At 47.7% G+C, this 115,343-nt stretch carries 96 protein-coding genes, 5 pseudogenes and 1 riboswitch (2 of these 102 cut by a window edge); of the genes and pseudogenes, 80 read left to right on the plus strand and 21 right to left on the minus strand.

Annotated features, from left to right (window positions below):
- Both A3844_RS09880 and A3844_RS09885 read left to right on the plus strand, forming a co-directional pair.
- Nucleotides 1–72: the final stretch of a beta-glucoside-specific PTS transporter subunit IIABC gene (locus A3844_RS09880; RefSeq protein WP_074107317.1), read on the plus strand. It extends 1,788 nt beyond the left edge of the window; 72 of the gene's 1,860 nt are visible here — the last part of the coding sequence; its start codon lies off the left edge, out of view; its stop codon occupies nucleotides 70–72.
- Nucleotides 73–119: 47 nt separating this feature from the next.
- The gene (locus A3844_RS09885) at nucleotides 120–1,577 is read left to right on the plus strand and encodes a glycoside hydrolase family 1 protein (protein WP_074083906.1); all 1,458 of its coding nucleotides are present in this window, start codon (nucleotides 120–122) and stop codon (nucleotides 1,575–1,577) included.
- An 801-nt stretch (nucleotides 1,578–2,378) separates the two neighbouring features.
- Here A3844_RS09885 and A3844_RS09890 read toward each other — a convergent pair.
- Nucleotides 2,379–3,419 carry an HD-GYP domain-containing protein gene (locus tag A3844_RS09890; protein ID WP_074083907.1) on the minus strand — a complete coding sequence of 347 codons (1,041 nt, stop codon included), beginning with the start codon at nucleotides 3,417–3,419 and terminating at the stop codon, nucleotides 2,379–2,381.
- Nucleotides 3,420–3,507: 88 nt separating this feature from the next.
- Nucleotides 3,508–4,221, minus strand: coding sequence for a molybdenum cofactor biosynthesis protein (locus A3844_RS09895; RefSeq protein ID WP_074083908.1), 714 nt, complete (start codon nucleotides 4,219–4,221; stop codon nucleotides 3,508–3,510).
- 154 nt (nucleotides 4,222–4,375) lie between these two features.
- Here A3844_RS09895 and A3844_RS09900 point away from each other — a divergent pair, with 154 nt between their 5' ends.
- The 15 genes and pseudogenes from A3844_RS09900 to A3844_RS09965 all read left to right on the plus strand — a co-directional run bounded on the left by A3844_RS09900 (nucleotide 4,376) and on the right by A3844_RS09965 (nucleotide 17,501).
- Nucleotides 4,376–5,815 carry a bifunctional metallophosphatase/5'-nucleotidase gene (locus tag A3844_RS09900; RefSeq protein ID WP_074083909.1) on the plus strand — a complete coding sequence of 480 codons (1,440 nt, stop codon included), beginning with the start codon at nucleotides 4,376–4,378 and terminating at the stop codon, nucleotides 5,813–5,815.
- Between the two features lie 77 nt (nucleotides 5,816–5,892).
- A complete protein-coding gene (locus tag A3844_RS09905) occupies nucleotides 5,893–6,720 on the plus strand; it encodes an undecaprenyl-diphosphate phosphatase (protein WP_074083910.1) in 828 nt (275 codons plus the stop codon).
- Between the two features lie 107 nt (nucleotides 6,721–6,827).
- Nucleotides 6,828–7,931, plus strand: coding sequence for an HD-GYP domain-containing protein (locus A3844_RS09910; protein ID WP_074083911.1), 1,104 nt, complete (start codon nucleotides 6,828–6,830; stop codon nucleotides 7,929–7,931).
- Nucleotides 7,932–8,154: 223 nt separating this feature from the next.
- On the plus strand, nucleotides 8,155–9,291 hold the full coding sequence (gene yfkAB, locus A3844_RS09915) for a radical SAM/CxCxxxxC motif protein YfkAB (RefSeq protein ID WP_074083912.1): 1,137 nt from the start codon (nucleotides 8,155–8,157) through the stop codon (nucleotides 9,289–9,291).
- Between the two features lie 18 nt (nucleotides 9,292–9,309).
- Complete coding sequence (locus tag A3844_RS09920) at nucleotides 9,310–10,668, plus strand: hemolysin family protein (protein WP_074083913.1); 1,359 nt, start codon at nucleotides 9,310–9,312, stop codon at nucleotides 10,666–10,668.
- Nucleotides 10,669–10,809: 141 nt separating this feature from the next.
- Nucleotides 10,810–11,379, plus strand: a pseudogene (locus A3844_RS09925) (heparinase II/III domain-containing protein); the annotation flags it as partial.
- Between the two features lie 224 nt (nucleotides 11,380–11,603).
- Nucleotides 11,604–11,819 carry a spore coat associated protein CotJA gene (locus A3844_RS09930; RefSeq protein ID WP_074083915.1) on the plus strand — a complete coding sequence of 72 codons (216 nt, stop codon included), beginning with the start codon at nucleotides 11,604–11,606 and terminating at the stop codon, nucleotides 11,817–11,819.
- Between the two features lie 2 nt (nucleotides 11,820–11,821).
- Nucleotides 11,822–12,088, plus strand: coding sequence for a spore coat protein CotJB (locus A3844_RS09935; RefSeq protein ID WP_074083916.1), 267 nt, complete (start codon nucleotides 11,822–11,824; stop codon nucleotides 12,086–12,088).
- Between the two features lie 113 nt (nucleotides 12,089–12,201).
- Nucleotides 12,202–12,771, plus strand: a complete 570-nt coding sequence (locus tag A3844_RS09940) for a manganese catalase family protein (protein WP_074083917.1) — start codon at nucleotides 12,202–12,204, stop codon at nucleotides 12,769–12,771.
- An 87-nt stretch (nucleotides 12,772–12,858) separates the two neighbouring features.
- A complete protein-coding gene (locus tag A3844_RS33715) occupies nucleotides 12,859–12,981 on the plus strand; it encodes a hypothetical protein (RefSeq protein WP_256702163.1) in 123 nt (40 codons plus the stop codon).
- Nucleotides 12,982–13,312: 331 nt separating this feature from the next.
- Complete coding sequence (locus A3844_RS09945; RefSeq protein ID WP_074083918.1) at nucleotides 13,313–14,497, plus strand: acetyl-CoA C-acetyltransferase; 1,185 nt, start codon at nucleotides 13,313–13,315, stop codon at nucleotides 14,495–14,497.
- Between the two features lie 34 nt (nucleotides 14,498–14,531).
- Complete coding sequence (locus A3844_RS09950; RefSeq protein ID WP_074107318.1) at nucleotides 14,532–15,272, plus strand: acetoacetate decarboxylase; 741 nt, start codon at nucleotides 14,532–14,534, stop codon at nucleotides 15,270–15,272.
- A gap of 45 nt (nucleotides 15,273–15,317) precedes the next feature.
- Nucleotides 15,318–15,986 carry a CoA transferase subunit A gene (locus A3844_RS09955; protein ID WP_074083920.1) on the plus strand — a complete coding sequence of 223 codons (669 nt, stop codon included), beginning with the start codon at nucleotides 15,318–15,320 and terminating at the stop codon, nucleotides 15,984–15,986.
- On the plus strand, nucleotides 15,979–16,635 hold the full coding sequence (locus A3844_RS09960) for a 3-oxoacid CoA-transferase subunit B (protein WP_074107319.1): 657 nt from the start codon (nucleotides 15,979–15,981) through the stop codon (nucleotides 16,633–16,635). The genes A3844_RS09955 and A3844_RS09960 overlap by 8 nt, the downstream gene beginning before the upstream one ends.
- A gap of 263 nt (nucleotides 16,636–16,898) precedes the next feature.
- Nucleotides 16,899–17,501 (plus strand): hypothetical protein, encoded by a 603-nt coding sequence (locus tag A3844_RS09965; protein ID WP_074083922.1) that lies wholly within the window; start codon nucleotides 16,899–16,901, stop codon nucleotides 17,499–17,501.
- A 103-nt stretch (nucleotides 17,502–17,604) separates the two neighbouring features.
- Here A3844_RS09965 and A3844_RS09970 read toward each other — a convergent pair whose 3' ends face one another.
- Complete coding sequence (locus A3844_RS09970) at nucleotides 17,605–18,195, minus strand: TetR/AcrR family transcriptional regulator (RefSeq protein WP_208619411.1); 591 nt, start codon at nucleotides 18,193–18,195, stop codon at nucleotides 17,605–17,607.
- Nucleotides 18,196–18,340: 145 nt separating this feature from the next.
- On the opposite strand from A3844_RS09970, the pseudogene A3844_RS09975 reads away from it, so the two are divergent.
- From A3844_RS09975 to A3844_RS09990, 4 genes and pseudogenes are all read left to right on the plus strand, one after another.
- Nucleotides 18,341–19,342, plus strand: a pseudogene (locus A3844_RS09975) (NADP-dependent oxidoreductase).
- Nucleotides 19,343–19,360: 18 nt separating this feature from the next.
- On the plus strand, nucleotides 19,361–20,137 hold the full coding sequence (locus tag A3844_RS09980) for an SDR family oxidoreductase (protein WP_074107320.1): 777 nt from the start codon (nucleotides 19,361–19,363) through the stop codon (nucleotides 20,135–20,137).
- Nucleotides 20,138–20,285: 148 nt separating this feature from the next.
- A complete protein-coding gene (locus tag A3844_RS09985; RefSeq protein ID WP_074083925.1) occupies nucleotides 20,286–21,038 on the plus strand; it encodes an SDR family NAD(P)-dependent oxidoreductase in 753 nt (250 codons plus the stop codon).
- 150 nt (nucleotides 21,039–21,188) lie between these two features.
- Nucleotides 21,189–22,013: a serine/threonine protein kinase gene (locus A3844_RS09990; protein WP_074083926.1), complete on the plus strand. Its 825-nt coding sequence runs from the start codon at nucleotides 21,189–21,191 to the stop codon at nucleotides 22,011–22,013.
- 398 nt (nucleotides 22,014–22,411) lie between these two features.
- On the opposite strand, the gene A3844_RS10000 is transcribed toward A3844_RS09990, so the two are convergent.
- From A3844_RS10000 to A3844_RS10015, 4 genes are all read right to left on the minus strand, one after another.
- Nucleotides 22,412–23,662 (minus strand): sugar efflux transporter, encoded by a 1,251-nt coding sequence (locus A3844_RS10000; RefSeq protein WP_074083928.1) that lies wholly within the window; start codon nucleotides 23,660–23,662, stop codon nucleotides 22,412–22,414.
- Nucleotides 23,647–24,987 (minus strand): DUF6271 family protein, encoded by a 1,341-nt coding sequence (locus tag A3844_RS10005; RefSeq protein ID WP_074083929.1) that lies wholly within the window; start codon nucleotides 24,985–24,987, stop codon nucleotides 23,647–23,649. Before A3844_RS10005 ends, A3844_RS10000 begins: the two co-directional genes overlap by 16 nt.
- Before the next feature lie 204 nt (nucleotides 24,988–25,191).
- The gene (locus A3844_RS10010) at nucleotides 25,192–26,928 is read right to left on the minus strand and encodes an SGNH/GDSL hydrolase family protein (protein ID WP_083606783.1); all 1,737 of its coding nucleotides are present in this window, start codon (nucleotides 26,926–26,928) and stop codon (nucleotides 25,192–25,194) included.
- 179 nt (nucleotides 26,929–27,107) lie between these two features.
- Nucleotides 27,108–28,217, minus strand: a complete 1,110-nt coding sequence (locus tag A3844_RS10015) for a GerAB/ArcD/ProY family transporter (protein ID WP_074083930.1) — start codon at nucleotides 28,215–28,217, stop codon at nucleotides 27,108–27,110.
- A gap of 183 nt (nucleotides 28,218–28,400) precedes the next feature.
- On the opposite strand from A3844_RS10015, the gene A3844_RS10020 reads away from it, so the two are divergent.
- From A3844_RS10020 to A3844_RS33720, 6 genes are all read left to right on the plus strand, one after another.
- On the plus strand, nucleotides 28,401–29,888 hold the full coding sequence (locus A3844_RS10020) for a spore germination protein (RefSeq protein WP_074107380.1): 1,488 nt from the start codon (nucleotides 28,401–28,403) through the stop codon (nucleotides 29,886–29,888).
- Between the two features lie 9 nt (nucleotides 29,889–29,897).
- Nucleotides 29,898–31,121: a Ger(x)C family spore germination protein gene (locus tag A3844_RS10025; protein WP_074083931.1), complete on the plus strand. Its 1,224-nt coding sequence runs from the start codon at nucleotides 29,898–29,900 to the stop codon at nucleotides 31,119–31,121.
- Nucleotides 31,122–31,126: 5 nt separating this feature from the next.
- Nucleotides 31,127–31,357 (plus strand): hypothetical protein, encoded by a 231-nt coding sequence (locus tag A3844_RS10030; protein WP_074083932.1) that lies wholly within the window; start codon nucleotides 31,127–31,129, stop codon nucleotides 31,355–31,357.
- Between the two features lie 56 nt (nucleotides 31,358–31,413).
- Nucleotides 31,414–31,995 (plus strand): TetR/AcrR family transcriptional regulator, encoded by a 582-nt coding sequence (locus A3844_RS10035; protein ID WP_074107321.1) that lies wholly within the window; start codon nucleotides 31,414–31,416, stop codon nucleotides 31,993–31,995.
- Between the two features lie 20 nt (nucleotides 31,996–32,015).
- Nucleotides 32,016–32,438, plus strand: coding sequence for a GNAT family N-acetyltransferase (locus A3844_RS10040; RefSeq protein WP_074107322.1), 423 nt, complete (start codon nucleotides 32,016–32,018; stop codon nucleotides 32,436–32,438).
- An 83-nt stretch (nucleotides 32,439–32,521) separates the two neighbouring features.
- Nucleotides 32,522–32,650 (plus strand): hypothetical protein, encoded by a 129-nt coding sequence (locus A3844_RS33720; protein ID WP_256701716.1) that lies wholly within the window; start codon nucleotides 32,522–32,524, stop codon nucleotides 32,648–32,650.
- Between the two features lie 112 nt (nucleotides 32,651–32,762).
- Here the strand turns inward: A3844_RS33720 and A3844_RS10045 are convergent, their stop codons facing one another.
- Nucleotides 32,763–33,056 (minus strand): phosphatidylinositol kinase, encoded by a 294-nt coding sequence (locus tag A3844_RS10045; protein WP_074083935.1) that lies wholly within the window; start codon nucleotides 33,054–33,056, stop codon nucleotides 32,763–32,765.
- A 181-nt stretch (nucleotides 33,057–33,237) separates the two neighbouring features.
- Here A3844_RS10045 and A3844_RS10050 point away from each other — a divergent pair, with 181 nt between their 5' ends.
- The 4 genes from A3844_RS10050 (at nucleotide 33,238) to A3844_RS10065 (ending at nucleotide 37,059) form a co-directional block, all read left to right on the plus strand.
- Entirely contained in the window at nucleotides 33,238–34,176 is a 939-nt protein-coding gene (locus tag A3844_RS10050) for an aldo/keto reductase family protein (RefSeq protein WP_074084054.1), read from the plus strand.
- A gap of 18 nt (nucleotides 34,177–34,194) precedes the next feature.
- Nucleotides 34,195–35,217: an SDR family oxidoreductase gene (locus A3844_RS10055; RefSeq protein ID WP_074083936.1), complete on the plus strand. Its 1,023-nt coding sequence runs from the start codon at nucleotides 34,195–34,197 to the stop codon at nucleotides 35,215–35,217.
- Nucleotides 35,218–35,283: 66 nt separating this feature from the next.
- A complete protein-coding gene (locus A3844_RS10060) occupies nucleotides 35,284–35,943 on the plus strand; it encodes a class I SAM-dependent methyltransferase (RefSeq protein WP_074083937.1) in 660 nt (219 codons plus the stop codon).
- 123 nt (nucleotides 35,944–36,066) lie between these two features.
- Nucleotides 36,067–37,059 carry a CapA family protein gene (locus tag A3844_RS10065; RefSeq protein ID WP_425270599.1) on the plus strand — a complete coding sequence of 331 codons (993 nt, stop codon included), beginning with the start codon at nucleotides 36,067–36,069 and terminating at the stop codon, nucleotides 37,057–37,059.
- Between the two features lie 343 nt (nucleotides 37,060–37,402).
- Here A3844_RS10065 and A3844_RS10070 read toward each other — a convergent pair whose 3' ends face one another.
- On the minus strand, nucleotides 37,403–38,272 hold the full coding sequence (locus A3844_RS10070; RefSeq protein WP_083606786.1) for an AraC family transcriptional regulator: 870 nt from the start codon (nucleotides 38,270–38,272) through the stop codon (nucleotides 37,403–37,405).
- Between the two features lie 109 nt (nucleotides 38,273–38,381).
- On the opposite strand from A3844_RS10070, the gene galA reads away from it, so the two are divergent.
- From galA to A3844_RS10110, 8 genes and pseudogenes are all read left to right on the plus strand, one after another.
- Nucleotides 38,382–40,760 (plus strand): beta-galactosidase GalA, encoded by a 2,379-nt coding sequence (gene galA / locus A3844_RS10075; protein ID WP_074107323.1) that lies wholly within the window; start codon nucleotides 38,382–38,384, stop codon nucleotides 40,758–40,760.
- 175 nt (nucleotides 40,761–40,935) lie between these two features.
- Nucleotides 40,936–42,672, plus strand: coding sequence for a sensor histidine kinase (locus A3844_RS10080; protein WP_074107324.1), 1,737 nt, complete (start codon nucleotides 40,936–40,938; stop codon nucleotides 42,670–42,672).
- 37 nt (nucleotides 42,673–42,709) lie between these two features.
- On the plus strand, nucleotides 42,710–44,281 hold the full coding sequence (locus A3844_RS10085) for a response regulator (RefSeq protein ID WP_074102046.1): 1,572 nt from the start codon (nucleotides 42,710–42,712) through the stop codon (nucleotides 44,279–44,281).
- A 184-nt stretch (nucleotides 44,282–44,465) separates the two neighbouring features.
- Entirely contained in the window at nucleotides 44,466–45,392 is a 927-nt protein-coding gene (locus A3844_RS10090; RefSeq protein WP_074083942.1) for an ABC transporter permease, read from the plus strand.
- A 17-nt stretch (nucleotides 45,393–45,409) separates the two neighbouring features.
- On the plus strand, nucleotides 45,410–46,333 hold the full coding sequence (locus A3844_RS10095) for a carbohydrate ABC transporter permease (protein ID WP_083606787.1): 924 nt from the start codon (nucleotides 45,410–45,412) through the stop codon (nucleotides 46,331–46,333).
- 68 nt (nucleotides 46,334–46,401) lie between these two features.
- On the plus strand, nucleotides 46,402–47,982 hold the full coding sequence (locus A3844_RS10100; RefSeq protein WP_074083943.1) for an ABC transporter substrate-binding protein: 1,581 nt from the start codon (nucleotides 46,402–46,404) through the stop codon (nucleotides 47,980–47,982).
- A gap of 206 nt (nucleotides 47,983–48,188) precedes the next feature.
- Nucleotides 48,189–49,252: pseudogene (locus A3844_RS10105) on the plus strand (transposase).
- A 145-nt stretch (nucleotides 49,253–49,397) separates the two neighbouring features.
- Nucleotides 49,398–51,758 (plus strand): beta-galactosidase, encoded by a 2,361-nt coding sequence (locus A3844_RS10110; protein WP_074107325.1) that lies wholly within the window; start codon nucleotides 49,398–49,400, stop codon nucleotides 51,756–51,758.
- Between the two features lie 211 nt (nucleotides 51,759–51,969).
- Here A3844_RS10110 and A3844_RS10115 read toward each other — a convergent pair whose 3' ends face one another.
- A complete protein-coding gene (locus tag A3844_RS10115) occupies nucleotides 51,970–52,806 on the minus strand; it encodes a carbohydrate ABC transporter permease (RefSeq protein WP_074107326.1) in 837 nt (278 codons plus the stop codon).
- The gene (locus A3844_RS10120) at nucleotides 52,806–53,696 is read right to left on the minus strand and encodes a carbohydrate ABC transporter permease (protein WP_074107327.1); all 891 of its coding nucleotides are present in this window, start codon (nucleotides 53,694–53,696) and stop codon (nucleotides 52,806–52,808) included. Before A3844_RS10120 ends, A3844_RS10115 begins: the two co-directional genes overlap by 1 nt.
- Nucleotides 53,697–53,922: 226 nt before the next feature.
- Between A3844_RS10120 and A3844_RS10125 the strand changes: the two genes are divergently transcribed.
- The 5 genes from A3844_RS10125 (at nucleotide 53,923) to A3844_RS10145 (ending at nucleotide 61,948) form a co-directional block, all read left to right on the plus strand.
- Complete coding sequence (locus A3844_RS10125) at nucleotides 53,923–55,752, plus strand: sensor histidine kinase (RefSeq protein WP_244169743.1); 1,830 nt, start codon at nucleotides 53,923–53,925, stop codon at nucleotides 55,750–55,752.
- Nucleotides 55,745–57,391 carry a response regulator transcription factor gene (locus tag A3844_RS10130; RefSeq protein ID WP_074107329.1) on the plus strand — a complete coding sequence of 549 codons (1,647 nt, stop codon included), beginning with the start codon at nucleotides 55,745–55,747 and terminating at the stop codon, nucleotides 57,389–57,391. Before A3844_RS10125 ends, A3844_RS10130 begins: the two co-directional genes overlap by 8 nt.
- Before the next feature lie 124 nt (nucleotides 57,392–57,515).
- Entirely contained in the window at nucleotides 57,516–58,847 is a 1,332-nt protein-coding gene (locus A3844_RS10135; RefSeq protein ID WP_074083949.1) for an ABC transporter substrate-binding protein, read from the plus strand.
- 367 nt (nucleotides 58,848–59,214) lie between these two features.
- Nucleotides 59,215–61,311 (plus strand): glycoside hydrolase family 36 protein, encoded by a 2,097-nt coding sequence (locus A3844_RS10140; RefSeq protein ID WP_074107330.1) that lies wholly within the window; start codon nucleotides 59,215–59,217, stop codon nucleotides 61,309–61,311.
- A gap of 379 nt (nucleotides 61,312–61,690) precedes the next feature.
- Entirely contained in the window at nucleotides 61,691–61,948 is a 258-nt protein-coding gene (locus A3844_RS10145) for an AbrB/MazE/SpoVT family DNA-binding domain-containing protein (protein ID WP_042211697.1), read from the plus strand.
- A gap of 137 nt (nucleotides 61,949–62,085) precedes the next feature.
- Here A3844_RS10145 and A3844_RS10150 read toward each other — a convergent pair whose 3' ends face one another.
- Nucleotides 62,086–62,616 (minus strand): PadR family transcriptional regulator, encoded by a 531-nt coding sequence (locus tag A3844_RS10150; protein WP_074107331.1) that lies wholly within the window; start codon nucleotides 62,614–62,616, stop codon nucleotides 62,086–62,088.
- A 213-nt stretch (nucleotides 62,617–62,829) separates the two neighbouring features.
- Here A3844_RS10150 and A3844_RS10155 point away from each other — a divergent pair, with 213 nt between their 5' ends.
- From A3844_RS10155 to A3844_RS10210, 12 genes and pseudogenes are all read left to right on the plus strand, one after another.
- The gene (locus tag A3844_RS10155; RefSeq protein ID WP_074083952.1) at nucleotides 62,830–63,513 is read left to right on the plus strand and encodes an HAD hydrolase-like protein; all 684 of its coding nucleotides are present in this window, start codon (nucleotides 62,830–62,832) and stop codon (nucleotides 63,511–63,513) included.
- Nucleotides 63,514–63,847: 334 nt separating this feature from the next.
- Nucleotides 63,848–66,967 (plus strand): efflux RND transporter permease subunit, encoded by a 3,120-nt coding sequence (locus A3844_RS10160; protein WP_074107332.1) that lies wholly within the window; start codon nucleotides 63,848–63,850, stop codon nucleotides 66,965–66,967.
- Nucleotides 66,968–67,012: 45 nt separating this feature from the next.
- Nucleotides 67,013–68,305, plus strand: coding sequence for a bifunctional DedA family/phosphatase PAP2 family protein (locus A3844_RS10165; RefSeq protein WP_074107333.1), 1,293 nt, complete (start codon nucleotides 67,013–67,015; stop codon nucleotides 68,303–68,305).
- Between the two features lie 82 nt (nucleotides 68,306–68,387).
- Complete coding sequence (locus A3844_RS10170) at nucleotides 68,388–68,921, plus strand: RNA polymerase sigma factor (RefSeq protein ID WP_074083955.1); 534 nt, start codon at nucleotides 68,388–68,390, stop codon at nucleotides 68,919–68,921.
- A complete protein-coding gene (locus A3844_RS10175; RefSeq protein ID WP_074083956.1) occupies nucleotides 68,918–69,403 on the plus strand; it encodes an anti-sigma factor family protein in 486 nt (161 codons plus the stop codon). Before A3844_RS10170 ends, A3844_RS10175 begins: the two co-directional genes overlap by 4 nt.
- 14 nt (nucleotides 69,404–69,417) lie before the next feature.
- Nucleotides 69,418–70,242, plus strand: coding sequence for a hypothetical protein (locus A3844_RS10180; RefSeq protein ID WP_167374663.1), 825 nt, complete (start codon nucleotides 69,418–69,420; stop codon nucleotides 70,240–70,242).
- A 150-nt stretch (nucleotides 70,243–70,392) separates the two neighbouring features.
- On the plus strand, nucleotides 70,393–70,848 hold the full coding sequence (locus tag A3844_RS10185) for a hypothetical protein (RefSeq protein ID WP_074107335.1): 456 nt from the start codon (nucleotides 70,393–70,395) through the stop codon (nucleotides 70,846–70,848).
- Between the two features lie 194 nt (nucleotides 70,849–71,042).
- On the plus strand, nucleotides 71,043–73,607 hold the full coding sequence (locus A3844_RS10190; RefSeq protein ID WP_244169746.1) for a winged helix-turn-helix domain-containing protein: 2,565 nt from the start codon (nucleotides 71,043–71,045) through the stop codon (nucleotides 73,605–73,607).
- A 166-nt stretch (nucleotides 73,608–73,773) separates the two neighbouring features.
- Nucleotides 73,774–78,669 carry an S-layer homology domain-containing protein gene (locus A3844_RS10195; protein WP_074107337.1) on the plus strand — a complete coding sequence of 1,632 codons (4,896 nt, stop codon included), beginning with the start codon at nucleotides 73,774–73,776 and terminating at the stop codon, nucleotides 78,667–78,669.
- Between the two features lie 552 nt (nucleotides 78,670–79,221).
- Nucleotides 79,222–79,554: pseudogene (locus tag A3844_RS10200) on the plus strand (sensor histidine kinase); the annotation flags it as partial.
- Between the two features lie 286 nt (nucleotides 79,555–79,840).
- The gene (locus A3844_RS10205) at nucleotides 79,841–80,155 is read left to right on the plus strand and encodes a hypothetical protein (RefSeq protein WP_074083962.1); all 315 of its coding nucleotides are present in this window, start codon (nucleotides 79,841–79,843) and stop codon (nucleotides 80,153–80,155) included.
- Nucleotides 80,156–80,511: 356 nt separating this feature from the next.
- Nucleotides 80,512–81,528, plus strand: coding sequence for a glycosyltransferase family 4 protein (locus A3844_RS10210; protein ID WP_074103857.1), 1,017 nt, complete (start codon nucleotides 80,512–80,514; stop codon nucleotides 81,526–81,528).
- 100 nt (nucleotides 81,529–81,628) lie between these two features.
- Here the strand turns inward: A3844_RS10210 and A3844_RS10215 are convergent, their stop codons facing one another.
- Entirely contained in the window at nucleotides 81,629–82,204 is a 576-nt protein-coding gene (locus A3844_RS10215; RefSeq protein ID WP_074083964.1) for an undecaprenyl-diphosphatase, read from the minus strand.
- A gap of 190 nt (nucleotides 82,205–82,394) precedes the next feature.
- On the opposite strand from A3844_RS10215, the gene A3844_RS10220 reads away from it, so the two are divergent.
- The 3 genes from A3844_RS10220 (at nucleotide 82,395) to A3844_RS10230 (ending at nucleotide 84,796) form a co-directional block, all read left to right on the plus strand.
- Nucleotides 82,395–82,652 carry a PepSY domain-containing protein gene (locus A3844_RS10220; RefSeq protein ID WP_074107338.1) on the plus strand — a complete coding sequence of 86 codons (258 nt, stop codon included), beginning with the start codon at nucleotides 82,395–82,397 and terminating at the stop codon, nucleotides 82,650–82,652.
- Nucleotides 82,653–82,733: 81 nt separating this feature from the next.
- A complete protein-coding gene (locus tag A3844_RS10225) occupies nucleotides 82,734–83,438 on the plus strand; it encodes a response regulator transcription factor (RefSeq protein WP_074100305.1) in 705 nt (234 codons plus the stop codon).
- Nucleotides 83,435–84,796 (plus strand): HAMP domain-containing sensor histidine kinase, encoded by a 1,362-nt coding sequence (locus A3844_RS10230; RefSeq protein WP_074107339.1) that lies wholly within the window; start codon nucleotides 83,435–83,437, stop codon nucleotides 84,794–84,796. The genes A3844_RS10225 and A3844_RS10230 overlap by 4 nt, the downstream gene beginning before the upstream one ends.
- 221 nt (nucleotides 84,797–85,017) lie before the next feature.
- Here the strand turns inward: A3844_RS10230 and A3844_RS10235 are convergent.
- Nucleotides 85,018–85,515 (minus strand): annotated as a pseudogene (locus A3844_RS10235) (C40 family peptidase); the annotation flags it as partial.
- A 311-nt stretch (nucleotides 85,516–85,826) separates the two neighbouring features.
- Nucleotides 85,827–86,546, minus strand: coding sequence for a hypothetical protein (locus A3844_RS10240; protein WP_074100307.1), 720 nt, complete (start codon nucleotides 86,544–86,546; stop codon nucleotides 85,827–85,829).
- Nucleotides 86,547–86,720: 174 nt separating this feature from the next.
- On the opposite strand from A3844_RS10240, the gene A3844_RS10245 reads away from it, so the two are divergent.
- The 9 genes from A3844_RS10245 (at nucleotide 86,721) to bacA (ending at nucleotide 94,581) form a co-directional block, all read left to right on the plus strand.
- Nucleotides 86,721–87,173, plus strand: coding sequence for a divergent PAP2 family protein (locus A3844_RS10245; protein ID WP_244169744.1), 453 nt, complete (start codon nucleotides 86,721–86,723; stop codon nucleotides 87,171–87,173).
- A 19-nt stretch (nucleotides 87,174–87,192) separates the two neighbouring features.
- A complete protein-coding gene (locus tag A3844_RS10250; RefSeq protein ID WP_074107340.1) occupies nucleotides 87,193–87,807 on the plus strand; it encodes a DedA family protein in 615 nt (204 codons plus the stop codon).
- Between the two features lie 87 nt (nucleotides 87,808–87,894).
- A complete protein-coding gene (locus tag A3844_RS10255; protein WP_074083971.1) occupies nucleotides 87,895–89,361 on the plus strand; it encodes a sensor histidine kinase in 1,467 nt (488 codons plus the stop codon).
- Nucleotides 89,358–90,047 carry a response regulator transcription factor gene (locus A3844_RS10260; protein ID WP_074083972.1) on the plus strand — a complete coding sequence of 230 codons (690 nt, stop codon included), beginning with the start codon at nucleotides 89,358–89,360 and terminating at the stop codon, nucleotides 90,045–90,047. The genes A3844_RS10255 and A3844_RS10260 overlap by 4 nt, the downstream gene beginning before the upstream one ends.
- A gap of 171 nt (nucleotides 90,048–90,218) precedes the next feature.
- On the plus strand, nucleotides 90,219–90,974 hold the full coding sequence (locus tag A3844_RS10265) for an ABC transporter ATP-binding protein (RefSeq protein ID WP_074083973.1): 756 nt from the start codon (nucleotides 90,219–90,221) through the stop codon (nucleotides 90,972–90,974).
- Nucleotides 90,949–91,698: an ABC transporter permease gene (locus A3844_RS10270; RefSeq protein ID WP_074083974.1), complete on the plus strand. Its 750-nt coding sequence runs from the start codon at nucleotides 90,949–90,951 to the stop codon at nucleotides 91,696–91,698. The genes A3844_RS10265 and A3844_RS10270 overlap by 26 nt, the downstream gene beginning before the upstream one ends.
- 62 nt (nucleotides 91,699–91,760) lie before the next feature.
- Nucleotides 91,761–92,540, plus strand: coding sequence for a COG4705 family protein (locus A3844_RS10275; RefSeq protein ID WP_074083975.1), 780 nt, complete (start codon nucleotides 91,761–91,763; stop codon nucleotides 92,538–92,540).
- A 158-nt stretch (nucleotides 92,541–92,698) separates the two neighbouring features.
- A complete protein-coding gene (locus A3844_RS10280) occupies nucleotides 92,699–93,637 on the plus strand; it encodes a hypothetical protein (RefSeq protein WP_074107341.1) in 939 nt (312 codons plus the stop codon).
- A 125-nt stretch (nucleotides 93,638–93,762) separates the two neighbouring features.
- Nucleotides 93,763–94,581 carry an undecaprenyl-diphosphate phosphatase gene (bacA, locus tag A3844_RS10285; RefSeq protein WP_074083977.1) on the plus strand — a complete coding sequence of 273 codons (819 nt, stop codon included), beginning with the start codon at nucleotides 93,763–93,765 and terminating at the stop codon, nucleotides 94,579–94,581.
- Between the two features lie 21 nt (nucleotides 94,582–94,602).
- Here the strand turns inward: bacA and A3844_RS10290 are convergent, their stop codons facing one another.
- Complete coding sequence (locus tag A3844_RS10290; RefSeq protein WP_074107342.1) at nucleotides 94,603–95,460, minus strand: alkaline phosphatase family protein; 858 nt, start codon at nucleotides 95,458–95,460, stop codon at nucleotides 94,603–94,605.
- Nucleotides 95,461–95,616: 156 nt separating this feature from the next.
- On the opposite strand from A3844_RS10290, the gene A3844_RS10295 reads away from it, so the two are divergent.
- The 10 genes from A3844_RS10295 to A3844_RS33435 all read left to right on the plus strand — a co-directional run bounded on the left by A3844_RS10295 (nucleotide 95,617) and on the right by A3844_RS33435 (nucleotide 108,762).
- Nucleotides 95,617–96,336, plus strand: coding sequence for an ABC transporter ATP-binding protein (locus A3844_RS10295; RefSeq protein ID WP_074100309.1), 720 nt, complete (start codon nucleotides 95,617–95,619; stop codon nucleotides 96,334–96,336).
- Nucleotides 96,333–97,094, plus strand: a complete 762-nt coding sequence (locus tag A3844_RS10300; RefSeq protein WP_074083980.1) for an ABC transporter permease — start codon at nucleotides 96,333–96,335, stop codon at nucleotides 97,092–97,094. Before A3844_RS10295 ends, A3844_RS10300 begins: the two co-directional genes overlap by 4 nt.
- A 46-nt stretch (nucleotides 97,095–97,140) precedes the next feature.
- A complete protein-coding gene (gene mprF, locus A3844_RS10305) occupies nucleotides 97,141–99,789 on the plus strand; it encodes a bifunctional lysylphosphatidylglycerol flippase/synthetase MprF (RefSeq protein ID WP_074107382.1) in 2,649 nt (882 codons plus the stop codon).
- Between the two features lie 687 nt (nucleotides 99,790–100,476).
- Nucleotides 100,477–101,124, plus strand: coding sequence for a hypothetical protein (locus A3844_RS10310; protein WP_167374664.1), 648 nt, complete (start codon nucleotides 100,477–100,479; stop codon nucleotides 101,122–101,124).
- Between the two features lie 203 nt (nucleotides 101,125–101,327).
- Nucleotides 101,328–104,132, plus strand: coding sequence for an RCC1 domain-containing protein (locus A3844_RS10315; RefSeq protein WP_167374665.1), 2,805 nt, complete (start codon nucleotides 101,328–101,330; stop codon nucleotides 104,130–104,132).
- A gap of 371 nt (nucleotides 104,133–104,503) precedes the next feature.
- A riboswitch (purine riboswitch) is annotated at nucleotides 104,504–104,595 on the plus strand.
- 402 nt (nucleotides 104,596–104,997) lie between these two features.
- A complete protein-coding gene (locus tag A3844_RS10320; protein WP_074107345.1) occupies nucleotides 104,998–105,852 on the plus strand; it encodes an inositol monophosphatase family protein in 855 nt (284 codons plus the stop codon).
- 402 nt (nucleotides 105,853–106,254) lie between these two features.
- Nucleotides 106,255–106,515 carry a hypothetical protein gene (locus A3844_RS10330; protein WP_074083985.1) on the plus strand — a complete coding sequence of 87 codons (261 nt, stop codon included), beginning with the start codon at nucleotides 106,255–106,257 and terminating at the stop codon, nucleotides 106,513–106,515.
- 14 nt (nucleotides 106,516–106,529) lie between these two features.
- A complete protein-coding gene (locus A3844_RS10335; protein WP_074107346.1) occupies nucleotides 106,530–107,330 on the plus strand; it encodes an MTAP family purine nucleoside phosphorylase in 801 nt (266 codons plus the stop codon).
- A complete protein-coding gene (locus A3844_RS10340; protein ID WP_074107347.1) occupies nucleotides 107,330–108,547 on the plus strand; it encodes a TrpB-like pyridoxal phosphate-dependent enzyme in 1,218 nt (405 codons plus the stop codon). Before A3844_RS10335 ends, A3844_RS10340 begins: the two co-directional genes overlap by 1 nt.
- A gap of 5 nt (nucleotides 108,548–108,552) precedes the next feature.
- Nucleotides 108,553–108,762 carry an NUDIX domain-containing protein gene (locus tag A3844_RS33435; RefSeq protein WP_244169747.1) on the plus strand — a complete coding sequence of 70 codons (210 nt, stop codon included), beginning with the start codon at nucleotides 108,553–108,555 and terminating at the stop codon, nucleotides 108,760–108,762.
- Between the two features lie 506 nt (nucleotides 108,763–109,268).
- On the opposite strand, the gene A3844_RS32280 is transcribed toward A3844_RS33435, so the two are convergent.
- A complete protein-coding gene (locus A3844_RS32280; RefSeq protein WP_143192062.1) occupies nucleotides 109,269–109,643 on the minus strand; it encodes a hypothetical protein in 375 nt (124 codons plus the stop codon).
- 1,195 nt (nucleotides 109,644–110,838) lie between these two features.
- Here A3844_RS32280 and A3844_RS10365 point away from each other — a divergent pair.
- A complete protein-coding gene (locus A3844_RS10365) occupies nucleotides 110,839–111,372 on the plus strand; it encodes a hypothetical protein (protein WP_074083991.1) in 534 nt (177 codons plus the stop codon).
- A 298-nt stretch (nucleotides 111,373–111,670) separates the two neighbouring features.
- Nucleotides 111,671–112,765, plus strand: a complete 1,095-nt coding sequence (locus A3844_RS10370) for a hypothetical protein (RefSeq protein ID WP_074107348.1) — start codon at nucleotides 111,671–111,673, stop codon at nucleotides 112,763–112,765.
- Nucleotides 112,766–113,030: 265 nt separating this feature from the next.
- On the opposite strand, the gene A3844_RS10375 is transcribed toward A3844_RS10370, so the two are convergent.
- The 4 genes from A3844_RS10375 to A3844_RS10390 form a co-directional block, all read right to left on the minus strand.
- A complete protein-coding gene (locus A3844_RS10375) occupies nucleotides 113,031–113,240 on the minus strand; it encodes an ImmA/IrrE family metallo-endopeptidase (RefSeq protein ID WP_371916012.1) in 210 nt (69 codons plus the stop codon).
- Nucleotides 113,241–113,804: 564 nt separating this feature from the next.
- Nucleotides 113,805–114,101 carry a spore coat protein gene (locus tag A3844_RS10380; RefSeq protein WP_074107349.1) on the minus strand — a complete coding sequence of 99 codons (297 nt, stop codon included), beginning with the start codon at nucleotides 114,099–114,101 and terminating at the stop codon, nucleotides 113,805–113,807.
- Between the two features lie 11 nt (nucleotides 114,102–114,112).
- Entirely contained in the window at nucleotides 114,113–114,313 is a 201-nt protein-coding gene (locus A3844_RS10385) for a hypothetical protein (protein ID WP_074083995.1), read from the minus strand.
- A 31-nt stretch (nucleotides 114,314–114,344) separates the two neighbouring features.
- Nucleotides 114,345–115,343 carry the 3' portion of a zinc-dependent alcohol dehydrogenase gene (locus tag A3844_RS10390; RefSeq protein ID WP_074083996.1) on the minus strand. 138 nt of this gene lie beyond the right edge of the window, so only the last 999 of its 1,137 coding nucleotides appear in the window; its start codon lies beyond the right edge, outside the window — the gene reads right to left on this strand; its stop codon occupies nucleotides 114,345–114,347.

Genomic DNA, 115,343 nt, shown 5'->3' on the forward strand with positions numbered 1-115,343 from the left:
TATCTGGATGTCCTGAAGAATACGGGTACGGAAGCAAGAAACGGCGAGCTTTTGCTAACACTAATACACTAGAAGCCAGAGGGGGCAGAAGCCACACTGGAGGAGAAGGAGCGTAACAGATGACTGCAATCCAAAAAGGATTTCCGGAAAACTTCTTATGGGGCGGTGCAACCGCCGCCAACCAGCTCGAGGGTGCATATGATGCAGACGGCAAAGGCTTGTCCAGTGCGGATATGGTCGCTTATGTGCCTAAGGCCGAGCGCAGCAATGATCATGCTATTGAAATTACATCCGAGCGGATCGATCAGATCCTGTCCGGGGAGTTCACCGCACGGTTTCCGAAGCGTGAAGGGGTGGATTTCTATCACCGGTATAAAGAGGATATTGCTCTTTTTGCCGAAATGGGATTCAAGGTCTTCCGCCTGTCGATCAACTGGGCGCGGATCTTCCCGAATGGTGATGATGCGGCGCCGAATGAAGCCGGTTTGCAGTTCTATGACAATGTATTTGATGAACTGCATAAATACGGCATCGAGCCCCTGGTAACACTGGCCCATTACGAGACGCCGCTGGGCCTGACACAGAAATATAACGGCTGGGCTTCACGCGAAGTCATCACCTGCTATACCCGTTATGCAGAGACTGTCTTCCGTCGTTACAAGGAAAAGGTGAAATACTGGATTACCTTCAATGAGATTAATATGATGACTCTGAGCCCTTTTACTGGAGGCGGAGTTGTGATTGACCGGGCGGAGAACAAGCTTCAGACGATCTATCAGGCGCTTCATCACCAATTTGTAGCAAGCGCGCTGGCAACCAAGCTGGTGCATGAGATCATTCCCGGCTCGCAAATGGGCTGTATGCTGGCACGGATGGAGAGTTACGCCAATACCTGCAACCCTGAGGATGTGCGTCTCAATCAGCATGAGAATCAGATGAATCTGTACTTTACGGATGTGCATGCGCGTGGCGAGTACCCCAAATATATGGAGCGTTACTTCTCAGAGAATCATGTGGTTCTCCTGAAAGAACCGGGTGACGATGAGATTCTCAAGCTTCACACAGTGGATTATGTGGCATTCAGCTACTATATGACGCTGACCGTATCGGCCAGTCCGGAAGGCGAGCGGGCACAAGGCAACCTGTTCGGCGGTGTGAAGAACCCGTATCTGAAGGCTTCCGAATGGGGCTGGCAGATTGACCCCATCGGGCTGCGGATCATGCTGAACACGATGTACGACCGTTACCAGAAACCTTTGTTTATTGTAGAAAACGGCCTGGGCGCTTATGACAAGGTGGAAGCAGACGGATCTATTCATGATACCTACCGGATTGACTACCTTCGCCAGCACATCGCGCAGATGAAGGAAGCTATCCAAGACGGAGTAGAGCTGATCGGCTATACCAGCTGGGGACCCATTGACCTGGTGAGCATGTCCACTTCGGAGATGTCGAAGCGCTACGGGTTTATCTATGTGGATCTGGATGACGAAGGCAACGGAACCTTGGACCGTTCGAAGAAGGATTCTTTTCATTGGTACAAAAAAGTCATCGCCAGCAATGGTGAGGAACTGTAGGAGGGGGCTGCAAGCAGCTACGGCCTGTGGTTAAGCTGAAACACACGAAACATGCAGAAACCAAGCTTATGATACAAACAGGAGATTCCCAAACCGTCCGGTGAGGGAGCCTCCTGTTTTGCTTATGATTTAGGAGATAGAATTACCTTTTGTTATAGATAATTATGTAAAATTGGGAATAGTTTCTTAGAGCGAGGGGGTTTGGAGCTAAAGTGTTCTGCTGTGCAGGAGGGACGGCGGGCGCAGAAGGCAAAAGAGTAGCGTGTAAGAACTAAAGTTACGTGAAGTGGAATTAGTCCACTTAAATAGATGGAAAATCGTTATAACGAGGGTAAAGTGGGAAAAAGTAGACTTAATTGAAGGAAATTCAACCAAAACGATGGAAAACGGCCGAATTAGGTTCCTTTTCTCCAACTATAACTTGCCGGGAAGCAGGAAGAAGTAATTTAAGTTCACTTTTTCCAATTGAGCTCACTGCCGGGCCGGATAACTGAACACATACTCTGTAAATCCAGGACACAATTAGAATATTTCTGGTCCTAATGGGGACTTCTAATGGGGACTCCCTGTAGGTCAAGCCAGTTACGCCAGTATAGCTCTGAGGCTTCAGTCCATTGCACAGTTAAGCATGGAGCTTCAAAGCGGACTGGTGCGCCGAACATTCCTTTCGTCTGCTACAGCCCCAGACTTCGATCGGCTCCGGGTGCCCAGGGGGTGAACCCTTGAAGGCCCTCCCTTGGCTAAGGGAGGGCTTGGGAAGGATCGGGAGGGATCGGAAATCCGTATGGGAGGGATCGCCTCCTATTCCATATAAATCTCCACCACCGTAATCTTGCGTTCGCGGGACAGGTCCAGAAATTTGCCACCGCTCTGCACGAGCGGACGGAAGACGTCGAGTGGATTGTTCATGATGATCACACCCATGTCCCCTGTGTTCAGCAGCACGTGTTTGCCAATGAAATTGGGCATCAGATGCTGGATAAAGGCTTGAACCGGTTTCCCGTTCAGCTTGCCGAAGCTGAGGGTATTGATCTCACGAAGAACGGAAATCAGTTCCTGCTTAGATTGATATATCCGGTGAGAGGTCATGGCGCTATAGATGTCGGCCACAGCAGCGATCTGGGAATAAGGGTGAATATCATCTTTGGTCAACTGATGGGGATACCCGGTACCGTCTTCACGTTCATGATGCTGAAGTGCCACAAGGGCGGTGCTGGGGTCATCCATGGAATTGCGGATTATTTCATAGCCATAAATCGTATGTAGTTTGACTTCGTCAAATTCTGCTGCAGTCAGCTTGCCTGGTTTGTTCAGAATGTCTGGGGAAATCCGGCATTTGCCGATATCAATGAGATAGCCGGCCCGGCCGATCTCATAACATTCCTTCTTGGAATATCCAAGCCATGTTGCTATATAATAAGAAAGCATGCCCACCTGCAACGAGTGGTTATAAGTATAATTGTCTTCCCGGTCAAGCAATAACAGTAAGGAAACCACATCCTTGTGTTTGTCCAGGGATTTCAGCGAAGGCTGAAGGATATCATCCACCACCGTCTGATTGAAGCTGCCCTTGGTTAACGCTTCCATATACACCGATTCAAAACCGTCAATCATGGAATCGAAATTACTGGAAGCTGCCTCGATGACAGACGATCTAATGGAAGGCGCCGGATTCTCCTGAATGGATTCGATATCAACGTAATCTACTCCAAGCTGCATCAGTTTACTGATCTCTTCTATTTGGAGTTGTGTTCCTTTGGGCAAAACATGCAGCCCTTTTGAGCTAAAGGTATCCATCCGGAGGGAATCCCCCGGTTTCAGATCCGTCACGTGTACTCTCAATGACTATGCCACCTTACTATAGCGATTTTTTCCAGCATAGCAACAAAGTTAAGATTATTCAATAGGTGGAAAAGTTATTCATAGGCGGTTACAGAGTGCGGTAATTCATAGCATTGGAATCCGACCCAAGCCACTGTTCTCCGGTGTCGCCAATGTCTTTTTTCCATACGGGTACTATTGCTTTCAGCTTCTCAATAGCATATCGGCTCGCCTCATAACAGGTATCACGATGAGGGGCAGATACGGCGATCATCACGCTTGCTTCCTTAAGGCCTACAAGTCCGGTCCGGTGTGCAATGGCACAGCGGGCATTCCACTTCTCCTCGACCTCCCTGCCGATTTCCTGCAGCTTGGAGAGGGCCATAGGGACATATGCTTCATAGTACAATGCTGTTGTACGCTGGGTGCCGGTCATCTCACGGGTTGTGCCGACGAAGAGCAGGGAGGCACCATGACCTTCATCCAGCACTTTGTCCAGCAGAGCTTCTCCGTTAAGGGGCTGGCCCGTAATGCTGAACCGTCCATCCGGTGTTCCCAGGTCTTCTTCAGCCGGTTCTCCTCCAGACACGGGAGGGATAAGCGCTACCTCGGAAGATTCGGAAATGACGGAGTCCTCCGGCGCATACTCATGATCAATGGCCACCAGGGACACTTTGATCTGGGGGGCGGCATCCGGATAGGAGGCAGAGAGCAGTTCCTTGAGTCTTCCGGCAGTAAGCGGAGTCTCATGGGAATGGAAGGCCAGCGAGGAGGAACCGATGATTTCGGCCAGACCGGCGAACAGACGAATAGTCATATGCATGCTTAATTCACCTCGGAATGTATGGATTATGGAACTTTCAATAATGTTTCCAATATACCATATTGAGCCTGAAAATGTTATGCTAGGCTCTATAAGATTACAAGCCTGCCGCTAATCATAAAACGGCTTTACAGGTGGGAGAAAAGAGAAGCATATGGAGCGGGCATTGCAAAGGTTGACCCTAATTCACACCAATGATATACATAGCCACTTTGAAATGATGAGCCCCGTTGCTGCTGAAATAGCCAAGCTGAAGGCAATAGCAGGGGACGAGCCTGTGCTGGTAATGGATATTGGCGATCATATGGACCGGTTCTCCATAGAGACTGAGGGGACCATGGGACAGGCGAATATCGATATGATTAACCTGACTGGTTACGATGCCGTAACTATAGGCAACAATGAAGGGCTGACCTTTTCCCGGGAGATACTCTCTGCCCTGTATGCAGGTATCCAGTGTCCGGTGGTATGCTGCAACATTCTGGAGAGCACTACCGGAGAGCCTCCCGGCTGGATGAAGCGCCATGCGATCCTGGAGAAGGGCGGTATCAGGATAGGGGTTACTGGAGCTACCGCGGCTTTTGCTTCTTTTTATTCACTGCTGGGTTGGGATGCACTGGACCCGGAGAAAGCGCTTCGTGAACAATGTGAACTGCTGGCTCCGCAGGTAGATCTTCTGATTATTCTTTCCCATCTGGGACTTCCGGCAGATCAACGGCTGGCTGAGAATCTGAAGGGGGTTCATGCTATTCTTGGCGGCCATACCCATCATATGCTGGAGACGCCGCAGATCATTAACGGAACTGCGGTCTGCGGTGCCGGTAAGTTCGGCCGTTATGTGGGACGTCTTATTTTTGAGCGGGCGTCTGCCGGTAATCCCTTTGTGCTGGCAAGTGGCCAATGTTTTCCCGTAGACCCGTCACTTACCGAGGATGTGATATTCCCTGCGGCGGCACTGCATTTACAGCATGGGCGGGAGGTTCTTAACGAGACAGTAGCCATGACCGACCGCGAGCTTGTGCTGGATACGCAGGGAGAATCTCCTTTCGGCAACCTTCTGGCGCAGGCTGTAAGGCGCTATACAGGAGCACCTGTATCAATCGTCAATAGCGGTCAACTGCTTGAATCTCTGCCAGCAGGCAACATTACTGCAGGCATACTGCATGCGCTGTGTCCCTCTCCGATTAATGCCTGTGTTGTTCAGCTTAAGGGTGAGGACATTCGCAAGGCTCTTGAGCAGAGCCTTACGGAAGAGTATCGGACCAAGGCGATTTTCGGCTACGGATTCCGGGGAAAGGTACTGGGCAGCCTGGCTGTGGATGGATTAAAAATCCTGTACGATCCAAGAGTCATGCCTTATGATAACGGTATTGCCGTTTTTGTTGCCGGGGAACCGCTGGAGGACGATGCCATATATTCAGTAGGAACACTGGATATGTTCACGTTCCGCACAGGGTATGAGAGCATTGCAAACGGAACCGAACCGTTGTATCTGTTGCCTCATTTCCTGAGGGATTTGCTGCGGATGGAACTGCAGCGTCCGGGAAGCCTTGAAGAAAGCGAGTCTCTCCGCTGGGAGAATAGGTCTGTATAGGTACTGACTTTATTGTGTATGAGTACTAGGATCACAAGCCGCATTAGGTTTCATTTTCTATGAATCAGGAGGATTATATGGATACTATTACAGCAATTATTCTGGCAATTGTAGAAGGAATAACCGAATTTATCCCGGTATCATCCACGGGACACATGATTTTAACAACCAAGCTGCTCGGATTTGATGAGCAGTCACCGATTATGAAGACGTATGAGATTGTCATTCAGCTTGGAGCCATTTTGGCTATTGCGCTGGTGTACCGCCAACGGATTTTGAACTTGCTGGGCATCGGGCGCCGCCGCACAAGCAGAGGCGGAGTCATGCCGGCTTCAAGGCTGAACCTGATCCATGTTCTTCTAGGAATTGTACCGGCGCTTGCGGTAGCCTTCATAGCCCGTGATTTTATCAAAAGTCTCTTTGGAGCCCCCACTGTACTCTGGGCGCTTGTCGCCGGCGGGATTCTGATGATTGTTGCGGAATGGGTGAACCGGCGGAAGATCCGGATCACGGCTCACGAGCTGGATGATATATCTTACGGCCAGGCGCTGGCCATTGGTCTTTATCAGATTATCTCTGTGCTGTGGCCGGGATTTTCACGCTCCGGATCGACCATCTCGGGCGGTATGCTAAGCGGGGTCAGCTATAAGGCTTCCGCAGACTTTTCGTTCCTGATTGCAATCCCGATTATGTGCGCGGCATCAGGTTATGAACTGCTCGATTCCTATCAATATTTTACGAAAGATACGATTATGGATTTCGCAATCGGGTTTGTGATTTCATTTGTGGTTGCATATGTGGTTGTGGTAGCGTTCATGAAGATGATTCAGAAGATCAGACCCACCCATTTCGCAATCTACCGCTTTATTCTGGCAGCTGTGTTCTGGCTGTTTATTATGCGTTAATTCACAAGCTCATGACTAATCACTCAAGGTAACGGTATACACACAGAGGTCACCTGGGGATTTGAAACAGTATAGCAATTTACCGTTAAAGGCAGGAGTGAGCCAAGGTGCGTCTAGTATCCGTGAATCGGCTTCAGGCGGGAATGAAGCTGGGTAAAAAAATATATAATGATGAAGGGCTGGTTCTCCTATCGGATGGAGTAGAGCTTACTGATGCATTGATCAAGCGTCTGGCCAAGATTGACATCGGCTATATCTATATAGAGGATTCCCTCACGGAAGATGTTGAGATTACCGGCATGCTGCAGGACGAGACACGCAATCAGGCGCTCAAAGTCGTCAGGAACCAGTTCCAGCAGATGTCAGGAGCATCCGGAATTACTAAGGGCTTTTATCATCTGGATAAGAAATTCTCTAAGGTGATGGATTCTATTCTGGATGATTTGGCTACGCAGGAAGATCCCATGATCATGCTCCTTGATATGCACACAGCCGACAACTACCTGTATGCTCACTCTCTGAATGTATGCCTGTATACGCTGGTGCTTGGTATTGCTTACGGCTACAGCAGGGAAGAGCTGCGGGTAATCGGACTGGGCGCGCTGCTGCATGATATCGGTAAAACGCAAATTCCCGTCAAAATCGTGCAGAAGCCCGGCATGCTCAGCGACGAGGAGTTTCGCCATATGCAGGCTCATACAGAAATCGGTTACCGGATCCTTAAGGAAGAGCCGAATATCCCGCTGCTTGCAGCGCACTGCGCACTGCAGCACCATGAGCGCATCGATGGCTCGGGGTATCCGCGCGGCCTGACCGGTCCGCAAATTCATGAATATGCCAAGTGGCTGGGCGTTGCAGACTCCTACGATGCGATGACCTCGAACCGGATCTACAAGAAGGCTATGTTGCCGCATCAGGCGGTAGAAGCGCTGTATGTCGGTTCAGGAACACTGTATGAACAGAAGCAGCTGGAGCTGTTCAGAGACCGTGTGGCCATCTATCCGCTTGGATTAACCGTCAAGCTTAGTACGGGGGAGAGCGGTGTCGTAGTCAAAATAGACCCGTCAACGCCGCACAGACCGGTTGTGCGTGTGCTGAACGGACCTGAAGGCGAACCAGTCGTTCCGTTTGAGCTTGATTTGGGCAGCAAGCTTTCTGTAGTAATTGTGGATGTGACCGATGAAGACGGGGTTGTGGTGAGAACCACCTGAGCCCCGGTTCGAAGCGAGGACGGGAAACGGGCATGCCGCAGGAGTGCGGAGCATCGTTGCCGTCCCGCTTTTTTATTTTACAGATGGGCGGCATAAGCGGCTTGTGTTAAGCCCTTTCTGCAGTTTTTTGCAAAGTCGTGGTATGATATAGGGTAAGTTACCGTTCTTTTTCACTTCTTTTGGGTTAATAATAAGGAATACGTATCGAAGGAGTACCATGAAAATGAGTATATTAGAGCCATCTTCATCACCAATACGGGAGCTGTCGCCAAGCTACGATCCCTGGGACCCGATCACTTCACTCCGCCAGCATGGGCGTCATGTGCTGACCAGTGTGGAGATGACGGTTACCAATCTGTGCAACATGCGCTGTGAGCACTGCGCGGTTGGCGACAGCTTGACCACCAGAGAAGGAGAAATGCTGCCTTTAAAAAATATGCTGGATCGTCTGGAAGAGGTTGAACATCTGCAGACGATCAGTATTACAGGCGGCGAGCCGATGTTCCGTGCCAGTACTGTGGAGAATACCATCGTGCCGCTGCTCAAATATGCCCGTGAACGGGGCGTCCGTTCACAGATCAATTCCAATCTCACTATGCCTTACTCCCGGTATGAGCAGCTGCTGCCGTACTTGGATGTCATGCATATCTCTTTCAACTATGTGAATGGAGATGACTTCCATGAGGTGGGCTTCGCGAACAGCGGCCATCCGGTTTCTAAGGAAGCGGCTTACCGGCTCTATGATACGATGCTGGAAAATTCCCGCCGGCTCAGTAATGACGGTATGCTGATATCAGCGGAATCAATGATCAATTACCGGACGCATAACAAGCTGCCGGCCATTCATAAGCTGATTGGTGATATGGGGGCAAAACGGCATGAGGTGCATCCGATGTATGCGTCCAGTTTTGCATCGAAGCTCCCTGTGCTGTCCCTGAAGGAAATGGGAGCAGCGATCCATGATCTGCTGGACCACCGCAATCCGGAAATGTGGATGCTGTTCGGCACACTTCCTTTCTTTGCCTGCAGCTTTCTGGAAGAAGACCAGAAGCTTCTCCGCCGGTTGCGTGAGGAGAAAAACGTTACCCTCCGCAATGATCCGGACGGCAGAAACCGGGTGAATGTCAATTTGTTCACAGGGGATGTGTTTGTGACGGATTTTGCCGATATATCCGCCTTCGGTAACATTGGCAGCGGCAAACTGGATGATATCTTTGCCGAGTGGCAGATGAAGCATCCGATGAATCAGAAGGTGAACTGCCACTGTGATGAAGCCGGCTGCTGTGGTCCCAATCTTCTCGTAGCTGATATGTATTATCCGAAGGTTGATTTCAAAACAAGAAAAGCGATCACTCTGTAGAAATGAGGCGTTGTTATAGTGCATGCGGAATTTGAAGTAGGGAGATTGCTGCTTAATCTTTTGCTGGTTCTGGTGCTCGTATTGTTGAACGGCATCTTTGTGGCAGCAGAGTTCTCGCTTGTGAAGGTGAGGCAGTCGCGCCTTACGCAGCTGGTCAGTGAAGGCAACAAGATGGCCGGGTATGCGCTGAAGGTTAACAAAAAACTGGACTCCTATCTGTCGGCTACCCAGTTCGGGATTACACTCGCCTCGCTGGGGCTCGGTTGGGTCGGGGAACCGGCCATTTCTGAATTGCTCGTCGAGCCGCTGATGGTTCAGATTGGGGTTACTGACCATACTCTGATCTCCACAGTGTCCGTGATTGTCGGATTCTCGATCATTACGTTTTTACATATTGTGCTGGGGGAGCTTGCACCGAAGTCCCTGGCCATTCAAAAAACAGAAGGCTCTGCGCTGCTGCTGTCCGCGCCGCTGATGTTCTTCTATAATGTGTTTCTGCCGTTTATCTGGGTGCTGAACGCATCGGCCAATGCGCTCCTGAGGCTGGTAGGCGTAGAGCCGGCTAGTGAGGCAGAGGCGGCCCACTCGGAAGAAGAAATCCGTATCCTGATGAATCAAAGTGCCAAAAGCGGGGTCATCGATAAGGATGAGATGAAGCTGATGGACAACATCTTTGAATTCTCCGACCTGCTGGCCCGTGAGGTCATGCTCCCGCGTACGGATATGGATGTGTTATACAGCAATCTTTCTTTGGAAGAAAATATGCGGATTATTACAGAAACGAAGCATTCCCGCTATCCCGTGGCTTTTGAGGACAAGGACCGGATCATCGGCTTCATTCATATCACCGACCTGCTATTTGCAGAGGCTGCGCAGCAGAATGATCTGGCATCGCTGGTCCGCCCTATCCTTAATGTGCCGGAATCCATGGAGATCAGCCATGTGCTGCGGCTTATGCAGAAGAACAAGGCCCAGCTTACGCTGGTGGTGGACGAATATGGCGGGACAGCCGGACTGCTCACAGCCGAAGAAATCCTTGAAGAGATCGTAGGTGACCTGCATGACGAGTTCGAGGATGAACGTCCAAGTGTGGAACGCAACGGAGATTACATTTCTGTTGAGGGCCGGATGCTGATCGAGGATGTAAACGACCTCACCGGTGTAGTGATTGAAGACGACGAAGTGGATTCGATCGGGGGCTGGCTGTTTAAGGAGCTGGAAGGGAATCCATCCAAAGGCAAGCGGGTAATCGTTGGAGATGTCATCTTTGAGGTGGAAGAATCTACGCGTCTGCGGATTACCAGAATCAACATCCACCGGGAAACACCGTTGGCAGTGGATGACGATGAGGCTGGGGAAGATGAGGAAGGCCTGTAATAGGCGAAATACCCAGTCCAGGTAAAGGCCTGTTGTAAGCCATGAGTGTTCTGACTGGAAGTACGGGGCTGTCCCATAAGTAGATTTCTATGACTGAGACAGCTTTCTTCATTCTTATAACCACAAAAAGAGGATTATGACTTCATCGATGCCTCGCATAATGGCTATATGCGGCTGGAGCAGCCGCTGCTGCACCGCCGGTGGCTGCTGATGGGGAAAAGCGTAACTCTGCTGCTGATTATCGACTGGCTGGAAGGCGAGGGAAGACATGAGGTGGAACAGCGTTTTCAGCTTCACCCGGATGCGGCAGTCTCAGGGACTGTGAACGAAAAGCTTTATCCGGCGGTGAAAATTGATTATCCCGCCAATGCGCTTAGCATGCAGATCTGTTGGGCAGCCTGTGGGCAGGACTCACAGCCGGAGCATCCGCAGATAGAGCTGGTACCCAGCTGGGTATCGGAGATTTACGGCTCTAAGCAGGAGAGTGTGAGCCTTGTTGCCAAGCTGGTGACCGGGGAAAACTCGGGAATAGCGGCGGTCGTGCTACCTCAAGATTTGAGGCTCCCGGCAGATGGAGAAGAGTGGCGGCTTGAACAGTTGGATCTGAATCGTACGGAGCAGACGGTAACCCTTACATTGATCTGTGGCAGCCACAGACTGGATGTCAAGGCCAATGGAGAACAGGTCTATTGGAATATGAGGGATCTGTAGAGCTTATAAAAAATGAAGTGGATAGCAGTGTGGGCAAAGTGTCCCAAGGACCGTATAGCGGTTCTTGGGACACTTTTTTGCGTAAGTCTATATCTGATGGCCGTTTCGGTTGAGCGGATAAGAACTTTCCTTGGTCTACTGGCTGGCTATGGGTCATAGATTTATTACAAAGTACTGTGTTTACTCCGGTAAGAAGCTGAAAGTAAACAGAGGAGGAGAAAAGTATGAATTCCCAGGAGCGTGTATGGACACCGTACCGGGGCCCGTTTGATCCTTGCCCGCCGGTGCCATTCAAGACGTACGTAGTTCCCCCGAATCAATTTATCAATTTCCAGCCGCCTAACTTGCCGCAGTTTACCTTACCCGAAGCTCTAAAAGCGGGTACGCTGTGGCCTGCCCTATTCAGTCCATATGAATCCAAGAGCAAAGGAGGCAAGTAGACATGGAAGCAAGTCCTTGCGATCCCCGTTACTATGAGATGCTGGAGCAACTTCAGGTTCTCGATTTTGCATTGGTGGAGCTGAATTTGTATCTGAATACTCATCCTGAGGATTTAAAAGCAATCGAGCAGTTCAACCAGCTGACCCAGGAGCGCACCCGGCTGGCGAACCAGTTCCAGGAGCTGTATGGTCCGCTGCAGAACTTCGGCCGTGCCTATTCGAAATGTCCATGGGAATGGAACCAGACCCCCTGGCCCTGGCAGGTCTAGCTGGCTTGACGCTATGCTCACACAACTAAGCGTATGCTTCCGGAGTGAGTTTTGTACGAAGCGGATTGAAGGAGGCATATGCTCACAAAACTTTGAGGAGGGATAGTTCCCAAATGTGGATATATGAGAAAAAGCTGCAATATCCGGTACGTGTCGGCAAATGCGACGTACGGATGGCGCGTTATCTAATGGAGCAGTACGGGGGAGCGGACGGGGAACTGGCGGCTGCGCTGCGATATATGAATCAGCGGTATGCCATTCCGGACAAAGTGATAGGCGTGTTGACGGATATTTCAACCGAAGAGTTTGCCCACCTTGAGATGATCGCAACAATGATCTACAAGCTGACCAAGGATGCCACCATAGATCAACTGGAAGCCGCCGGACTGGGTCCGAACTATGCGACACGGGATCATGCGCTGTTCTACCAGAATGCAGCAGGGGTCCCGTGGACAGCAACGTATATCCAGGCCAAAGGAGATCCGCTTGCCGATCTCTACGAAGACATTGCCGCCGAAGAGAAGGCCCGGGCTACATACCAGTGGCTGATCGACATGACCGATGATGTGGACTTACAGGACAGCCTGAAGTTCCTGCGGGAGCGGGAGATTGTGCATGCGCTCCGGTTCAAGGAGTCAGTGCAGATCTTAATTGAGGAGAGGGATAAGAAGCGAGTATTCTGAGCGCTTGGAACAGGAAGACTGAACTAAAGATATTGCAGGTAAGAGCCGAGCTTGAAGCACGGCTCTTATTTCATGAGGAGCGATCACATGAGAATGAGCGTTGGCCAAACCATTGAAAGCGTATACATGGACAAAACAGGCAAGATTATGCAGCGGAGGATCGAGGATGCCTCCAGCCCAGATGAACTGCCGGAGCGCTTATCGATGTGAACTTTTTTGTCTCTTTTCATACATTTTTTCAGAAACAATCAGAAATAACCATTAATAACCAGAAATTCAAAGGAAATGGTAGAACAATTACATTATGTGAGTATACAAGGCCTCATACATATTGATATGGGAATTTATGTATTTATTTGAACATTGAGTAAAATGAATATTAGATTTACGATAAATGTGTTAAAAAATTCCAAATAAAAGGACGGAGGAAGGATGAAGGAGGAAGGTGATCAAACCGTAACGCTCACTCTCTCATACACCGTGATATATACCCGCATGTAAGTATGGTTTCTTAAACCAATGGAAAGGAATGTGAGGTTTTGTGAAAAAAGTTGCATTAGTAAGCCCATTAAGAACAGCTGTGGGTTCTTTTAACAACGGACTTTCAACATTAAGCGCTACAGAATTGGGAGCAAACGTGATGACTGCCTGCCTTCAGCAAAGCCAATTAGAGCCTGGATTGATTGATCAAATTTATTTGGGAAATGTCCTACAAGCGGGTATTGGCCAAAATCCTGCCAGACAGGCGGCACTAAAAGCTGGCATCCCCATTGATGTGCCTGCATCAACAATAAACACAGTTTGCGGTTCAGGGCTTCATGCCGTCGCTTTAGCTTACAACTCTATTTTGGCAGAACAAGGCAGCGTCCTCTTGGCTGGAGGTATGGAGAGCATGTCGAACGCCCCTTATGTGCTAAGGAATGCACGAAATGGCTACAAGCTTGGCAATAGTGAATTGATAGACACTGTAGTAACCGACGGCCTTACGTGTCCCATCAATAAATATCATATGGGGATTACTGCGGAAAACATTGCCGGGAAATATAACATTTCAAGACTTGAGCAGGATGAATTTGCCTATGGAAGCCAGATCAAGGCTATAGAAGCAAAAAACAAGCAGGTTTTTGCAGAGCAAATTGTTCCCGTTATGACCAAAACCAAAAAAGCGAGTGTTTGGTTCTCAGAGGACGAACATGTAAGAGGAGATGTGAGCAAAGAAAAACTTTCCAATTTAAAACCTGCATTTAAGGAAAACGGATCGGTTACTGCCGGAAATGCCTCGGGGATCAATGATGGAGCGGCGGCTGTACTTGTTATGTCGGAAGACAAATGCAAGGAACATGCGGTACAACCGTTAGCCTATATCAAGGGTTATTCCCTTGTTGGCGTTGACCCTGCATACATGGGAATGGGTCCGGTGAGAGCCATTTCGTCACTTCTTAAGGACCAGGGAATCCCTCTTGATGCCATCGATTTGTTTGAGATTAATGAAGCCTTCGCTGCACAAGCATTAGCGGTATTGAAAGAGCTTGGGATCAACCCGGAGAAGGTGAATGTCAACGGCGGCGCAATTGCGATCGGACATCCTGTCGGTGCAAGCGGAGCTAGGATATTGGTTACGTTGGTGCATGAAATGGTACGAAGTTCTTCGCGTTACGGCATAGCCAGTTTATGCATCGGAACAGGGATGGGAATCGCGATGCTGGTTGAGAATGCACTCATCTAACACATATCTAACAGAAAGGGAGATCAAGATCGTTATGAATCCAAAAGAGGTTCTTTCACTGCAATCCATGCCTGCAGCCAGCTCCAGTTACGGGCGTCCCCCCTACCGCTTTATCGACCGGGAATTTTTTATAATTACTTATGAATCCGATCCCGCTGCGATCAGACAGGCGGTCCCGGAACCTCTACAGCCGGATGGAAGCAATACCGTTTCTTATGAATGGATCAAGATGCCTGATTCATCCGGTTTAGGAAATTATGAGGAGAGCGGTATTGTTATCCCGTGTACCTTTCATGGGGAATCCTGCAATTTTGTTGCCCAAATGTATTTGGATAACGCGCCTGCTATTCTTGGAGGACGTGAAATTTGGGGGTTTCCCAAAAAGTGGGCGAATCCCCGCCTCAGTGTTGAAGGCACGGAGACGCTGACCGGTACTTTGCATTATAACCATGTTCAGGTGGCCATGGGTACCATGCCTTTCAAACATAACATTCTCGATGAAGAGGATACGGCTAGAGCCATCGCAAAAACCCAAGTGAATTTAAAATTAATTCCCGATGTTGACGGTACCCCTAAAATTGCACAGCTAGTTGCGTATAATCTCGAAAATATTAACGTAAAGGGCGCTTGGTCAGGGCCGGCCCGATTAAGCCTGATCCCCCATGTCAATGCTCCTGTGGCAGATTTGCCAGTTAAAGCGTATATCGGCGGCAAACACTTTATTGCCGATTTAACGCTGCCATATGCAAGAGTCATTCATGACTATCTCCAGTAAAAAATTCTTATATTCTCAAAAAAAATATACAAGGAGTCAGAAACCATGAATAACAAATTAATCTCCGCAGAAGACGCCGTTAAAAAGGTCAAAGACGGAGACACGGTGATGGTCGGCGGTTTTCTGGCCGGAGGCCACCCGGAACAGTTGGTACGAGCGCTTGTCGAGACCCACTCCGCCGATAATCTCTCCATTATTTCCAATGATACGGGCACCACGGAATTATCTATATATAAGCTTGTGAAAAGCGGCAGAGTCAAGCGGATTTATGCATCCTATATCGGTTCCAATCCGGAAACAGGAAGACTCCTTATGACCAAAGAAGCGGAGGTGAGCCTCTTCCCGCAAGGCACGTTAGCAGAAAAAATACGTGCAGGAGGAGCGGGCCTGGGCGGTGTTTTAACACCTGTAGGTGTAGGTACCATTGTAGAGGAAGGCAAAAGGAAAATAGATATTGACGGAAGGGAATATCTGCTCGAACTGCCACTCAAAGCAGACGTGGCGCTAATCAGAGCCCATAAGGCAGATGAAGCGGGGAATCTTGTGATCAACGGCTCTTCACGCAACTTCAATTTCGTTATGGCTATGGCGGCAGATTATGTAATAGCCGAGACAGATGCATATGTAAAGCTCGGGGAGATCGATCCCAATCATGTTAACGTACCTGGAATATTTATTGATGCCATTGTAAAGGTAGGGGATACCCATGAATAACCGAGAATTCATTGTGAGAAGAATCGCCCAGGAATTCAAAGACGGCGATGTAGTCAACCTGGGTGTTGGCATGCCTACCATGGCGGTAGACTATATTCCCGATAATGTTCATATTATGCTGCAGGCTGAGAACGGAATCCTCGGTGTGGGACCCAAAGCCACAAAGGGACAAGAAAGTATAGATTGTATCGATTCTGGCGGAAGTTACGTTACAACCATGACAGGAGCTTGCTATTTTGACAGTGCGGTTTCATTCTCCATCATCCGTGGAGGGCATGTGGACATCACCGTTTTGGGTGCCCTGGAGGTTGATGAGAACGGCAACCTTGCAAGCTGGATGATTCCAGGGAAAAAAGTGCCGGGCATGGGGGGAGCTATGGACTTGGTGGTCGGGGCCAAGCGTGTCATTATAGCCATGGAGCATGTGAATAAAGATGGGGAACCGAAAATACTAAAAAATTGCAAGCTGCCCCTGACTGCTGTAAATGTTGTAAAAACCATTGTAACCGAAATGGCTGTCATCGATGTGATTCCAGGCAAAGGGCTGATGCTGAGTGAAATTGCGCCGGGTCTATCGGTGGAAGACGTTCAAAAGGCAACCGGCGCCGAGCTACTGGTCTCGCCTACCTTAAAGGCTATTGCCGTCTAAGCCAAACGATAACCTCCGGTACATGGCTGATTCCAAACACTGCCCCAGGAAATCGTACCGGGATGAAGGCCAATTTGCTAGTCTCCTAGGAGGCTGGCTTTTTTTATGTTATTTCCACAATAGTGGATTCATGGAAAGTATGTTCGGCAACTACGCAAACTGCGCTCGGGATAACAACAAAAGATCGATAGTAGTCAGACGCTTGGTTGGTTAACTTACGCTGTGTTAATATAATTGAATAATAAACCAGAGGAGGAAAATCATTGGGTTTTAAAAGATTTTATATCTTATTGACATCAACTCTTCTACTTTTTGTACTGGCAGGTTGCAGCGGTAGTTCAGGGGCCAGTAATTCCAAGGCCGCCAAGATGGAGCCGGATACGTTCTCGGAGCAGGATATGGCCATCTACAAAGTAGATAACAGCAAAGAAAGGGTCAGCTACGGCATGCACCGCAAGGATGCGGAGAAGGTGCTAGGGACCGGAAGTGTAGGGATTACCAATTCGTATACATATGAGTCTGGAGTAAGCGTGCTCTACAGGGATGATAAGGCCGTAGCCATAACGCTGAAAAGAGAATCCCAGGGGACATATAGAACTGCCCGGGGGGCTGAAACCGGCATGACGAAAGCGAAGATTAAAGAGTTATATGGAGAGAAATATGCGTTTGAGAGTAGTGAGAAATATATGGAGTATTACTACGATACAGAAGCGAAGCAACTTGTGGAAGGATCTGCAATAAAGTTGAATTCGCTCTCGGGGGAAGCGCTTAGAGCCAAACAACTGGTATCAACAGCCTATGATGCGGAAGGGAATGCTATCTTGATTATCCTGCTGGATGGGCAAGCCGCCAACACTTTCAAATAATATCTAATTGTTCATTTAGGAACTACTTCACACACACCGTCATTTTCTGCCGGTGTGTTTATTTTTGCAAATTCTCTTCGATAAGAGAGCGGTTTTTTTGGATTCACAGCCCCTGTTTGATCAAATTCCATATCCGTTCGAATCTGTCTTGGTAGTCTGGGTAATTCCAGGATTCTTTGAAGGATGGGAGGCTAAATACCGCAAATGCAGATAGAATCGCCTCCGCCCTTTCTAGGTGGGGATCATGATAGTCCATGAAGCCGTCAATAATCTGGTAGGAATCCCATAGAACGTCGCGTAATACCAGTGGATTGCTATCAACGTATTGCGTATTCAGGGCGAACATCTTGGGATTCTCGTTATAGGCGCGTTTTTTGGCATTCGCAAAGGCCCAGAGCCAATCATGGAGCCATTCCTTAGGATTAGCCGAATGAGTCATATCGATTTGGATTTGTTCTGAAATCATCCGGTTGAACCAGTTCTTAGAGACGGCTGCCCAGAGCTCTTGCTTATTTTTATAATGTTTATAGAGCGCTGCGTGGGTGATACTTAATTCATCCGCAATTTGGGAGAGCGTCACTTCGGATTTTTCCGTGCGCTCCATTAATGCCTCGGCTGTTTCAATAATGAGCTCTTGTGTGATTTTAGCCATCCTGCTGCCAACCCTTTCTTCATCAATAAAATCCTCAATCATCGTTTATATACCTGTCTGTATTTTAGCATATACAACAGTCAGTAACAATTGTTGACTTTTGTAACCTGCGGATTTATGCTTGTTGTGCAAGTTACAAAATACGATAAATGTTACTTTTTATTCAGGGCAAAGGAGGCCATCCATTATGAAAGCAGCACAGATCACCAAATATTCAAAAAAGTTCATAGTAGAAGTCAACGATATTCCAGTTCCAGAAATAAGTGATCACGAAGTTTTGGTCAAGGTGAAGGCAGCAGCAGTTAATCATTTGGAATTGCTTATCGCTACCGGAAGCGTGAAGCTGATCCAGGATTATGAATTTCCACTGGTACTTGGTAACGAGCTGACGGGTGTTATTGAGAAGGTCGGTAAGAACGTCCATGAATATAAAGTGGGTGATGCCATTTATTCACGCCTGCCACTTCACAAAATTGGTGCTTTTGCTGAGTACGCGGCGATTCGTGCAGATGCTATCGGGCACTTACCCGCTAATCTGGATTTTGTGACCGGTGCTGCTGCGCCATTAACAGGCTTGACTGCCTATCAAGGATTACATGAAGAATTAGCTGCAAAAGCTGGCGAAAGCGTGTTTATCCCCGGGGGTTCGGGTTCATTTGGCCAAATGGCCATTCCTATCGCCAAAAGCATGGGGCTTAAGGTCATCGTTAGTGGAAATCCGCAAGCACGTGAACGGACAATGGCGGCTTGAGCAGACCAATATATTGATTACACGACGGAGAAATACTGGGAACTACTTCGTGATGTGGATTATGTGATGGATACCTTGGGACCAAGCGAATTTGATCATGAACTTGCAATTATTAAAGCAGGCGGTCGCCTTCTTTCTCTGCGTACGGGTCCTAACAAACGTTTTGCCGAAGATATAGGCTTGTCAGGCTGGAAGCAAAAGCTCTTCGCCATTGCCGGGGCTAAGTATGATTACAAAGCGAAGAAAAAGAACATTCAATATCATTTTATTTTTGTACGGAGTGATGGCGAACAGTTAAAAATAATTACGAAGATTATTGAAGATAACGGGATTGTCCCAGCGGTGGACCCCACAGAATTCCACATTGAAGATATTAACGAAGCACTAAATTTTGTGGCTACAGGTCATCCTAAAGGAAAAGTCATTATCCGATTCTAAGGGGAGTAGACGATAACAATGAATTTAAAAAATAGAACGATACTGGTGACAGGCGGGACATCCGGGATTGGCTTTGCTTTTGCTAAACGTTTTCTTGAAATGGGAAATACCGTGATCATTACGGGGCGTTCACAACAACGCATCGACCAGGCAGTAAAAAACAATCCCGGACTCATTGGGCTGGCGGCAGACGTTAGTGATCCCATAAGCGTTGATCAGCTGGCCAAAGAACTCGCTATTCACTATCCGAAACTGGATATTGTTTTTAATAATGCTGGTATCATGCACGAATTTGACTTGTTTGATGAAAATATCACCTATGAGCATCTTGCCGCAGAAATCACCACGAACTTGAACGGTACCATTTATGTCACTAAGGCTTTATTGCCACTGTTAGCCAAACAACAGGAGGCCATGATTGTTAACGTCAGCTCATTGCTTGCAAATATTACAGTTGCTAACGCACCGGCTTATTCTGCAACGAAGGCAGGCGTCCACATGTTCAGTGATGCATTACGTGAGCAAATCCGTGCCAAAGGAAAAAAGATTCATGTGATGGAACTTTGTCCACCTGTTATTTCTGAAACCAATCTCACAGACACGTATGACGAAGGGTTCCTGAATAAGATGATCTCTTTGCCATTGGCGAAGCTTGTTAATGCTGGTATTACTGGGATGGAAAAAAACAAACTACGCGTGAACGCAGGTTTTACTAAAGTAATGCGTTTTTCCATGAAGTTCGCCCCGGATTTCATCACACATACTTGGGGTCAAATGATTCTGAAAGCAAAATAATGCGAGAATATCTGGAAAGATAATTCTTTACTGAACGTTCTAGAAATGATATGCTAGACCAAGTTAGAGTGACCGTTTTATTTTAACTAAAGTAGAACGATCATTCTTCAATTATCTAAAAATACTTATTAAAAGGGAGAGAATCAGGATGAAGTACACAGTGATCACAGGGGCAAGCTCAGGAATTGGATATAAAACAGCTTTGGCGTTTGCTGCACGCGGTAAAAACTTAATTTTGGTAGCCAGACGATTAGATAAATTAGAAGAGCTTAAATCAGCAATCCAGGTTATGGATCCGAATGTAGATGTTATTGTTCATACAAGTGACCTGTCGGATACAGAGCAGGCCTACACACTGTATAACACTTTGAAGGAATACCAAATTGAAACCTGGATTAATAATGCCGGGCTTGGTGAAGGTTCTTTTGTAGCAGAACAGAATTTAGACAAAGTTGAAACCATGCTTCGTGTTAACATTGAATCCTTGACGATCCTGTCCACACTATTTGTGCGGGATTATGCTGATGTAGAAGGAACTCAGTTGATTAACGTATCATCGGCACTCGGATATGCGATTGCTGTGGGGAGTGTGGCTTATTCTGCATCTAAATATTATGTCAGTGCCTTCACCGAAGGGCTTGCCAAAGAACTGGAGCTTAAAGGTGCGAAATTAAAAGCAAAAGTGTTAGCACCCGCAATAACTGAAACAGAATTTGTGAAGAAATCAATCGATGCTGAAGAATTTGATTACAAAGCAAACATGCCTAAGTACCACACTGCCGAACAAATGGCGGGTTTCATGGTAGAGCTATATGATAGCAACGATGTGGTAGGTATTGTGGACCAGAACTATGACTTCAATCTGAGAAGTCAAATCTATCCGATCATCTCTGAGTTTTAATTCGCATCCATCTATTTGCTTAAATTCATTGGAAGAGGAGAAAGTATCCTGGCAGAAATGGCTTCAATCAGCCGCTGAATATCGTCATCTATGAGATAATAACATTACTAGTGTTCTATATGCCTATAGAGAATGTGGGGTGGAAGAGTAATGGTATTTGAACGGTGGCGAGGATTTGTTCAGGCCTGGCGGGATTACCCGCTTCCGGAAGGGAGCCGGATCGGTGAATGGTATACGATAGAATCCCTATTAGGGGAAGGGAGCTACGGGCTTACTTACCGGTGCTTCGACTCCAGGGATGGAGCTCTTCTAGCTGTCAAGCAGTCCAGACCGAGCAAGAAAGCGGTGGGACGGAGTATGCTGGCCAAGGAGCGGGATATCTTACAGGCCATGAATCATCCCCATATTCCTAAGTGCCGCGGTTACTTTGAGCAGAGGGGTACAAACTGGCTGGTGACCGATTATATAGAGGGTAAAACGCTGGAGGATCTGATCTTCGATGAGCACATGGTCTACGGGGAGCGGGAGTGCCTGGCCACAACCCTGAGACTGATGGAATTGGTAGCCCATGTCCATTCGCGAGGATATGTTCACCTTGATCTGCGGATTCCTAATGTGATTCTCCAGAATAATGAAGAAGTATACTTGATTGATTTCGGGTTGGCAAGGCGGATCGGAGAGGCGGATACGGTGCTGGAGAGGCGGAGCCCGAAGGTGGAGGAGATACCGAAACGGAAGCCGCCGGTTATTGCCTCGGATTTGTATGATATCGGGCAATTCATGCTGTTCATGCTGTATTCCGGTTACAGACCCGAACCGGGAGGGAGAGAGCGGAGCTGGCGGGAAGAACTGGACTTGTCGCCAGGAATGCTGCGTATCGTATCCCGGCTTCTCGGAGAACAGGAAGCCTACCCGGATACAGCTGTTTTTGTCCGTGAAGCCGAAGCTTTGCATGAGAGTCTGCAGTCATATTGATTTCCGCACAAAAAGGCGCCTTCATCCAAAAGATGAAAGGCGCCTTGTGATTTTGGAACAGTGCCCAAACGGGCAAAGATTAGCTTGAGCTGCCGTAGCGATTCTTATAATATTTATGTCCATTTCCTCCATGGTGCGCGTCCGAAGATGAGTGGCGTTTGTATCCGTGATTACTGCTAGAATGTCTGCCGTACACAGGCCTCTCTTTATGACCGCTTGAAGATCTGCTTCGCCTTCCATGTTGGGAGTGTTCCATGGAGTGCAGGACTTTGCCGAGAATTTTTTTTAGCATCATGTTTCCTCCTCTAGGGTTATATAGGCCGCTTAGTGCGGTCTTATTACTTAATTACCCCTGTAGTACGGTATTCATACCTGCAGGTTTCGTGATTAGTCAGTGGTTATGTTAACGTTTCAGCCTGCTTCATGGAATCTTTCTTATTGCTTAGTAAGCTTGTGCTGTTAATAAGCACGAGTCCAAGGCCAGCCAGGGTGGCACAGGCGATGAATATCGCGCGGTTCCCCATCCACTCCCCAATACTCCCAGCCATGAATCCGCCAAGCATAAGTCCGATGGTTGTAGCATTGGAATACATTGTTGTCGCGGTTCCAGGGGATTCTGGAATTAGCTCCTGACAATAATTGAGGCCAACGCCCAGTACAATAGACACGTAGGCAGCATTCAGAATCTGGCAAGCTGCCAGTTGCCAGGTTGTATCCGCTCCAGACGATACAACAAAATAAAGAACGCCAAACACACCAGCGGCTTTCATAATGAACGTATTGCCGTACCTTTTAGCCAATAGACCGAATCCAAGCATAAACGGGATTTGTAGCAGAGCGCCCAGCCCAACCAGCCAACCGACGGTTTGGTCTGTAGCGCGAAGATTAACCGTAGTAAGCAAAGGTAAGGCAATTCCTGACATAGCATTACTGGTCTCGAAAATCATGAAGGCAGAGATGGAGACCCACAGCAGCCAGCGTCCCGTTTGTTTGGTAGTCTTTGTCCGCGCCAAAGTTAGGTCCGTGTCAGTCACGGAAGGACGGTCATATCTAACCAGATATACAAATACAATCAATGCTATTACAGCATATAGACCCGCAACAAATAGGAATAACGCGCTATAATCCCGATTTCTGATCAACAAGGGGGCAAGCAGGGGGCCTACTACCCACGAAAGGGAAAATAAGGTTCTTTGCAGAGATATCGCAATGGCTGCGTCCTTGTTCACCGCAGTGGCTGCATCCCTCACATAGGCAAATATTTGCGGGAATACAGAAGTCGCCAGAGCAATGAATGTAATGGATACGATCAGTAAAGTGTAATAATTCTCAAAAACAGCAAAAAGAGAATAGCCGATGATTGCAGCTGCTGATGCGGCGAGTAGTATGGTTTTTCGATTAAGCCGTCTATCAGATAACCTGCCGATCCAGCTGGACACCCCCACCTCGAACATAGAGGAGACGGTCAAAAATATCCCCAGCATCCAAGAGCTCATTCCAATTTGCTGCATTCCGAACAATGGCATGAATGTCATGGTCAAGGAGAAACCGACACCCATAAGAAAGGTGCAAGCCAAGGCAGGCAGATATGCCGGGATACCTCTAGATTCCGCTAAATCGGCTAGTAGTTGATTCAATATGCGTTGCATCTGGATTCGCTTCCTATCTGCTCAGAAAGATGGATTAACTCTCTCCAGATATTTTGCAGCTTAATGCTTCTAGTATAATCATCATCGAGTTCGTCAATCAGAAGGCTTGCACCACGTTCCAGTTCCTCTGCAACTTGGCGATATTCGTCCAGCCCGGAGGGCAGTAGAATTCTGTGTGCCAGGTCATGAACCAAGCCTAATCTTGTCTTCCTGTCCAAGTTCATCTGGCATTCGGATAGCAGATTCACCAAAGTGGAGGGTCCTGTATCCCGGAGAATATGAAAACCGTTCTCTTCAGGAAGGGCTAGCCGATGCAAATAATTGCAGCGGAATTCCGTTATGAAAAAATTGTAATCCGCCAGCTTCGCGATGCCTTTCCAATAGTTCAAGGTCCCGTCCTGCTGCTTACGGGTGTATTCATGGGCATGAATAATCCGCTGGGTATGATAGACTGCGGGGACTTTTAACAGGGAGCCCAATATATAAGTGTGATAATCGAATCCGATACAGCGGGAGCCGATAAAATTGGGAATCCACTTAAAAATCTCCATCATCGCGATATTTCCGCATTCAGGATAATTGGGGACAATCTCAGGGATATCGGGAAGCTGCTCACAGGTGATCAATAACGGCCGAGTGCGGAAGTTCAGCTCGCCATCACTGTATTTGGCGTCAATGTAAGCAGGTATCCGGGCTTCGGGTATGCTTAATAGGGTCAGAAATTCATTTAGTGTCTGTGTATTATGCTGCTGAAGCAGCTCCAGAGTCACATTCCAATCTCCGATGTAATCGCTGCCTGCGATCCAGATTTCTTCTTGCAGTAATTCATCAGTAAGGCTCTCGCAGGTATCCATCATAGGAAGTACCTCGGCAACTTTTTTACCGATAAACTGCATTTCCCCCGAAACGGGATACAAGGTCTCATCACCCAGAGGGGTAAAACAATCCGAATCTCTGCGATGAATCACCTTCCGCCCGTACCTGACAGCAACGAGATAGAGCATATTAAAAACCTTACCATAATCGACTTCCTCCGGATGAGGATAGAGCAATCGGGTTAATTCAGCGAGATCCCATTGTCCATGCCCAGCGAGGTCTCGAATCCACTCTAATTGGTCATTGAGATCATGGTGAATGATCGGAATGGAAGTGGTCTTCTGAAGTGCTATAATGTCTTTCTTGTTTTTTATCACTACATGGGAAGGTCCATTATCTAGGATGATTAACTCTTCCGGATCGATTCCCCGTTGCTGCATGGATGTCATTTCAATAAGGATAGATTGGACAGCAGGCAGTACAAGGCGATTGGTCGGGATGGCAAACATTAAATGGATCATCTCCTATTATATAGATAGAATAGAGGCAGGGAAATTATAGCATATCTGATAAAATTACGGAATCGATAGTTTGCCCCCGTTCATAATCCTAGTAAGCTGGTAATAAAAAATTCCCTTCCCCAGCAGAATGACCACCGGGAAAAGGAATTTATTTAAGGGTTTACCGTTGGTTGACTCCCCATTGAGGAAGGTCTAAGCGTTATATCCAAAACCCAGAATAGTAAAGCATTTATCCTGATCTTCAGGCGCCATTTGGATTTCGATTACATGCTCCTGGCTATGCTCATTCTGATAGAGAATCACCGGATTGCAGTGTGTCCAGTTGTTCTCATGCGGATCAGCGGTGACTGCCAGCTTGCCATCTACGAAAATCTCCGCTTTACCGAACTCGGAGCTGCCCGAATCCTTATATACCAGGATAAGGTTTCTACTGGTTATACTCAGCTTGAAGCTGTCCGGCCCGGACGCTGCCGTATGCATCCAGTTATAGGGGAATTCGGGAGTCCCAACCGGGCTCAGATCCATTTCGACCATCTGCAGTTCTGTATCCGTACCCGTAAATCCACCCGCTTCGATGACAGCGCCTGTATGGCTCTTGCGGTCCAGCAAACGGGTCCCGGCAAAATCATTCCCGAGAACCGGCTGTTGATCCAACGTGATATCCTCATCGTCTATATGCGATTTATAGGTTTCAGAGAACAAGTAGGCGAGACAATCCGCCATGACCCGGTGACCATCATTAGTAGGATGGTAGATGTCATAGAAAAATTGCCGTTTCGATATGATGTTGCCCTCAGCCTTGCTCAGGCGGAACTGCCCGGTCACCGCGTCCTTTACGCTCACCATGGGAAGATTATAGTGCAGGCCTACAGGTGAAAGCCGTTCCTGCAGGTTCCAGTCATTCACAAACACGCTGAACAGCAGAATTACGGCAGGCTGGTTACGCGCAGAAAGAATTTTCAGGCAGAGGCTTTCGTAGCAATTGCCCTTCGTTTCATCCCCCTCGTCATTGACTGCAAATTCAACCACCACGATGTCCGGCATTACGGCGCCGTCTCTAAGAATGTCCCTGTCATAGCGGATCACTCCAAGTTCCGAGGGTGTACCCCCTACACCGGCTTTTACATAGTGAATGTTCTCTCCCCCGTCCCGGCCGAACAGTTCCTTGAATCTTACATAAGATTGATAGGCATAACATTCGGTATGTATCGGCTTCGCCCCCGCACCCTGAGTAATGGACCCTCCGATGAAAGCGATCGTAACATCCTCACCCCGTAATGCTTTATCTATGGCGGATTTCAATCTTTTATTATTTCCTGAATGCATGAAGGACTTCGCGATCATGTCCCGGTATTCCTTGGAACCGTATGCAACCGGCGGCTCGGCTATAAGCTCAGGCGCATTATATCCGTCGTTCAGATAGAACATAATGCTTGCCGTTGCCAGCTCGCCTTCGTGGCTGAACTCAAAGGCGAATTTGCCGGGGATGTCATCCTCCTCTGCCCACTCGATATCCTCCAGCCTGAGCACCATTTCTGTTCCGTCATTCGGGCATGGAACAAGCAGGCGGGTGCCTGTCTCATACTTGCTCGTTCTGCCCCAGTTCTGCAGAAGAAAAGATACTGCTGCCTCCCCGCTGTTCGCCTTGACGGAGACACCGATACTGTGGACTAATTTGCGAAATCCTGCCCAACTGCCCAGTAGAGCCAGCATCTCTTCATCCGTAACGCCGCCAATATATTTGGCCTTGTCAATCAAATAGCTGCCGTCCAGATAGATTTCCTGCGAAGGCCGGCCTTCGGCCCTGGCAGTCGCCTCAATAGCTGTTTCAAATAGTATGAAAAAGCCGCTTCTTTTCTCCACCGGGTCTTTAGGTGCCGTAGGGCCTTCGTTATTGCCGGCAGCAATGATCCTGTTATTGTCTTTCACTTCGACCAGCCTCGCTTTTTATAAGTATGAATGCGTTCACATTAACTTATATTATAGACATGGACGCAGGATCAGCTCAACGAGCATTAGGAATTTGTATTTAGTTATTACAAAAAATCTCTAGTTTACCCAAGGTACTCCCATCGGTCATCGTATCCTGTATTTCAACATGAAGGCTGCTACTGCCTGGCGTTGTGGCCGAAGCGCTTCCTGATATGATACACAATGAGCAGGAGTGACGGGAAGACCAAAGCGTAGGTGATGTCCCAATCCAACCAGCTAGGGGTGACTTCCTTAATGTAGAAAATAATATCTTTGGCCAGCAGATTCGACATGCCGTAAATCAGAAATCCTACAGGAAAGATCAGGGGCTTGTAGGTTTTCAGTTTCAGCAGTTGCGCTGTCCCCAGGACAAAGGCGTAGAAGTAAAGCGCTGTTTTGAAGTATGTGCTTATAATCCATGTGGTGGCCATCAGCGCTTCAATCCGCTGCAGAAAATTGCCAATGTTGACTCTTTGGGCAAGAACATAAGCTGCATAGAATACATGCTCGGAAAAATAAACCCCAAGTATCGTCAGAGAGAGAAACAAAATCAGGTTAAGACTAATAGATGCGATGAATAAGGTTATAAAAATGTCCCGGCTGGTTTTACTATGTTTTTGGGCAAACGGATAGATCATGAAGAACACACACAGTTCCCCGAACGGGTAAAAGATGCCGAACAAAATGGTATGCAACATGTCAGGAAGAGGTGTATGCAAAACAGGATGAATCCGCTCCATTTCGACATCGGGAAACAGCAGGACGATTAGGCAGATTAAAAAAACCGCAAAAAATGGAAGGAAAATCTGCGCGGACCGGCCCAGATTTTCCAAACCCAGCCTGATGCCGTACACCAGCAGAACAATTGCCATGAAGCGGATCACTCCGCCGGGTGTACCCTCGTAAATTTGTGTACACATGAAGTCTTCAATTTCCCTGACATAAGTGGATGCTGCCATCAGGAAAAAGAATAAATAACTCACCGCTACTGCTCCGCCCGCCCATCTCCCCAAAATTTGCGTGGATAGCTCGATAATGGTTTTATTTGGATTGATATTTGCGGCGGATATCATTATTTTAACGGTTGCCAGTCCCAGCGGAATACTGATCAGTCCGGCAATCCATGCATCCTCGTGGGCTCCTGTGGTCATGATTGAAGGATAGACAAGCGCCATATCCCCAATAAGCGTAAAAAGCCCTAGAATGATCAATTGAGCCGTACTGATCCGGTCCTTTTCAAGACTCATGAGATTCCTCCGTATCGGCTGCAAACGGTCCTTCAGCCACTTTTTTTCCTTTCCTTAGCATGCAAATATCTTCCACAATTATGCATCCCAGACATAAATAATGATAGACAGGGATAATTATCAATTTCCGAATCATACTATGTACACTTATTCGTGGGAAGTGGAGGATGCGAATTGAAAGATATGAACTTTGGCACATTGTCACCCTGTCTTAAGGATAATCAGATGCAGTTGGTTCAGCTTCTCGGGAAAAGCACCGATCTGTTGATTAAAGAACTGCAGCCGGATCGTTATACGCAAATCGCCGTGATATATATAGACGGTCTTGTGGATACCCAGGTGCTGCATAATTCCATACTCTTTTCGCTTCAGGAAGGCTGTACCCCGGATCGGCTGAAAGATCTGGATGCGGGGCAGAAACTTGATCTTCTGCACAAACGCATACTGATGGCAGGAGATATGTCCGTCACCCATGACTTGAAACCATTCGTTCATCAGTTGTTGTCAGGCAATGTGATGGTGATGGTGGATGGAATTTCAAGTGCTCTGCGGATCGGGCTGCCCGGGTGGGAGGACCGCAATGTAAGCGAACCAAGCTCACAGACGGTTGTACGGGGTCCGATGGAAGGATTCACGGAGAATTTACGGACGAACACGGCGCTGATCCGGAGGAAAATCAAAGACAGTCAGCTATGGCTGGAGACTGTTGAGATTGGCAGGGTGACCCAGACCAGTGTGTCCATTATGTATCTCACTCACATTGCAAGCCCTGATCTGGTACAGGAGGTAAAACGCCGGTTGGGCAAAATTGATATAGACGGCATTCTGGAGAGCGGATATATCGAGGAATTGATTCAGGATACAGTGGCCACACCTTTCCCGACCATTTATAACAGTGACCGCCCGGATACGATCGCGGCAGGAATCCTTGAGGGCAAAGTGGCGATTCTTGTTGACGGTACGCCGTTTGTTCTGCTGGTGCCCACTTTTTTTGTTGCCTTTTTTCAATCTGCAGAAGATTACTATCAGCGGGCGGATATTGGTTCCTTGCTGCGTTTCATCCGATTCTTATCCTTTTTCATTACCATGCTTGCGCCGTCGCTTTATGTGGCAGTTACTACTTATCATCAGGAGATGATCCCTACTACTCTTGTCATCAGCCTTGCCGCACAAAGGGAGAGCGTTCCCTTTCCGGCGTTCGTGGAGGCATTGCTGATGGAATTGATTTATGAGATTTTACGGGAAGCGGGGGTGAGAATTCCGAAGAACATAGGGCAGGCGATCTCGATTGTCGGTACGCTGGTAATCGGCCAGGCGGCAGTTTCGGCGGGCTTTATCTCCTCGGCGATGGTCATTATTGTATCCATTACAGCTATTTCCAGCTTTGTCATCCCTGAAACGGGAATGGCCATTGCGGCGAGAATCATGCGTTTTGCATTTATCGTTCTGGCTGGCTTTATCGGATTGTATGGCATTTTGTGCGGTGTCTTTATCGTCGTGATGCATTTGGCAAGCCTGCGTTCCTTCGGGATGCCGTATATGAGTCCAATTGCTCCATACCAATCCAATAATCTCAAGGATTCGCTCTTCCGCTTCCCCTGGCCGCTCTTGAAGAGCAGACCGGCAAACAGTAAAATTCAAAACCTTAACCGTCAAGACACAACCAAGTGAGGACTGTTTATGGACCCTAAAAAAGGTAGAACTTTTTCTTTGCTGCTGTTTGCTCTTCTCGGACCCCTGCTGCTCAGCGGCTGCTGGGAAAGAAAGGAGTTGAATGAAATGGCTTTTATACTGGCGATGGGGCTGGACAAGGCTGAATCCGGCTACAAGGTCACCATGCAGGAGGTTATTCCTTCTGCGATTTCCTCACAGACGGTTGGAGGATCAGGAGGCGGCGGGGTGCCAGTGGTTGTATCCAGCTTCACAGTACCGACCATTTATGAAGCAGACCGAAAGCACAGTCTTATCAGTTCGAGATCAGGCTACAAAGGGCATATCCGCGTACTGGTGATCGGAGAGGAACTCGCCCGGGCAGGTATTGCCGAAACACTTGATGTGCTGAACAGAAGCCGGGAACCGCGAAATGATTACTATGTTATGGTCGCGAAAGGTACTACCGCAGAAGAGGTCCTGAAGGTTCTTACCCCGCTGGACAAAATACCGGCGAATAAATTGTTTAGTGCCATGGACAAAGCCTATAAGGAATCCGCGAAGACCGTCGCTGTCCCGCTGTACCAATTTATTGAAGACATGATCTATGAGGGAGTAAATCCGGTATTGGCCGGCGTCGAGGTGTCTGGCAGTGCTAATGAGGGTAGCAAGAAAAGCAATCTCGATGAGAGTACCCCAAAAACCATATTGCGTTACCACAGTGTAGCTGTATTCAAGAGGGACAAGATGATCGGGTGGTTAAGCGATAATGAGGCGATTGGCTATAATTACATCACTAACAAAGTTGTCAAATCCTCGGGGCCAATACCAGGAGACGATGGCCGGCCGATTGTTATTGAGGCGCTGCACACATCCACGAAACGTAAAGTAAAAGTAATCGGCGGCGAGCCGCATATCTACATTCATGTAAAAGCGGAGTGCAACATTGAAGAGGTGGAGAGCCGAGATAATCTGGAGTCGGAGAAGGTAATCACAAAGCTGGTGAAGAAAACGGAAGAGCGGATTATCTCGCGGATGAAATCTGCTGTTGAGCAGATCAATGAGGATTACAATGCGGATATCATGGGCTTTGGCCAGCTGATCTACCGTGCTAAACCGAAGGTCTGGGCCAGACTGCGGCAGCAAAAGGGAGACGATTACCTGAAGTCGCTGCCTATTCATTACAGTGCCAGCGTTTCGATTACCCGGATCGGCGTTACGGACAAGTCTTTTATTGGTGATATCAAGGAGTGAGCGTAATGATGTTGCTGTTCTTTCTGGTGATTGCGGCAGGTTGTGTTGTCATCGATCTCCCTTTGCTGAAGCAGAAAGGCAGACCCCGTGACCGTCTGGTCTGGGTGCTGTTCTGGATCCTTGGCATTGCTGCGGTCTACTGTTCGTTATACAAAATCAAAGTCCCCAGCCCGCTGTATCTGGTAATGTTCATTTATAAACCGGTTAACAGCTTTTTTGAGATGTGGTTTCATTGACAAAAAAGAAGGAGCATGTGATAATTGCCTGACGGTCGTCAGGGAGGTGAGCCATTATGACTGCTAATGCTATTTTGCAAGCCGCTATAGCACAATTTGCCGAAAAAGGTTTTGAGGGTGCATCACTGGCTGGGATAGCCCAGGCTGTTGGCATTAAAAAACAGTCCATTGCAACCTATTTTCCTAAAAAAGAAGATTTGTTTCTAGCAGCTTTTCAGGAAATGGCCCGGCACTATATTGAGTTTCTGGACCAGTTGTTCAAGGGCATTCCGGGTACACCTGTGGAGGCGAGGCTGCGCGGGATTGTGTACCGGACCTACTATTATAGGGTGGAGCATCCCTTACTGACCTCTTTTTACAAAAGAAGTGTTCAATTTCCGGCGCCTTTCTTTCAGGAGATGCTGGAGCAGCAGATATCAATGATGGAGAAGCAGTCCTCCGCCTTTTACCGGGCTATTTTTGAGGAAGGCATGAATACCGGACAGATTCGGTGGCAGCACACGGAAAGTCTGCTATCGGCTTATTATTGTTTGCAGGATGGGATTTCCATGCAGATGTTTTTTTACAATCACGAAGAATTCGAGCGGCGCTTGAAGGATATCTGGGAGATTTTCTGGGCGGGCATTAAGCAAACGTGAAGAAGGAGTGGATTGAGAATATGCGGGTAGACCGGGTTGTCACCGAAGAAGGGCTGCAGGAAGCTTTTAGGATTAGGCGGGAAGTGTTTGTGGAGGAGCAGGGTGTGCCGCTGGCCGATGAATTTGATCAACATGAGCAGGCTGCTGAGCATATATTGATCTATCAGGAAGAGACAGCTGTGGGAACAGCCAGACTCCGGAATGTAGACGGTTGGGCCAAGCTGGAACGGATCTGTCTCCTTGCCCCATACCGCAAAAGCGGTCTGGGTTCTGTTCTTATCGCAACACTGGAGAAAATGGCGGCGGAACAGGGACTTCGGCAAGCCAAGCTGCATGGCCAGAAGCAGGCTGAAGGCTTTTATCAGAAGCTGGGGTATGAGACGGGTTCACCCGTTTTCATGGAAGATGGAATCCCTCATGTGCTTATGGTTAAGAACTTATAATAGAAAGAATTGTACATGATTGCGGTGTTGCTGCTGTTTGATACCTTACAGGAACTCAGAATCTGACCGGTGCCAGCCAAACTATGGATGAGAAGAACCTGATTATCCAGGGAACGAATACCGGGAAGCAGGAAGAATGGTCGCTAATCGGCGGGCCATTGACCTCGCAGAAGGGTGTTATTGAACTTACGCTGAACTGGTCGGAGCTGTAGAATAGGACAAGTAGACTGACGAAAGGGCGCGCCGGTACTCCATTGGCGCGCCGTTTTTGAGTTGGCTGTTTATACTCGTATAACCTATACAGAAGCTATGCCTGCTGCATCATTAGATGAAAAATGGAAGCAGGAACAATGCGGTGATGGCACCAAAAGGTACGCGTCTCGGATAAAAGCGGCGGCGTGGATAGAAGCCCGGGTAGTATCCAAATTGTCTATAAGTAGACGCATTGGCAGGCATTCCGTTCATTTGTCCCATCATTTCGTTCGAAGGAATGGCCAGTGTAACATAGTCCTGATCAATATGAGCAATAAACCCGTCAAAATTCTGTCCGTCAGTAGTAGTGATACCGACGTATTTATTCATGCAGTTCCAAGCGAGTTGCTGATAGTTTGTATCCATGGATAGCCTCCTCAAATCATATCTCGACAACAGTCTATGGACTGTAACCTATTGTGATCACGGCATATGCCCATAACTCAAAAATATTGGGATCTATATATTCCATACAAACTATTTTAAAATGGATATGAAGCGCTATTTAGCCGGACAAGAGCCGGATATCGAGAGGAGCATGTACAAGATGAAATACCGCAGATTGGGTGGAACCGGACTTAAGGTGAGTGAGATCAGCTTGGGAAGCTGGCTGACCTATGGGGGTTATGTAGAGCGGGACAATGCTGTTAAAGCTATTGAGACCGCTTACGGTTTGGGCGTTAATTTTTTTGATACGGCAAATGTGTATGAGAAAGGCGCGGCCGAAAAGGTGCTGGGTGAAACGCTGCGCGGTTTTCCCCGTGAATCCTACGTGCTGGCTACCAAAGTGTTCGGTGTCATGGGAGACGGGCCCAATGACCGCGGCTTGTCCCGCAAGCACATTACAGAGCAGTGCCATGCCAGTCTGAAACGGCTGGGAGAAGATTACGTGGATCTGCTGTACTGCCACCGTTATGATCCGGAGACACCTATTGAGGAAACGCTGCGCGCGCTGGATGATCTGGTCCGTCAGGGCAAGGTACTCTATGTGGGTGTAAGTGAATGGACGGCCGCACAAATGGCGGAAGCACTGGCCGTTGCCGACCGTTATCTGCTGGACCACATCGTGGTCAATCAGCCGGTCTACAATATGTTCGAACGTTATATCGAAAAAGAGATTATTCCGCTGGGGCTGCGTAAGGGCATCGGACAGGTCGTGTTCTCCCCGCTGGCCCAAGGCCTGTTGACCGGAAAATACAGCTCGGTCTCCGACATTCCGGAGGACAGCCGCGCGGCGAAGCTGGACTGGATGCGTAAGGGGATTACCGAGGAGAAGATTGCCAAGGTCCGCGAACTGGGTGCAATCGCCGCTGAGCTGAATATTTCTGTCGGCAATCTGGCCCTGGCCTGGATTCTGCGGCAGCCGAATGTCGCGAGCGCCCTGGTAGGCGCCAGCCGACCAGAGCAGGTGGAAGAGAATGTGCAGGCTTCCGGCATCGAACTATCCGATGATGTTCTGACAGCGATTGAAGCCATAATCAGCTAAGGAAAAGGAGGGTGACCGGTGAAGGTACTATTTATCGGCGGTACAGGACTAATCAGCGAGGCGGTCTCCAAGCTGGCAGTAGAGCGGGGCATAGAGCTGTATCTGTTCAACCGCGGCCAGCGGGACGAATTCGTACCGGAGGGGGCTAAAGTGATTCAAGGCGATATCCGCCATCCGCAGGAAGCCGCTGAGGTACTGGACAGCTATGAGTTCGACGTGGTGGTGGACTGGATCGCTTTTACTCCTGAGCATGTACAGAATGATATACAACTGTTCACAGGCAAGACGAAGCAGTATATCTTTATCAGCTCCGCTTCAGCTTATCAGAAGCCGCAGCAGAATTATCTGATCACCGAGGAGACCCCGCTTGCGAATCCTTATTGGCAGTATTCACGCGACAAAATCGCTTGTGAGCAGCTACTGCTGAAAGCCTATACAAATAGCGGTTTTCCAGCTACTATCGTCCGTCCCTCCCATACTTACGGGGTAACGGCGATACCGGCAGCCCTAACTAGCTGGGCGCATCCCTGGTCGCTGGTCGACCGAATCCGCAAAGGTCTGCCGGTCGTGATTCATGGAGATGGAACATCGCTGTGGACCCTGACCCATAACACAGATTTCGCCAAGGGCTTTGTCGGCCTGCTGGGGCAACCGGGAACGATCGGAGAAGCGGTTCATATTACTTCCGATGAGTCGCTGAACTGGAACCAGATCTATGCGGCTATCGGGAAGGCGGCTGGACATGAACCACAGGTTGTGCATATTTCCACCGATTTTATCACGGCCTTTACCCCGCCGGGAACAGCAGATGGACTGATCGGTGACCAGGCGGTCAGCAGTGTATTCGACAACAGCAAGATTAAGCGATTGGTGCCGGAATTTGCCGCAACCGTTCCTTTTGCCGAAGGCATCAAGCGGTCTGTGGAATGGTTCGAACAGCATCCGGAGCTGTGCACCATCGACACTGAATGGGGTACTATGGTGGATAACCTGATTGCGAAGCATGGTGTTGAAGCGAAGCCGCTCTCCTTTTACGTATGATGGCATGAAACGGGGATTCCTGAATATACTCTCACTACCGAATTTCCTCTAAAGGAGTCCTGGCCTATGCCTACACATCCGTATGTTTCCCGTTTTTTTGTCAATGCCGATGCCCGCCGCGATAAGCTTGTTTACGATTTGCCGGAATCCTGGTGGAGCCGGCCCTATGAATATGAATGGTGCACGAATTTCGTTTCCCCGCATGATGTGGTGCTGGATGCCGCCTGCGGGATCTCCCATCCGCTCAAGTTCTATCTTGCCAGTTACAGTGCGGAGGTTCATGCCTGTGACATGGATGCAAGAATTCTGTCCAGAGATGCCATCATGGAAGAAATTTCAGGCGATATCGGGGAGGAAGCGGCACTGCTGGCGGGAGCAGCGCGGACGAACCGCCTCCACCTGGCCCAGGCCAATCTGACTTCACTGCCTTATGAGAACGAGTTCTTTGATACGATCTTCTGCATCTCGGTTCTGGAGCACCTCTCTTTGGAGGATTCTGTACGAGCCGTTAGGGAATTTCACCGCACGTTGAATGAAGAGGGTCTGCTGGTATTAACTTTTGACTATCCGACCGTAAATCTTTTGCGGATAAATGAAGTGCTGCTGCAGGCCGGATTTGAGTACTGGGGGGAGACGGATTTCAAGCTTCCGGCGGATGCCGTGCGTACGGAGCAGTGGGGCGGGCTGAGCTGTTTTCGGGCCGTGCTTAAAAAGGCGAGACTCTAGGATCTACCCTTTATTTGGATATCCCTCTTTTCATATAGTAGAATAGTGGGAGGTTAACCAATAGAGAGGGGTCAAAAGATTTTGCGCAGATTTACAGTCATCATATTAACATTAATAGTACTTTTGCTGATTCCTGCACCGGCTGTTTTCAGTCAAGCTGCTTCCGCAGATGATAAGGTTAATCTTGTTTTTGCAGGAGACATCCTGCTGGATGGTTTTGTCGGTGACCAGATCGCCAAGTACGGAGTGAACTTTCCTTTTGCCAAGGTAGCGCCTGTTCTGAAGAAAGCAGATATTGCCTTTGCCAACCTGGAGACACCGGTATCGGTGAGAGGGAAGGTAGCCGAGAAGACCTTTGCATTCCGTTCCAAGCCAACAGCTCTTGCGGGACTGAATTATGCGGGGATTGACGGTGTGACCGTTGCGAACAATCATATTCTGGATTTCGGACAGGACGCTATGCTGGATACACTCGTTCATCTCGACAAATACAAGATCGGGCATACCGGCGCAGGCAAGAACATTAATGAGGCTTTTAGACCCTTCACCCAGACGGTAAAAGGAAAAAAGATCGCCATGCTCGGTGTAAGCCGCGTGCTCTCCAGCCCTTCGTGGTATGCAGGCAAGAACCGTCCGGGCGCAGCTTCGGCCTATACGCCTGAACCGCTGATGAGCGCCATCCAGAAATCGGCCAAAGAGAATGACTACACTATTGTATACATCCACTGGAACAATGAGTTCAAGGATTACCCTGAGAATTACGCCCGCAAGCTCGCGAAGCAGATGATCGACAGTGGTGCGGATATCATTATTGGTGCTCATAGCCACTGCCTGATGGGGATTGAATACTACAAGCACAAGCCGATCTATTATTCGCTGGGTAATTTTGTGTTCAACCGTTCAACACGCGGCGGTGACAAGACACTTCACTCTATGCTGGTTAACTTTGAGATCAGTGACAGCGGTGTAAACGGCAGAATCACTCCGGTCAAGATCATCGGCGGACAGCCCAATTTTATGGGGGAAGCCTATAACAAAGATACGATCAATCGGATGAACCAGCTCTCGTTCAATGCCCGTGTAGCGGCGAATGGAGCGGTTAGCGAAAAGCTCTGAGCCGAAGAGCTGAACCGAACACTACTGAACAGAATATCCGCCCCAAAGCCCGAGCGATTAGCTGGATCATCGCTTGGGCTTTTTTTGCTGCTTAAGAGATCAGAGGTACAAGTACCTCTGAATTCCGCGCAGGCAGGCAATATGGGGAAGTGTGAGGTAGAAATACCTTTGAATTCGGCGCAGACAGGCAATATGGGGAAATGTGAGGTATAAGTACCTTTGAATTCGGCACAGACAGGCAATATGGGGAAATGTGAGGTAGAAATACCTCTGAATTCGGCGAAGCAGGCATTATGGGGAAAGGAATGGTTGGGCAATCATTCAAGTTGCATCAGGCACCAATCTAAAAGTCTTGGTTTGTGTTAAAGTCAGCCTTACTCGATAGATTCCCCCGGTACATTCCCGGTGCTGTCCCGTAAGCCTTCTTGAAGGCACGGATAAAATAATTGGGCTCCAGCCCCAGGCGGCCGGCGATTTCTTTGATGGGCATGTCCGGATGCTCCTCCATCCACCTCACGGCTTGATTCAGACGCAGGCCCTGTAAATATGCATGTGGAGTAATGCCGTAGGCCTCACGGAAAATCCGCATGAAGTGCTGTACCGAGTATCCCACAACATGGGCTATGTTGGACATTTGCAGCGTTTCGGTGAAGTGTTCCTGCATATACCCGGCGGCGCGGCGCAATGCTTCCTGTGCAGGGCTGCTAGCCGGAAGAGAATCAGGACCAGAGGAGAGCTCAGCCATCTCCGACAGCAACAGGACAAATTCATAGAGCCTACCGGAGATATATGCGGCCCGCGCGGTTTCGGATTGATCCGCAAGCTCCCATAGCTGTTTCAGAGGGTTCATCAGGGCCTCCGCGTCTGTCAGACGGATCACTGTGCTGAAAGGCAAGCCGCAGCCGGTTACCAGTTCTTCCGCAATCCTGCCCTTGAACCCGATATACCCAATCAGCCAGGGTTCACCAGGGAGCGCATAGTATTCATGAGGCTGCCCCGTCGGCAGGATCAGCGCCTGACCGGCGCCGATAGTCAGGCTTTTCCCATCCTTGAAGCGTACCTGGCCTTTGCCTCTGAATGCGATGAAACACTGCGGCACAAGATAACCGGACGGGCGGTAGATAGGATGCTGCACATGGCAACCAATATTGTACAGGGCCAGCGGCAGCCGTGGGTTCAGATCATCCGCGCACAGGCGGAAAGGCAGAAGCATGCGTATCCCTCACCTTCAATTTGTGCTGTTTCATATTAGCATTGTGCTAACTATATTCTAATAATCTACTCTACAATGTGAATATAGTCTAGTAAGGAGGCGGTCGTTAGTGAGTGTGGCAGCAGGGAGATGCAGAAGCCGGTTTGATGAGGAGTGGAGTTTTTACAAAGGGGATATCCGCATTCCGTATGCAGTCAAGGCCGGAATGACAGGCGGGATTACCGACTGTGGTTCCTTGCAGGAGGGAGAATGGCTGGATATTGCTTTTAACGATAAAGGGATGGGCCATCAGCAGCTGGAGTGGGAGCGAGTATCGCTGCCGCATGACTGGTGTGTAGAGCAGCAGTATGTCCAGGATGCATCGCTTGGCTCGAGGGATGGCAGCCATGGCTATTTGCCGGGTGGAATCGGGTTTTACCGCAAAAGCTTCGAGCTGCCGGCAGAAGGGGCAGCGCGTAAATGGACGGTATCCTTCGACGGAGTTTCGGGCGTGAGCACCGTATGGGTCAATGGACATTTCATTGGCGAACATCGGGGAGGATACACCGGATATTCCTATGATCTGTCCGATGTGCTTCGTTATGGCGGGAAAGGCAAGAATGTCATATTAGTCAAGGTAGACGCGCTGGAGAATGAGGGATGGTGGTATGAGGGCTGCGGCATCTACCGCCATGTGTGGCTCGAAGAGACGGACCGCCTCCATGTAGCGGAGTATGGAACCTACATCACGACACCGGATGTGGGGGAGCAGCAGGCCCGGGTGCATGTCAGCACCCGTATCTGCAATGAATATACAGAAGGCCGGGCGGTCTCGCTGCACACAGAAATATACGATGCTGCCGGCAGACAGGTAGCTGCTTCTGCGGCGCAAGCCGTTGTGGACGGGTACGGGGAGACGGAGCTTGAGCAGATTTGCACAGTGGAGCAGCCTTCGCTGTGGTCGCCGGAGTATCCGTACCTCTATAAAGCCATATCCATCCTAGAACATGAGGGAACCGTGGTGGACCGGTATGAGACATCTTTTGGTATCCGCAGCATCCGGTTTGATCCGGAGCAGGGTTTTTTCCTGAATGGAGAACCGCTGCTGATCAAAGGCACCTGCAATCATCAGGATTTTGCGGGAGTGGGAGTGGCGCTGCCTGACAGTATCATTGAATATAAGCTGAAGCTGCTTAAAGAGATGGGCTCTAACAGCTACCGCAGTGCGCATCATCCGCCTACCCCTGAACTGCTGGATCTCTGTGACCGGATGGGACTACTGGTGATGGATGAGAACCGCAAGCTCGACAGCAGCCCGAATGGCATAGCCCAGCTGAAGCGGATGCTGTACCGGGACCGTAATCATCCATCTGTCATGATCTGGAATCTGGAGAATGAGGAGGTTCTGGAAGGCACCGTAACCGGCAGACGTATTCTGAAGACGCTCGCGGATACCGTCCGCCGGATCGATCCAACGCGCCCGACCTCAGCGGCTATGAATCATGGCTGGTATGAGAATGGATACAATGAGGTTGTTGATATTACAGGCTACAATTACGGACACCGGGATCATCTGGATATCCGGGACCATGAGCTGCATCCGGAGCACCCTATGATCGGCAGTGAATGCGCGAGCTATACGGTTACCAGGGGCATCTATGCGGATGATCCGGTGCGCGGCTATTGCTCCGAATACGGCACGAATATTCCTTCGTGGGGCTGCACCCCGCAGCAGGCGTGGAGCGATGCTCTGAACAACCGTTTTCTTACCGGGGTATTTATGTGGACCGGGTTCGACTACCGCGGAGAGCCCACCCCTTACCTGTGGCCATGTGTGAATTCCCATTTCGGGCTGATGGACACCTGCGGTTTCCCTAAGGACAGCTATTACTACATGCAGGCCGTCTGGAAGGACGAGCCTATGGTTCATCTGCTGCCGCATTGGAATTGGCCGGGTTCTGAGGGACAGCCGGTAGAAGTGAGGGTGTTCTCCAATACCGCTACAGTTGAACTGATTCTGAATGGCAGAAGTCTGGGTGAACAGCAGGTTGACCGGGCAGGGTATTTGTCATGGGAAGTCATCTATGAACCCGGAGAGTTAAAAGCGCTTGGAACACGCGATGGCCGGATCGTCGCTGAGAAAGCGGTGGTTACGGCAGGCCAGCCGCATCAGATCTGCCTGTACCCTGACCGGACTGAGGTTGAAGCAGACGGCTCGGATACGATTCCGGTCCGCGTGGCTGTAGTGGATGAACAGGGGCATATTGTTCCAACCGCAGACCCTGAAATCCGCTTCGAAGTGGAAGGTGCCGGAATTCTTCTTGGGGTAGGCAACGGCAATCCCAGCAGCCATGAGCCGGATAAGGCACCCGTCCGCCGGGCATTCAATGGCTGGTGCCTGGCCTTGATTCAGTCTACCGCCGAAGCAGGTCCGATTACCGTGCGGGCAGTATCAACAGGACTTGCACCGGCAGAAGTAGTATTACATGCATTAACGGCTCTAAAATAGAAAGAAACCAGCGACGGAAGGAATTCCGGCGCCTTTGCTGTGTTTCTCGACTGAAACGGATGCCGCCTCTTTCAGAGGACGGCGGAGCCATTTCTTCTGATGCCTATTTATTTCTGGGGATGGGGACGTTAATATAGACATATTGAAATCCATACAAAAGGATGTTCTGCAACTGATGCCCAAGCTGAAGAAATATATGCCCTTCACCTATAAAATGATGGTTCCCTATCTGCTGCTGGTTCTTTTGACCGATGTAACGATCGGCTATATCTCTTATTCCATGCTTACTGATTCACGGACGGAGATGGCCGAGTCGAACATCCGGACGGGAATGGAGCAGTCAAGGAACAATATCCGCTACCAAATGGATGAAATTCAGCGAATGTCGGACAACCTGTTTGGCAGCCAGCCGTTTCAGCGCGCCCTTGAGCTCAAAGGTACACCGTTTGATATCTACCTCGCCATGATCGACCAGATCGTTCCGCAGATCACCGCTCCGCTGCAGCTGTTCGGGAACAAGATCCGTTTCATGCTCTATACGCCGAACAGTGATCTGAACATTGTATCCGGTGACAATCTGAACGAGCCGATCTTAGACAGTGATTATTATATTCTGCCGCTTAAGGATATCGCTGATAGCGAGTGGTACAAGTCCCTCAAAGATTCGAAACGGGACAATCTCTGGCTGCAGATTGATACGGACCAGAAGCTGGGCAACATTTCGCATGTCCGCAGACTGGTCAACTTCAGCGATTATAAAACAGTGATCGGCTATGTTCGGATCACCGTATCCCTTGAGGATCTGTTCGGGGGCTTTGACACCTTCCCGCTGGAGGAGGGGATTACCCTCCGGCTTGTGGAAGAGACCACCGGCGATATTCTGTTCCAGCGCGGAACGGCGAATTATGTTGAACCGGGCAGCAATTTCCTGAGTCTGCATGAAAAGATTCCCGGCAGCAGCTTCGTTATCGAATCTCTGGTGCCCTATACGTATTTGACAAAGGACGCCGGCAGGCTGCGTCGTGTGATTTTTGCAGTATGTGCGCTCAGCTTCCTGGTGATGACGGTGATTGGCTATGTGGTGGCACGGCTGTCCGGACGCAAGATGAGCCGGATCGTGGGACTGATGCGGTCCTTCCAGGAAGGGAACTTCCAAAAGCGTATCCGCTTCTCGGGCAATGATGAATTTGTACAGATCGCGGATTCCTTCAATGTGATGGCAACCAATATCCAGGAGCTGATCAACAGCGTGTATGTGCAGGGCATCCAAAAGAAGCAAGCGGAACTGGAAGCGCTTCAGGCGCAGATCAATCCGCATTTTTTGTATAATACACTTTCAACGATAAGCAGCCTGGCAAATCTCGGGGAGATAGACAAAGTCACAGGGATGGTACAGGGACTCTCGCGCTTTTACCGGTTAACGTTGAATCAGGGCAATGTCTATATTGAATTGGAGAAGGAACTGGAGCAGGTCGCTACGTACCTTGAAATCCAGCGGGTCAAATATGCGGATGCGTTCACGGTATATGTGGATGTAGACGAGGAAATTCTGCACATGCAGGTTATCAAGCTGGTGCTGCAGCCTTTTGTTGAGAATATTTTCAAGCATGCTTGGTTTGGGGAGACGATAGCGATTCGTCTGACCGGGCGGCGGATAGGCAGTAATCTTGAACTGAAAATCATCGACAATGGAATTGGCATGCGCCCTGCGGACATCAAACGAATGATGCAAGGACCGAGCCAGGCCGGGGGCTATGGAGTGAAGAACGTGAATGAGCGGATCAAGCTTAGATACGGGGACAACTACGGAGTGACCATTGCGAGCTATTATGGCGCAGGCACAACCGTTCAACTGCTGCTTCCCGCCGGGATGAAGGACAACGAGGAACAGGATGTAGAATTTACCCCATAATTTGCAGCTTGTACTGACACAGGAGGAACATTAAGATATGAGCATTAACGTATTGCTGGTGGACGACGAAGCCATTGATCTGGAGTGGATGCGCCGAAGGGTGCTGGCCAGCGGATTGAATATTAACGTAGTGGGCACCGCGAGCAGCGGCTTTAATGCCCTGAAAATTATGGAGGAAGCACAGGTTGATATTATTTTATCTGACATCCGGATGCCGATTATGACCGGAACCGAATTTGCGCGCAAGGCCAAAGCGCTGAGTCCTAAGACCAAAATTGTGTTCATCAGTGGACATGAGGATTTCAGTTATGCCAAGGAAGCGATTGAGATCAATGCTTCGGGATATCTGCTGAAGCCCGTTCAAGATAAGGACCTGTATGAAATGCTGCGGACACTTTGCACCAACATGGAGCAGGAAAGAGAGCAGGACCGCTCCTTCACCGAAGCCTTGTCCCTGGTGAACAAGGAGCTGCTTCTGCGCTGGTTCGATGAGGCCTCGCCTGAGCCAGCAGAGCCGCATCTGCGGAGTCTCCTGAATCCCTTGCTGCAGAAAGGCGCAGCGGCGGCGGTTGTGGAGATCGATGATCTGGAGTGGAAAATGCGCGATTGGTCCGAGGAAGACACCCGGAGCATTACGCGGCAAATTGCCGGGGTAATTAAAGCCTTTGCCGAGGATGCTAAGCTGGGCATCTGGATTGCTGTCCACCATACCCGGTTTGTCATTCTGTCTTCACTCCCGCAGGACAGCTTTCTGAGTCTGCTGGAGGAATTGATCCGCAAAGTAGCAGATTCATCCCCCTGCACGGTAACTGTAGGTGTAGGACAGTATGCCGCAGAAGAGGCAGGATTGCACGGGTCCTATCAGCAAGCGCAGGCGGCGCTGAGTGCGAAGTGGCTGCTGGGCAAGAACCGCCTGATTCGCGACACCATACAATCTTCACCAAGGGGAACACCCGGCGGGCAAATTGAACAAACGGTAGATCAGCTGCTGGAGGCCATCATCCAGTATGATCTCGTAGCGATAGATGATCATCTGATGGTTTTGTTCACGAAGGACCTTCCCGGCGCCGGAAGGAAGGAGGTCTATGAGCTGATCATCCGCATTACCTCTAAGCTTCATGCCGACCTTCAGCAGCAGAACGAGAATCTGTACGAGCTGCTGCAATGGGAATCCCATCAGCCGGATATCCTGTTTCAGTTCGAGACCATCCATGATATTCTCTCCTGGATGCGGCGCAGGTTCTTCGAGCTATCGGAGCTGCTGTACGTGAAGCGGCAGCGGCAGAAGCGCAAGCTGATTGATGAGATTATGCGCTATGTTGAGGAGAATCTGGAGAAGAAGATTACATTAAAAGAGGTGGCGGCCCATTTCGACTTCACTCCTAATTATTTGGGCTATCTGTTTAAGGAGGAATATGGGCTTCCCTTCAGTGAATACGTGAATGAACGCAAGACGAACCGGGTATCCGAGCTGCTTAGCGATCCGACTCTCAAAATATATGAGATCGCCGAACGCATGGGCTACAAGAACATTATCTATTTCAACCGGCAGTTTAAGCAGATCACGGGCATGACGCCGGGTGAGTACCGCAAAAAGCATAAAATATAACCGCAAAAACGTTGCCCCGGCCGTTTTCAGACCCCGGGCAACGTTTTTGCATTTATAGAAAAGCAACGGTTTCAACCGATCGTTGAAAAAGTATTGCTTTTAGTTGATGGGCTGAATCCACACCAGGTAAGCGGTTCTCTATAATAAAGCTATAGAGAAAAGTGACATGGAAAGGGGATTCGAGATGAAACAGAAACAACACGGATTCTGGGATGATGTCAAGAAGTACAAAGCTTTGCTACTCATGCTGACTCCTGCGGTATTGTTCTTCCTGTTATTCGCTTACGTGCCCATGGCGGGTATTGTACTGGCGTTTAAGCAATTTAACTACACGGGCGGTGTCTTCGGCAGCCCGTGGAACGGACTGGATAACTTTAAATTCTTCTTTGGCTCTGGTGACGCCTGGCGCGTAACCCGAAACACGGCGCTGTACAATATTGCATTTATCGTTGTGAACAACGTGCTTCAAATTTTTGCGGGCATCCTGCTGTTTGAGGTCGCCGGCAAATGGTTCCGGAAGATTACCCAAACGATGCTATTCCTGCCTTACTTCATTTCTTGGGTTGTGGTTGGAGCCATCGCATACAACCTGTTCAACTTCGATGTGGGTACCGTGAACGTATTGCTGAAGGGTCTCGGTATGCAGCCGGTGGACATTTACAATACTGCCTCTTATTGGCCGGTTATTCTCGTGGTTGTGTCTGCCTGGAAGACACTGGGGTATGGAACGATCATGTATCTGGCGGCGATCACAGGCATTGATACAGAAATGTACGAAGCAGCCGAAATTGATGGTGCGAATATTTTCCAGCGGATTATGAAGATTACGGTTCCGAACCTGATGCCTACAGTGATCATTCTGGTTCTGCTGGCTATCGGCAACATCTTCCGGGGTGACTTCGGGATGTTCTACAACATGGTCGGTAACAACGGGCTGCTGTTCTCGTCCACGGACGTTATTGATACCTTCGTCTTCCGGTCGCTCACAACCTCGAATGAGATTGGAATGTCCGCTGCGGCAGGCTTCTATCAATCCCTGCTCGGTTTTGTAACGATCATGCTGGCCAACTATGCTGTACGCAAATACGATAAAGACCGTGCCCTATTCTAAGAAAAGGAGGTAATGCCATGAGTACTACTGCAAAGATTCAAACCACAAAGGTGCGCAAGCGTGTTAATACGGACCGTCTGCTATTGTCGATTATCGGATATGTGTCACTTACCTTGCTTGCAATATTCTGTATCTTTCCCTTCATTCTGGTGGTGTCCTCCTCTCTTAGCGAGGAGAGTACGATTATCGAGAAAGGCTTCCAGCTAATCCCGACTGATTTTTCCACAGATGCCTACAGCCTGCTGTTTAAGTATCCGGCTGATATGCTCAGAGCTTACGGTGTAACGATCTCTGTAACCTTAATCGGCACCTTGTTCGGACTGTTCCTGACTTCAATGACAGCTTACGTGCTGTCGCGGAGAGATTTTAAATGGCGTGGACGCTTCTCATTTTTCTTCTTCTTCACCACATTGTTCAGCGGGGGTCTGGTGCCCTGGTATCTGATGATCGTCAACTACCTGCATCTCAAAGACACGCTGCTCGTACTGATTCTGCCCATGATGATGAATGTATTCTACATTATCGTAATGAAGTCGTTCATGAGCAGCATCCCGGATGCCATTACGGAATCTGCCAAAATTGACGGAGCGGGTGACTTCCGGATTTTCATGCAGCTGATAGTGCCTTTGTCCAAGCCTGCGCTGGCGACCATCGGCCTGTTCATCGCACTGGCCTACTGGAATGACTGGTATAATGCATTGCTCTTTATTTCCAAGTCCGAGCTTATGCCGCTGCAATATTATCTCTACAAAATGCTGGGTAACATGGATGGCATGCGTAAGGCCATGATGGCTTCGGGTGCGGTAGTAAATTCCGATCTGCCTACAGAAAGCTTGAAGATGGCCATGACGATTGTAGCTACAGGACCTATCCTGCTTGTTTATCCATTCATTCAAAAGTATTTTGTGCAAGGGCTCACTGTTGGTGCTGTCAAAGGATAATTCCGGGGCAACCCGGTTATCAATACAATATAAACCCAATACTAATTCATTAGGGGGCACTATCTGCCATGACAAACAAGAAAAAGAAACTTACAGTTACGCTGGCAACGATGATGACACTGGGTACAATCCTCAGTGCATGCGGAGGCGGCAACAACAACAATACAGCTGCGGAAGCCACAAACGCCGGAGCAAAAGCTACAGAAGGGGCAGCCACGAACTCCGGCGCTCCTGACACTTCCAAAGAGGTCAAGCTCAAAATGCTTCTGATCGGCGGCCAGCCTGGCGATTACGACAAGGTATTCGGAGAGCTCAACACCAAATTGAAAGAAAAAATCAATGCCACGGTTGAAACAGAATTCCTGGACTGGTCGGACTGGACCCAGAAGTACCCGCTGAAATTCGCAGCGAATGAGGATTTTGACCTCGTGTATACAGCGAACTGGGCCTTCTATAACGATCAGGCACTCAAAGGCGGGTTTCTGGAGCTGACGGATGATATGCTGTCCAAATATATGCCAAAAACCTGGGAAGCGATGCCTAAAGTGAACTGGGAACAAGCGAAAGTGGACGGCAAGCTATACATGGTTCCGAACAATAATGTGGAAGTTACCGACAAAGTTGTCCTGTATCGTGAAGACCTGCGCAAGAAATACAATCTTCCGGCAATCAACAGTCCTGAAACCTATGCCAATTACTTGAAAACGATTGCTAAGAATGAAAAAGGCATGAATGCGTTCGGAGCAAAACCTGCCGATGGCTGGAAGTTCCATGAGTTGGATCAAATTCTGCTGGAGCAGAACAACAACTTCAACCTGGTGGATGCGAACCTGCTGCCACTGGCTTACAAGCTGGATGATGCAACCGGCAAAGTATTCGACATTTATGACACTCCAGAATTCACATCATTGCTGAAATACTATAAAGATCTGGCCGACAATGGCGCATGGTCCAAAAACGTAGTGAGTAACAAAAATGATGTATGGCAGGATGTCAAAGCAGAGAAGGTTTCCTCTTATGCCCACAACCTGGGTACTGTAGCAGCTAACCTTGCTGAAATGCGCCGTGACAAACCGGATGTGGAGCTGGCCATTGCCGACCTTACTCCAGATAAGAAGAAAATTGCTGCCATCGCAACCCAGAACGGGATGTCCATTCATGCGACCTCGAAGAACGCTGAACGTTCCCTGATGCTGATTGATCTGCTGCAGAATGACAAGGAAATCCACGATCTGACGATGTACGGTATTGCCGGAACCAACTATGTTCCTCAGGGCGATGACAAGTTCACTGCCGGCCCTGCGGCTGCGAATTACACAGGCTTCTCGAACTGGGGCTGGAATTCCCCGCTGAACCGTCAAGATGCGGCTTATCCGAAAGAAGCTGACGATATGTTCAACACTTGGCAGTCAAGCGTTTACCACTTCCCGCTGGAAACCTTTGTCTTCGACTCCGCAAAAGTGAAGAACGAAGTGGCGAATATCGGAAACGTAATGCTGCGCTACGCTATTCCATTGGAATATGGTTTGATTGATGATATCGATAAAGGCCGGGCTGACCTGATCAAGCAGTTGAAAGCCGCTGGTATTGACAAGGTTCAGACGGAAATGCAAGCCCAAATCGATGCTTTCCTGGCTGCAAAAAAATAATAGCTGAATAAGAGTGAAGCTTATGTAACGGCTTCCGGGCTGCTCCAAAGCATTTGCTTTGGGGCAGCCCTTATTTATATGAGCGTTTTGCATTAATCTAAACCCTTGTTACAAAAAGGAATTTTAAGCATAAAAAAGGACTTCACCCCAACTTGGAGAAGTTTTTTGGTGACCAAACCAAAACACTCAAGAGGAGGAAGTCCCCTTTGTATATTCTCCAAGAATGTCTGTTTTCCTTTGAGGAGCTTCAAAAAATCGAATCAAAAGAACGACTACCCATCTTTTTCAGTGCACTGGACCTGAGACCGTATGCGAGACAATTGAAAAGTCCTTCACCCCGAGGAGCGGACGGGCACTGTCGTCAAGGCATTCCACGTTAAGCCGGTTTTTTGCCGAGTTGACTCGTAAAAACCTTGCCCGGCAGTTGTTTGAGGACCTTGTGGCTCAGTGCCAAGAAACTGGAATCATTGACGGCACTCATGTCGCCATCGACAGCGCAGCCATCCATGCCTATGAGAAAAAGGAACCCAAGCGAAAAAGCGAACTCACGGGCAATGCCAACTGGGGTGCGAAATTTGACACCTTCGGGAACAAAGTCAAGTGGTTTGGCTATAAGCTACATCTGGCCGTCGATGCCAAGAGTGAACTTCCTATGGCGCTCCAGGTGACTCCGGCCCATGTGAACGACGGAGACGAAGGACCTGTACTCATGACAACTGTCGCTGCAAAGTCCAAAGTGAAATTTTTCATGCTGGATGCCGGCTACGACCAAATGAAAAACTACGAGACGGCCCGCAGCGTCAAGGCGCAAGCCATTATTCCGCTGAATCCGCGCAATGAAAAGGAACCACCAGCAGGGATCACCTACAAAGGTACGCCCTGCTGTTCGATGGGATTTCCCATGACGTATTGGGGACAGGAAAAGGTGCAATTAAAATTCCGTTGTCCGCATGCGACAGGTCAAGTGGATTGCCCTTTAGGCATGGCCGCTTGTTCATCCTCCAATTATGGAATGGTGGTTAAAATCAAGAGTCAAACGGATCTTCGGCGCTATGCGTTACCGCATCGGGAAAGTCGGGGCTGGAAGGAACTTTACAATAAACGAACCAGTGTGGAACGCTGCAATTCTCGAATGAAGACCTATTTAACTGCAGACCAGCTTCACGTCTGGGGGATTCAAAAAGTGACCACCCACCAATATTTGAATGCGATTGTGTTACTTGCCTCTGCACTGGCCATCGCTAAGCAACGCGTCCAAAACGCCGCTTAAAATTTCAAATTCACCGAAAATTCTGCCCGTCTGTTCATTTATCGCTCCGCTCTTATAAGACAAGGATTTTACCGTGGCCTAACTATGACTTTGAATCAAAATATGAATTATGCAAAATGCTCATATAGAAAAGGAGCTGCAAAATATGAGTTATACCATTCATGCGGGCATTGCCCCGAAAGACATTTATCCGGCGACCTTACGGCTGGGCGGAACCCATCCGCAAGGAGATCACATCAGCTTCACCAACTACTATATGGAACTGAACGGCCAGCCGTATTTTGCCATCTGCGGCGAATTCCATTATTCCCGTTACCCGGAAGACTGCTGGGAGACGGAGATCCGTAAGATGAAAGGTTCCGGAATCAATATTGTGGCTACCTACATCTTCTGGAATCATCATGAGGAAATCGAAGGGATCTTCGAGTGGCAGGGCAACCGTAATGTGCGGAAATTCGTAGAGCTGTGCGCACAGAATGGAATATATGTCATCCTGCGCGTGGGTCCCTTCTGCCATGGGGAAGTCCGCAACGGCGGACTGCCGGACTGGCTGTTCGGGCGTTCCTTCGATGTGCGTTCCAACGATGAAGGTTATTTGCATTATGTCCACAGGCTGTTCCATGAGATAGGAATACAGGCGGCGGGGCAGATGTTCAAGGATGGAGGGCCGGTGGTTGGCATTCAGCTGGAGAACGAATTCAATGCCGCTGCCGCCTTGTGGGAATTGACTGCGAAGCAAGGGGATGAATACCTGAGCGGCGGACTTGGCGGCGAAGCCGGCTCCGAGCATATGCGTCTGCTTAAGCAGTATGCAGAGGAGGCAGGAATGGTTGCGCCTTTCTATACCAGTACAGGCTGGGGCGCTGCGCCATTTTTGGAGGATGAGGTGCTACCGCTGTACGGCGGCTATGCCTATACGCCGTGGAGCATCAGCGAGCAGAATCCTGACCAGAAGCCGACACCGGAGTATGTATTTGTGAATTATCATAATGAAGCTGCTGAGACGGGTGAATTCAAGCCTCCCTATCCCAAGACTAAATATCCGTTTGCCTGCTGTGAAATGGGCGGAGGGATGCAGACCTGGTATCTGTCGCGGTTCCAGGTGGAGCCGGAAAGTGTGATGGCAATGAGCCTGATGAAGATTGGGGGCGGGTGCAATTTTGTCGGCTATTATATGTTCCATGGCGGCACGAATCCAATAGGGAAAACGGGCTACCTGAATGAGAGCACCACGCCAAGAATCACGTATGATTTCCAGGCACCGATTGGAGAGTTCGGGCAGATCCGGGATTCGGGCCATCTGCTGCGGCCATTGCATTATTTCCTGCACCGGTTCGGGGAACGGCTTGCGCCAATGGCCACCGTCCTGCCGGATGGTGCGGAGACCATCACTCCTGAAGACGCACATTCGCTGCGGTATGCCGTCCGCACAGACGGCAAAGCCGGGTTCCTGTTCGTGAACAACTATCAGGATCATGTCGTGATGGACACCCATGAGGATGTCCGGTTCGCCATTCTGCTGGCTGACGAATCCATTGAATTCCCAAGAAAAAGCTCGCTAACGGTCCGCAAAAACGCGTCGTTCATCTTTCCCTTCAACTTTGCACTGGACGGGCTGAACCTGCGCTTTGCTACAGCCCAGCCGGTGACGAGGGTGGAGTCTGCGGAAGCGGCTACTTACTTTTTCTCGATGCCGGAGGGTGTGGACGGGGAGTTTCTGATTGATGCACATGCGGCCATTACCGGCATATCAGCAGACACTGGTACGGTCGAAAAGGGTGCGGGGAATGAGTACACGGTTCTTATTCCGCATGACCGCCCGGGAATGATCCGGATTACACAGGACGGAGCCCGGGAGATCCGGATATACGCCATGAATGCCAGAGAAGCCGCCATGCTGTGGGAGATGGAGGATGAAGGGCAGCAGCGGATTATTTTCTCGGAGGTTCCGCCTGTACAGACGCAGGACGGCATTGAATTCTTCAGCAGCGGCCAGAGCAGCTTCTCCTTCCGGGAATATGCCGGCGGTCCGGCGGCGCCTGCCCGGTGGACAACGGCGCACGCCGCCTGCTCGATTGCGCAGCATAGAGAGGAGTGGTTCCACAGCTTCGATCTGGAACTCCCGGCCAAGGAGATCCGGCTGGGTATCCACCGGATTCATGACCACAAAATCGCGCTTCAACTTGCTCCGGACCTCCTGGAGGGTGTGGAAGAGGTGCTGTTAAGCATCGATTACACCGGTAATGTCGGCTATGCCTTTGCGGCCGGCCAACTCTTCCACGATCATTTCTATAACGGCGCGCCATGGGAGATCGGCTTGTCCCGCTTCAGGGATACGCTGAGAAGCGGAGAGATCATCCTCGAGACTACACCGCTGCGTAAGGGAGTCACGACTGTGGCGGCAGATGCCGCGATGGCGGTCGAGAAGCAGTTTACCGGGGAAGCGACTGCTGTGTTCCACAGCATTACAGCTATTCCGGTGTACCGGGTGGCACTACGGAAATAGGCGGACGATATTCGGGGTCAATTTTCTGCTATGTAGTAGTAGGTCTACCCGATTCGCCCCCATTTTGAGCCCGGCAGCATGAAATAAAGTCACCTGAGTCCGCTTCAACCACTCATCAAGCAAAAAAGAACCACAAAAGCCCCGCCCAAGCAGATTTCTCTGTTGGGCGGGGCTTTTGTCTGTCAGCAGCAGCTTCCAGGTTGAATCCGAATCAGCCTTTCACGGCTCCGGCTACAACGCCTTTGACGATATACTTCTGCAGGAAGATGAACACGATGATGGAAGGCAGTACGGCCATTACCATCGCTGTCATCGCATACTGCCAGTCCGAGGTATATTGTCCAACGAAGGTGTAGGCAGCGAGCGTCAGGGTCTTTGTATCCGGTGAACCATTGACCATCAGGAGCGGGAGCAGGAAGTCATTCCAGATCCACATCACGTCAATGATGACGATGGTTGTCGTTACGGATTTCAGCAGCGGGAAGATGACACTGAAGAACAGCCGGAAGCTGGAGGCTCCGTCGATTGTGGCGCTCTCATCGATTTCCAGCGGAATTCCTTTTACAAAACCATGATAGATGAACACAGCCAGCGGTGCGCCGAATCCCCAGTACAGCAGTCCCAGTCCCCAGGTGCTCTCGGAGAGGTTCAGGTTCTTGGCGGTTTGCAGCACGGTCAGCATGATGGACTGGAAAGGGATCAGCATCGGCATGATACATAGGAAGTAGATGATTCCGCTCAGTCTGGATTTGGTCCGTGCCAGCTTATAAGCGGCAATGGATGAGATGAATACGATGCCCAGCAGACCAAGGCCGGTAATCACGAAGTTATTCAGGAACAGTCTCGGATAGTTGATAAACTTCCAGACATACGAGTAGTTGCTGAGCGTCAGATGCTTCGGAAGTGCGATTACGTCGGTCATGACCTCACTGAAGTTTTTTAACGAGTTGATAATGGTCAGGAACAGCGGATACAGGAACAGAAGAGAGAGGATAACCAGAACCACTTCGAGAATGATCCGGCCTGCTCTATTGTTGTTTGTTTTCATTATGCCTCAACCTCTCTTCGTTTGAAGACTGTCAGCTGGATGATCGTCACGACCAGTACAGCCACGAACAGGATAAGCGCTTTCGCTGTTCCGTATCCGTACAGATTATTCTGGAAGGTATCCCGGTAAATATCGTAAGCGATACTGTAGGTAGTTCCTCCGGGACCGCCGCCGGTCAGCGACAGAATCACATCGAACACCTTGATCGAGTTGGTCAGCGCCATAAATACCGAAATCGTTATGGATGGAGCTAGCAGCGGCAGTGTGATGCTGAAGAATCTTCTCATGGCGCCTGCACCGTCAACTGTGGCTGCTTCCTTAAGATCCTCAGGGACAGACTGCAGACCAGCGATATATATTACCAGGTAGAACCCGATGGACTGCCAGATTGAAACGCCCAGAATCGAGATAAATGCCAGCCCCGGCGTTCCCAGCCAGCTCAGTCCGAAGATCGACCAGCCTGTACTGTCACCCAGCGAGTTGAAGCCCTGCATGAAGATGAATTTCCAGATGAAGCCGACGATAACAAGGCTGAGAATGTAAGGGATGAAGAAGGCCGCTCTCAGCCATGAGGTGGACTTCAGCTTCATATCGAGCAGTACGGCCAGCAGTATCGCCAAGACATTGACGATTACGATATAGAGCACTGCATATTTGATCGTGAACCAGGCCGCATTGGAAAAGTTAGTATCGCCGGAGAAGATCATTTTGAAATTGTCCAGGCCGACGAATTTGGGATGTTTGGATATTCCGTTCCATTTCGTCATGGAATACCGGATGGTCATGACAAATGGAATGTAGAACGCAACAGCGATACAGATTAGAACAGGGAGTGTGAACAGCCCAAAGTCTAATTTCTCGCGCCATCTTCTGCCGAGTGTTTTTAACATGGAAGCACCTCTTCTTGATTTATAGGGTGGGAGTCTTGTACTGGCTTGCCACACATAACCATTCCGGTTAGTCTATATTGTGTATTATAGAGCAGACCCCTATACTCAAAAATGGATTTAAGAGTACAGTTAGGGGTAAAAAGGTGAACTGAACATTTCCCCGCAAAGTCCGTGCAAGAAGGAGGAAGGCACCATCAAGAGAACCCTATATAAGCTGTTTGAGCCTTTGCTGGAGCGGATTTCCCGGCGTTTGGCGAACAAGCTGATCCTGCTGTTCACAATCATCATTATTCTGGTTGTGACCTCACTGACGTTCATTTCCTACGGTATGCTGCGCAAAGAATCGGTGAACAGCAGCATTTCCAGCACCCGTAACAACCTGCTTTTGGTGGGGCGTAATCTGGAGAGTTATCTGGACGGGATCAGCCAGCTGTCACTGCCGCAGATCTCCTATGATGAGTTCAACTACGCGATCCTGCATGAATCCGATGACTATGCGTCCAAGATGTATGTAGAGGATTATTTGAAGAATCTATATTTTTCGCGCAATGATCTGGAAGCGATTTACCTGTACGTCATCAAGGAGCACAAATATTATTATGTGACCAAGGAGAACTATAATATTACCGTCCGGGTGGCACCGCATCCGCCGATCGAGAATCTGTCGTGGTACAAGCGTGCGCTGGCCAGCCCCTTCAACCGCTCGTACCAGTCCTTCGTGATGGAGCGGTCGCCTGAGGAGAGTAGTGGCGATTACCCTATCAATACTGAGAAAAGCTTCATGGGCTATCATCGGCTGCTGCGTTCCATTGTGACCCGGGAGCCGCAGGCTGTACTGTCCCTGTATTTCAATTCCAGTGTGACGGATGAGATTATGAAGGATATTCCCTTTAATGAGGGGGAGCATCTGATGTATGTCAGTCCCGACAATCAGCCGTTTGTGGTGGATGACCGTGAATTTGTTCTCAAAAGTGAAAAAGCGGGGCTGCTGGAGAAGCTGACTCCGGCCCAAGGCGGACGTTTGACCTGGTCTGACAGCGGGCAGAAGTATCTGGTCATGTATGACATCAGCCAAAAGGAAGGCTGGAAGCTCATTAAGCCGATTCCCTACAAGCAGATCTATGAAGCGGCGACGACGACGCGTAAACTGAGCTATTCGATTGGTCTGCTCTTTTTGATGGTGTCCGTCATTCTCGTCAGCTTCACTTCCAATAAGATCACCAGTCCCCTGAAGAACCTGTCGCTGCAGATGAAACGCTTCAGTACCGGGAGCTTTGATGCCGAAGCAACCGTGGAGGGCAGTGATGAGATCGCTTACCTGTCACGCCATTTCAACAAGATGGTGGAAAAAACTAATGAGCTGATCAATGAGCGTTATAAAATGAAAATTGTCGAGAAAAACGCTGTGCTCAAGGCACTGGAGGCGGAGATTAATCCGCATTTCCTCTATAATGCGCTGCAGGCCATTTCCACCAAGGCACTCAAAAACAATAATGATGATATTGTCGAGATGGTTGATAATCTGGCACTCACCCTGAGGTACTGCATCAGCGGCAGAGATGTGGTGCAGGCGCGGGAGGAGCTGAAGCATATTGAACGTTATCTGGCCCTGCAAAAAGCCCGCTTCGGCAGCCGCATGCAGGTGGAATACGCCTGGGATGACAGTCTCCTGGAGCTGAGAATTCCCAAGCTGTCGATTCAGACCCTGGTGGAGAACTGTATCAAGCATGCATTGGAGAAGGTATCCAGTACGGTTACTATCCGGATTGAAGCTCATATTACACCCGAATATAGCGTGATCTCTGTACTGGATGACGGACCGGGTATAACGGAAGAGCGGCTGCAGCAGGTAATTAGCACCTTACAGATTCAGTGGGATGACCGCGGCGGAGGCTCAGCAGAAGAAGGGGATGTGGAGAGCATCGGCCTTAAGAATCTGAATACCCGCCTGAAGCTTTTATACGGTGACGAAGCGGGGCTTACTATTGCCAGCAATGAGCACGGAACACAAATGGATATGCGGTTACCGCGGGGAGGGCTGGGACAACATGTATAAAGTTCTGATCATAGACGACGAAGAGCCGCTGCGCGAAGCGATCAATATTCTTGGCGATTGGAAGGGCCTGGGCGTTGACCAGGTGCTTGAGGCAACAGACGGAAAAATGGGGCTGGAAATGCTTCGCGGGCATAAGATTGATCTGGCCCTGGTGGATATGAAGATGCCGGAGCTGAACGGAAGCGAGCTGCTTAGAATCGCTGAAAGTGAATTCCCCGATCTGCTGCTGATTGTAATTAGCGGCTACAACGATTTTGAATACACCCGGCAGGCTATCCGCTCCAAGGTTGTGGATTATCTGCTGAAGCCGGTTAACCGTACGGATCTGAACAGTGCGCTGCGGAAGGCTGTCGATGTGCTCGAGGCCAAACGTAAGAAGGAGAGCGAGTTCATTAACCGTAATATCACACTGAATATGTCCCTTCCGAAGCTGAAGGAGAAGATGTATCTGTCGATCATTGAACGCAGCTTCAAGAACCAGTCCAATGAGGCATTTCTGCCGCTGATCGGCGCGGACAAGCCCGGCAATCATTTCGCTGTAGGCGTTCTTCGGATGCTCAATCTGGAGCAGGTGCGTCATCACCGGTTCCATGAGGACCGGGATTTGCTGCATTTTGCCGTCACTAATGTCATGAGCGAGAACAGTGACGGCCATTTTGAAGCCTTCAGCTTTGCCAGTCCCCGAAGCGAGCGGGAATTCATCGTCATTTTCACCTTGAAAGGCAGCTATGGGGAAGATGCGGCGTTTCTCTCGCTTCATCATATGAAGAAGGCGGTATCCACGCTGAAGGAACTGTTCGGGATGATTTGTGCGAGCGGGCTTGGACAGCCTTACAGTGATTGTCTGGACATTGCGCAGTCCTATGAGCTGGCTACGGCTGCGCTGGATGGGATCGATCTGCTGAGCCTGAAGAGCAGCGTAGTCTCGAATGTGGGATATACGAAACCAGCCGCCAAGGACAGCCCTTCCCTGACAGGGCGGATGCCGCTGATCCGAAGCAGCCTGGAGAGCGGAAATACGGGCCATGCGAAGAGCATCCTCAGCGATTTTACACGCAAATGGAAAACCTCGGAGAAGTTCAGCCTGGGCGAAGCGGACCGGACCATTCAGGAATTTATTATTTTGCTGGGGGATATCGCCCAGGAGCTGAATGCGGTCCCGGAGCGTTTGCTTAGTACAAAGCGCCAAGGGCTGCGGGGGCTTGGGATTGGCAGTGATTTTGCCACCTTTGGAGAGTTCGAGGCCGTGCTTAGCCGAATTCTGGATGTGTATGCCGGAGAAATCAGCCGATCGCTTGCCGGAGACCGGGGCAGTGTGCTGGAAAATATTAAAGCATACATTGATAACCATTATTTCGAGAATATTAAAATATCGATGTTCACGGATAAGTACTTCCTGAGCAGAGAATACTTAATGAAGCTGTTCAAGGGCCAATATGGATATGGCATTCATGAGTATGTGCAAAAGGTGAGAATGGACAAAGCCAAAGATCTGCTGTCGGACCCTGCTCTCAAAATCCAGGATATTTCAGAGAGGCTGGGGTATAAGGACAAGAACTATTTCAGCAAGGCGTTCCGGAATTACTATGAATGTTCACCTTCTGAATTTCGGCTGCTGCTCGCAGAGGGAGAAAAGTGAACCGGTTACATCAGCACACTTTTTTACCCTCATAAGATCACTTATGTACATTCTTATCCTTTTTCTTTTTATTTAAAATAACACCAAGACCACAAGAAACATGAGGAAAAGGGGGCAACACATCATGAAGGTAAAAAGATTTATGGCGCTATCCGCGAGTCTGCTGCTCGCAGGAGGACTGCTGGCCGGCTGTGGCGGGAATAATACCAATAATGCCGCTAACAACACAGGTGCAACCAATGCGCCAGCTAATACGGCTACAGATTCATCTAAGCCTGTCACGATTAATATGTTCACTGCATCTCCTGAATACACTGATGCTTTCAATGCTTACATTGCCGAATACAAAAAGGTAAAGCCGAACGTTACCATTAACCTGGAAATTATGCAGGCCGACTATAATACGGTCCTCAAATCGAAAATTGCCGCAGGCAGCACACCGGACGTCTTCCAGACTACAGCCGGCGGAGATATTGACACTTTTGCTGAATACAGTGCCGATCTGACCAATGAACCGTTGGCAGGCGCGATGACGGATGCGGTCCGCTCCAACATGACCTCCTCAGATGGCAAGGTACTTGGACTTCCGGTCAAAGGCAACCTGTTCGTCCTGATGTACAACAAAAAGCTGCTTGCCGATGCAGGCATTACCGAAGTTCCAAAAACTACAGCCCAGCTGGATGATGCCATCACCAAGCTCGAAGCCAAAAAAATCACCCCTTTTGCCAACGCTTATAAAGAGTGGTGGGTCTGGAAACACATCTTCCAACACTTCGTGGATGCGGCCGCTACGGATGCCGGCATGGATGCCAAGACGCTGGTAGGCAAATTCATCGCCGGAGATACTACCTTCAAGGATCATCCTGTACTGTACAACAACTTCTTCAACTTCATTGACACCACGGTCAAACACGGAACGGACAAGCCGCTGGAACGCGATAGTAATGCAGAAGTCAGTGACTTCGCTCTTGGCAAAGCAGCGTTTATGACGGGTAAAGGCGCATGGGATGAAGAAGCCATCAAAAAGATTACCCCTGACTTTGATCTCGGCATCGCCGGATATCCGGTTAGCGACAAGCCAGAGCAGGCACAGATTATTACCGGTGCTGACCAGGCGCTGCGCATTAACAAGGATTCCGCTGTAGCTAAGGAAACCATTGAATTCTTCAACTGGCTGTATACCTCCGAGTACGGTAAAAACTGGTTCTCCACGGTGGCAAAAGTAATTCCGCCAATCAAGGATGCCCCAATGCCTGACCTGCAAATGCCTAAGGAAATGGTGGAAATCCTTAAAACCGAGAAATCCGGCGACTTGTCGGTTAACTACTCTCTGGATACCTTCCACCAGAAATTCGGCGAGCTGATGCAGGCATACATCGGCGGCAGCAAATCCAAGGATCAGGCCATCGATGAAATTCAAAAAGCCTGGATTCAATTCGGATCGGCTGAACAATAAGATTTGAATCGCTTCCATCCCGGGACGGCTCTTGAAGGTAAGATTTCATTTACCGGATAAGCCGTCTTTTTTATGTAACACAGATTCAAAGACAGGTACTAAGTGAATTGCCGTAACTGCGGGGAATGTTTGGATTTCCGGCCGCTGTTGTCTACAGATTTCCTGATTATACCGCTGTTCGCGGTTGAAATCCGCAGACAAAGGCGGACGCTATCGCTCCTCCAATTCCAAACTTCCCCTCCGTTACTTCTTCACTTTTGCAACAGATCTAAAAATCTTCAGTTACGAATACAAAAGACACCTTATAATTATAGGAGACACAAAACAGGGTAGAGACAACCACATTTGTCAGGAGGCCAAATGATATATGGACAGCAAGCTCATTGAAATTGACGAAAACGGACTTTATCTTACGATTGAAATTACGGAGCAGCAGGATGTCCGGCTGCTGCATTTTGGCGCAGCGCCCTTGCAGGATGGAGTGATTGCGGAGAAGAACAAACCGGGGTTCCGGCTGCTGGAATTACAGCTCTCAGGGGAGGACCGGGATGAGTATCACGGGCGCACGCACCGCGCTTCCTACCCGGGGCTGCGGATGGAATATGCAGGCCATAAGGACAGCGTAAATGCCATTGGCCGTAAGCTGGAGATCGGTCTGGTTGACCCGGTTACCAGAATTAGAGCTGAACAGCATATTCAGTTTTATACCGGCGTACAGACGGTCCGCTGCTGGACGGTGCTGAAGAACGAAGGCACGGAAATGGCCGCTGTTGAATATCTTTCGACTTTTGCGCTTACTGGAGTAGATAAGGAAGGGAGCGGAGACCGTAACGACAAAATAGAGGTCACCCTTGCCCACAGCGGATGGCAGAGTGAGCTGCAATGGCGGACCTACCGCCTGCCGGAGCTGGGCATGTCCCATCTGGCGGACCGTGGCTCCAGGCGTATCGCCGCCAGCAACACCGGCTCCTGGTCGGCAGCAGAACTGCTCCCCATGGCTGTCCTGCACAACAAGGAGAGCGGGACAAGCCTGTTCTGGCAGATTGAGCATAACGGCTCCTGGCACTGGGAGCTGACCGATCAAGTGGACCAGCTCACACTGCTGGTCAGCGGACCGACCGAGCATGACAACCACTGGTGGCTGAAGCTTGAGCCGGGCGAGGAATTCACCTCGGTTCCGGTAGCCGTCGGTGCAGTGCAGGGTGGCTTTCAGGGAGCAGTGGAGCAGCTTACCGCCTACCGGCGCATAATCCGCCGTCCGAATGAGGATAACGAGCTGCTGCGGGTTATTTTCAATGACTATATGAACTGTTTGTGGGGCAGTCCGACGACGGAGAAGCTGTTGCCCCTGATTGATGCCGCCGCCGATGTCGGTTGTGAATATTTCTGCATCGACGCAGGCTGGTATGCCCCGGGAGAATGGTGGGATGGCGTCGGGCAGTGGGAGCCCTCCGCCGAGCGCTTCCCGGAGGGAATTAAATATGTGCTGGATTATATCCGCAGCAAAGGGATGATTCCCGGCCTCTGGCTGGAGCTCGAGGTGATGGGGATCAACAGTCCGAAGCTGGCTGAGACCGATGACAGCTGGTTCTTCATGCGCCATGGCAAACGGGTGAAGGACCGCAGCCGCTATCAGCTGGATTACCGGAGTCCTAAGGTTATTGCGCATGCTGACGGAGTCATCGCCAGATTGGTGGAGCAGTATGGTGTCGGCTATATCAAGATGGACTATAACATCAATGCAGGCATAGGGACGGAGACGGATGCTGACAGCTTCGGCGATGGACTGCTACAGCATAACCGGGCTTATCTGGCCTGGCTGGACAGCATTTTCACCCGTTACCCGGATCTGGTGATCGAGAACTGCTCCAGCGGCGGCATGCGAATGGACTATGCCATGCTCAGCCGGCACAGCATCCAGTCCACCAGCGATCAGGAGGACTATGTGCAGTACGCGGCCATTGCTGCAGGTTCACCGGCAGCAATCACGCCGGAGCAATCGGCCGTCTGGTCCTACCCGCTGCGTGAAGGTGATGATGAAGAGGTCATCTTCAACATGGTCAATGCACTGCTGCTCCGTGTGCACCAGAGCGGACATCTGGCGGAGCTTGAGCCCTGGCGCAGAGAACTGGTGAAGGAAGCCTTGGATTATTACAAATCCTTCCGTGCCTACATCCCGCAGGCGACGCCGTTCTGGCCGCTGGGCCTGCCTGACAGTGAAGGCGAATGGGTCAGCTTGGGGCTGCGCCATGGCGATACACGCTATCTCGCGGTCTGGCGGATTGCCGGAGAAGAAGCAGAGGTTAAGCTTCCGATTCCCGGGCTGCAGGGCCAGGCTGCAGAAGTACGCTGTGCTTATCCGAAGCAGCATCATTCGGAATGGAGCTGGGACAAGCTAGTTGGCGTGCTGACTGTCTCGATCCCGCAGGGCAAGACCGCCCGCCTATTCGAAATTCACGTCTGATACTCTGACATGAACTAATATTATGAAATCCAAATCAGCCCTCCATTAGCAGAGACCGTCTTTCTGCTGATGGAGGTTTTTTGTTTTGTAAACGCGTCTATTTAGTTTTATAAGCGGATATATTAATTTTGTAAAATAAAAAACTGTTTATTGCTATGAATTTTGGAAAAAATAGTGCTTAACCTAATATTTTGTCGAATTCGCTCTAAACTTTGTCGAATATTTTGTCGATATATATCAAAAGATGTAGAAATAAAATTGACAGGAAAGAAGTAGCACTTTACAATGCAGATATAGGTTAATCATTTCTACTATTTAGAAGCTTTGATAGCTTTTAACACCAATGATTATTAAGTGTTATTTCAAGGGAGGATGCATAGTGATGAAAGCAACAGGAATTGTAAGAAAAGTGGATGAACTGGGAAGAATCGTGATTCCAATTGAACTACGCAGAACGATGGGAATTGACATAAAGGACCCGCTCGAGATTTTCGTTGATGGGGAAAAGATCATTCTCAGAAAATATGAGCCTACCTGCATCTTCTCCGGCAGTGCGGAAAACCTCATTAACTTCAAAGGCAAAATGGTCAGCAAAGATGTGCTTGACGAATTGATTGCAAGCTTCGACCACATATAAACCAGTAACCAGCAGCATTACATTTTAGACAAAAGGGACCGCAGGGCGTACACCATAATGGTGGCTTGCCCTACGGTCCCTTTTGATTGGCACAGCAAAAAGACGGCATCCCGCAAGCCCTGTGGCTTTCTCGCAAATCAGCTAGGGGCGGGGCCCTCTCCACTGGATTCCAGCACATGTTCCAGCTTCATTATGAAGGCCTTGTATTGCACCAAACCCAGCTCAATGCACAGCTTCTGGTGGGGACTGAGTTTGCCGTCCAGCTGGTTCATCTTCTGTTCCAGATCGGTGTACATGTCCCGCTTGTTTTGGAGGCCTTCGCGGAGCAACGTATTCATGGTTTCTTCATCCGCCATATCCCCGAAGTAGAGATGCATCAGAAAGTCCGAGCGAAGCACTTCTTTTTCCGCAGGTTGAACCAAATAGCTCCGGAAATGCTCTTTACCTGCCTCTGTGATGGTGTACACATTTTTATCCGGCTTGCCTTCCTGCCGTACGGCTTCCTTAGTAATCAGGTTCAGCCCTTCAAGCTTGCTGAGTGTAGGATAGATGGTGCCAAAGCTGGCATCGAAGAAAAAGGAAAAATACTCCTCGAAATGCCGCTTGATCTCATAGCCTGAATGTGGCTGTTTGCATAGAATTCCGAGTATTACATCTTGTATATTCATGAATATCTGCCGCCCCCCTGTTGGAATCCATTGACGAGGATCTGAATTATATATCAAAACGAAATATAACATATTGATATACTTATCACAAGCTGTACTGGCATGTACATAGACAATACCTTCTGCTATCCTATATTATAGGGTGTAAGATGGAAGCATACTGCCTGCAGAAGGCAGCAACTACTGAACCATAGAGAAGGGTTGGGTCATCTCATGAGTACGAAATTGAAGAAACCGGAAGCGATCATTTTTGATATGGATGGAACGTTGTTTCAGACCGAAAGTTTGCTGTTACCCGCTTATCATAAAATGTTTGATGTTTTGCGGGCAGAGGGGCTATATTCCGGGCCTACTCCACCAGAAGAGCTAATGCTAAGCAGCCTGGGCATGGTGCTGTCACAGATCTGGAAGAATGTGATGCCGGATGCCGATGAGGCTGTTCACCGACGCGCAGATGAGCTGCTGCTGCAACAGGAAATTGAGGGACTTAAGGCAGGCAGCACCCTTCTGTACCCCAAGGTAACCGAGACGCTTACGGCACTGCATGAGCGTGGAGTCAAGCTGTTCGTAGCGAGCAACGGGCTGGAGGATTATATTCACAACGTTGTTGTGGTGCATAAGCTGAAAGAGCTGTTTGAGGGTCTCTACAGTGCAGGCGGACAAGGTACCGCTACCAAAACCGATCTGCTGCGCATCCTGCTGGAGGAACATGGTATTAAAGAAGCCTGGATGGTCGGGGACCGCTCCTCGGATGTGGAGGCCGGCAAAGGCAACGGGCAGACGGTCATCGGCTGCGCCTACGCAGGGTTCGGAGGCCAGGGTGAGCTGAATGGCTCAGATGTCATTATCTCCGCATTCGATGAGCTGATCGGACTTTACGATAACAGCACGGAGTAAGCTAAGTAATCCATCCAGCTGGCAAGACAGTCCAAATAGTCAAAGGCAAATCCACACGGGTGTCATTATCGCCGTATAACCGGCGTTAAGGGCACCCGTGTTGACGTCTAAGGGATATCCCTTCGAATACAGATTTTCGGATAAATCCCGAAATTTCAGCGGTGCAGCGGATTTTGCGTTGTACTCTCAGGAAGGGAGAGGGACACTGCATCTGTACAGTAATCTGATGTACTGGGACAAGGTGCATCCGCGCTGTAAATTTATTTTTTATTGAATGAACAATTCTGCCTATTTCATAGTCTTTTCTCTATATAGACCTGAGAGGAGACTTATAATGAAACGTATCATAGAATCTGTTATGCAGCGCGCGACGATTATTCTGGTTTGCGTCCTGCTCATCTTGGCTTGGGGAGCGGTATCCGCCTATCAAATGCAAAGAGATTATCTCCCCGGCATCAATAACACCACGTTAATGGTATCCCTGCGGGCATCCTCCTACCAGGCAGATCAAGTCAGACGCGATATCACAACCCCTCTGGAGGAAGCCATCCGCAAGACGAATGGACTTACCAATCTGGAGACCACCTCGTACGATGGCGGGCTCTTGATGAATCTGTATTACCCGATGGATTACAATATGGAACAAGCGGAGAATGCGCTAAAACAAGCGTTGAATGATGCAGCCTTGCCGGACGGCGTTAACAAGCCGGTGGTTACCCGCTTGACCTCCAGTACCTTCCCGATTCTGAGCTACAGCCTGACAGCTGCGAGTGGCCAAGTCGATGATCTGACCCTGCAATCCTCCCTGCAAACGGATATTGTTAACCAGTTGAAATCCGTTCCCGGAGTGGCGGATGTGCAGACAGTCGGCGGGGCGAATAAAGGATACGTCGTTGCGCTTCGGATGAAGGATCTGGTGGCTAACGGCATGTCTGTGGACGATTTTAACAAATCTATTCTACTGGATCTCCCCACCCTGCAAGGCAACATTGCCAATGTCAAAGCTTCCTTTCCCATTCGAGTAGAAGGCTGGGATCTCACGGAACAGCAGTTGAACGGCCTGGCGATTAAAAATAAAGATGGGGACAGCGTCCCCTTATCGGCTGTTGCATCAGTATCCCAGTCGCTGACCGATGTCAAAACCGTCTCACGGACCAATGGGAAAGCCAGTGTGCTTATTAATGTCATCAAGACACCTACGGCAACCATCACGGATGTGGCCAAGCATGTGAGAGATCGTGTCTCCGGAATTTCCGCTGTGAAAAACGGTGATGTATCGATGAATTTGCTGACGGACCGTGCGCATGACTTGAACAACTCCCTAAAGGGGCTAATTCGCGAGGGTCTACTGGGCTGCCTGTTCTCCATGCTCTGTGTGCTGTTCTTTTTCCGTAATGTGCGGTCTACTCTTCTGATTGCCGTATCGCTTCCTATTTCGCTGCTGGCTACGGTGGCTGTGCTCAAATGGATGGGCGTTACGCTCAACATCTTGACGGTTTCCGGCCTGATTGTGGCTATGGGACGGATTGTGGACGATGCGATTGTGATTCTGGATAACATCTACCGCCGCGTACAGGAAAATAAAGACAAGCCTGTACTTCATATCTTGGCTTCTGCAGTAGTAGAAATGCTGCCGGCCATATTCGCTTCTACGGCGACTACCGTTGCCGTCTATGTTCCGATTGCCTTGGTTGGCGGCATCATCGGCGCTTCCTATTCAGGCTTTGCCTGGTCCGTAGTCATCGCGCTAGGGGTATCGTTCCTGGTTGCTATGCTGGTCATTCCGTCCTTCGCCTTTATCGGCTGGAGAGAGCCGAAGACCCAGGCGGTCACGCTCGAACCCTTGATGAAGCCATTTCTTATGTCCGCATTGAAGCACAAAAAAACAGTCATCAGCCTCTCACTTCTCCTCTTTGTCGTCGCCGGGCTGTTCGCTGCACGGCTTCCGTTCAGCCTGCTGCCAAGCACGGCCAGCGGTCAGGTAGCGGTCAAAGTGGAGCTGCCGAAAGGAACGCCGCTTTCGGAGGTGGATAAGGAAGTCAAAAAGGTGGAAGATGTTCTCCATAACAACGCCGGGATCGCCTCTTATTCAGCTACCTTCGGTTCTTCGTTCACGCCGCAGGCGGACGATGTATTTGACCAAGGCGGCGGATTTATTCAGCAGCCCAACATAGCCAATCTTTCCATCCAATTAAAAAACGTAAAGGCGGTCGATACGTTCATACCTGCTTTACAATCGGATTTATCCAGCCTGTCTGAACTGGCTGCTATTACGGTAACCAACCAGAACATCGCAGGCGATGATTCGACGATCAAAATCATGCTGATGGGCGCAGATGAGCAAACCCTGGAGAAGGCCGCTGATCAGGTCCGAACCAAACTGGTCGATATCCAGGGACTAAGCGTTTCCGGTAAAACGGATATGACCAATGGCATTCCCAAGTTCGCCATCGTTATGGATCGGGAAAAAGTGCAGCAGGCAGGCATTAAAGAGGCTGATATGAACAACCTGCTGAAACGGTACACGACCAAGGGGAAGGATTTTGATATTATGACATCAACAGGAACAGGTATCATTCCGGTTGACGTATACATCGATCCTGTTCAAACGAAATCTGTCAATGATAAGACATTGCCCGTCTATACACCGGAAGAGGTGCTGGCTTCTCTGTCTGCGGAGACCTTTACCGGCAGGGGCGGTCAAACGTACCGGCTTGATCAATTGGCCTCCATTCAGAAAAGCGATGCGGTGTCGTCCATTCAGGAACGAGACGGTCAGCCTTTCGCTGTGGTGAGTGCGCAGATCATTTCCAGTGACATGAGTAAAGTGTCAGGTACCGTAAATCAGACTTTGAAGGAGCTGCAGCTTCCGGACGGGGTGACCTACTCCCTGGGGGGCATTACCCAGCAAGTCAAGCAGATGATTCTCGAAATGGCTATAGCAGTAGTTGTATCCATACTTCTCGTTCTGCTGATTACCAGCTTTGTCTTCAAGGGCTGGAAAGCACCCTTTGCCGTATTGATCAGCATTCCTCTGGCTTTATCCGGTGTGGTGATCGCCTTGTACGGGGTCCATGGTCAATGGAATCTTGCCGCATTGATTGGGATATTGATGCTTACCGGTATCGTAGTGACCAATGGAATAGTTCTCATTGATAAAATTGAACGCAACCGTAAAGAGGGAATGAGTCTCCGGGACTCGGTTGTTCAGGGAAGCCTGTCACGGGTACGGCCGATTATGATGACAGCAGGCACTACAGTGCTTACCTTGATTCCCCTTGCCTTATCCCATAGCGCCGATACCGTCATTTCACAGGTGCTGGGTATTGTGGTGATCGGCGGGATGGTTACCTCCACACTCAACAGCTATGTGGTCATCCCGATTATCTATGAATGGATGCAGGGCAAAGCGGCCAAGAATGCCGGTCACTCCCTGAATGGAGAAATAGTGTAATTCTATAGCTGTACGTAAACACTATAAAGAAGAGGAGGGGTTTCAATGGGCATAACTACATGGCTTGAGCAGTATGGATATGGCCTGATTTTTATGGCCTTGTTTCTTGAAATGCTTGCCTTGCCTCTTCCGGGTGAAATGATGATGAGCTATACGGGGTTGTTCGTGTATGAAGGAAAACTGAATTTAGTGCTTAGTATGATCTCAGCGAGTGCCGGTGTAACTGCCGGCGTTACACTTTCTTACTGGATCGGCTATAAGCTGGGTCAGCCTTTCCTGCGCAAGTATGGACATCGTGTTCATTTGGGGGAAGAACAGCTGGCAAGAATGAATGTGTGGTTTGAGAAATATGGCGACAAGCTGCTGTTTTTTGCCTATTTCATACCCGGAGTCAGACATATTACAGGATACTTCTGTGGTGCAACCCGTATGCCCTTCCGAAAATATGCGATATATGCCTACTCAGGAGCCATTTTTTGGGTCTGCCTATTCATTTCACTCGGTAGAGTCCTGGGACCCAAATGGGAAATTTATCACCAAAGTGTAAATCGCTATATGATCATTTTTGCGATAGCTTCAGCTTTGCTGACCGTGATGATTTATGTTCTGAAGAAATACAGACAACGAATGCTGGCAGGTTCTATCGTTCTGCTTACTAAGGGCATACATCATTTTCACTCGCTGGGCAAAGTCAGATTCCTGGTGCTGTCTGCGTTTGCAGCCCTTGTCCTGTTTGTTTCCTTGATGCTGGGCTTGATTCAGGACTTCCTGGCCCATGAATTTAATCAATTTGATGAGGTTGCCACTTACATCGTACGATCTCTTTTTGGGCCGGATTGGCACAATCTCATGAATCATCTCACCCAGCTCGGCTCGATCTATCTGTACGGTCCTTTGATTGCCGCCGCCGCTGTCTGGATCGTTGTGGGTGCCAGCGACAAGCTGCTGGAACTTTCTTTTCTGTTCTGGGTCGTCATTGGCGGGGAATGGCTTGACGATGGCTTGCGTCTGCTTTTTCACCGTCCGGGTCCTGTTGCCGCCGGATTCCAACTCTTTAATACCTTCCCCAGTGAAGAGACCTTGACCTCCATCACGGTATGCGGGTTTTCTGCGTTCTTAATCCTCCGGCATTATAAGAATGGACTCGTTCGGGTACTGGTAGTTGCAGCAATAATATTTATCTGTCTCCTGATTGGAGTCAGCCGGATCTATCTTCAAGTACAATTTCCCAGTGACGTGGTCGCTGGCTATGTATTCGGCGGCGTCTGGATCAGTCTGAACGTACTGCTGCTTGAGATCCTCAGGATGCTTCCCGCGAATAAAAGGTTTGCCGCCTGAGGGGAAGGGAATGATTTACGAATCGAATTCAGTTATGGCATGATAGTGACAAAGCTGCCGTTCCGGTAGGAGTTGAACATAAGTGGTAGATGCTGAGCTTTATCATATTATCCACGGAGCCAAGGACGGGAATCAGGAAGCTTTCGCTGAGCTTGTCCGCCGTTACAAGGGTCATGTTTATCGTTATGCGGTAGGGATGTTAAACAGTCGGATGGATGCTGAGGATGTCTCCCAGGAGGCATTTGTCAAAGCTTTTTATTCCTTGTCCGGCTTGGATAATGAATATGCGTTCTCATCGTGGATGATGACCATTGTATCTAACCTGTGCAAGGATCGGCTGAAAAAGAGAAATAAAGAGCAGGACTTCAGAGATGAGCCCGATGAGTGTATAGCAGATTCAAGCGTATCCGACCCGCTTGCCAAGTTGTCTGTAGAGGAGAGCTTGGCCAGGCTGTCCGTTGATCACCGGGAGGTCATCCTGTTACATGATGTACAAGGTTACCAGTATGAAGAAATCGCCAAGCTGCTGAATGTTCCCATCGGGACGGTTAAGTCCAGATTATTCACGGCACGGATGTCATTGCGTAAAGAATTAGCAAAGGAGGACCAGGAATGACCTACCATTTGGAGGATCAGCTGTCAGCTTACATGGATGGTGAATTAACTGTAGAGGAGAGACAACAGGTCGAATCCCATCTGGAAAGCTGCGAGTCCTGTCAGGTCCTGTTGGAAGAATTATTATCGGTACAGAGTACCGTCATCCATGCATTCGGGAGGATTCAAGAACCGGAGGATCTGGAAATACGGGTATTACAGGCGCTCTCAGACAAAAAGGAACGGGCAACAGCAGAAAAGGGCTGGCTTTTAGTTCCGCTTGCAGCTTTCGTTTCCCTTGTTATTCTCTGGTTCGCCGCCGGTGCTATATTCGCAAAAGTGCTGCATGGATTCTTGAAATTAATGATCGCCTTGGTATATATGGGGTCGCATCTCCTGTCGGGCGTGCCTGTCTTATCCGGATTGACGGTTCTACTGTCCTTACTTATCATTACGGCTTCTGTATACTCACTGCGGCGCCTGCTTCAAACGTCAACCAGTTGAAAGGGATGAAAAACTTGAGAAGGACTCTTTATACGTTATGTTGTTTTGCGCTCCTCATGCTCCTTATTCCCGGTATGGCGTCTGCAAGGGGGATCTTTGAGCATCAGAATATATCCGTACCTGTAGGGCAAACCGTAGATGATGTGTACGTCGTCGGGGGCAATGCCGAGATTTTTGGCCAAGTGACGGGTGTGACGGTTGTCGTGAACGGAGATCTCCATCTGGGCAGTACTGCTGACATTAAAGGGCTGGTTGTAGTGATAGGCGGTCTGGTCAAGCAGGATCAGGGAGCGGTGCTGGGAGATGATATCTATAACATTTCACTGGATACCTCCACTCAAAACAGCCTGTTGATCGGAGGGGGGATTGCACTGGGTTTGTGGGTGCTGCAGCTCGCCGCCAGTCTGCTGATGGTCTTGATCCCTATCTTGCTCAGGTTGGCCGGTAAACAAAAAATAGCCGCATTTACAGATCGATACCCTCTATCCTCCGTCAGACGATTGCTGGTAATCGGATTCTTGGGCACTTTGATCCTCGCAGCGTTAAGTGCACTGCTGCTGGTCACCGTAATTGGCATCCCGGTTATTATTCTGCTCCTGCTGGTGATGGTGATTGCCCTGGCATTTGGATCGACAGTAGTTAGTTTCCGGATCGGTGAGCTGTTTCATGGGGCTGGGCAAATGTCAGATTGGATGAAAGTACTGGTTGGTGCAGCTATCTTAACTGCGTTCGTTAATATCCCTTTTGTAGGCTTTATTCTTTTCGTACTACTCCTGATGATCTCAATTGGCATTTGTGTACAGTGGATTTTCAGAAAGAGAGTTAAGCCGTTATCATGAAAATGAACAGTTAGAACAATTTACTATTTGGAGAGCCGGTGTTACGATGGGGTGGAGTTGAGGCACATAGGGGTCAATCCCTGCAATGGCTGCCAGATAAATAATTGAATTCCATGTGCGCGCTACGGCAAGGAAGGCGAGACGTATGACATGGTTGACGGACTGCCGAAATACAAGCAGGAGATCATGGATTTGTCGCTGAAGGACAACAACGCCTTTAACGCTCAGTACGGATTCAATGATTCGACACTTTTGATGCGGGCTGGTAAAGTATGGGACGATGCATCTGCCCGTGACTTCCAGGAACAGCAGCCGGAACAATTTGCCGCAGCCAAATTGCTCGAGAAGTATAACTTCGACAGCTACTCCCTGGGCATGGACAACCTGGAGCCTGACGGATCCACACCTGAAGGAGTCATTAACGGAAAAGTGAAAGATCTCTGGAATAAAACGATTCCCAAGCTGATCCTTTCGGAGATAGATGCTGAATTCGACAACACCTACAACGATTTCATCGGACAGATGGATAAGGTGGGTGCGGAGAAGGCCGAAAAAGTCATGTACCAGCGCCATTTGGAGGATATGAAGAAAAAAGGGGTTCAATAATAGACTTTGCATGTTGGGGGAACCGTGTTTTTACACGGTTCCTTTTTGCTTCGGAGAGTCTTTTCCATATTTTAATAGTATCGTGTCTGGTATAATAATGAGATTGGAGAGACAGCGCTAACGCATAGCAAATATCAGCATTACTTGTACAAATTCAATTTACTATACATATTACGGAGGGATATTTATTGTTGGTGAGCACAAAACTTCATATCCCCCATGTGCGTAAATCTCTGGTATCCCGGCCGAGGCTGATTCATAAGCTGAATGAAGGAAGAACGGCCAAATTGACACTGGTTTCCGCGCAGGCTGGATATGGGAAAACCACAGCGTTAAGTGAATGGGTCAAACAATGCCGCAGCGTTGTGGCCTGGGTGTCGCTGGACCCGCAGGATAATGATTGGATTCAGTTCTGGAGTTATTTCAACGCCTCCATTCAGGAGAGAGAGCCGGGGTTTGGCTTGGGGGTTCAATCCCTGCTTGAGATAGGGCCATCAACGTCTTCTGAGCCTGCAATCATAGAACTGCTGAATGAATTGAACGGCTATCCCCACGATCTGGTTATTATTCTCGATGATTATCATGTGATTGAACTTCCAGCTATCCATCGGTCCATGATCTATCTGCTAGAGCATTTACCACCTCATATTCATCTCTATATTGCCAGCCGTACAGATCTGTCCATACCGACCGCGAGGCTTCTGGCCAAAGGTGAATTACATCAGATTCAAATGCAGGATTTGCGTTTTCAATTGGACGAGGGACTTATCTTTTTTCGCGAAACAACGGATTTAGGCTTATCCCCGGAGCAAGTGAAGATGCTGTTCCAGCAGACGGAAGGCTGGATCAGCGGCTTACAGCTGGCAGCTCTTTCTTTGAAACAAAGTGAGAATATTGCGGATACCCTTCAGCAATTCAGCGGTCATCAGCATCATATTTCTGATTATTTGCTGCAAGAGGTATTTGAACATCTGCCGCAGCAGACACGTGACTTTTTATTGGATACTTCGATTTTAAACCGTATGAACGCTTCATTATGCGGGGCGGTAAGCGGTCAACTGGATGCTCAGGCACAATTGGAAAGACTGGAGCAAATGAATCTATTCATTGTCCCTTTGGATGATCATAGGAAATGGTACCGGTATCATCATTTGCTCTCTGATTTTCTGCAGCAGCAATTGTTCCGAATGGACCCGGACCGATGGGTGCAGGTGCATATCCGCGCAGCAAACGGGCTGGAGCATCTGGGATTTGACGAAGAAGCGGTAGAGCATTATTTAGAGGGACAACAGTTTCAGGATGCCGTCCGGTTAATTGAGAAAAATTTACATATGCTAGTACAGACAAAAAGTGTGGTATTGATCCGCTGGGTCTCCGTGTTACCAGAAAACTCCTTTGCAGAGAAGCCGATGATCGAATTGTTTGTGATATCCGTCTTATTGGGCGTTGGAGAATGGACAGCAGCATTCCTCAGAGTGAAACAAGCTACCATCCGGTTCCAAGCTTTGGAGGGAAAACTGGCTGAGGTGGAATGGAAGCAGGCCATGGGCAATATCTACTTTTTCCATGCGATCACCGCTTATCTTCAAAAAGACTTGGAACAAACGTCAGCCTATTTCGGGTTGGTTGAACAGTATATGCCGGAGGGAAGTTTCTTTCAAACGGTGGGCCGCAACAGATACCAGGGCTATGATTCATTCGACAATCTGCTCTCACATATCAGCGATCTTCAGGCAGCGGATGCTTTTCTGTTGAGATGGATTACACTGTGGCAGAGCAAGCAGGAATACCCTTTTCTCGGCTTCTTATGTGCCTCCTACAGCAAGTTATTGTATGAGTGGAACCGGCTGGAAGAGGCGGAGCGGGTTGCTGCTATGGTGCTTGGGCGCCAGGATATGTTGCCTTTTGCGCGGATTTTGATCCAAATATCCATTAGTGCTTCAAGAATCCAGCAAGCCACTGGGAATCCGAAACGGGCCACAGCGCTGTTAACCGAGTTGAAATCGCAGATTAACTCTCCGGATAACGAATTATTTATGTACAGAATCGAAGCGGAACAGGCTTGTCTGTCCCTACGGCAAGGCTCGGTGCAAGATGCTGAGGCTTGGCTGCATAGATGCGGTATGGCCCATACGGATGAGGTTTCGCTGAACCGGGTCTCAGAGTATCTTGCTTTTGCCAGAATACTGGCTGCTTGTGAACGGATGGAGGATGCACTGTACCTGCTGGAACAGTTAATTCGCATGTTGGATAAGGAAGACCGTCTGCGGGATCGGATTCAGGTCCTCATTCTGCGCAGTATGGTACTTCAACGCTCTGGTCAATTGGAGGAAGCGTTGCTTCAGTTAGAGACAGCCCTGCATTTGGCAGAGCCGGAGGGGTATATCCGCAGTTTTATAGATGAAGGCCCTGCGATGGCTGAACTGCTGGCGGTTTATGCGAAGAGGCTGCAAGTCAGTCACTTGCGAGACGCCACCCTTGTTTCTCTTGGTTATGTACAGCAACTGCTCCAGGTTATACAGGTCACGAGCCAGGTCGTCTTACCCGCTGAACAGCCTCGTAAAGAATTACTGACCGATCAGGAAACGAAGGTCCTATTATTGATTGCGGGCGGATTGACGAATAAGCAGATCGCGTCAGATCTTAACATCACAGGTGAAACCGTAAAGTTCCATATTCGGAATGTGTACAGAAAGCTTGAGGCGAACAATCGGATACAAGCGCTGCAGCGTGCCAAAGAATTGAGTATAATGGATTAATTATCCTATATTTTTTGCCCGTACCTCCCCAAATGGGGAGGTACTTTTTTGCATAGAAAGGCTTATAGTGGGAAGAACGCAATGAATAATGACACAGTGGAGCTTGGAGAACGGAAGTATTTGTGAGAAATATATGAAGTTGAGAAGCGTTGGAGGAGAGAATGCGATGGATAGGGTGTATCAAAAAGGATTGTCGATTTTCCTGGTGTTGTTAATGGTATGGGGTGGAATCTCAGGAGTTATTGTACCTAGCGGGGGGACGGCTCATGCTGCGGGGAGTTTCGCTGGAGGAGATGGTTCAGCAAGCGATCCTTATCAGATCGCAACGGCGGATCAGCTGAATGAGGTTAGAAATCATTTAGACCCAGGTCTATATTTTAAATTGATAGCTGATATTGATTTGAGTAGTTATGCAAATTGGATGCCGATAGGAGTGGAAATTTATACTGCTAATAGCTCCGGCGGGTTTACGTTTCGTGGGAACATGGACGGTAATGGATATAAGATCACAAATCTGAAAATTGATCAACCTGTTATTGTTACTGATGTCGGATTGTTTGGAAGGTCTTCAGGGAATATTACCAATATGATTCTGGAAGATATTGAGGTGAAAGGAACTAACCCATTGGCATCGGGTGGCTTGTTATCTGTAAACTACGGAACCATCAGCAACACTTACGTCACCGGAAGAATCGTGAATGGAATTAATTCAGGCGGTTTAGTTAATGAAAACTACGGAACCATCAGCAACAGCTACGCGTTGGTAAGTGTTGCTGGAGCTGGAACAATAGGTGGACTGGTTGGTAATAATAATAGCAGCGGAAGCATCAGCAACAGTTATGCCACAGGAAGTGTTACTGGAGCTGGAATAACAGGTGGACTGGTTGGTAGAAACGATGGAACCATTATCAATAGTTACGCCACAGGAAATGTGAGTGGAACTAGAAATTATCTAATGGGTGGCTTGGTTGGTTACAGTTCAAACCTAAGCGGAAGTAACTTCTACGATATCAACACCACAGGACAGACAGATACCGGGAAAGGTACGGGTAAAACAACCGCAGAAATGCAAGATCCAGCCACATTTAGTGATTGGGATTTCAGCAGAGATTGGTATATGCTTTCAGGTCAATATCCTCAATTATGGGCGTTTATTGCTTTGACACCAGGAGCGAATGCTGGAACAACGAAGTTAACCGGCGTAGCAAGTGGGATGGAGTATAAAGTCAACACAGGCTCGTACACGCCGATAGTGGATACAAGTGTGGACAACATTGTAGTCGGAGTAGGCGATAAGATTTATGTTCGAGTCAAGGGAAGTGCTCAACCGGCCTCCGCTGAACAAACGCGGAGCGTAAGTGCTCAGGATATCAAGATTGTAACTATCCAATCAGCAGCAATTGATAGAGTGACAGTGCCGGTAACAGGGGCAACGCCAGTTGCGGCAATAGCGGACACACCAGAGTACACAGCGGCAATAGCTTGGAACCCGTCAGATGTGACCTTTGCCGGAGCAGTCAGTTATACGGCGACGGTTACAATTACTCCAAAAGCAGGGTATACCTTAAAGGGAGTACCAGCGAATTTCTTCACTGTAGCCGGAGCAACAACGACAAATGCAGCGGATTCGGGCGTTGTGACTGCCGTATTCCCGGCGACGGCAGCAGCGCCTATCACGACGGCGGCGATTGATGGAGTGATAGCGCCAGTAGCAGGGGAAGCTCCAGTTGCGGCTCTAGCACCCGCTCTAGAGTATACGGCGGCGATAGCCTGGTCTCCGGCAGCTGCGAAATTTGCTGGAGCAGCCAGCTATACGGCAACGATTAGCCTGACGCCCAAACAGGGGTACACCTTAACGGGAGTAGCAAAGGACTTCTTCAAGGTAGCGGGAGCGACAACGACAAATGCAGCGGATTCAGGTGTTGTGACCGCCGTATTCCCGGCGACGGCAGCCGTGCCTATCTCAACCGCAGCGATAGCGGGAGTGACCGTGCCGGTAGCCGGAGAAGCTCCGGTTGCGGTACTAGCGGACACAACAGAGTATACAGCGGCGATAGATTGGACCCCGGCTGATGCGAAGTTTGCAGGGGCAGAAATCTATACCGCGAAAATCAGCCTCACACCCAAGCTGGGGTACACCTTAGCGGGAGTGACTAAAGATTTCTTCAAGGTAGCCGGAGCAACAACGACAAATGCAGCGGATTCAGGCATTGTGACCGCCGTATTCCCGGCGACGGCAGCGGTGCCTATCTCAACCGCAACGATAGCGGGAGTTACAGTGCCAGTAGCAGGGGGAGCACCGGTTACAGCTCTAGCACCCGCTCCAGAGTATACGGCGGCGATAGCCTGGTCTCCGGCAGATGTGAAGTTTGCAGGAGCAACGATGTACATTGCGAAGATTACGCTCACGCCCAAGCCGGGTTATACTTTAGCCGGAGTGGCTAAAGACTTCTTCAAGGTAGCCGGAGCAACAACGACAAATGCAGCGGATTCGGGCGTTGTGACTGCGGTATTCCCGGCGACGGCAGCCGTGCCTATCACGACGTCGGCGATTGATGGAGTGATAGCGCCGGTAGCCGGTGCAGCGCCGAAAACATCGATAGCGGACACAACAGAATATACAGCGGCGATAGCCTGGACCCCGGCAGATGTGAAGTTTGCCGGGGAAGTAAGCTATACAGCGAAAGTTACCCTCACGCCCAAGCCGGGCTATACTTTAGCCGGAGTGGCAAAAGACTTCTTCAAGGTAGCGGGAGCGACAACGACAAATGCAGCGGATTCGGGCGTTGTGACCGCCGTATTCCCTGCGACATCAGCGGTGCCTATCACGACGGCGGCGATTGATGGAGTGATTCCGCCAGTAGCCGGTGCAGCGCCGAAAACATCGATAGCGGACACGGCAGAGTATACTGCGGCGATAGCCTGGACCCCGGCAGACGTGAAGTTTGCGGCAGCAGCCAGCTATACGGCAACGATTAGCCTCATGCCCAAGCCGGGCTATACCTTAGCCGGAGTGGCTAAAAACTTCTTCAAGGTAGCGGGAGCGACAACAACGAATGATGCGGATTCAGGCGTTGTGACCGCCGTATTCCCTGCGACGGCAGCGGTGCCTATCACGACAGCGGCGATAGCGGGAGTGGTGTTGCCGGTAGCAGGGGGAACACCAGTCGCAACTGTGCCAGAGACGGCAGAGTATACAGCCTCAATAGATTGGACCCCGGCAGCGGCAACCTTTGCTGGAGGAACAGCCTATACCGCAACGATTACAATCACGCCCAAACCGGGTTACACCTTAACCGGAGTGCCTGAATACTTCTTCAGCGTACCTGGAGCAATCACGACGAATACAGCAGATTCCGGTGTAGTAATCGCCCAATTCCCGGCGACGGCAATAATACCAGCGACAGCCGTTCCCATCACGGCAGCAGGGATTGAGGGTGTAACGTTACCGGTAACCGGGGCTACGCCGGTAACAACAGCGACCTACTCACCAGAATATACCGCGACGGTTAGCTGGTCGCCAGCGGCAACCGTATTTGCCCCAGGCACGGCGTATACGGCAACGATCACAGTCACGCCAAGGGCAGGTTATACGTTAACGGGAGTGCCTGCCAACTTCTTCACCGTCGCAGGCGCAAACACCACGAATACAGCAGATTCCGGTGTAGTAACCGCCGAATTCCCGGCAACAGCAACCGTGCCCGACACGGAACCCCCTGTGACAGCTATTCCTATCACAGCAGCAAGGGTAGCGGGTGTAACTGTGCCAGTTACCGGAGCCGTTCCAGTAACAACGGCGACCTACTCGCCAGAATATACGGCCACGGTTAGCTGGTCGCCAGCGACAACCGTATTTGCCCCAGGCACGGCGTATACGGCAACGATCACAATTACGCCCAAGCCGGGTTTTACCTTAACGGGAGTGCCTGCCTACTTCTTCAGCGTACCTGGAGCAAGCACCACGAATACAGCGGATTCCGGTGTGGTAACCGCCGAATTCTCGGCCACAGCGCCTGTGATCACCGACACGGGCACGGGTAATACTGTTACACCATCGACCAACAGCATCATTACCAGCACAAATGGTAAAATAACGCTTCCGGTAAACCAGGCGGGCGAGGTTAGCTTAGAGGATGGGGTCAAGATTTCGATTCCTGCCGGAGCAGCAGCCAAGGAACTGATCGTATCCATCGAAAAGGTGCTGGAGCCACAAAAGCTTTTCCCGAATAAAGAAATCCTGCTCAGTCCCGTGTACGAGATTACGAAAAACTTTGCGGAGGACTTCAGTAAACCGGTCACATTGAACATTGCGTTTGATCCAGCCCTTGTGACAAGCAACCAACAAGCAGCGGTATTCTACTATGATGAAGTGAAGAAAGCCTGGATTGAAGTCGTAGGTGGCAAGATCGAAGGAAACCACATTATTGTAGAGGTTAATCGGGTAGGAAAATATACTGTACTCAGTGTGGATAAAGTGACGGGATTGCCAGTGAGAGCTCCGGTCACGGAGAGTCCTACGGAAATTACCCTGAGGGATGTCGCTGGACATTGGGCAGCAGCAAGTATCCAGCAAGCGCTAAGCATGGGAATGGTTAAGGGTTACCTGGACGGAACATTCCGGCCGAACCATTCGGTGACGCGTGCGGAATTCGCGGTGATGCTGATGAATGTGCTGAAGCCACAAGGCGCAGGAGCGCGATTGACCTTCACGGATACAGCAACAATCGGACCATGGGCGCAGAGTGCAATTGCTCAGGCGGTGCAAGCAGGCATCATTACAGGGTATGAGGATGGCGGTTTCCGTCCGAATGCAGAAATTACCCGTGCTGAGATGGCGGTTATCCTCGCCAAAGCATTGGGTGTGACTACCGAACTCAAGACTGTAACGGGCTTCGCCGACGATAAGGATATTCCAGCGTGGGCGAAATCCAGCGTGGATTTCGTGAAGGAAGCGGAAATCGTGCAAGGGAAAGGGGAGAATGCGTTTGCTCCTCAAGACTCTGCTACAAGAGCTGAGGCGGTGACGGTTCTGTTGAAATTATTGGCTCAACAGAAGAAATGAATAAGGGCAACATCGCAATATTTAGTTAAAGGTTGATAGTATTATCCCCAGAACAACAGCCCCTTCCACTTACCTGTGGAGGGGCTGTTGTTCTGTGAGGAACACGCGCTACACCTCAACCGTCGCTAAATACGTCAGTGGTCATAGATCTTTGGAACGGGCGCCATTTGGGCGACCATGCTCCGCTTATAACATCATAGATATGGGCGTGAATCTGATCTTTGCTGACGAGCACATTGACGGGGTGAACATAATAACACGTGCATTATACACATAGATGAAGAAGCAATGTAAGTAGTACATAACTGAGGTGAAAGATAATTATCTAACGTGAACTTGTTCAGCTTTACTTGAGTTTATCTGCATAAGCGGAATTCAAAAGGCTGAATAAAGTTCTAATCCTGAATTGGAAGCTAGATCTACTATAATCTGTTCCTTTTTCATTGGCTTGTATGTTTTCCAGCAACAAATCAGTGATAAGGGACAGAACGAAATGATCGCAGTGGGTAAGGAGATCATTCACCGCTATGATGAAGCCAAACCGATGAAGATCAGCTGAAGCAAGTATGGATGAATCTGCTCAGCAACAGCATTAAGTTCACGCCTGAAGGCGGGAAGATCCGCATCAGTATAGTCAACAGTGCAGCAGAAGTACTTGTCACCATCAGCGATAATGGCATCGGGATTTCCCCGGAAGAGTTCACCGCCGTATTCCAAAGATTTTACAAAATAGACAAGTCGCGAAACACAAGTAACAATGGGAACGGTCTCGGACTTGCGATCGTTAAAAAAATGGTCTCCCTGCATCAGGGGAGTATTGAGGTGGACGGTGCGATTGGAGAGGGAACGACGATGATCATCAGGTTACCCGTACGCCAGACATGATGAAATCCTTGATTCCCGGTCCGTTGCCGATCTTCCTCCGTAACCCAATTGCATCGCTGTAAGGAATTTTTGTTAAAAAATGAAATACAAGTGGGTGGACTTCTGCAGAATGTCCAGCCACTTTTTTTTTCCTCTGGAGCGGGTGAAGACCACGCGGCCTAGCCGTTTTTACATGGATTCGATACAAAAGTGAAAATTTTATAAGTATGGGATGAATTTACTTCACTAAAAACAATCATTATGGAGATATTATCATTCGAGGAAAACATTTTAAGGAGGATGTCAATTGAAAAAAATTTCAGTAACGATTATGTCGGTATGTCTCATGCTATCTGTTGCCTCGGCGGTACAAGCAGCACCTAGTGAAACCCAGGTTAAACATGAAAAGAAGCTCCATGCTGAGAACCTTCATAAGGAAAAAATGCATAAAGAGCATGAAAAGAAATTGCACATGAAGCAACATGAGTCCAAAGGAATCAAAGCGAAAAGCTCTGAGGGGAAAATCATTAAGGAAAAAAGCCTGAAAGCAAAGGGAACTAAAACAAAAGCAACCGAACTGCCAAAATCCGGTTTTGGCGGTGCAAGCGAACAAACGGAATAGAAGGATGAAAGAGGGCGAATCACTTCTCCCTCTTTCTTTTCTACATATGAGAAAAAGGGCCGCCAGCTCCGTCAGAAAAGCCAAAGATTCTGGAGATCAAGGAATCGGTTCCCCAAGTGAAATATTCGGTCATTTTACATATTCAATACAGGTACATGGTCTGTTGTATGAAACATGCTCCTCGAAGTTTAATGTCTGTTTGTGCCCACTCCTTATTTGTTTTTATGGCATAACTTATTGTATCTCTGGTCTTACCCTGTGAATAAGTTAAATGACAAGCTATATTATGAAAAAAACGATGTTCTGTTCGATAACCAGATATGATAAAAAGTAAGAGTTGGAGGGACCGTGGTTATATGAAAAAGTTGAGTATCCCTGCAAAAAGAAAAAAATTAACAATTGTACAAGTGATTTCGAACTACCCAAAGGCTCAGCCCGTACCGTCCATTAAAGGGGGGACTGAGAAAATTGTGTATGAGCTGACGGAAGAACTGGTTAGACGAGGACATAGAGTCTTTTTATTTGCAGCTTTGGGAAGCAGGAGCAAGGCAAAGCTCATCACCTATCCCAAGGGGCTTCGGCACGAGAACCTGGCAAGATATGTACTGAATAAATTACCCGACAGTACTGACATTATCCATGATCATACATTCCGTTCCGCACTTGGCGTAACTAATCCAAAGATTCCAACCGTATGTACCGTGCATATTCCGGTCAAGCGGCGAGTCAAATACCCTGTATATGTAAGTAAACGTGCCCGCCAAAAGATGGGGAATAACAGAGGCACCTGCGTTTATAATGGGATAAATACGAATGAATATGAATTTAGCGCAGTGAAACATTCATACTTGTTGTTTATAGGCAGAATCATTCGCAACAAGGGGATTCTGCAAGCCATTGAAGTTGCTAAAAAGACCGGGAAAACGCTGATTATCGCCGGACCCGTTAAAGCTCCTCAGTTTTTTCAGAGAGAGGTAAAGCCGCTCATTCAGAAAAATCCTCATATTCATTATATTGGACCCGTAGGAGGGAAAGTGAAGCAACGGCTGATCAAACATGCGGAATGCGTACTATTCCCGATCCTATGGGACGAACCATTCGGACTTGTCATGGTAGAAAGTATGGCCTGCGGCACACCGGTGCTGGCGTTCAGAAGGGGTGCTGTGCCGGAAGTGCTATCGGGTTTTCCAAATCTGATCTGTGACAACGTCAGGGAGATGGCACTAAAAGTTAGAGAGAAGAAATATCCATCCCCGAACGTGTTGAGGAAGTATGTACTTCAGCGTTTCACAAATAAGAAGATGACTGACAATTATTTAAAAATATATCACGACGTTATTCAAAGAGAATCCATTGCCGGATTAATGAGGTGACAAAACGAAGAAGGGAAAAGGATAGTTAACATCAATCCAATTCATAATTGAAAAACGGCATGGGTCCAATCCAGGAGTCATGCCGTTTGTTTTTCGCCGTTTATTTACGGGATACTATAGGTAGAGAAGAAATGATTTTGTTGTAAATTCGGATTAACAGGTTTGGAACAGGATTCAAGCGGGCGCGCATTGTATACACCAAAAAGCTGATTAATGCAGCGAGTGCTGCTGAGCCTGCAATATCTCCGGGGTAGTGTACTCCCACATACACACGAGCAAATCCAGTTAAGCATGCCAGTACCAAGGCTACAGTTCCCCATTTCCGGTTTGTGAACAAGAGACTGAACGCAAGCGAAAAAGCGAGCGTGGAATGATCGCTTGGAAATGAAGCATCCGCATTGTGTGGGATCAACTGGTGTACAACATGGAGTACAAATGGACGAGGTTGATTGACATCAGGAGATATCCATACAGTTGCTATTCCTAGAGCAACTACTGCGGACAAAAGAGCATAGAATGCCGACTGCTGCTGTTGTTCCTTATGAGTGAACCATAAAACACCGATCATAGCGATCATTAGCCATATAATATCCTGTGCAAAAAACTCCATTAAATCATCAATAAGATCCCATTTCCCAGCAAAGTGATTTATGATTTGAAATAACTGATAGTTCATTAAGGTTCTCATCCTCGCTTTTCTATTTTTATTTTAAAATTATAATCTGAAATTATTAATGATCTCTTAAATAAATCTTAAAAATGGATACTAACTGATTTCTAATGTGTCTCTAATAAGACTTTAACTTAATGATCAGGAGGCATCCGATGGAGACGGTGAGGTAGCTGACGCTAAGGAAGAAGCTGGCTTGGAGAAGCAGGCTGAAATTTCAAAAGAGAAAAGTAATGCTCTTGCGCTCGAACAGGTGAAGGGAACGGTAAACCAGACAGAGCTTGAAGACGAAAATGGTGCTATTGTCTACAGTGTGGAAATTACGAACAACAAGAAGGAAGTCACTGAGGTGAAGGTAGATGCGGTAACCGGGAAAATCGTAAAAGTAGAGAAAGCCGACGCTTCGGATTCGGACAGCAATCAAGCGGAAGATACAGAAACCGCTGATGAATAATAAATAATATTGGACAGGATACTACTCCCAAGTGGATAGTTCCTGTCCATTTTTTAGGTTTAGCGCAGCGGAAAAGGAGAAATGAATGTGGAGCAGTCTATACTGGTTATAGATGATGAAGCAAAAATCTCCCGGCTCTTGGAACTGGAGCTGACTCATGAGGGTTACCATGTTGAGGTTGCCAAAACCGGCAGGGAGGGGTTGGATAAAGCGCTCGGACAAGCCTGGAATCTCATCATCCTGGATATCATGCTTCCGGAACTTAATGGTGTGGAAGTTTTGAGAAGACTACGGAAAGTGGATGCATACACTCCGGTCATTATGGTAACCGCCCGAAATACCACTTCTGAGAAAGTAACAGGGTTAGATCAGGGAGCAAATGATTATATTACCAAGCCGTTTGAAATAGAGGAGCTGCTGGCCAGAATTAGAGCAAACATCAGGCTTCACGGCAACCTGCCGAATCCAGCAGAAGAGTCTAATCTTCTCCAAATCGATAATCTGATGATCAACAAACAGACAAGAGATGTGGTCCGTGAAGGACAAAAGATTGAGCTCACCCCTAAAGAGTTCGACCTATTGGTTTTTTTGACAGAGAACAAGAACCATGTACTGAACCGGGAACAAATCATTAATCATGTTTGGGGTTTTGACTTTGTCGGAGATACCAATGTAGTGGATGTGTATATTCTTTATGTTAGAAAGAAAATCGATTCAGGCTTTAAGAACAAGCTAATCAAAACCATACGCGGCATCGGTTATTGCATCAAGGAGGAAGAGGGGTGAAGCTTAGAACGAAAATCACCTTATTGACCTCACTTTTGCTTATCGGCATTTTATTATGCGTGGATATTGCTGTGTATTCGCTTTTTATCAAGAGTGCCACCCAAAATGCGGGTGAAATGCTCCTGAGCAAATGGGAGCCCGTTATCGAACAGGGGGAATCGATGAGCACGGAGGCTCAAGATGTTCTGCTATACAAGTCACTAACGGAAGATACGCTCATTCGAATATCCATCCCTGGTTCTGTCCGTACGATTACGAACGGCGCAGATTTTGATTTGAACGAGGTACCAGTTACCGATAACAGAACTAAAGGCACCAAGCTTTTACAAAAGGATGACGAACGGATACTCATGGTCTATATTCCAGTGGAGACCGTGAGCGGAGACATGGGAGGCTTTGAGATTGCAGAGAAAATGGATGATTTGGAGACTAATCTTAAAATCCTTGTGACGATCCTGACCTCAACCACCTTCGGAGCTGTCCTGCTCTGTATGCTGGGTGGAAGCATGCTTTCGCGCACCGTTGTCCGGCCGATTACAAGCAGCATAAGAACGATGAGGGAGATTGAACGCAGCCTCGCCTTCATGAAGATTTCCTACAAGGGGAAAAACCGTGATGAGCTCTATGAAATGACAGAGACGTTTAACCGGATGATGGAAAGGCTGGAGGAGAGCTTCTGGAATCAGCAGCAGTTTGTCTCCGATGCCTCCCATGAGCTCAATACGACCCTGATGATCATAGAGGGGTACTCGAACATGCTGAGACGCTGGGGAGCTCATGATAAGAAGGTGCAAGAGGAAGCTGTGAAGTCCATATATGAGGAAACCAAACGCATGCGAATAATGACACAGCAGTTGCTTAATCTGGCTTCCTCGCAGCAAGGCGGACAATTTACACCAGAGTCTGTGAATCTGATACAAACCTGTAAACTGGTGATCGCCCACTTCAGCCAGTTAAGCACGAGGAAAATCATTCTACATTCTAAGGAGAAGGACAATGTTATACAAGCGGATCACAGTAAAATAAAACAACTGCTGATTATTTTACTGGACAATGCCTTGAAATACAGCACAGCCCCGGTGGAATTACATCTAACCAAGCAAGAGGAATATGTTCAATTCATTATTAAAGATTACGGAATCGGGATCCCCCAAGGGGAGGTAAAGCATGTGTTTGAACGCTTTTACCGTATCGACAGCTCACGTCACAGAAAGACGGGCGGAACCGGCCTTGGGCTGCCCATTGCAAAATCAATAGTGGAAGAGCATCATGGGGAAATCCGGATTGAGAGCCACGAGGGTGCAGGAACTGAGGTTATAGTGAAACTACCGACGGCTCTATCCATCCGGAATACTTGACTGCAAGAGACAGGTATTCGGATAGAATTGTTATTCGCTAAACAAACAAGCCGTCTCTGAGGTTCAGAAACGGCTTGTTTGTTGTACTATTAATTATCGTTCGGCCCGCCTTCATCATCGAAGGAAGGATGAACATTAGGTGTTGAAGCAGGGGCGGCTGGTAGAGCTGCTGCTAAGCTGCTGTCCGTAACAGGGCTCACAACGGTTTGTCCATTCGAAGGCAAAACCCGGCGTGCTGTTCTATAGTGGGAATTCCACCAGCCTGTATTCAGTGGAGTAATTGTAACTCCCCCTTTTCCGAACGTGTGTAGCAATTTTCCATCGCCCATATAAATGGCAACATGATGAATAGGGGAATAGAAGAAAACCAGATCTCCAGGCTGGAGCTGATCTCTTGGTACGAATGTTCCGACTGTGGACTGCTGTCTGGAAGAGCGGGGAATGGATATCCCATTTTGTTTAAAGGCAAACTGTGTAAAAGAGGAGCAGTCGAAAGCATCGGTTCTTCCTGTTTTGGCACCGAATTGATAAGGAACCCCCTGATATTTCAGGCCAGTTGAGATGACTTGATCTGCAGTAGTTGCAGTAGTTGCAGCAGTGGCAGCATAGGCTGTATTCGTGTTATCCAAAAAGCCCGTACCGGCAGAAAGTAAAGCTATACCTAAGCTGACTCCAATACCAAAGTTGCGGAAACGGTTTTTTTTGTAAGTTGTGTTCATCTGTTACCTCCCATTGTTGTGTTTGGGTGATCACCTGAACCAACATTATCACACTTGAATTTAACATAAATTGCTAAGCGTTGATGGATAACTGTGGTCGTAAGGGTTTTCCGCCTTTTATTAGAGTATGATGAGAATTTTCACATCAGGTTCTTATTGACATATTCGGACATTGATCTACCCTCACTGAGCAGATCCGGCAGTGGTTTTTGTGAAATCGAATACACTGCCATTTTCTCCTTTATAAACAGGCTGTCCAAATTGGTTCACCCATCCTTCGAAAAGCTTTCGAGAGATTCCATTGCTTACAATCACATAATCCGGATGATCATAAGCAACAATTTCGGGAAGGTATTCAGAAAAACCATACATAGAGCGCTCAAAGGCCGTCCAGCCCAATACGACAAATTTATCGTTTGATCTAGTAAGGATTCAAACAGCGCCATCCCTGTAAATACAGCAATAACAAGCCATACTCCCGCATGAAAATTGGCCGTCATCCATGAAAGGATGATCATGGCAGTGGCATACTTCCCTTTGGCTTTCAGCTGGTATTCCCTTAAATAAACGAAAAACCAGACGATCATAAATGAAGAGATCATTTGCGGACGGCCCTTAAAATAATTGTAATAAATCCAGATGGAGATCAGTAATGCAAATGGAAGCAAGAGAACATGCTCTTCCTGAAGCCCTAGCTCTTTACGCGATACTTTGCCAAGCCGGTATAGTCCAAGCACTAGAAAGAACAAACAAACTGCAGTCAAGAGGTATACCCCCGGCCAGCCAAACGCTGAATAAAGCGGGGCTACCAGAATTTGAAATCCGAATTCATGCGGCACATAAGGCAGCTTGTCTCCGTAAAAAGTATGGATTGCATAGTGCAGAATTTGTCCGTGATCAATCATGTAACGGCCAACCTCTATATGCCAGAAGGTATCTGGATCATTAAAAGAAAACTTGGGGATCATCAGCAGTACGATACCAATAATACATATGCAGTATAACCATTTGGGTACATTAAACTTCAGCATGGTTGAACTCCCTTTATTTTTTTGTTCCACTATAACAGATACTTCTTAGCATAGGGTGGATTTTCCGTTATGAATAAGTTAATAAACGCTTAAGATTTGTTTCATGACCAGTTTATACATAGGCATTACACTTCGATTAAGCGGACCCAGTTGATAACAGGAGGTTTACCGACATTGCATACGAATACGATCTATAATTTCCCCCTTGTATCCGCCTTAATCTCTATGATCCTGGCCCAGGTTATCAAGGTCCCCTTGAACCTTTTTCGTAACGGAACCTGGAATTCGGCTCTGGCTTTTAGTACAGGAGGAATGCCAAGCTCGCATTCTGCAGCGGCGGCATCTCTGGCAGCGTCTGTAGGGATTATTAACGGTTTTGATTCTTCTCTGTTTGCCATTGCCTCGGTCGTATGCGCGATCACAATGTATGATGCCGCGGGTGTCCGCCGTCATGCAGGGATGCATGCTGCTCTTTTAAATCGGATAAGCAATAATCTTTCGCAGATCACGAAAGATGAGACGCCAGGAGTACAACTCAAGGAGCTTCTCGGCCATCAACCGCTTGAAGTGTTGGCCGGATTGGTGCTGGGGGTCGCAATCAGCTTTATATTGAATACTATTTTCTAAATGAAACGGAGGGGAAACAATGCAGCAACTGCTGGCCTCAATATCTGAAACGGCGCTCCACCTTGTGGATACAATGGGAATCTGGGGAATTTGGATCGGAATGATCCTGGAGAGCGCCTGCATTCCCATTCCCAGTGAGGTGATTATGCTCAGCGGCGGTTTTCTGGTTGCCCAGGGATCACTATCGTTTGCAGAAGTTGTTGTTGCCGGAGTCGTTGGGAATCTCATCGGGTCAATCCTTGCCTATTATGTCGGCAGAGTCGGGGGCAGGAGGCTGCTCGATAAGTACGGTAAATATATTCTTTTGAATGCACATCATCTGGAACAGGCGGAACGCTGGTTTGCGCGATTTGGGGAGGGAACTGTATTTTTCACACGGATGCTGCCTTTTATAAGGACGTTTATCTCTTTACCTGCAGGGGTTGCCGGCATGAAATCCTGGAAATTTGTAGTATTCACTTTTCTTGGCTGTATTCCCTGGAACATCGCCCTTGTATATCTCGGATACCGGCTGGGAGGGAACTGGAGCATTGTAGAGCAGTATTTACATCCGGTGAGCTATGTTATATGCGGAGTTGTGGTGCTGCTGCTGGCATGGTGGCTGTTGCGCAGAAAAAAGGAACGGGCGGCATAGGTTTCCGACTCGTACTTTCGTATGCTGCATGAAATGTCGTATGATAAGTACATTCTGGAACTATAAGAGACAGGGTGATTACCGGATATGTCCATTCGTTTGAAATTTCGGCTGTCTTATGCGGCAATGCTGATCGTTCCGCTGCTCCTGCTTCTCCTGACGGCCTCGCTGCTGACAATCGTCTATCATGGTGATGTACAAAGCCTGAAAAGCACATATGAGAATAAATTTGAAGGTATTGAAGAGAGGGATACCCGCAATCTGATCAAGCACACCTTTATGCAAAATACAGATTTGCTTACGGACACCGCTTTTTTGGACGATTTGTCAGCGGATATGCTCAAGAAGAACACTTCACTATTCATCCGCTCTGACCAGAAGACACTGTATGCTTCAAAGGGTCTTCTGCTTGAACAGGGGTTGTTGGATGAACTGCCAGCTTTCAAGAATGCAGGGGTTCATGAAGAACCTTTTCGGAAGAAGTATAATAATGACTGGTATCAAATCGCTCAATTTGACTTATTATCGAAAGCATCAGAGCCCGTAAGTATTTTTCTGATCAACAAAACGGATCCTCTGGTTCACTTCGTGAGGACTTTTTTTCCGATTCTGTTCCTTTCTACCGTAGTCATCTTGCTGCTGACGCATACGCTGTTGACCACCTATATGTCCAGAAAGATTATCCGTCCCTTACTGGAACTGCGCGAAGCGGCGGGGCTAGTGACTGAGGGGAATTTGGACTTCAGGGTGAAAATTGACAGCAAGGATGAGCTGGGTCAGCTTGGGATGGCTTTTGAAGAAATGAGATCAAGACTTCAGCAATCACTTCTCATGCAGCAGCAATATGAATCCAATCGCAAAGAGCTGATCACGAATATCTCCCATGATTTAAAGACACCCATCACTGCCATTAAAGGCTATGTGGACGGAATATTGGAAGGCGTGGCGGATTCGCCGGAAAAAAATGAAAAATACATGCGTACGATTGCCGCCAAGGCCGGTGAAATGGATCATCTGATTGATGAATTGTTTCTGTACTCGAAGCTGGATATGCAGAAGCTGCCCTTTTCTTTTGAATCTGTACCCATTCTGCCCTTCCTGAAGGACTGGGCTGAGGAGCTAGAGGTGGAGCTGGAGAAACAGGAGGTTGATCTGCAAATTGATATGAACGGCGGGGAAGCGGCACGGATATCGGTAGACCGTGACTCATTCAAGCGTGTGCTAGGCAACATCATTCAGAACAGTCTAAAGTATATGGATAAGCCTGAGAAAAGAATCACGGTGCAGACTCTGGTTGAGGGAAAGAACTTTACGTTGGCCATTGGTGATAATGGGCCGGGCATTCCCCCGGAAGCGGCCGGGCATATCTTTGAACGGTTTTACCGGGCGGAACAGTCCAGGAATACGAATACCGGCGGCAGCGGACTGGGCCTTGCCATCGCCAGACAGATTATTCTGGAGCATGGGGGAACGATTCATGCGGACAGTAAGGAAGGCGCAGGGACGGAGATCCGCATTGTTTTACCGATCGAAGAAGGAGGCGCAGGAGAATGAAGCGGACGATATTGATTGTGGAAGATGAGCCTTCGATTGCCGAGCTTCAGCGGGATTATCTGGAGATGAATGGATATCAGACCGAAATCGCCGTAAACGGAGAACAAGGCCTGGAGCTCAGCCTTAGCGGGAAGTTCGAGCTCATTGTGCTGGATGTCATGCTGCCCAAGCTGAACGGTTTCGAGGTATGCAAAAGGATTCGCGGCGAGCTTGATATTCCTATCCTGATGGTCACCGCCAGACGGGAGGATATCGACATTGTGCGCGGGCTGGGTCTTGGAGCGGATGATTATATGACCAAGCCCTTTAAACCCGCTGAACTGGTTGCCAGAGTAAAAGCCCATTTGTCCCGATATGACCGCCTCAAGGGCCGGGGATCATCCACGAGTGAGCTGGAAATCAGGGGGCTCAGACTGAATCCGGACTCCCGCCGTGCTTTTGTCCGGGATGAGGAGGTGTCGCTCACCACGAAGGAATTCGATCTGCTCTACTTTCTTGCATTACATCCCAATCATGTATTCAGCAAGGATCAGCTCTTTGAGCGGCTATGGGGAGTTGACTCTCTCGGAGATACCCAGACGGTAACCGTGCATATCCGCAAGCTCCGCGAGAAAATCGAAGAGGATTCTGCCAATCCGCTATACATCGAAACACTTTGGGGCGCCGGATATCGGTTCCGCTCCTGAATATAAGCAAAAAAGCCAAAGCCTTCGGGATGCTTTGGCTTTTTTTGTGTGCTCCGGAGTTAAGAATTATTTAAGGGTCTGTTCACAGGTATTTTAGATTTATCCTTTACTCTAAATTAGCGTGAAAGCTTACTGGAAAAGGATAAAAGGTTACGCCAAGGGGGAGAAGGCATGGAAAGCATAGCCAAGCTGACAGGAGTGAGCAAAGAATTCCATAGCGGTAGAGGGATTAGCGGTGTGAATTTGACACTGAGCAAGGGAGATATCTACGGATTACTCGGACCCAATGGTGCAGGTAAAACTACGCTTCTGAAAATGCTGACCGGACTGCTTACTCCGAGCTTTGGGAGCATTTCATTGTTTGGACAAGATCTGGATCAATCCTTCGCATCGAGTATGAGGAAGGTAGGCTGCATGATCGAATCCGCCGATTTTTACGATTATGTCACAGCACGCCAATATTTAAAGCTGAATGCAAGCTTCTATCCGGAGCTGCCGCCCCAGCGGCTGGATGAAGTGCTGGAAGCCGTGGGTCTGGCCGCTTTTGCCAAAGAGAAAATAAGACACTTCTCCACTGGTATGAAGCAAAAGCTGGCCATGGCCTCATCCATCCTGCACTACCCGGAATTTGTGATCTGGGATGAGCCAACCAATGGACTGGATATTGAAGGCGTAGTTCATTTTCGTGCTCTGGTTAAGCAATTATCGGCTGAACAGGGAATCACCTTTCTGATTTCCAGCCACATGATTCATGAATTGGAACAGCTCTGCAACAGAGTGGGCATTCTGCATCAAGGCGTGCTGGTACGTGAAGGGAATGTGCATGAACTGCTTGCGGACAATATTTCTCTCGAACAATATTACATTGCCGAGCTGCAAAAGGGAAAGGAGCTGATGGATAATGGAGGGCTTAACAGCAGCAATTAGAAACGAACTGCAGCTCATGATCTACCGCAAAAAAACTATCATCTTCATCTTGGTATCCGTCATCCTTCCAGTACTGCTGATTTTACTTTTCCATTCTCTGCAGCCGATATTGGGGATTGTTGCCGTCAGTCCTTCCTATCCGGTTCAAATGCTGGAGATATACACCGTCTTCTTGATCCCCTTGTTCATGATGGTGGAGATTGCTGATTTATTCCCACAGGAAATTTCATCACGTACCTTGAAGCTGGCGCTGCTGCGGCCAGTCACAAGACTCGGAGTATACACTGCCAAATTTCTTGTTCTTGGCATAGCCATCGGCATTCTGCTATTGCTCTTGGGAACGGCAAGCACACTGTGCAACCTGCTGTTCGGGACTCCGGGTACGGGCAGTCTCCATATCTTCAGTCTGTTGAAAGCCTACGCTGCTGCGTTCCTGTCTATGTGGTCTCTTGCAGCCTTGTTCGTATTTACGGCTCAATTTTTCCGCAGTGCCGCAGGATTTCTTGTTTTTTCCATTCTGTTATACACCGGGGCCAAAACGGTTCCTTACTTGATTAACGGCTTCGCTTTTTTTTCAATAACATCCTATACAGACTGGTATTCACTATGGTTAAGCCATACCGTTTCCACGGGCAGACTTGCCACCACCACCTTATTCTTATTGTCCGGCTTGTTTTTGTTTGTAACGCTGGGCTATATCTTTTTTGACCGGAAGGAGGTATAGCCAGGAAGTTGCGCAGGTGGAAATACCACAATTCAGGTTACAAATGAAAGGGGAGTCCTTCAATGATAGGAGCAGAAGCATTGGATATGAATGAACGCCAAATATGGAGCAAGGTTCCACAGGTTACGATTTTTTTCTGGATCATTAAAATTATGGCCACCACGGTGGGAGAAACAGCAGCAGACTTTCTGAATTTCAACCTGAATTGGGGCTTAACGCTCACCACCCTGGTGATCACCGGCCTGCTGATCATCTCACTCTTCTTTCAGATGTCCTCTACCAAATACGTACCCTCGTTATATTGGCTGGCCGTCGTACTGATCAGCGTAGTGGGGACACTGATTACTGACAACCTTGTAGACAATCTCGGAGTGCCACTGGAATCAACGACAATTTACTTCTCACTGGCGCTGGTTGTAACCTTTGTGGCTTGGTACGCCAATGAGAAGACCCTGTCGATCCATTCGATTACCACAAAAAAACGGGAAGCCTTTTACTGGCTGGCCATTCTCTTTACGTTTGCCCTGGGTACCGCAGCCGGAGATCTTGTTGCCGAAAGTCTGGATCTCGGGTACTGGATTTCGGCAGTCATTTTTGCCGCACTGATTGGTGCCGTAACGCTGGCGCACTTTCGCCTCAAGCTGAACGCTGTCACAGCCTTCTGGATGGCTTATATACTGACCCGCCCTTTGGGAGCGTCGCTGGGTGATTATCTGTCGCAGCCCCGCAGCGAAGGCGGACTCCAGCTGGGTACTACCGGTACCAGTATCATCTTTATCGCAATCATCCTGGGACTGGTCCTTTACTTGACGAAAACCAAGAAAGACCAGGTTTTACTATAGATTCAGTCTCAGAGTTCATATGGAATTAAGAATTCCAATCTGAATCCTGTAGTGCCTAATAATTTAAGATTTATTTAATAGTCTCTTCATTGCGAATTTAGGATTATCGCTTAGGCTTGGATTGCAAGAAAATTCAGCATTGGAAGGAAGGTTCAAGAATGAAGAAGAAGTGGCTATTGACCGGAAGTGCAGTTGGGATTAGCGGTGCTGTAATGTTAGCTACTGGACTTACTGCGTTTGCAGGGACCTCGGGTTATGATGATTACAAGGCTGCGCTCAAGAATACCACGCAGAATCTGACAAGTGTTACGGTTCAGGCAGATGCGGTTCTTAAGGACAATGGTTCCCTGATTAGCCAGGCCCAGAGCAACTTGAAGGCAAGTCGGCAAAATGAAGCCGTGAGCGGAACCGTCAAGATCAGCGGGAAAACAAATGCCCAGACTATCAGTCTTTACAGTCAGCCTGACGGGCAAGTCTGGAAGAGCGATGCTTCGGATATTTATTATGTGAAGCAGGACAAGGATAGGGAGGATCATCGGAAAGCAGGGAAGGAGACCAAGGACAAGGCTTGGTTCAGCTCCCAGGCAGAGACGGTCATTGATGCATTGATCGGAAATTTGAAGAATGAGATCACATCCACTACGGGAGAGGACGGTTCCAAGGATATTTCACTCCAGCTAGACAACGCACAAATCCCGGCTGTGGTGCAAGCCCTTGCACCGGTTGCTTTCAAACATCTTTCGGAACAGTCCAAATGGGAGCGTTCCACTGAGAGCGGCAGAGCAGCGAAGGAAAGCAATCCTGAGAAGCTGTTTCGGCAAAGTCTGTTTAACCCCAAGGATATTGCTCTGACAGATGGCGTCCAGATTCAAAGCCTCAGCTTGCATGCGGTAATTAGTCCTGCCAATGAAATTCAGCGCCAGCAATTTGACATCACTTTTACCGGACAGGATACCCAAGGAGCTTCACATACATTAACTGCTAGCCTGGATGTCCAGTTGTCTGCTATTAATGGAACAACTCCTGATTCGGTTGACTTAACAGGTAAGCAAGTGGTGCAGGTGAAGGACGATCATGAGGGCAGACATCACGAATAAGCCGGAGTAGCTGACAACTTTTTTGTGAAAATATTAGAAAGACGCGGATAAGAGCAGTATTGTTCTTATCCGCGCTTCTATGAATAGCCCTATCAATAATTACAGCAGAGAGGAGCCAGCTATACATGCATGATTACATCATTGCTATCATTCAAGGCATTGTCGAGGGGATTACAGAATTTCTGCCGGTATCCTCCACAGGCCATCTCATCTTAAGCGGAGAGCTCCTTGGATTCAAAGGAGAAAAAGCAGAGACCTTCGAAATCATTATTCAGCTTGGAGCCATTCTTGCCGTGGCAGTCATTTACTGGCGGCGGATTCTTGGCTTGCTGGGATTAGTAAAAGTGGATTCCGAGAATGGAAATACGAATGCGAAGCAGAAATTGAACCTGATCCATGTTATCCTGGCCTGCTTGCCTGCTATGGTGCTGGGACTCGTCCTTCATTCCTTCATCAAAACGTATTTGTTCTCTCCCTATACAGTGCTCGCAGGACTTGTTATGGGAGGCTTGTTCATGCTGCTTGGTCAATACAAACGCACTGCAGTACAGGCAGAGAATATTGATCAGCTATCCTACAAGCAAGCGATCACCATCGGTTTGTTCCAGTGCCTGTCCTTATGGCCGGGCTTCTCCCGTTCGGGAGCAACGATTGCCGGGGGCCTGCTGGCAGGTGCGGGCTACAAAGCGGCAACCAATTTCTCCTTCCTCATTGCCATTCCGATGATGGTAGCCGCAAGCGGTTATGAGCTGCTAAAAAGCTACCATACCCTAACGGCAGCCGACGCCGGATTTTTTATCACCGGATTTATTGTCGCCTTTGCCCTTGCCCTACTCGCCGTGATTACCTTCCTGAAGCTGCTTGAACGGCTGAAGCTCGCACCGTTTGCGTACTACCGGTTTGTGCTTGCTGCAGTATTTTTAATCTATCTGATCAGCAAATAATTTAAGGTTTGTTCTGCATTCTTACCTTATTTTGATGGGCTGGGCATCTTTGCTTTTTCCAAGGGTGTTCAGTCCATACATATCTTCAAGGGTGCGGAGCAATGAGTAATGATTAGTTTTTATGGTATAAGAGCCTTTCTTGACCTTAGCGCCAACTATAAAGGTTGGTATTTTTTTATGCTCACTCATATCATCTTCATCCCAGGTAACGATAAGAAGACTATTGTTGTTAGCGGCCCAGCCGGCATAGGCAGACAGATGACTCTTGAGCCACTGGTCCGCAGTCTTAATGCTGCCGTCATGCATGTCATTATTTAGATTCGGTATGACAAAAGAAACGGTCGGGAGCTGATTGAAATCCTTGGGAAAGCTGGTTAACGGCATGTTGATGCTGGACGGCAGATTGGAGAAATTGACCCAAGGGTTATGTTTTCTTGCATATTTTGTTCTCAGGTCATAAGGACCGGTATATCCCACCTCGGGCAGGCCTTCTGAATAGCCGCCAAAGGTATACCCGTGACTAATAAGCTCAGAAGCCAAATTGGCATGGTTCGTCGGGGGATGGGACAAGTCGTCTGTTACACCCTGATTGGAGCCGGAGAACAGCTCAATATAATTCGGCTGACTTGGATGCGTGATGGCATAGTGATTGGTGAGGCTCAATCCTTGTTTAGCCAAGCTGTTCATATATGGAGCTGAAGAGTTATTCAGAATTTTCCGTGAGGAATGATTTTCTTCGATTACTATGACAATATGATCATACGCAGATTTTGAAGCCGGGACCGGCTGGGCAGCAGTTGCTGATCTGGGATGAACGAGGGAACTCGCTCCCAAAGTACATAAAGCTATTGAAGCTATGATTAATTTCGATTTAAACATATTTCCTCCTCTTTTCTGGGCAGCCTACTGGAATACTCTTCATACTAAACTCCATTTATTAAAACTTTCTTAACTAGCCTCATGTATGTGATGGACTGAATGCTTATAATATAGGGTGCTGATTATTGATAGATTTAATGAGAGGAGAGATGCACTGTGAGTGCTGTATTTGAAATACATAATCTGGCCAAATTCAATTGGGAGGCTGGAGCGCAGGGGGAGAGCAGGTATTTGTTCTCACGTATCTCTGCTGAAATCACCAAGCCGGAGCGGGTTGCGCTTATCGGCGCTTCTGGACAGGGGAAAAGCACACTGCTGCGGATATTGGCCTTGCTGGACATACCAGATGAAGGAGATTTGCTGCTGAACGGCGCTTCATTTAAAAATTCAAATCCGCGTGAATGGCGAATGGCGGTTGCTTATGTGGCCCAACAAGCGGTAATGCTGCCAGGCAGCATCGAGGATAATTTGCGTACGATCAGCAGACTGCATGGACAGCCCTATGATGCTGCACTTGGTGCACAGCTTATGGAACAGCTTGGACTTGACCACTTGGACCTTGCCAAAAAAGCAGAGGATTGCTCCGGCGGGGAGAAACAACGCATCTCATTGATCCGCACGCTGCTGCTTCGGCCAAGCATTCTTTTGCTGGATGAGGCCACAGCCTCACTGGATATAGACAGTACAAGGAAGGTCGAAGCACTGTTGATGAACCGGCATAAGGAAGAAGGAACAACCCTGATTTGGGTCACCCATGATCTGGAGCAGGCCCATAGAATCAGCAATCGAACCTGGGTTATAGACAAAGGCGGGATGCAGGAATACAGCAGTGCTGCTTTCTTTGATCAGCCCGTGGGAGGAGCCGTGCATTCATGACACTAACCGCACTAAGCTTTACCCTTCTGTTTGTTATGGGAACCATGCTGGTCTCCATCTGGCAAAAGCTCGGCCTGGAAAAAGATATTGCCGTTGGAACCATACGGTCAGCGATTCAGCTCCTGGCAGTTGGTTACGTGCTGCAGTTTATTTTCCAGGCTGAGCATATGATTTATGTCGTCTTGATTATTGTCTTTATGATCGGTGTCGCCTCATGGAATGCAGCCAAGAGAGGGAAGGGATTGCCCGGACTGGTCTGGAGAATTGCTGTGGCGATTTTAGCTATGGAGCTTTTGATGATGGGGATACTGCTTGGCCTGCATATTATCAAAGCCACACCGCAGTATATCATTCCAATCAGCGGAATGACCATCGGCAGTGCAATGGTCGTCTCCGGGCTGTTCATCAACCACCTCAAGCATGAAATGCAGCAGAACAAGGGAGAAATCGAAACGCTGCTGTCGCTTGGAGCCACGGCTCAGCAGGCCATGCAGAAGGTTAGGGCGAGAGCCGTGAAATTCAGTATGATCCCTACGATTGACGGCATGAAGACGGTGGGCCTTGTTCAGCTCCCCGGAATGATGACCGGGATGATTATTGCCGGAGCCGATCCGGTAATAGCCGTGCGTTACCAGATTCTTATTGTGTTCTCCTTCACCGCGTCTGCGGCAATTACGAGCATGCTGCTGAGCATGCTGATCTACCGGCTGTTCTTCACCGCTGATCTGCGGCTGAAGCTGCCTGGTAATGTGGATTAAGCACTATAAAAATGGGAAGCATAGGTGGAGAAAGCGAGGGGTGCCTATGAAAAGGTTCGGGGAAATTCTTCGACGATTGCAGATTGTACAGCTTTTCTCAGCTCTTTACCGCTATAAGCTGGTTCAGATCATTATTCCTGCAGCGGTGATTCTGTTCATTTACTGGGAGGGGAAGAAGGAATTCCGAAGAATTGACTGGGTCGGCACTCTTCACATTCTTCACCGTATGAAGCCGGCGACTGTACTTCTACTGTTTGGATTTGCGCTGATCTCGGTTGCGGCGGTTAGTCTATACGATTTTGTTCTCCGGCGTCATTTCCGTATTCCACTCCGTTTCTGGGAGACCTTTCGATATTCATGGATCGCTAATACCTCCAATAGTGTCATCGGCTTCTCCGGGATTGCCGGAGCCGCTTTGCGGACATTCCTATACCGAAAGCGGAAAATTCCTGCGAAGACCATTACTGCATCCATCGCTTTCCTCTCCACAATTACAATAACCGGACTTTCTGTACTCTCATGGGCTGGCATTCTCGGCGTATTGCCTATGAAGCCTGTCCTACAATCTCATCCCTGGACGATCTATGCGGTATGGGCAACCGCCTTGTATTTACCTGGGTACTTGATATTGCAGCGTACGTCATTTTACGCAAAGTGGTTGAACCGGAACCTGCCCCGGATGAATGCAGCTACAATCGTAGCCTCTGTTGGCGCTTCCTTATTGGAGTGGGCTTTTGCGGGAATTTCCTTCTGGCTCATCGGCTCCTGCTTTCTTCCTGCACTTTCTCTTGCTCAGGCACTTGGCATCTATACACTCTCAGCGATTACCGGCCTGCTCAGTATGGCTCCGGGCGGTATCGGCGGCTTCGATTTAACCGCTCTGCTGGGACTCCAACAATTGGGTTACCCATCCGACAAGACGGCTGCCGTCCTTGTTCTATTCCGTTTGCTGTACTACCTTTTCCCTTGGGTGATCGGTCTTATTCTAGCTGCATTTGATTTTGCCAGGGAGCGTGAAGGAGAGAGCGGGCGGGACAATGTGGGCTTCGAGAGCGTGTTGAACAACTGGCAAAAGATATGGCAATTTCCAACCCGGCTCGGAGTTGTCGGGGAGATCGGGGCTTGGTCGCTGGGCAAGCTTGTATTTGCAAGTGGCATCGTGCTTTTACTCTCTGCCGCTACACCCGGTCTGCTCAATCGGCTGCAATTTACCGAGGAGCTGCTGTCGGCTCCACTGATGAGGTTGTCCCATCAATTAAGTGTAATCATTGGCCTATTGCTGCTCGTACTTTCCTGGGGGATTTCGCATCGGGTAAAGCGGGCGTACCGGCTGACTCTATTCTTTCTTTGTGCCGGTGCACTGTTCACATTTACCAAGGCGTTTGATTTTGAGGAAGCGATCTTCCTGCTCATCGTGGCATTGCTGCTTTGGATATCACGAAACCGATTTTTCAGAGTCGCTACACCCTTTGATCAAGGAAAAGCAGCCCTTTGGGGGCTTGTAACGCTTCTGGCTGCCTATGTCTACGATTTGATTGCTACGGGGATTCCGCCTGCGATCCTTAAGCATTGGTCTTCGAGTGCGAAGCTAATGTGGCTTATTAATCCGAAACAGCATGCTGCGGCTGCAATTGCAGGTCTGGTAATGGCTTGGCTGCTGATCACACTTTTTTTCATTCTTAGGCCAAACCGGTTAGCCAATAAAGGGGCTTCTGCTGCAGAACGGGCCAGATTGCACAGATTCCTTGAGCACGAACAAGGCAACCTGCTGACCCACGTATTATTTGCCGGAGATAAAAGCTTTTTTTGGGCATGCAACGATCAGGTGTTGATCCCCTATGCCATTGTCCGCAGGGAATTCGTCGTTCTTGGTGATCCCATAGGTAAAGAGAATTTGGTCAGTGAAGCCATTCAGGAAAGTCAGCGCTTTGCAGATCTTTATGATTTAACGGTTGTGTTCTACCAGGTTTCTCCGCATTACCTTCCAATTTATCATGAGAATGGCTACCGTTTCTTTAAATTGGGTGAAGAGGCTTTGGTTTCTTTGGAACACTTTACCCTTAGCGGTAAACCAAGCGCAAATCTGCGTAGCGTTACTAACCGGTTCGAACGTGAGGGCTTCCGCTTTGAGGTCGTACAACCTCCTCATCCAGAGGATTTAATGAAACAGCTGTATGAAATTTCGCAAAAGTGGCTGGATGGAAAAAAGGAAAAGGGATTTTCGCTCGGCTGGTTCGATGCGGACTACTTGCAGCAATCCACACTCAGTTTATTGTATAGTCCAAGTGGTGAGATCATTGCGTTTGCCTCTTTGGCACCCAGCTATGATAATGGCGACACACTGTCAGTGGATCTCATGCGCCATCTCCCGGTTACGCCTAACGGAACCATGGATCATTTATTTGTCAGCCTATTAAAATGGGCAAAGGAACAGGGGTATGCATACTTTAATTTAGGCATGGCCCCGCTATCAAGCGTAGGGCAAACTCAGTCCGCCATCCGGGAAGAGAAGCTTGCCCATTTAGTTTTTAAGCATGGAGGCCATTGGTATGGATTCCTGGGCCTTAGAAAATACAAAGAAAAGTTCTCTCCAGTCTGGGAGCCCCGCTATCTCGCGTATCCTTCTTCGGTTTCGCTGCCGATCCTTCTGCTGGAGCTGGTAAGGCTCATTGCCCGCCGGCCCAAAAAGGGGTAATTGCCGTAGAGTCCTTAAGCTGGGTGATAGAATCATTATTGAGTTTGGAACAACTCCGTGAATTTGATCTTTATTGGTTGTTGTTTCTATTGAACTTTTTCCGGAATATTATGCAGAAATGTTTATTCTGCTTCCTGGGGGAATTAGTACTAGAAAAGGATTTTTTCGATCAGTATAATTATTTTGTTTCTTTATCTCTACTAATTACTAAATGTAGCTATGAATTGAGCTGGATACAGCTGCTGGAACCGCTGGCTGCGCTAGATCCGGCAGCGGTCATAGATCATATTCGAAAGGGAGCGCCACTTGTGCGACCATGTTCCGCTTTTCCATTGTAGACGAGGGCCGTGTATCTGATCTTTGGAGCTACAAAGTCGGTGTTCCAGCCAATGCAATCAAAATGGTTATCAGGATGGATTAATATGAATTAAACTGAACAGATATACATAAAGCAAGGTGAAAATCCGATGATCCTATTTATAGGTGATATTAGAAATAAATCCCTATATTTTCAATCTGCTGATAGATACAAGGGAAGAAGTAAAGTTTATTTGGAGGTGTAAACTAACTATAAAAGTCTTCACATATAAATATGTATTTGAATTTTATCAAAAGACTGTGCACCCTATTCTAATTCTTTTGGATGATGGGGGATCTGGTACCAAGTCAAAGGAGAATAAAAAGAAATTGAAAATGAGTATATTTTTTATTGCGTTAAGCGCAGCAATTGGAGTAGGTATGTGGTTTTTAGTTATAGGAATAATCTTTTCTATTGGTGGTGGTGATTTATTCAAAGTAACCCACTATGATTCTTTATTTTTTAATATTACTATTTTTTTATTGTGTATCGTAATCTATCTTTTTTTTGCAAGACACTTATTAGAAAAAAAAATGCAACTTTTGCTTCTTATCTGTGTCGCTTCAACTATTCTCTTTTTTTTTCTTACACCTTGGCTCATTGAATCAAAATCTTCATTAAATCGAAAACTTTCTAATGTTAGTTTCTCGAACCATGAAAAGTTTATGGAAAAAGTAGATGTTTTAATAGAACAAGAACACCTACCATATCGAGTGAATATTGATAAAAGTAGGGAAAGGTTCAAGGAGATAAGAAATGTTAACGTTGTAGTATTGAATAAAACTACCAATGAAGAGATTAAGAAAAAAGATATCGACGAGTTACTGGGTTTAACATATGGAGAAGATGTCAGGTTAAAAGTTTTTAATAAAAGTAATGAAAGATTGCTGATAGATTTTGTAATAGACTTAGATAAAAGTATTAGTTTCTGTGACCCTTATAAAGTATGCAGAGATTTAGTATTAGAGATAAAATAATCAATTATAATTGTCAATGAATGGTATGGAAAAACGTTTATTATAATTTATCCGGAGAAGATAATGCATCTGGTATTTATAAATATTTTTATGATCTTAACGATTCTGAATACAAAGAGTATACAGCGCCTATATGAATCCCAAATACAGGAATATATAATTTCAAGTCTTATGTTCGAGACAAGAATAGAAACGACTCTGAAGTGTTAACAGAAACGGTTAAGGTAGACACTACTAATCCGACCATCCCTGTAATGACAGTTGATCCTACAGCATGGACGAATAAGTTTGTCACCATTACATTAGCTGGAGGAACGGATGCGGATAGTGGTTTTCAAAAATATCAGTACAAGATCAACCAGGATGGAGAATGGAAAGACTATACTGCTCCTTTCGTAATCGATACAGAAGGACTATACAATGTTTACGCCAGATCAGTGGACAATGTATTTAACCATAGTGAAGAAGTAACTGGGGTGGCCAAAGTTGATAAGACCAATCCGCCTAAACCGATAATGACAATTGAACCATCCAAATGGACTAATCAGTCGGTCTCCATCACGTTGTCGGGTGGAACTGATACGGATAAAGGTTTTCCTAACAGCGGATTTCAAAAGTACCAGTATAAGATTGATAATGGGGAATGGAAGGATTACACCGCACCTATTATTGTCGATACTGAGGGTTTATATAAGTTTGTTGCCCGATCAGTAGATATTGCAGCTAATCTTAGTGAGGAAGTTTCTGGGGAAGCAAAAATTGATAGGACCAAGCCAACAGTACCAATTATGACTATTGAGCCTTTAAAATGGACAAACCTGCTAGTAACTATCACATTAACAGGAGGCAATGATACAGACAAAGGCTTCCCGAATAGTGGTTTTCAAAAGTATCAATATAAAATAGATGATGAAGAATGGAAGGATTACACTCAGCCAGTCATTGTTAGTGAAGCGGGATTATATAATGTTTACGCTAGGTCTATAGATAATGTGAATTTAATTAGTGATGAGGTGTCTGGTCAGGCTAAGGTAGATAAGACCAAACCTTCGACACCTACTGGTTTTTCTACTCTACTAAGAAATTATGATAGCTTAAAAATAACATGGAGTCCTTCGAGTGATAATGTGGGGGTAACTGGATACGACATATATCTTGGCACAAAGCTTATAGGCACTACTACTCTAAATGAATACACATATACGGGTCTGAGCTCTGATAGAACCTATAAGTTAAAGGTAGTTGCGAAGGATGAGGCGGGGAATTTTTCTGCTGAAGGTGTGCACTATGCTAAAACTCCTCTAAGTCTTATTAGTTCCAGCACGAACCACACCCTTTATGTGAAAGCGGATGGAACGGTGTGGGCATGGGGTTCCAATGGTGGAGGTCAACTGGGGGACGGAACGACAACCAGTAAAACAACAGCGACGCAAGTTTTGGGTTTAACAGATGTAGTAGCCGTGGCAGCAGGAAGCGAGCATAGCTTGGCACTAAAAGCAGATGGAAGTGTGTGGTCATGGGGAAGCGGATCATTGGGGGCGTTAGGCACAGGGGCTACTTCTTCATATGTACCGACACGGGTACCAGGGTTGGAGGGAATTATCGCCATAACAGCCAGTCAATCCAATAGTTATGCGTTAAAGAGTGACGGCACGGTCTGGGCTTGGGGAGGAAATCACTATGGCCAGTTAGGGAACGGAAGCATAGGATACCAGTACAACAAAACCAGCCCAGTTAAAGTAAACAACCTTACTGGGGTAACTGCCTTGGCAGCAGGTATGAATAGTTTTGTATATGCGTTGAAAACCGATGGAAGAGTATGGGGATGGGGAGCGAATTATTACAACAATCTAGGGATAGGCGATACACAGCAGGTAGAACCTAAGCAACTTGACGGATTAACCGAAATCACGCGAATCGTCGGTGGGACTACCCATGGAGTGTTCCTAAAAGCAGACGGAAGCGTTTGGATGTTAGGAACAGTATTCTATAAGTTTGGAACACCATATAAGGTGCCTGGATTGAGTGAGGTGAAATCCATAGCTGGAGGAAGTGGAACAAGCTTTGCGGTGAAGTCCGATGGAAGTGTATGGGCTTGGGGAATCAACAGTTATGGCCAGCTAGGCAATGGAAAGGTAACGCCAGAACCGGAGCAGACCGACATGGTTAGAGTAACGGATTTAAGTGGCGTGAGCTCTGTAGCAGGGGGAGCAAAGAGCGGGATAGCGTCGAAAACCGATGGAAGTATTTGGACGTGGGGAGGTAACAATGAGGGACACTTAGGGGATGGAACCACGGTACAGCGACTGGTTCCAGTACAAGTGCAGGAAAATCAGGCACCGTTGGTGACATTGACCTATCCACTGGGCACGCAAGAGAGTCCCTCTGAGACCGATGTAAGCAACCCATCGATTCTATGGAACCAGAAGGATGCAGAGCTAACCAAATTCACTGCATACCAAGTGCAGGTCCTGGATGAGTCGGGGGGCATAGTGTCTGATTCGGGGGAAGTGAAAACTAGCCTGACAACAACAACCGGAACATGGTTATCTAGTTTGAAACTCCCAACATTTGAACCTCTGCAAGTCAAGGTAAGAGTTAAAGATGAAAGTCTTTGGTCAGAATGGTCAAATACAGGTTGGATGGAAATCGCTAGTATGTTTTCGCTTAAGCTTAATAATTCACTGACTAATACCATTGAATTAAGTCGACCAACTATTAAGTCCGGCGAGCCTACGACTGTTAAATTAAGCGTTTATGGTAATGTCTATGGAGATGATGATATTGAAAATGATTTATTAAATGGAATTGCTAAAGTAAGGGTGTCCGGTTATACAATATCAAGTACTGAATCCTCTGGGAAATTTGGTGATGTAGAACTCTCAGCTTCTGGCAACACGGTAATCGATGTTCAATTCCATGATGGGATTGCAGAGATTCCATTAACTTTAACAGTGCCAGGTAAACAGACGTTTTTTTCATATGGGATTGCAGGAGGACGTATTTAGACAGTTTGAAGATCAAGTCGTAGAGTGGTCTTTTGAGAATTCACGTTTGAATAGAATGGAAAAGAGTCATGAATCATGAGTATTGATAGAGTCAGCGGTGCTTTGTTAGGATGGGTAGGTGCGCTATTCATACTATCCCTTATATCACCCAATCCTACAATAGTGTAATCATGTTACGCAGCAGCTTCGCCAATTGCTTAGATGACCACGTCCCATGTACGGTTTTCAGAAGTTCAAGTGAGCCACTTCTTTCAGAGTGAAACAAGTACGGATGATCTTTGATGAAGGATGCCCGGCGTTTGTTACGATAGGTGAAATTGTACAATGAGTGGAATCTATTTACAAATGAAAGAATATAGTGCTAATATAATGTAAATAAATTCAATAGCTCTCATATATGCTCAGAAATAAGGCCTGAGCATTTCTACCGGATTATCTGACTATGGGGGATCTAACTTCAATATAAAACCATGCTTTGTTTGTTCACGAGATTTTCTTCAGTGTGCTCTCATCATGTTCTTGTGTCTAAATTTAGGCTATGAATTTTATTGAGCGGGATTCCTTATGGAATTCCGCTTTTATGCGTTTTGATGAGGACATTATCTGTGATTTATTAGAGTTATAAAATTATTATAATTCTTATAACAACTAATGAAGTTAGTTTCTTTTCAAAATCATAGTTGCTGGACATCCATGGTTCTGCCATCATCATGCCAAATTGCTGGAAGAGGATGTACTTATGGCTTGGCATATCGCATGCTCAGTAAAGACTAATTGTGCAGTAATTGTTAGCGGTGGAAACTGACTGTACCCTTCTTTTTTCAAAGGAAAGGTGTTTCTTACATTAATAAAAGAAGGTGAGATCATGGCGGACAGCATTGAACAAGTTCAAGAGATTATAAGGGAATGTACGAAATTGGGTTATGCACTCAAACAAGTGGCTTGTCTAAATCAAAAAACATTATTTAGCGTTCAAGAGGTTAATGCTTATGGTGAAAGAAGTTTGATGATTGATCTCGTACTTGAAGAACTTTGTCTAAACTTTTTTAAGGGTATTCCGGCTGTCCGTAATATTATCAGTGAAGAAAGTGGTTATCTGGACTTTAACCGGGGGAGGTTTACTGTAATCCTTGATCCTCTGGACGGTACTAAAAATTTTACTATGGGTTTATCTTACTACGCCTGTTCAATAGCTATTTTGGACGAGAATGGCGAAGTATGTGGGGCATATGTAATTAATTTAGCTAATGGTCATGAATACACTGCTATCAAAGGAAAAGGCGCATTTCGAAACGGACAGCCGATCCATACTTTGATGCAGCAACGGCTGAATCAGGGAGACGGCATATTTGTTGGATTAGCAAAGAAGGAATGGGAGCTGCAAGCCATGAAAAGGGTAATTCTTCAGCTTAAGAGCTACAGGGCTATGGGTTGTGCGGCACTGGATCTCTGCTGTTTGGCGAGTGGTGCTGCTTCGGTTTTTGTTGATATCAGCTATACGGCGAAACTGGTTGATGTTCTTGCTTCATCCCTGATTCTTGAGGAAGCGGGAGGTTGGGTTACTACTGAGAAGGGGACTTCCATCACACTACTGACTACACAAGGAAATATCACCGAAATTACTCTTCAGCAAAAATTTTGTACTCTTGGAGCTTCTAATGCTTCTTTGCAGGAGATTTTAATGGATACAATCGGATTGCAGGGATCGGTCTGGCTATGAATAAAAAACTAGGAATAATGGTGTAGGCAAAACCACAATGATAGAAATGCTTGCGGAAAAGTTACGTAATGAAGGGAAGGAGGTTCTTTTAACTATGTAGCCAACGCCAGAAATGCGTCAGCTTCATATTTTTAAAACTTTTATTTATGAACCTGAAAAACGTCATCTGGTTGATTACAACGCCCTGCAAATGTACATGTTCGCAGACCGCTTGCAGCATTATAGAGAGATTATTGAGCCTGCTCTACAAATGTCGTCGATCAGGTGGGACTTGCGATGTCTATGTGGAACCGCATGTTTGCTGTACCAGCCTGAGTTAATTACCCTTGCAGCGCTGCCCTACCGCTTATTGGCGCGATTATGACTTTGAGCTTTTTAAGAGGAAAGGGCCTGCACGGCTTCATGATTCGCAAAGAACTTAAACCTTTCGGAAAATCCAGCATTATTGAAGGAAATCTACCTTCAGGCAGTCGAGTGCTGCTGATTGACGATGTGACGGGTGCAGGTTCAGCTGCGGCAAGATGTTGTGAAATATTACACGAACTGGGCATAGAAGTGGAAGGGTATTCATCAATCGTTGACCGTCAAGAACAGGCTGGTCACAATTTGCGCGAACAATTCGGCGTAGAATGGCTTCCGCTTGTTTTAATCGGTGAATATTAAGGAGTTAACACATAATGGATAATGCAGTTGGGATTATTGGGGGAAGCGGGCTCTATCAATTATTGGAGCATCATGACTCTTTTATGATGACAACACCATATGGAGATCCATCCTCGGCCATTCAGTCTGGTGTTATTGCTGGCAAACAGGTATATTTCATTGCCAGGCATGGAATACAGCATGAGATTCCCCCGCACAAAGTTAATTACAGAGCCAATATCCAGGCATTTTATAACCTTGGTGTACGAAAATTGATAGCGACACACGCAGTGGGTAGTTTGAATCCTGCTATGGTCTCAGGAGATTTTGTGCTATCCCATCAGTTTGTGAACAGAACATGGGGACGACAGGATACCTTTTTTGACGGTCCGGAAACGGTTCATGTTTCAGCCAGTGACCCTTTTTGTGAAGATTTGAGATTTCTTGCGGAAGAGAGCCTCATATCATCTAAATACCGTTTTCACAATGAAGCGGTAATGCTGGTTATACAAGGGCCGCGTTTCAACACGCGTGCAGAGAACCGGATTTATTATCACGAAGGAAATGATGTCATCTCTATGACTGGCTATCCAGAAGCAGTATTGGCCCGTGAACGTGGAATATGCTATATGTCACTTGGAGTTGTTACAGATATGGCCTGTGTGCTGAATAGTCAGGACCATCCAGATCTTCCCACTACACATGAAGACGTTGTTAACAATTTTGCAGCCTCCGTAGAAAGAATGACTGCAGTTCTGGGAGTTGTACTGACTAAAATGGAACCCGAACAATGCAGGTGCGCTTGTGCTGCTTCATTAAAAGGAGCTCATGTCTAATGATCAATCAGTGGCTTAATGTAAGGAGTTTGCTCACGGAAGAACAGTTACAGAAAATATATAAATATGAAGAGGTCGAAGAGTACCGGAAATATCACCCGGCTCAGGTTATCGAACATGCTGTATCTATGGAGCGTTGGATCGGCATCCCAGAACCAGTTAAACAAAGCTACCGTATGGTTGGCCGCCAAACGCCATTGCAGCGTGCATACCGCTTAGAAAAAGCTTGGGGGACAACTAATCGGATATATATCAAACGTGAAGATACTTTAAGCAATGGGAGCTTTAAGATCACTTCAGCTTTACCGCAAGCTTACTATGGTTCAGTGGAGGGTAAAACGGCTGTAATTACCGAAACGGGTGCAGGTCAAACAGGTGTTGCAGCGGCACTTGCTGCAAAACTGACTGGTTTAAATTGTAAAGTCTATATGGTCCGCAGTTCTTATGAATTAAAGAAGCTAAGGGTCCTTATGATGAAAATGTACGGAGCGGACGTTATAGCTTCGCCAAGTGATCAAACAGAGGCAGGAAGGGCATTTCTGGCTAGAGGTGAAAGAAACGGTTCTATCGCATTTGCAACCTCTGAGGTACTGGAAGAAATTGCACAAGCGAATGGTAGTATTAACATAGCAGGCTCATTATTTGATTTCGTGCTTACCTACAATACTGTAATTGGATTAGAGGTAATAGAGCAGCTTACCAGTCACAATATTGAACCGGATATCGTGATTGGCTGTGTAGGCGGTGGCAGTTCTTTTGGCGGCTTTGCCCTACCACTTGTAGATTATTATGGAGAACGGTTGGAACGTGTGATTTGTACTGAATCTACAGCCATTCCAACGCTTACCAAAGGTGAATATGGTTACGATTATGCAGATGGAGAAGGAGGGGGCAGTAAACTGCTGATGTATTCCTTGGGGTATGATTTTAGACCACCAGCAATGCACGCTTCTGGTTTGCGCTATCATGCTGCGGCTCCGATCGTATCCCACTTTGTCAATCAAGGCATCATTGAGGCTCAAGCCTTTGATGAAACGGAGGCCATGGCTTCGGCTATTGAACTCGCTAGGAATGAAGGGATCATCGCTTCACCGGAAAGCTCTTATACAATAAATGCGATTAAAAAAATGTGTCGTCAATATGAGAATAGAAATATCGTTGCCTTGCTGACAGGAAACGGTCAGCTTGATCTTGAATCCTATGGCGGCTTTTTGTGATGCGGATGCATTTATTACAACGCAGAACCGACAATGGCTTATGGGGGTTACCTGGTGGCTCATTAGAGTTAGGAGAGACCCTCCCAGAGGTAGCTAAGAGAGAACTATTAGAGGAGACAGGTTTAATCGCAAATTCATTAACATTGTTTGATGTGTTTCAGGCGACGAGTTTTATTACAAATATCCTCATGGAGACGAAGTGTATAATGTTGTGACTGCTTATTTATGTAATGATTATATCGGCACTTTAGAAAAGAATAGAGAAGAAGTGATAGAATTACGTTTTTTTTAATTATAAGGAAATTCCTTTTGAGATAAATCCACCCGATTTGCCAATAATCAAGCAATTTCTGTTACACTCCCTCGAAATGATTCAGTTTTCTCACTCTGACTCATGAATTGGCAGGATTTCATCCTGTAGTTAAAGAGAAGAAGAGGATGATGAAGGAGCCGGTGGCCGGGAGATGGAGAATTGGGCATGCGTAAATAAAGGGTGAATATAGATCACCCATGTTGCATTTGTGAAGGTCTGAGCTTTTGATCTTCAAAATCGGCCATCTTTTTAGCGCATAACAACGGATTAGAGTTTCGTGGAACAATCATAAAAACAGGGAGTTTTGAAAATGTACTAATTTAGCGTTCTCAGACGATCTCTAGCAGGAGGTGCTATAGCATAAAAAAACCCCCGGGAATCGGGAGCTTCTCAACAGCAAAACTTGAATTAATTTGTAACATCGGAAATAGATGAACTAGTTTTTCCGAAAAATTCTCCATTAACGTTACTACCGCCACCACTCCATTGAAGCGTATAGTCTCCACCAAGCATGCCTTGTTCGTAAACATGTTGGGAATTTTTCCATGTAATAGATCCATCTCCTGGAATCACCTCGGAAAAATATACCCAACCTGAATTTTTGTGTGTTAGGCTAACAGTAACTGAACTGCTACTATAGTTTTTCATAAGCAGTTTAATATGGCCATATCCCTCATTTATAGTAAAGGTTTTTGGTACAACTGCGCCTCCTGTCACGGTACCCCCAATGGGGTTGGACGTATCAATAACAAATATTTCAAAAAAACGACTTACGTTTTCCATATGTATCCATGCGAGAGAGAATCTCGCTCAGCTGTTTGCTCGTCTCCTGCTGGCCTTTCCGGATCTCATCACTGAGCCTCTCATTAGTAGAGGCCGCCTCGCCTCGTGCATCAGCTAACTTCCCCCTGAGACGTTCGAACTTTTGGCGATCCCAGCTCACGTTGCTTTTGATTATCCTCTCGCTCACGTTGCATGGTTTCTATGAGCGTGCGGTTATAATTCTCCTGCCGCTCAAACTGTGCCATCACCGCAGAATGTAGACTCGTTAAGGCTTCTGAAGATACATCGCTCACACCATTCGCAGCAATCACGTCTATGAGCTACGTTTATCTTAGACACCCGATAAAGGTGAAGGTGAGGATATTCAAAGGGTCAATTCTATGGCTGCAGCAGTTTTCCCAAATGTCGGCATATTAAAACAATCGAAGTAGTATAACAGAGCAGTAATCCTGTTGCCAAGTTATTTTAATTCTCTGGATTTGAGGTGTTGTTTTTTGCAATAGCATGTCTTTCTCAGTGATGACATTTGAATCTTCCTTGGCTAACATCCAACCTACATGGCGAATGTTGTTTAACTGATAAAAATCTTATGTATATGCATTCACCAGCACCACCGCTGTTCGTTGTTTATACAGCTCTTTGTAGCCCCGGCTTCCTCTAGTCGGGAACGTGTACTTAAGTCAGTCCGTATCGTTCTTTAATCTTGAATACTTTCTGACAGCCATCTTTCTTCCACGGACGCATGGTGCATAATGGCCGGAAGTGTTCTTTTTTGGTTTTGATTAGTTTTTTATTTCGCATATTGTAGTCAATGAGCGGCTTCGTTACAATCGTCTACACCTGTGTGTTAGACAATTCGAAACTTATCCCGCAGTAAGCAACTCTTGCTCTATATTCAGATCCGCATGCTGGGCAGTCAGTGCTGTTAGGTCTTTTTGTTGTGGTGTGCATCTTCTCACAGGTGGGACCATTGGCTTTTTAAACCATTGGATAAGTCAAAAGGCTCGAATGTAATTTGCTCCATGCGTGGATTTTGTGATAGCCATCTATAATACCATCCTAAAATTATGAATAAAATGGGCTATATTCAAATTATATCCTTTTAAAAAGAAAATATTTACATAAATAGATAATTGTTGTACGATTTTGATGTGGTGATATTTAAAGCATATTTTGTATGAACATAAAGAGGGGAATGATCATTATTAATAAAAATAAAAAAATATTATTGAATATATTCTTACTTTCAATGTTTATAACATTTAGCGGGTGTGATGACAGTCATACTGGAATTGTTGAGATCATGGGTGGGAAAGAGAAAATTGAATTTAAAACATTGAATAATACCGAAAAAGGTTCTTCATTAAACGACACAAAAAAAATATTTTTATTTGCCTTTGAGGGAGGGAATTCAAAAAAAATTAAATTTTTAAAAAGTGGTGATGAAATTTCGCTGGATTTTGGATCGAATCCACCTGACAAACTTTCCATAAGTGATGGATTAATTAATTCGAATGGAGATTATTTATATACTCCTAAAGAAATAGTCGAGGTTCCATACGTCAAAAAGAAAGGAATTTATAGCTTTAAATTAGAAACACACATTGCATCTCGATTGAGTTCCTACTATAAGAAAGATAAAACTGTATTTAGAGGTTTTATAATAGATGCATTCTGGGGGAATGGTGAATATAAATACGCATTTGTTATCGAATCAAACGCGCTCTAAGAAGGCTGTTTTATTACGTGAAATTTAGGAAGGGCAAGGGGGAGAAGTAATCCGGTGATGCAAAATCCTTGTTTTTCTTGGATTTTGAGAATACCACTGCAATCTGAGCTCTCAATGTCAATTGTGCCAATACCCTATCAAACCATATCTATCATACGGTATAGCGAAGAATAATCAGCTATTAACTGAGGGAGGTGGGAAACATAAGAAATTAGAGTTTAGCTATAGAGATAATTAACATTCTTGTCATGCTGTAATAACAAATCACGAAAAACTAACAATTTGAGAGGGGATTCAAATGAAAATTAAAGAAAAATCTATTTCTTTCCTTTCTGTAATTCTATCTGTTTTAGTTTGTGTTAGTTTGTTTTCAATTCCTGCCTATGCCAACGAGACCAATGAATTACATACAGCAGCAATAGGTTATGATTATCCTATAAAACCTGGAACAAGTTCATGGAATGAATTAACTGATCACACAAAAATGATAGAGGTATCTCAAATTCCCGATGATACTCTGAAGAAATTAACAACAAACGAGTTAATAGAAACAGTATTGAACTATCCGCTTTTAATGGATATTTATGCGTATGATACTCTTCAACAAGGTATTGATGCGGTATCGAAAACGTTTAACGGAATTCAAGAGTTATACCAAAGAGAGGATGCACCTAATAAACTTATTGAAAAGTATCAACAAATGCCTGTAGCAAATTATGCGAAAACAGTTACTTCAAAACAAATATTTGATTTATCTAATATGGAAATAATTTTAAGACAAGATGAAATACAACAAAAACTCAACACATCTGAGACTGAAAAGTTAGAAAAAGAAGTGGAGAATAAATATTTCCAAAAACAATCCCAAAAGAATATTTATGGCTTGACTGCAGCAAGTTCCTATTCGGTAATGGCAGAAAAACAAGGAATAAGCGAAGGTACAATGTCAAGTTATACTGTGTATACACCAAAAGGTACGGCAGTACAGGTTGATAAGAATGCTGAGCAATTGTCTTCTGCTGAAAAAAAAGCGGCTAATAATTATGTGGCAACTAATTATTCAAGCGCTACCCTATTAAGCTCTGCTACATCAATTTATAACTGCCACTCCTACGCATGGTATAGCCAATCGACAAGTAATCCATATTGGATGAATTATCCGAATTCTTATATGACTGATGGGAGCTATGATCAAAGTTCTTCTCCATCCGTGGGAGGCAAAGTCTATTATAGTACAGCTGGAAATGAACATTCAGGTGTAGTAACCAGTTTAGGAAGAAAAACTGGATATTATGTGACTTCTAAATGGGGGCAATTGGGACTTGTTCAACATTACTATACCACATGTCCTTATTATGTAAGTGATAGTGCCCTAAGATATTATTATAGATAATATGAATTTTAATTTGGCGTGTGCAAACCATGGGGGTTGCAAAGTGTGGTAGCTCTAAGGGTCAATTCTATGGATGTAGAAGTTTTCCAGGTTCTTTGAATTCTCTGGATTTTAGGTATGATTTTCTAAAAAAAAGACCATGGTATGTGACGGAAGTCGCATGCCGTGGCCTGTTCTATTAAAAAAGTATTTCTTTCTCGGTGATAACAATTAGATATATTTATAATTCAAAATCAGGAATTTTCTTTAAATGTTCAAACCGGCATTAACAACTCCACTGCAAATTGATTGGCTTCCCGTTCAATCCGATCCACAGAATAAGAGTGAGTCTTCGGAGAAAAGGAGTGTTCACGTTCGGATGTAAAATGACATGCCCTAATTCATGAGCACAAGTGAAACGTTGATCCTGCTGAGAGGCAGTGTTATTGATATGTATCATCTGTAATCGACGACTGGAATTGTAGTAGCCTAACATGTCACCCAACAATTCAAAAAGCCCTGCACAGTTTGAAGACTTAAGGTCTGCAAAAAGCACCGCCAAGCAAAAAAAGCTTGATTCAAAAAACGATAGATGACATCTTTACCGGGAAGATCCGCTTAACGGGAATCTGAACCCGGGTTCCCCGTTGTGATGTAGTTCCATCCCCTAATTGACCTTAATGTTTGCTCCCCATGACCATACACTACCCTTTGTTTTGGATACAACTGTAAACTGTGATCCACGATCAATAGCTGCGTCGGGAATATTTATTTATTAGATGGTTAATTTGATTTTCATTAAATCCGTTATAGATTGAAGCTGATTAAAGCACAATCCACACACAACAGCCCCTTCCGCATACCTGTGATAGGGACCATTTCAAAATAAAATGTAATTTGGCATCTATCTCCAGTTTGATACCTTGGCGGGTGCACCAGTCTTTGACGTGAACCTGTTAGACTATACGGGGAGCATTCTGTTCTGCCAAGTCTCCGGATAAATCAAAAACGCGCCTGAACCATGGTGGTTTTGCGCGTTTTGTCGGAACGAAATACGGTGTCAGGACGGAATGTTCATAGCGGTCTGAATGTTTTTCAGATCGAGCTGAATTTGCTCTGGAATATGGTAGGGATGATAAAGGTCCCGCTGCATCATGTAGATTGTTATCTTTTCATGGGAGTCTATGGCTTCGTCGAGCTGTTTCATCAAGATTTGCTTGATTTCTGGGGTGGCACATTCGGTCACGGCCATGGCGTAGTTTCTGACCACGCTCTTTGCGTTCATCAGAAAATCCATTGCGATCACGTCGTCGGTTAACGTATGAAGCCCTGTCACGTGTTCTAAGATTGGGTTCATGTTATCATCTCCTATGGGTTCACTTTAGAAAGCACTCCACCGAGCTCTTGAAGCTGCTGCTGTGATAATTGCACATCTTGCTGCAAAATTTGTAAGAGCCCTGGGTCGGTTACCAGAGCTTGCATGGTTTTAGATTTGGTCATACAAACGGTCTTGAACGCAGCTATTTCATGAACCTCCAGCATCTCATGCAAAGCATAATTGAAATTCATTTGGATTGTCCTCCCATGTATCTCTCCATATTCAAGGCTTTAAGACGACTTTGATGCAATCGTCCATTTTCGTATCGAACACTTCATAGCCGCGCTTGGCTTCGCTGAGCGGAATGACGTGCGTAACAATGTCTCCAGGGTCCACTTTGCCCGAAGTAACCAACTCGTACATATACGGCATGTAGTGAATGACCGGAGCTTGTCCAGAACGGATATTCACGTTGCGCTGCATGATATCGCCGAGCGGGAATCCGTTATAGCGTCCGCCGTATACCCCAGTGACTTGGATGGTCCCGCCTTTGCGGACAGCCTGAGATGCAATGATAAATGCGCTCATAGTGCCGCCCTGCAGTTTCAAACCGCTGGCTAGGAATTCAAGATCGCTCATCTTACCGTCCATCCCTACAGCATCAATTACGACATCGGCTCCGCCTTTGGTCATTTCTTTGAGAGTGTTGCCGATATTCTTATCCTGTTCGAAGTTTACGATTTCCACATTATTCGTTCTCTTCGCATGCTGTAAGCGGTAATCGACATAGTCGACAGCAATGACCCGCTTTGCTCCTTTCAGCCAGCAGAATTTCTGGGCCAGAAGTCCAACCGGACCGCAGCCGAGCACGATGACCGTATCTCCATTCTTTACGCCGGCATTATCTACGCTCCAGAATGCCGTCGTCATGGCATCAGCGATCAAGCTTAGCTTCTCGTCCGGTTGTTCGCAGCTTTCGGGAATTTTGAAGTGGGTAAAATTTGCAAACGGAACCCGTAAATACTCGGCTTGCCCGCCAGGGTATCCGCCGGTCGTTCCGGAGTAGCCGAAATATGCGCCCATATCCCCGTGTTCGTTTGAGTTGTCACATTGGCTTTCAAGATGATTTTTGCAAAAAAAACATTCTCCGCAAGCGATGTTGAATGGGATAATGACGCGATCGCCCTTCTTTACCTTTGTCACGCCGGGGCCTACTTCTTCTACGATCCCCATCGGTTCATGCCCGATGACATAGTTCTCCTGAAGGTTAGGGATCATCCC

The organism is Paenibacillus helianthi (genome assembly GCF_001909055.1).
In the GTDB taxonomy this organism is placed as follows: domain Bacteria; phylum Bacillota; class Bacilli; order Paenibacillales; family Paenibacillaceae; genus Paenibacillus_AQ; species Paenibacillus_AQ helianthi.

What these genes read in the sequence shown, in the direction of transcription:
- A3844_RS09885 (WP_074083906.1), top strand. Translation starts at nt 120, where the DNA reads ATGACTGCAATCCAAAAAGGATTTCCGGAAAACTTCTTATGGGGCGGT.
- A3844_RS09895 (WP_074083908.1), bottom strand. Translation starts at nt 4,221, where the DNA reads ATGCATATGACTATTCGTCTGTTCGCCGGTCTGGCCGAAATCATCGGT.
- A3844_RS09900 (WP_074083909.1), top strand. Translation starts at nt 4,376, where the DNA reads ATGGAGCGGGCATTGCAAAGGTTGACCCTAATTCACACCAATGATATA.
- A3844_RS09905 (WP_074083910.1), top strand. Translation starts at nt 5,893, where the DNA reads ATGGATACTATTACAGCAATTATTCTGGCAATTGTAGAAGGAATAACC.
- yfkAB (WP_074083912.1), top strand. Translation starts at nt 8,155, where the DNA reads ATGAGTATATTAGAGCCATCTTCATCACCAATACGGGAGCTGTCGCCA.
- A3844_RS09930 (WP_074083915.1), top strand. Translation starts at nt 11,604, where the DNA reads ATGAATTCCCAGGAGCGTGTATGGACACCGTACCGGGGCCCGTTTGAT.
- A3844_RS09935 (WP_074083916.1), top strand. Translation starts at nt 11,822, where the DNA reads ATGGAAGCAAGTCCTTGCGATCCCCGTTACTATGAGATGCTGGAGCAA.
- A3844_RS09940 (WP_074083917.1), top strand. Translation starts at nt 12,202, where the DNA reads ATGTGGATATATGAGAAAAAGCTGCAATATCCGGTACGTGTCGGCAAA.
- A3844_RS33715 (WP_256702163.1), top strand. Translation starts at nt 12,859, where the DNA reads ATGAGAATGAGCGTTGGCCAAACCATTGAAAGCGTATACATGGACAAA.
- A3844_RS09950 (WP_074107318.1), top strand. Translation starts at nt 14,532, where the DNA reads ATGAATCCAAAAGAGGTTCTTTCACTGCAATCCATGCCTGCAGCCAGC.
- A3844_RS09955 (WP_074083920.1), top strand. Translation starts at nt 15,318, where the DNA reads ATGAATAACAAATTAATCTCCGCAGAAGACGCCGTTAAAAAGGTCAAA.
- A3844_RS09960 (WP_074107319.1), top strand. Translation starts at nt 15,979, where the DNA reads ATGAATAACCGAGAATTCATTGTGAGAAGAATCGCCCAGGAATTCAAA.
- A3844_RS09970 (WP_208619411.1), bottom strand. Translation starts at nt 18,195, where the DNA reads ATGATTGAGGATTTTATTGATGAAGAAAGGGTTGGCAGCAGGATGGCT.
- A3844_RS09980 (WP_074107320.1), top strand. Translation starts at nt 19,361, where the DNA reads ATGAATTTAAAAAATAGAACGATACTGGTGACAGGCGGGACATCCGGG.
- A3844_RS09985 (WP_074083925.1), top strand. Translation starts at nt 20,286, where the DNA reads ATGAAGTACACAGTGATCACAGGGGCAAGCTCAGGAATTGGATATAAA.
- A3844_RS09990 (WP_074083926.1), top strand. Translation starts at nt 21,189, where the DNA reads ATGGTATTTGAACGGTGGCGAGGATTTGTTCAGGCCTGGCGGGATTAC.
- A3844_RS10000 (WP_074083928.1), bottom strand. Translation starts at nt 23,662, where the DNA reads ATGCAACGCATATTGAATCAACTACTAGCCGATTTAGCGGAATCTAGA.
- A3844_RS10005 (WP_074083929.1), bottom strand. Translation starts at nt 24,987, where the DNA reads ATGTTTGCCATCCCGACCAATCGCCTTGTACTGCCTGCTGTCCAATCT.
- A3844_RS10015 (WP_074083930.1), bottom strand. Translation starts at nt 28,217, where the DNA reads ATGAGTCTTGAAAAGGACCGGATCAGTACGGCTCAATTGATCATTCTA.
- A3844_RS10020 (WP_074107380.1), top strand. Translation starts at nt 28,401, where the DNA reads ATGAACTTTGGCACATTGTCACCCTGTCTTAAGGATAATCAGATGCAG.
- A3844_RS10025 (WP_074083931.1), top strand. Translation starts at nt 29,898, where the DNA reads ATGGACCCTAAAAAAGGTAGAACTTTTTCTTTGCTGCTGTTTGCTCTT.
- A3844_RS10030 (WP_074083932.1), top strand. Translation starts at nt 31,127, where the DNA reads ATGATGTTGCTGTTCTTTCTGGTGATTGCGGCAGGTTGTGTTGTCATC.
- A3844_RS10035 (WP_074107321.1), top strand. Translation starts at nt 31,414, where the DNA reads ATGACTGCTAATGCTATTTTGCAAGCCGCTATAGCACAATTTGCCGAA.
- A3844_RS10040 (WP_074107322.1), top strand. Translation starts at nt 32,016, where the DNA reads ATGCGGGTAGACCGGGTTGTCACCGAAGAAGGGCTGCAGGAAGCTTTT.
- A3844_RS33720 (WP_256701716.1), top strand. Translation starts at nt 32,522, where the DNA reads ATGGATGAGAAGAACCTGATTATCCAGGGAACGAATACCGGGAAGCAG.
- A3844_RS10045 (WP_074083935.1), bottom strand. Translation starts at nt 33,056, where the DNA reads ATGGATACAAACTATCAGCAACTCGCTTGGAACTGCATGAATAAATAC.
- A3844_RS10050 (WP_074084054.1), top strand. Translation starts at nt 33,238, where the DNA reads ATGAAATACCGCAGATTGGGTGGAACCGGACTTAAGGTGAGTGAGATC.
- A3844_RS10060 (WP_074083937.1), top strand. Translation starts at nt 35,284, where the DNA reads ATGCCTACACATCCGTATGTTTCCCGTTTTTTTGTCAATGCCGATGCC.
- A3844_RS10070 (WP_083606786.1), bottom strand. Translation starts at nt 38,272, where the DNA reads ATGCTTCTGCCTTTCCGCCTGTGCGCGGATGATCTGAACCCACGGCTG.
- A3844_RS10080 (WP_074107324.1), top strand. Translation starts at nt 40,936, where the DNA reads ATGCCCAAGCTGAAGAAATATATGCCCTTCACCTATAAAATGATGGTT.
- A3844_RS10085 (WP_074102046.1), top strand. Translation starts at nt 42,710, where the DNA reads ATGAGCATTAACGTATTGCTGGTGGACGACGAAGCCATTGATCTGGAG.
- A3844_RS10090 (WP_074083942.1), top strand. Translation starts at nt 44,466, where the DNA reads ATGAAACAGAAACAACACGGATTCTGGGATGATGTCAAGAAGTACAAA.
- A3844_RS10095 (WP_083606787.1), top strand. Translation starts at nt 45,410, where the DNA reads ATGAGTACTACTGCAAAGATTCAAACCACAAAGGTGCGCAAGCGTGTT.
- A3844_RS10100 (WP_074083943.1), top strand. Translation starts at nt 46,402, where the DNA reads ATGACAAACAAGAAAAAGAAACTTACAGTTACGCTGGCAACGATGATG.
- A3844_RS10110 (WP_074107325.1), top strand. Translation starts at nt 49,398, where the DNA reads ATGAGTTATACCATTCATGCGGGCATTGCCCCGAAAGACATTTATCCG.
- A3844_RS10115 (WP_074107326.1), bottom strand. Translation starts at nt 52,806, where the DNA reads ATGAAAACAAACAACAATAGAGCAGGCCGGATCATTCTCGAAGTGGTT.
- A3844_RS10120 (WP_074107327.1), bottom strand. Translation starts at nt 53,696, where the DNA reads ATGTTAAAAACACTCGGCAGAAGATGGCGCGAGAAATTAGACTTTGGG.
- A3844_RS10130 (WP_074107329.1), top strand. Translation starts at nt 55,745, where the DNA reads ATGTATAAAGTTCTGATCATAGACGACGAAGAGCCGCTGCGCGAAGCG.
- A3844_RS10135 (WP_074083949.1), top strand. Translation starts at nt 57,516, where the DNA reads ATGAAGGTAAAAAGATTTATGGCGCTATCCGCGAGTCTGCTGCTCGCA.
- A3844_RS10140 (WP_074107330.1), top strand. Translation starts at nt 59,215, where the DNA reads ATGGACAGCAAGCTCATTGAAATTGACGAAAACGGACTTTATCTTACG.
- A3844_RS10150 (WP_074107331.1), bottom strand. Translation starts at nt 62,616, where the DNA reads ATGAATATACAAGATGTAATACTCGGAATTCTATGCAAACAGCCACAT.
- A3844_RS10155 (WP_074083952.1), top strand. Translation starts at nt 62,830, where the DNA reads ATGAGTACGAAATTGAAGAAACCGGAAGCGATCATTTTTGATATGGAT.
- A3844_RS10160 (WP_074107332.1), top strand. Translation starts at nt 63,848, where the DNA reads ATGAAACGTATCATAGAATCTGTTATGCAGCGCGCGACGATTATTCTG.
- A3844_RS10165 (WP_074107333.1), top strand. Translation starts at nt 67,013, where the DNA reads ATGGGCATAACTACATGGCTTGAGCAGTATGGATATGGCCTGATTTTT.
- A3844_RS10175 (WP_074083956.1), top strand. Translation starts at nt 68,918, where the DNA reads ATGACCTACCATTTGGAGGATCAGCTGTCAGCTTACATGGATGGTGAA.
- A3844_RS10185 (WP_074107335.1), top strand. Translation starts at nt 70,393, where the DNA reads ATGGTTGACGGACTGCCGAAATACAAGCAGGAGATCATGGATTTGTCG.
- A3844_RS10195 (WP_074107337.1), top strand. Translation starts at nt 73,774, where the DNA reads ATGGATAGGGTGTATCAAAAAGGATTGTCGATTTTCCTGGTGTTGTTA.
- A3844_RS10210 (WP_074103857.1), top strand. Translation starts at nt 80,512, where the DNA reads ATGAAAAAGTTGAGTATCCCTGCAAAAAGAAAAAAATTAACAATTGTA.
- A3844_RS10215 (WP_074083964.1), bottom strand. Translation starts at nt 82,204, where the DNA reads ATGAACTATCAGTTATTTCAAATCATAAATCACTTTGCTGGGAAATGG.
- A3844_RS10225 (WP_074100305.1), top strand. Translation starts at nt 82,734, where the DNA reads ATGAATGTGGAGCAGTCTATACTGGTTATAGATGATGAAGCAAAAATC.
- A3844_RS10240 (WP_074100307.1), bottom strand. Translation starts at nt 86,546, where the DNA reads ATGCTGAAGTTTAATGTACCCAAATGGTTATACTGCATATGTATTATT.
- A3844_RS10250 (WP_074107340.1), top strand. Translation starts at nt 87,193, where the DNA reads ATGCAGCAACTGCTGGCCTCAATATCTGAAACGGCGCTCCACCTTGTG.
- A3844_RS10255 (WP_074083971.1), top strand. Translation starts at nt 87,895, where the DNA reads ATGTCCATTCGTTTGAAATTTCGGCTGTCTTATGCGGCAATGCTGATC.
- A3844_RS10260 (WP_074083972.1), top strand. Translation starts at nt 89,358, where the DNA reads ATGAAGCGGACGATATTGATTGTGGAAGATGAGCCTTCGATTGCCGAG.
- A3844_RS10265 (WP_074083973.1), top strand. Translation starts at nt 90,219, where the DNA reads ATGGAAAGCATAGCCAAGCTGACAGGAGTGAGCAAAGAATTCCATAGC.
- A3844_RS10270 (WP_074083974.1), top strand. Translation starts at nt 90,949, where the DNA reads ATGGAGGGCTTAACAGCAGCAATTAGAAACGAACTGCAGCTCATGATC.
- A3844_RS10275 (WP_074083975.1), top strand. Translation starts at nt 91,761, where the DNA reads ATGATAGGAGCAGAAGCATTGGATATGAATGAACGCCAAATATGGAGC.
- A3844_RS10280 (WP_074107341.1), top strand. Translation starts at nt 92,699, where the DNA reads ATGAAGAAGAAGTGGCTATTGACCGGAAGTGCAGTTGGGATTAGCGGT.
- bacA (WP_074083977.1), top strand. Translation starts at nt 93,763, where the DNA reads ATGCATGATTACATCATTGCTATCATTCAAGGCATTGTCGAGGGGATT.
- A3844_RS10290 (WP_074107342.1), bottom strand. Translation starts at nt 95,460, where the DNA reads ATGTTTAAATCGAAATTAATCATAGCTTCAATAGCTTTATGTACTTTG.
- A3844_RS10300 (WP_074083980.1), top strand. Translation starts at nt 96,333, where the DNA reads ATGACACTAACCGCACTAAGCTTTACCCTTCTGTTTGTTATGGGAACC.
- mprF (WP_074107382.1), top strand. Translation starts at nt 97,141, where the DNA reads ATGAAAAGGTTCGGGGAAATTCTTCGACGATTGCAGATTGTACAGCTT.
- A3844_RS10320 (WP_074107345.1), top strand. Translation starts at nt 104,998, where the DNA reads ATGGCGGACAGCATTGAACAAGTTCAAGAGATTATAAGGGAATGTACG.
- A3844_RS10330 (WP_074083985.1), top strand. Translation starts at nt 106,255, where the DNA reads ATGATTCGCAAAGAACTTAAACCTTTCGGAAAATCCAGCATTATTGAA.
- A3844_RS10335 (WP_074107346.1), top strand. Translation starts at nt 106,530, where the DNA reads ATGGATAATGCAGTTGGGATTATTGGGGGAAGCGGGCTCTATCAATTA.
- A3844_RS10340 (WP_074107347.1), top strand. Translation starts at nt 107,330, where the DNA reads ATGATCAATCAGTGGCTTAATGTAAGGAGTTTGCTCACGGAAGAACAG.
- A3844_RS33435 (WP_244169747.1), top strand. Translation starts at nt 108,553, where the DNA reads ATGCATTTATTACAACGCAGAACCGACAATGGCTTATGGGGGTTACCT.
- A3844_RS32280 (WP_143192062.1), bottom strand. Translation starts at nt 109,643, where the DNA reads ATGGAAAACGTAAGTCGTTTTTTTGAAATATTTGTTATTGATACGTCC.
- A3844_RS10365 (WP_074083991.1), top strand. Translation starts at nt 110,839, where the DNA reads ATGATCATTATTAATAAAAATAAAAAAATATTATTGAATATATTCTTA.
- A3844_RS10370 (WP_074107348.1), top strand. Translation starts at nt 111,671, where the DNA reads ATGAAAATTAAAGAAAAATCTATTTCTTTCCTTTCTGTAATTCTATCT.
- A3844_RS10375 (WP_371916012.1), bottom strand. Translation starts at nt 113,240, where the DNA reads ATGTTAGGCTACTACAATTCCAGTCGTCGATTACAGATGATACATATC.
- A3844_RS10380 (WP_074107349.1), bottom strand. Translation starts at nt 114,101, where the DNA reads ATGAACCCAATCTTAGAACACGTGACAGGGCTTCATACGTTAACCGAC.
- A3844_RS10385 (WP_074083995.1), bottom strand. Translation starts at nt 114,313, where the DNA reads ATGAATTTCAATTATGCTTTGCATGAGATGCTGGAGGTTCATGAAATA.